The following is a 115,343-nucleotide window of genomic DNA, read 5'->3' as shown; positions in this document are numbered from 1 at the left end:
TATCTACGGCCAATAGTAAGAGGGAAAGAAAAAAAGCCTGTGGAGTTCGGCGCCAAAGCCCACATTCTTCAGGTTGATGGCCTTACTTTTATTGACAAACTGGATTTCAATGCCTTCAACGAGTGTACCAGACTTAAGCTGTCGGTAGCCAAACATAAAAGGTTTTTCGGCCCTGCAAAACAGCTTGGAGCTGACAGGATCTATGCTACCAACAAAAACCGTGTATTCTGCACTGGAAAAAAGATTTTTACCTGCTTCCCTAAAAAAGGTCCTAAAAAACTAAGCAAAGCTGAAAAAAACCTGAGCTCGGAAATATCCAAACAGAGGGCCACTGTTATGGAAGGTGTTTTTGGAACAAACAAAAACTTTTACGGTCTGGGTAAAATCAAGGTCAAAGGGGAAAAGAGGGAGAAGCTGATGATTTTTTTTGGTATTATGACGGCCAACGCTGTTCTGATCGCTAAAAGAAGGAAAGCCAAAGAAAGTCCAACTAAGCAAAAAGCAGCCTAGAAAAGCATCCAAAAAGCAACTTTATGGGATAGGTGTGCCCATACGGAAAATCCAGGTCATTTTCATACAATACCTGACCGTTAATTGTACTTTTTCAACCCTAAATTGACTCCTGGATCAAGGGTCTTATACATAAAAAAAGAAAGTAGGATTTAGTTTCAACCCTACTTTCTAATTCCGGAGGAATTTTCCAAGAAGCCCTACTTACTTCGTGATATTAGGTGGATATTAATTGGATATATGCTTCGCGAAATATACTTCGTGAAATAAGGTGGAAATATGCCTTCGGCGAAATATGGTTGAGATATTGGGTGACCTTTGGGGCTTTAAAATCCCCGAAGGTCTTAAATGTTAGCTGTTTTTTTCAGTTTGAAACACTGTTGAAACCGAAGCTTTAGCGGAGGTTCTGAGAGCTTTAGCGATTCGGGATATGCTTTCAACGGAATAATGGGGTGATATTAGGTGGATATTTATGGACATTTGAATTCAAAGTATGGTCAGAATAATTTTAATTGCGTTAACTGTGCTTTTCCTTGGTCTTAACATTGTGTATGGACAAAATACTGGATTGGAGGATCAGGGGCCCCAGGTAGGAGGAGAGTTTCCGGATTTTCTTTACGAGACTTTGGATGGTGTAGAATTTGATTTTTCCTCAATAAAAGGGGAAGTTGTGGTAATAAATATTTGGTTTGTAGGATGTACTGGTTGTAAGCAAGAAGAACCCTATCTAAAGGAAGTTGCGCAAAAGTACAAACACAGAGGAGATGTTATTTTTCTAGGGTTTGCTCTGAGTTCACAAAGTAAAATCCGAAAATATTTGGACAAAAATGGTGACTATGGTTTCCACCAAATCAGTCTCACAAGAAAAGAAGTAAAAGAAAAATTTAATGTTGTAATTTCTCCAAGTCATTTCATCGTCAAGGATGGTAAATTACTTTCCAAATTTATCGGAGCCCCATTGGTTCCGCACACGTCAGCTTTAGATCTTTTTCAGAAGGAGTTGGAGAAAGCAATCCTAGGTATCTTATAATTCATTCTCTTTGGACCTTGCCATGAAGTTTTCAAAACTTATTTTTACAGCGTAAAAAGATTTACTTTTTGAACGTAAGATATTTTACTTTGATAAAATAAACACCTTCTGCATATCTACTCAGTAATGATATCTGCACTGGAGTATATAAATGGAATCATTGTCTGTTCTGTAGACCAGTCTGTGTTCGAGGTTGATTCTCCTTGACCACCAACCGGAAAGTTCGTGTTTGAGTGGTTCGGGTTTGCCTATACCATCATAAGGGCTGCGCATTGACACTTTGATCAATTCATTGATTTTTTTGAGGGTCTTCTTGTCAGTCTGTTGCCAATAGAGGTAATCTTCCCATGCTGAGCTTAAAAAAATAATTTTCATAGGCATGAACCTTAATCTTCCAAAAGACTTTTCTCCTCGCCCAGACCTTTTTCATACTCTTCAATCCCTTTTAAAAGTCGTTCAGCATTTTTGGGGCTTTTCAGTAAGTGAAAAGTTTCCAGCATGCTATCATAATCTGATTTGGAGATGACCACAACATCCTCTCCATTAGACCTGGTGACAAATAGCGGTTCACGGTTGGTGAAAACTTTGTCCAGAAATGATTTCAAATGCTGCCTAAAATTAGAGTAAGTTGTAATTTCCATGGAATTAAGCTTTTAACAAATTTAGGGATTCTTTTATATTGTACAAAATCTTGTACTATAAGGAGGATGAAGGAAAGAGATAATTGCTTTGGCCATTTGAACTATCACTTCAATAAAAGCGGTTTCTTTTATATATTTATGAAAAAAAGGATATGATTACGAAAGAAAAACTACTTGAGACCTTAAAAAGTATGCCTGATAAGTTTTCAGTAGATGAATTGATGGAACGGGTACTCTTGCTTCAAAAAATTGAAATTGGATTAGAGCAATCCGAAAAAGGAGAGGGGTATTCTTCAGAGGAAGCAAAAAAAATGATTAAAGAGTGGCTAAAGTAATTTGGTCACCACAAGCTGTTGAGGATATCGCTCAAATTGCTGAATTCTATTTTAAGATTTCATCGAATTATGCTGAAAGTCTAATAGCTTCAATTTTATCAAAAGAAGATTTGATAAGCTCTTTCCCTGAAATTGGAAGGGTTGTACCAGAGTTGAATAATAGAGCGGTAAGAGAAATAATTTTTAAGAATTACAGAATAATTTATTGCATTTTTGACGAAGATAGAATTAGTGTTTTGACTGTTCATACTAGTTCGATCCCATTGACGGAAATCTCTTTATTTGATTAATTGTTTTTTGTTATTGCTAATTTTCCGAATATCCAATATCAAATTAATATCCACTAATATCCATCAATATCTTTCTAATTTTGTACTCTAGCAGAGTATCCATTTCAAGCCAATAAGCATCATCAATGAACAATACCCCACTAGCAGAAAGAATGCGTCCGACTAAATTGGAAGAACTGATAGGGCAGGAGCACCTTTCGGCACCTACTTCATTTTTGCACCGGGCCATCAAAAGCGGCAATGTGCCTTCTCTGATACTCTGGGGCCCTCCTGGGGTGGGAAAGACTACCATTGCCAATATCATCGCCAATGAAATCAAGGCGCCTTTTTATACCCTGAGTGCCATCAGTTCGGGGGTGAAAGATATCCGTGAAGTGATCGAAAAGGCAAAATTCCAGATGGGCGTGGTACTTTTTATTGATGAAATCCACCGCTTCAATAAGTCCCAACAGGATGCGCTTTTGGGCGCAGTAGAAAAGGGAGTTATCCGCCTGATCGGGGCTACTACGGAGAACCCATCTTTTGAAGTCAATGCAGCCTTACTTTCCCGCTGTCAGGTTTTCACCCTCAATCCGCTGGGACGGACTGAACTGGAAGCCATGCTGCATCAAGCCATGGAAAAGGATGTGTTGATTAAAAAGAAGGAGGTAGAGCTGAAGGAAACAGAGGCGCTATTGCGGCTATCAGGAGGGGATGGGCGGAAACTGTTGAACCTGTTTGAAATTGTGATTAATGGGCTGGAAGAAGATCCTTGCGTGATTACCAATGATAAAGTTACCAAGATCGCCCAGCAAAAGGTGGTCTTGTACGACAAGTCCGGTGAGCAGCATTATGATATTATTTCTGCCTTTATCAAATCCATCCGAGGCTCTGACCCCAATGCGGCGGTGTATTGGCTGGCCAGGATGATTGAAGGAGGGGAGGATGTAAAGTTTATTGCAAGGAGACTGGTGATTTTGGCTTCTGAAGATATCGGGAATGCCAATCCCAATGCCTTGCTTTTGGCGACCAATTGCTTTGAAGCGGTGAAAATCATCGGTTATCCTGAGGCCAGAATCATCCTCTCTCAATGTGTCACTTACCTAGCCAGCTGTCCAAAGAGCAATGCTTCCTACATGGCAATCAACAAGGCACAGGCATTGGTGAGGGAGAAAGGGGATCTTCCCGTTCCGCTTCACTTGCGCAACGCGCCCACCAAGCTGATGAAAGACCTGAATTATGGCAAGGATTATAAGTACTCGCATGATTATGAGGGGAATTTTGTCAATCAGGAATACCTGCCCGATGAACTCAAAAACCTTAAACTTTACGAGCCTGGCAGCAATGCCCGTGAAAATGAACTGAGAAAATACCTGAACTCCAGGTGGAAGGGGAAGTATGGGTATTAGGGTTTATCAAGATACTTTATGATATTCTAATTTTTAGATACTTATTGATATTTGATATTAAAAGATATTGGCTTAAAGCAATTCTTAACTCTAAAAAATTGCACAATCGGTTAAGATGCGAATGACAATATCTAATTTTAGGCGTCTTTAAAAAACTCGTCCAAATCCAGTTCAAAACCGGAAATCACGGAAGACTTGGCTAAGTCACCTTCGGTCATCCAGCGCGAGGCGGAATATTTCCCTTGTGTCAAGGTGTAGATCAAAACAGTTTTTCCTTCCGGATCCACCAGCCAATATTCTTTTACACCTGATTTAGACTCCTCTTTTTCCATAGTTGAATTTACGAAAAATTGTTTTTAATAGTCGAGCAGGATTCATTAAACCTGCCAGGTTTTTAAGCGTAATCAGCTTTAAATTAGATCATATCAGTAAGAAACCTGGCAGGTTTTCAGGTAGTGGCCTAATTCCTTTTACATAAACCTGAATTCATCCACCTTCTCAATCTTCTGCTTCAGATCTGCAATGTTGATACTGTCTTTGATTCCATTGTCCCTGACAACTTTCTTATCCCTCAAAGTTCTGGAAATCCGGTCATAAACCTGTTGAGGACTCTCCACAGTGCCGTTTGACTTTTTGCCCTGGATGATACCATTCTGATGTGCCAGATCCAAAGCTTCTGAAACTTTGATTTGGTAGTTGTCGGCCAGTTCGAAGAAGTTGTCGTAATAGAGGATAAATTTCTTGGCCAACTCCACGGTGCCATTGATCTGATTGCTGTAGTTTTTCAGGTCAGTTTCATTTTGGATCAAAGCAGCATAATTTACCTGACCTCTGGAGGACCTGTATTTTCTTTCCACCTGATTGAGGTGGCGCTCTACATTTTCTTTGGAAAACTCACCCAACACCCTGTTGAAATAGGCGTCCAAGGTTTCAGACCCGATCCTCTCTGGCATTTTCTGCCCCAATTTTGCCATATCCTTATTGAGCTTGGCAAGCAGTTCCAGCTGTAGGTTTTCCAATAATACCACCCGGTCATAATTTGAGGATTGGTTCAGGGTATTGGCTTTGTCCAAGGCAGAGAAATAGACCAGGTACTTATTGAGCTCATTTTCAAATTTCCCCAGTTTTTCAAAATCCGGTTTTTTCTCGGTCAGCATGGAGCTGTAGGCTATATTGACCAGAGAGTTGGAGGCGAAAAATGCCTGAGAGACAAAGGGAATGCCTGAGGTAAGCGGACTGGAAAGGATATTGTTGGTGACATCCAGGAAGCGATCCATTTTGGTTTTGCTCTCAAAGATGCCGATTTTCTTAGCAGACTCCATAATGACTTCTTCCAAAGAAAAACCCAAAGGACCACCTTCAATGCTTCCCAAGGATTTGATAAAACCCTGGTATTCCTGGTCAGTCATCCTTGACTTGAGATTGATGATGTCATCACTCAGTTTTTTGTGGATCTGTGTGGAATGGATGATACTGGACTTGATGGAAGTCCATCGTGTTTCGTCTGAAATATTCTTGTCAATGACAAGGTCAGTGATGGCTTTGTTGGTGATCTCCAGGTTTTGCTGAAGACTTTCGTTGTAATTTTTCAGGACTTCTATTTCCTGTTCCAAGCGGAAAATTTTGACAGAGTCAGGGTTATTCTGTGCAAAGGTCGACCAAGTGGTCAGCGCTATCATAAAAGACAGCAAGAAGATTTTCTTCATTCAGTGTGGAAAGGGGTGTAAAGTTTTAGCAATCAGCGCAAAAACCGAGCAAATTTAAATCGGAAGCCGGTAATTCAAATACTTTTTACATAAATCTTTTGAATTTTCTAATAACTTAGTTTATTTAATGGTCTGTAAAACTTATGCCTATGCGTTTCTATTTTTCAGCACTTAGTTGCTTTTTTATTTTGTTCATTTTCTCCTGCTCTGAAGAAAAGGCTGAATCAAATGAACAGTCTATGGACAGTTTTAGAAGCGAGGTGGAGGCCACGCCTGTGCGGGTGGCTCTATCCGAAAAAAAGACTTTTGATTACCTGATCAATGCCTCTGGGAAAATTGAAGCATTGGATCAGCTCAAAGTGATTTTTGAGAGGTCCGGCTACCTGACTGAGTTGAATGTCAAGGAAGGGGACTATGTGGAAAAAGGTAAAATCCTGGCCAAGCTCGATCAGACAGAAAGTCTTTTCAAACTGGAAAAGGCCAAGATCAACCTAAAAAATGCCAAAGCCACCTACCAATCAGAGATTCTCAGCTTTGACGGGATATTTACTTCCGGGGATTCTGCCAGAATTATACCAGTAAGGGATCAATTGATGGCCAAAAGCGGACTCTTTACAGCCCAGCTGGAATTGAAAGAAGCAGAACTGGATTTGGAAAAAAGCATCATCAAAGCACCTACTTCCGGCAGGGTGGCCGACCTTCAGGTCAAAACCGGAAGCTTGGTCAATGCAGGGGATGAACTGATGGAGATCATCAATCCCTCTCAATTGGAATTGAAGGTCAAGGTGCTGGAATCGGACATCCACATGGTATCGATCGGGCAGGGAGCCGAGATCATTCAGGTAGGCTCTGGAGGAACCCAGCTTTCCGGGAAAGTCAGAAGCATCAATCCCAAAGTGGATGAAAACGGACTGGTATTGGTTGGGATTCAAGTGACTGAAAGTAAAGGCCTCCTGCCCGGAATGAATGCCAGGGCCATCATCAAAGCACCTCAAAGTAACAGTATAGTGGTACCCAAGCAAGCAGTGGTGTCCAGGTCTGGCAGACCGGTAGTCTTCACCGTGGTCAATGGCAATGAATCCAAATGGAATTATGTTGAACCGGGAAAGGACAATGGCCGTGAGGTGGAGATTCTGGAAGGTTTGGAAGCGGGGGAAACCGTTATTGTTACAAATAACCTTCAGCTTGCCCATCAGGCACCTGTTCAGCCGGTAAAAGACTAAGATTATGGTTAGATTTTTATTGGCGAGGCCCATAGCGGTATTGATGACATTTTTGGCCTTAATGGTCTTTTCAGTCATTGTATTCAGGACTTTGCCTATTTCCCTTTTGCCTCCTATAGATGTCCCCCAGATTCTGGTCAAGGTCAATTACCCCAATGCATCACCCGAGGCCATTGAGCAGAATGTGCTTTCTCCCATCAGAGAAGGGCTGATGACCTTGGGTGGACTTGAAGATATGGACAGTAAGGCTGGTTCAGAAGTGGGGACAATTAGGCTGACGTTTGATTATGGTACCAGAATGGAACTGGCCTACATTGAGGTCAATGAGAAAATTGACCGCTTGACCAATTCCCTCCCTTCCGACCTCACCCGGCCTCAGGTGATTCGGATCAACACCAATGACATTCCAGTAGTGAGGGTACAGGTAGTGCCCAAGGATGGATTTGATTTTACAGAAGTCAGTCTGCTTACCGAAAATGTCCTCAAAAAGCGTTTGGAACAGCTTGAAGGGGTCTCTTTGGTAGATATCAATGGGAAAAAAGAACGGATGATCACTGTCAGCCCCAAAATTGCAATTCTAAGGGGGCTTGGCATGACTGAGGAGAATGTCATCAATGCCATCAAATACGGCAATGAAGAATTACCGGGCATTTCCGTCGAAGATGGACAGTTCAGGTATTATTTAAGATTGGCTACCCGGGTGGACAGTCCCGAGGACATTATGAAGCTTCCCGTGACTTCTTCAGAAGGTGTTACGGTAGATTTGAGTACTGTGGCGACGGTACAGTATGAGACGAGCGAACCCTTAGGTTACCACCTTTTCGGTGAGAATGAAGGGCTGGTTATTACCGTACACAAGCAGGCTGCTGCCAAAATGAATGAACTGTTGCCCAAGATCTATGAGGCAATTGAAATCTTCAGGACTGATTATCCGCAAGTGGCATTCGATGTGACCCAAGACCAGTCGGTATTGCTCAATGCAGGCATCAGCAACCTGCAGACCAGTTTGCTGTTCGGAGGTTTATTTGCTTTCGGGGTATTGTTTGTCTTTATGGGCAATTACAAAACACCCATCATCATTGGGCTCTCTTTGCCCTCTTCCCTGATTATCAGTTTTTTGGTTTTCTATTTTTTCGATATTTCCATCAATGTGATTTCACTTTCCGGCCTGGCTTTAGGTTTGGGGATGTTGATAGACAATTCCATCATTGTTTTGGATAACATTACCAGAAAAAGAAAAGAAGGGCTGCCCTTGTTTGAAGCCTGTGTGGAGGGCGTCAATGAGGTGATGTCGGCACTGATCAGTTCCGTATTGACTACTTTGGCGGTATTTGTGCCTTTGGTTTTTCTATCCGGAATTTCGGGAGCTTTGTTCTTTGACCAAGCGGTAGCCGTGGCTTCCATCTTGGGAGTTTCCCTTTTGGTGGCTTTTATTTTTCTGCCTATGCTGTACAGATTTTTCTTCCGAAAGCAGCCCGAAGGTCAGGAGATACAAGAGGATTCAAAATTGTTTGTCCGGATATTGGCAGGCTATAAGCGTCTTTATATTAAGATTTTTGCGAATAGGAAACTCAGCTTTGCCCTATTTGTGATATTGATCCCGGCAGGATTGGCTTTGTCCTTGTTTTTGGAAACCAGGGGTTTGCCTCCTATCGAAAAAACAGACGCAGTATTGACCGTCAATTGGAATGAGCCCATTGGGGTTGCCCAAAATAGGGACAGGGTACTTTCTTTATTGGAAGCCTTACGGGGTGATTTTGTAAAGGCTGAAAGTGATATTGGGGTCAGGCAGTTTCTGTTGTTTGATGGAGAAAGCTCCTTGCAGGAGGCTACGCTTTATTTTCTTTTTGAAAACCAAGATCAAAAAGAGCAGCAAATGCCCCGTTTGGACAATTTGATTCAGGAAAACTTCCCGAATGCTGTAGTGCAAATTGAAGATGCCCCGAATGCTTTTGACCAGCTTTTTGCATCTAACATGCCATACTATGAAGTCAGGTGGAAGGACCTTGGCAGCAAGAAACCAATTGATGAGTCGATCATGGATACCTGGTTGGGTGAATTTCCTGTCCGACAATTTGCCAGAGGGCCAGGTTTGCAGAAGGAAGCTTCTGTAGTTTTTAGACTCAATGCTACTGAAATGGCTACATATGGAGTGAATCCAAATGACCTTCAGGAAAAAGTAAAGCGGATTTTTGGAGTATATGGCATTACCGATATCAAGAGATTTGGTGAAATCACGCCCATCAAGCTCAAAGCGGAAAAAAGAGATTTTGAGGACTTGCTCCGCAACTCCTATATCAAAGGTACAGAGGGACAAGAATATGCTTTGAACAATTTTATCCGTTTTGAATACGAAAATCATTACAAATTTGTCACTGCGGACAAGGGAGGGGTTTTCCAATCTGTGTATTTGGAGGAAAATGAGCCTACTGCCCACAATCAGGAAATCCTGAATTGGGGAAATGAAAGAAATCTGGGGATATCGTTTGTCGGTCAGTACTTCAAGGACAGGGAGACCATCAGTGAACTGTTGGGGATCCTGTTGGTAGCGGTTTTGTTGCTGTACTTTATTCTGGCAGCCCAGTTTGAGAGTTTTGTACAGCCTTTGGTGGTAATCTTTACCTTGCCCCTAGGGATTGCAGGAGCATTTACGGTCTTGTTGCTGACAGGGACTTCTTTGAATGTGATGTCGGCCATAGGCTTGGTGGTGATGTTGGGGATTATGGTCAATGATGCTATTCTTAAAATTGACACGATCAACAGGCTTAGTGTAAAGTATGCAGCAAATAATTCTCCGGGAGAAGCCTTGGAAAAGGCCATGTACGAGGCAGGTGAGATCAGGTTGAAACCAATCCTGATGACATCGGTCACCACCATATTGGCTTTGTTGCCTGTGGTTTTCAGTTCCGGTTTGGGAGCAGATCTGCAGCGGCCTTTGGTGTTTTCCGTAATCGGAGGCCTGACCATAGGAACCTTTACAGCCATGTACTTTGTGCCATTGGCATATTGGGCTTTGGCGGCTAAAGGAAGGATGAGAAATGAAGGATGAAGGATGAGGGATGAAGGATGGGGGATGAAGGATGAGGGATGAAGCCTATCCGACTGGTCATCCAGGAGTGGATGAGGGAGGAAGGAGTAATGTATATCTTAGATCTTAGCAAACCGATAGTTGAGGTGTAAGGTAAATTTATGATTGAGGATATTAATTAAATGTCAATACAAAATGTAAAAGCCATGAGAGAGATACTCACGGCGGAGGTATAGAAAGTAAAAGTTAGAAACGAGAATTTAGAGATGAAATTAAAGAATTCGAGAGACGGTAGAAGATGTGTTTTCATACTTCATCCTTCTCTCTTCCTCCTTTTTCCATGACTCCATTTAGGGTAATCATAGCGTTTGTAGTGCTGAGTATCATTGGCTTTGCCCTGATACCCAGGCTATCTGTGGACCTGAACCCCAGAGAAAGGGAACCGGTTTTGACAGTCAGCTTCAACGTGCCCCAGTCTTCTCCTGAACTGGTTGAAAAGCTGGCTACCTCCCCATTGGAAGGAGCCTTATCCCAATTGGCAGAGTTGAAAAGGATCAATTCGGTATCCAATTACGACAGGGGAAACATCACGCTTAGATTTGATAAAAACACGGATATGGAATTCAAGAAATTTGAAGTTTCTTCCATTATCCGTCAGGTTTACCCTTCAATGGATTCCAAAGTCAGTTACCCTTTGGTAACCCAATCCGAAGAAAGAAGGTCGGAAATGAAAACCCCTATCCTCACTTATTCGGTCAATGGACCTTTTGCGACTTTTGAAATCAAAAAAATCACGGAAGATATCCTAAAGTCCTCCCTCAACCGATTTGAAGAGATCGAAGAAATAGCCGTTAGAGGAGCAAATAACCTCCAACTCTACATTACCTATGACATCCAAAGGCTACAAAGTCTCGGTCTGAACAAAGGTTCTGTGGAGTCTGTAATCCGAAGTGCATTTGGAAGGACTTATCCAGGTGCTGTGGTCAACAACAGGGAAGAGACGCTTTTTATACAAGTTGACCGTTCTTTACACAGCATTTCCCAGCTCGAAAACCTGATCATTACCACCCAGTCTGGCAAAGAGGTGATGCTAAGGGATCTTGCCCAGATTACCTTGGAAGAAGCAGAAGCCCAATCCTATTACCGGATCAATGGCAACAATTCCGTCACCCTGTCCATTATCAACAGGGATGGCGTAAATAAAATCCTTTTGGCCAAAAATATCAAAGCGGCAGTTGCGGTAGCTCAAAAATTACTGCCGGCAGGAGTGGAGGTCAGGTTGGAGAATGACGACACCGAGTTTTTGGAGAAGGAAATGAACAAGATATACAAGCGCTCAGGACTCTCTATCCTGATTCTTGTGGTTTTTATTTTTCTGATCAACCGTAACCTCCGTTACCTTTCTACGCTGTTTTTGGGTATCATAGTCAACCTCAGTATTACTGCCATTATCCTATACCTGCTGAAAGTTGACATCCATTTGTATTCACTGGCAGGTTTGACGATTTCCTTTGGTCTGATCGTGGACAATGCCATCATCATGATCGATCATTTGCACAAGCACCGCAACAGAAATGTTTTTGTGGCTTTGTTGGCAGCTTCCCTGACTACCATTGCGGCATTGATGATTGTGTTTTTCCTTCCGGAAGAGGATAGAAAAAATCTTTCTGAATTTTCCATAGTAGTCTCGGTCATGTTGGGGGTCTCGCTTTTGGTCGCCCTGTTTTTCACTCCGGCCATGTATGCTTTGCTTTTTGGAGAAAAGGCCAAAAAGGGCAGGCAGCTTACCTTCAGGCAATTAAGGAAAAGGGTTAAAGCTTTTAGATTTTATTCAGGAAGTATAGGCTTTGTAGCCAGGTACAGAAAAGCCTTTGTGACGGCTTTGATATTGCTTTTTGGCATTCCGATATTTTACCTACCGTCCAAGTGGGAGGGGCAGGAATGGTACAACAAGTCCATAGGTAGCACTTTTTATCAGGAAGAGATGCGGCCTTATGTAGACAAGGCCCTAGGAGGATCGCTGAGGATGTTTGTAAGGGGTGTTTTTGAGAAATCCAGCTACAGAGAAGCAGAAAAAACCAGGCTATTCGTCACCGCAAGACTTCCATTTGGGAATACCTTGGATCAGATGGATTTTATTATCAGGGAATTTGAAAAGTATTTGAAAGGAGTGGAGGGGATAGACCAGTTTGTCACCTACGTGACTTCCGGTCAGTATGCACAGATCGTGATCACCTTCCAAGAGGAATATGAGAAAAGTGCCTTACCATATCAGCTGAAAGGAAGGCTTTCAGTAAAGTCCACCGACTGGTCCGGAGCGAGGTGGACCATTTATGGAGTAGGGCAGGGCTTTTACACGGGTGCTGGTGGAGAGGGCATCCCGTCTTTTAGGGTGACGATGAAAGGCTACAATTTTGATGAACTGGAGAGACAGGCTGAAGCCCTTGCGGAAAAACTTCTTCAGCATAAGCGGATTCAGGAAGTCAATACCAACGAGCGCTTGGGCTGGAATGAGTTGAAGTCAGAGGAATTTGTGCTCCGCTTGGACCAGTCTGCCATGGCTCTTCAAAGGACCAATCAGTATGAATTGGTGTCTGCACTGGGAGATATTTCCAAGCCTCAAAATCCATCTGCCTACCTTACTCTGGATGATCAAAACTATGGTGTAGTTGTCAGGGAAAAGGCTTCAGCTGGATTTTCCCGCTATGACCTGGAGGAGCAGAGTATGATTGCCGGTGAAGACCGGGTATTTAAAGTCAGTAGTTTTGGCAGCCTCCAAAAGGAAACTACTACGACGGCCCTGCACAAAGAGGACAGGCAATACATCCGTTTGGTGGCTTTTGAATATATGGGCTCGGCCAAGTTTGGGAATGAATACCTGGATGAGGTATTGAAAGAAATGAAAACCCAGATGCCGATTGGATATACCGCAGAGAAGAATACTTGGGCCTATAATTTTGACAAAGCCAAAAGGCAGTACAGCCTGATTTTGGTATTGGTAGTAGGGATATTTTTTATTACTTCTATACTCTTCGAAAACCTTAAGCAGCCCTTTTATATCATTGTCATTATCCCTATTTCCTTTATAGGCCTGTTTTTGATCTTTTCCCTTTTTGATTTTTACTTTGATCAAGGGGGGTATGCCGCATTTGTGATGTTGGGAGGTCTGGCAGTCAATGCGGCCATCTTTATTGTCAATGACCTGAACAACAGGAAAATCGGGGTGTATAACCGCAGGGTGGTGAAAGCTGTAGGAGGTAAAGCAGTGCCTATTTTATTGACCATTTTGTCGACCTGCTTTGGTTTGATTCCTTTTATCATGGAAGGGCAAAACGAGATTTTCTGGTTTTCCCTGGCTATTGGAACCATTGGTGGGCTTGTTTTCAGTGTGGTGGGGGTGTTTTTGGCTTTGCCCGTGTTTTTGTGGAGGAAGGATGAAGTTAGGTGATTTTGGTGAAATCCGTATTTCCTGATAAGCCTTATGTTTTATTGGAAAATTCGGATATCAGAAAGCAGAAGCCATAAGGTCTGGAAAATTTTAAAGCAAAATAAATTTATCCAATCCAAAATTATACAATTAGAAAAAAAGTATATACTTTTAGTATCTACTGAAATAAATATGAAAAACTTATCACTTAAATTGGATGATGATATATTCCAAGAAACCGAGGAACTTTTATCCAAATTAGAAAAGTCCAGAAACCGTTATGTCAATGAGGCATTGGCTTATTATAATAAAATACAAAAGCGAAAATATTTAGAAAAGGCCCTTGCTGCTGAATCAAAGCTCGTAAGTATGGAATCAATGGATGTTTTGTCTGAATTTGAGCAGATTGAAGATGGGGAAGGCTAAAAGGTTCGAAGTTTGGCTGGCAAATCTTGATCCAAGATTCGGAACAGAAGCGGGTAAAACCAGGCCTGTTTTGGTGGTCCAAACAGACCTTCTCAATAAAGTACATCCTTCCACTTTGGTTTGCCCGATTACTTCTAATGTACAGTCGAACAGTAAAATACTGCGTGTTCATCTTCAGAAAGGTATGGCTAATCTCGATAAATCATGTGATATTATGATTGATCAATTGCGGGCAATTGACAATAAAAGATTAATTAAAAAAATAGGTATTATACCTGCTAGTGAAGCAAAAAAAGTAAATGAAAACCTGTTGATTGTCCTTGATCTTTAAAGCAAATGAAATTTTTTGAAGTCTGAACTCCTTTGCATTTTTTGGGTATTAGTCTTATTATTATTTATGGAAAAATATGGAATTAGATTCCATATTTTTCCATCCATTTTTTTGATGAGACCGATCATTTCAATTTTACTTTCCCGATTACCGGATTTTCCTCTTTCTTTGAAGTACTTTTGTGCTCCATTAAATACCTAAATCAGCTCATTGATTCGGATTTTTAAAATGTAAGGATTTTCATATTTATTAAAATCTTATTAGCTTCCATAAAGGTGTGGATTGGAATTTTTTCAGAAATCTCAAATCAGTTTGTTATATTTTAAAACCTAATTCATCCGATATGGAAATTAAGTTTTAAACCAAAAAAGAAAGTAAGCAGGTAAATTTTCATGGATATCAGCGCCATTCTGCCGACGTAGATTTTTGGATAGATACATCAGAAGAGAACTTTTCTAAGCTAATCCTAGTGTTTACACGAATGGGGTATGATTTACTACATATACCCCGCCTGCATCAGTGTCAGTAGTAAGGCTTGTTGAATGCCCAAATACCCATCTTTGTTCATCCACCATTCATCCAGGGAATGCACTCCGCCTCCTTCTCCTCCTCTACCTATAGTCACTGCGGGTATTCCTTTGGAAAAAGCGATATTGGAATTGGTAGAACTGGAACTCAATCTGGGTTCTTTTCCAGTCAGATAGTTGGCAATGGCCATGGTCTGCTGGATCAATGGGGATTCGGGGCTGGCCAATCCGCTCGGCCTATCACCGACTTTTTCTATGTCCACAGTAAGTGGTTTTCCTCTTCGGATGATTTGGTTTTCCTTTTCTAAGCCTTCTTCCATAGATGCTAAAAAGAGCGTATTGATGCCCTGTAACTTTTCCTGACTTTCGGATCGCATATCCACCAACATCCATGATTCATAGGGGATGGAATTTACAGAAGTACCTCCACCCAACACAGAAATGCTGTAGGTTGTTTTTGGGCCATCTTTGGTAAAGTTATCCGCCTTGGGTATAAATGCCACCACAGCCTGTGATAAGGCGTTGTGGGGATTGCCAATGCCAAAGGCTCCATAAGAATGACCGCCACTTCCTTTGAAAGTCACCTTGTAGCGCAAAGAGCCTATACCCCCATTGACAATATCTTCCAGTCCACCACCGTCTATGGCGATATGTGCTGCCAAAGGATGGGCTCCTTCTCTGAAAAGGTGTTTGACACCATAAAGGTCGCCCAGACCCTCTTCTCCGACAGTACCGGCAAACCAGATGTCCTGTTCTGTTTTCAGGTTATTGGCAGTCATGGTTTTCAGAAGGGCTACGACCATAGCCACCGACCTGCTGGCATCACCGATTCCCGGTGCAAAAAGGGTATCGCCTTTTTGCTTAACCGTTACGTCTGTTTCAAAAGGAAAAACTGTGTCCAGATGCCCTTCCACCAATATGGTTTTTTCTCTTTTTGTACCCTTTCTCAGGCCAATGACATTGCCGACCTCATCTGTCCATACCGAATCCGCACCAGCCTCTTTGAGCATTTCGGCAAAAGCCTTCCCCTTTTCCTCCTCATGGTAAGAGGGAGCCGGGATTTCGGTCAAAGTGATCATATCTTGTATGGTCTGCTCATCGATTTCCTGGATATAGTCAAATGCCTTTTTGATCTCAGGTTTTTCGGTCAATGTAGAAACTTGCTCTTGGTATTGCGGCTTTATGGTCTGGGCAAATACAAGTGGATGGCAAAGCGATAGGGCGAATAGGATAAATACGGTCTTGATGTTCATTGGTAAAGAATGCTGTATAAGACGAAATAGATAAAAATTAATTTGCCTGGCAATACCGCTGGTCAATATCAATATGATTTTTGAAGCAGAAATTGGTTGGGGCTTACAATTGAAATCTCTTTTTTCTTTATTGAACTAACCGAATCCCACTTTGCAGCGGTTAGCTGATCTACCTCAATGATAATTTTTTCCATGATTTTAGAATTTTCCATTAATATACATAAAACCAATCGGACTTTGAATAAGTTTAACCCCGCTCGTTCCCCTTTCCGCTCAAAGTCAAAGGGTCCTGTTTCAATAGGTAGACCAAGCTTTTATACAGTGTGGGATTGTAGGATGAAAACTCTCTGGGCTTTTCAAAAAACACTTCCAAGGCCACTGCAAAAAACTCATGCATATTCTTCGCTGCGGATGCTCTGAAAAAATCCGAATCCCCATTAAGGATTTTTTTCTGCTGAAGACTTGCTTCCTTGGCATAAGTCTCCCAGCGATGTGGATTAAAAAAGTTGCTTTCCCGATTGTAATGGATTTGGTTTTCCAGCTTCATAGCATGTGCCATTTCATGTATGCCCAAATTGACACCGCTTTGGGAATGCATAAATCCTTCCACAAACTTTTCCCATGACAGCACTATCATCCCAAGTTTGGGATTGACTTCGCCATAGTGGTATTGTTGGTTGATGGTCGAATAATAGGAATCAGGATAAATAAGAATTTTGCGGAAATGACGGAGAAAAACACCCTTGAAACCGAAGGTAACCATAATGGCAGTTGCGCCTATGAGTAGTTTCATTTCCGGAGTCACCTTTTGTAAAGCACCTCTCGCCACAAATTCTTTTTCGGCGATAAACCATTCCAATCTGGAAATGAAGTCTTTCTTATGTTCCGCTCTCAGGTTTTTGTAATAGGGGAAAAGATTTTCCAGAATATTGACATCCTGCTTGCTGAGTTTCTGGATTTTGGACCGGACTTTCAGGTTCAAAATTGAAGTATAAAAAAACTCTCCAATGGAAAAGGACAGATGGTGGAGGAAGTGCATTTCAGGGATTTATAATGTAGTCTTTTTGAATCTCAAGCTGTTTTGTTATTTGGAAACGTTTTACCATAACCAATAAAAACAAAGGTGTAAAGATTCCTCTACACCTTTGTTTTCTTCACAGATTCAACTATTGGTAGCTATACCCGCAGAACCTTTTATGATAATGGGTTCTTACTTATCAAATCAAACCGGATATGATATACTCGATCAGAATATCCATTAATATCCAATATCAATGAATATCGATTTACGTATTCTTTATTGTTTAATTGATATGAAATCCATTGCGAATATGCCAATCATTTAAAATTACTTCGCATAATTCACCGCTCTCATCTCTCTGATCACAGTGATTTTGATCTGACCAGGATATTGCATCTCTTTTTCAATTTTCTGGGAAATATCATAAGAGAGTTTGCTTGCCGTCTGATCATCTACATTTTCAGCATCTACCAAGACCCTCAACTCACGGCCCGCCTGCATGGCAAAGCATTTGTTCACTCCATCAAATGCAAGAGCCAATTCTTCAAGCTCTTTCAGACGCTTGATGTAGCTGTCCATGATTTCCCTCCTTGCTCCAGGTCTTGAGCCCGAAATGGCATCAGAAGCCTGCACGATAGGGGATATCATAGAAGTCATCTCAATCTCGTCGTGGTGGGCACCTATGGCATTGCAAACTTCAGGATGCTCTTTGTACTTTTTGGCAAGCTCCATTCCAAGTATGGCGTGGGGAAGTTCTGCTTCTTCAGGCCATACCTTACCGATATCGTGTAGCAATCCTGCCCTTTTGGCCAGCTTGGCGTTCAATCCCATTTCAGCAGCCATGGTAGCGCAGAGTTTGGCCACTTCTCTTGAATGTTGTAGGAGGTTTTGTCCATAAGATGACCTGAACCGCATTCTTCCGACCATTCTGATCAGCTCAGGATGCAGCCCGTGTATGCCAAGATCTATACAGGTTCTTTCCCCGATTTCAACGATTTCTTCTTCAATATTTTTCTCGGTTTTAGCCACCACCTCTTCAATTCTCGCAGGGTGAATCCTGCCATCCTGTACGAGTCGGTGAAGTGATAGCCTGGCTACTTCTCTTCTTACCGGGTCAAAACCAGAAATGATGATGGCTTCAGGAGTATCGTCTACTATGATTTCTACTCCGGTAGCAGATTCCAGCGCGCGAATGTTACGGCCTTCTCTACCAATGATTTTACCTTTGATATCATCTGATTCAATATTGAATACGGACACACAATTTTCGATTGCATGCTCCGTAGCAGTTCTTTGGATAGTATCCAAGACGATTTTTTTGGCCTGCTTGGTAGCGGTAAGTTTGGCCTGATCGAGTATATCCTTGATCTGTGAAGAGGCTTTGGTGGTAGCTTCGTCTTTGAGCATTTCGACCAATTGGTCTCTGGCTTCTTCCCTTGTAAGAGCGGCAATTTTTTCCAGATCCGAAATGCGCTGATTGGTCACTTTGTCCAGTTCGTCCTTTTTGATCTGTACGGCATGAAGCTGAGCGTTCAGGTTTTCCTTTTTGCTATCCAGTTCTGCTTCTTTTCGTTTGATCTGCTCCAGTTCTTTGGAAAGCGACTGTTCTCTTTGTTTGAGTTTGTTTTCATTGGTGATGATGATGTTTTTCTTTTTGTTCACTTCATCTTCAAACTCAGACTTAAGCCTTAGGTATTTTTCCTTAGCTTCAAGGATACGGTCTTTTTTGGTAGCTTCAGCAGTGATTTCTGCTTCTCTGATAATACTTTTTGCTTTTTCTCTGGCTTCTTCTTCTATTTTTTTACCGTTGTTTTTCAGAAAAAGGCCGGCAATGACTGCACCCAGTCCCAGGCCTATTACGCCTGCAATTATTATGTATAATGATTCTCCCATAGGTATATGATGTATATAGTTTACCTACCGGGAAAAGCCCAAAAATCCTGAAATGAGAGTTTGGTTATAAAAGAGCGTTCAGTTGATCGTTGATTTTTTTGACAGTGGATTGGATCTGTTCGCTGTCTTCGGCATTGATCATATTTTGCTCCATGGACTCTACCATAGAGTCAAAAGCCACCATTGCCAGAAGGTCCTGTCTGTCATCCAAACCAAATTCTTCCCTATATCTCTTTATTTTATCATTGATCAATTTTCCTGCATGTCTGATTTTAGCTTCATCTTCAGCTTTCACTTTCATGGGATATTCCCGATCTCCGATTTTCAACCTGATAGAAAGTGTTTCCATATTATTCAGACAAGTAGGCGATTATATTATCGATTTCCTTTATATAATTATTGATTTTTTCTCTCAATTCGGCAGATTCCAAGTCTTCCACCGGTATGCTGTTTACAAGTTTAGCTATTTTAATTTGATTTTTAAAATCCTCCAGCGTACGCTCCTTGTCATCAAGCTTTTGTCGGAGGGTCTGCAATTCCTTGGAGAGGTTCAGGTTTTCCTCTTCCAGGTTGCGGATTTTTTTGCTCACCTGGGAGGTGAGTCTTTCCATACGCTGAAGTTCTTCGTGAATCATAGTTATTTTCTGATAAAGGCACCAACCTCTTTTTCAAAGGATTGGATCAGCCTGTTCATGGTTTTGTCAATGATTTTGTCGGTGAGTGTTTGTTCTTTGTCCTGAAGATAAAAACTTAATGCATAAGCTTTCTTTCCCGGCTCAATTTTTTCTCCTTGATAGACATCAAAGACACCGATTCTCTGCAATAGTTTTCCTCCTGATTTGAGTGCTACCTTTCTGATTTGGTCAAAGCTCACCTCTTTGTCGATCACAAGGGACAAATCTCTCCTGACTTCAGGGAATTTGGAAATTTCGCTGAATTTATTCAGACCCTTAGCTTTTTTTCCCAGCAGGTCCCAGCTGAGCTCTGCAAAAAATACTTCTTGTTTTACTTCAGCCTGCTTGCAGATTTTGGAGTTGAGCAGACCTATTGTGCCCAATACTTTGCTTCCTAGGTGGATTTTCAAACCATAGTCAAAAGGTGCCTCATGTATGATTTCCACCTCGGTATTTTCTATGCCCAGTTTGTCCAACACCACTTCCACTGTCGCATAAATGTCCGGAAAGGAGACTCCCTTTGATGGCGCCAGCCAGCTTTCACCGGCTTTGTCTCCGGTCAAAAACAGGGCTAGTTTTTTTTCTTCCCTGTATCCTTCTGCAGTTTTGAAATAGGCTGTCCCAAATTCAAACAGCTTTAGGTCTTTTTGCCTCCTGTTGATATTGTGTGCCAATACTTCCAGCCCAGAGAATAGTAGTGTCTGCCTCATCACACCAAGGTCTTCACTCAGTTTGTTGAGGATTTCCACATTTTCATCGGTACTCAGGTATCCTGACTTTTCTGCGTATTGTGGCTTGGTGAGGGAGTTGGTTATGATCTCGTAATACCCTGTGCCTGATAAGATTTCACTGAGTTTGTATTGCAGTTTGTTGAGATCCTTGGCAGGATGCTCGGCCAAGTAGTCTGCATTGAGGTTTTCAGAAAGCGCTACCTTATCAAATCCATGTATCCTAAGTATCTCTTCTATGACATCGGCTTCCCTTGTGACATCCACGCGGTAAGGTTTTACGGAAACAGTGATATTCTTCTCCGTTTCTCCGATGTAGCGGATGTCCAGATTCTCTAATGTTTTTCTGATTTCTTCTTTAGATATCTCCTTGCCGATCAGGCGGTGAATATTCGCATAGCTTACCTCTATTTCAAAGTCCTCAATTGGGTTGGGGTAATTATCAGAAATGTCTGAGCTTATTTCTCCTCCTGCAATTTCTTTGATCAACAATGCGGCGCGCTTCAGGGCATATAATGGCATGTTGGGGTCAGTTCCCCTTTCAAACCTGAAGGAAGCGTCTGTTTTGAGTCCATGAAATTGAGAGCCCTTTCTGATTATATCGGGTGAAAAATAGGCCGATTCCAGGAAAACGCTAGTGGTACTCTCAGAAACTCCTGATCCTTTTCCTCCAAAAATACCAGCTATACACAGCCCACCTTTTTCATCACAGATCATCAATTCTTCCCCGGAAAGCTTTCTTTCTTTGTCATCCAGAGTGGTGAAAGGAGTATCTTTTGGGAGTTTTTGGACAATGATCTTTTCTCCGCTGATTTTGTCTACGTCAAAGGCATGCAGGGGTTGGCCTAAGTCATGGAGAATGAAATTGGTAATATCCACTACATTATTGATCGGTTCCAGATCGAGTGCTTTGAGATAATTTTGTAACCAATCGGGGGAAGGCCCAACTTTTATGTTCGATATGGTCAATCCAGCATATCTTGGACAATCTTGAGCACTTTCGATTTCTACTCGAACAGTTCTGGACGTATTATCTATCTTGAAATCTTCTACTGAACGCAGGCAAACTTCTCTATTGAGCAGTGCCTTGAGGTCACGTGCAACACCTAAGTGAGAAGCCGCATCAGCCCTGTTTGGGGTTAGCCCGATTTCCAGAACATGGTCCTTTATGACCTCAAAATATTCGGATGCAGGGGTGCCATTGGGCAGATCAGTATCCAAAACCATGATGCCGTCATGACCTTCACCCAGACCGATTTCGTCTTCTGCACAGATCATTCCCTGGGATACTTCACCTCGAATTTTGGCTTTTTTGATTTCAAATGGTTCCCCTGAGGAAGGGTAAAGCGTTGCGCCTTCTTTGGCCACTACGACTTTTTGGCCTTGGGCCACATTGGGCGCTCCACAGACAATTGGTACTACCTGATCTCCAATGTCCACAGTGGTGATGCTGAGTTTGTCAGCGTTGGGGTGTTTTTGGCAAGTGATAACTTCTCCTATAACGATGCCATCCATGCCCCCTTTGACGGACTCAAAAAGTTCGATCCCCTCAACTTCCAGGCCACTGCCGGTAAGCAGCTGGGCGATTTCTTCAGGGTTTTGTTCTAATTGTATAAAATCTTTTAATCTATTGATTGATATTTTCATGGAATTACCTCAGTTCAGAATAAGGCACAAATTTAAGAGAATTGCCTTAGGTACGAAGACCAAGCCTGAAAAATTGCGATTTACAATTTACGAGGCTCTAATGTATATCACAACTATCTTCTATTTTTCTCACTTCCCGTATCTCTATTCTAAAAATTACGATTTACGATAGACGAAATACGTGGCTCTTTTGAATATCATACCTATCTTCTATTTGTCTCGCATCTCGCGTCTTGTTTCTAACCTCTCACCCTTCCTCCTTCATCCCTCATCCTTCCTCCTTCATCCTTCATCCTTCCTCCCTTATCCTTCCTCCCTCATCCTTCTTATAATCTTTCTCCCCGGCAAAGATGGGTATTTCCAGAACGTTTTCTCTTGGTGGCAAGGGGCATGCATAATCTGGATTGTAGGCACAGTATGGGTTGTATGCGAGATTGAAATCTATGGTAATGCTGTTTTTCCCATCCTGTCTCAGGTTGATGTAGCGTCCTCCTCCGTAGGTTTCTTCTCCGCTTGTGGCGTCAGCAAATGCTAAGAAGAAATTTCTCCGGTCCGGATCTTTTTGGGACTGAAGTAGCAGTAGCTTGATGCTTTCCCCTTTCAGTTCAAATTCGGCATAGCTATGCTGTAGGTATTTTTCCATTGAACCATCGGTCATGGGGAGTTCCACCATTTTCTTGTTTTCAAGGGGTACCATCCTGGCCCTGACTTTATAATCAGGATCTATGGGGAAGTAGATCAGTTTACCGAAATTCCGTTTTTGTTCATCTGTCAGTGGAGACTCGATGTTGAAGCGAATGAATTTATACTGCCTTTCCCTTTCTTTTTCTACGGTTTCGAGATAGGTTTCCGGGCTTTCCGTGCCTACTAAAGTATAGCCGATTGCCAAAAGGATGACACTCAGCACTCCAATGATTAAAATGGTATTCGTTTTCATGTATAGTATTTTCAGAATATGCCTGAGTGTATTTATAAGGCAGGCACTCAGATCAGTCCTTCATCTGCGAAGCTAAAATAGGCAAGATCTGTGAATATCACATGGTCAATGACCGGGATGTCCAGGTTTTTACCAGCTTCTTTCAGCCGATTGGTCAGACGTCTATCTTGCTCTGAAGGTTTCAGGTTTCCTGAGGGATGGTTGTGTATCAGGACGATGGAGTTTGCAAGGTTGTCCAGGGCATATTTGAAAATGATCTTTGGGTCTGCTACGGTTCCTGTGGTCCCCCCGGAGCTGATGAGCTGTTTTTTGATGACCTGATTGTTGCGGTTGAGAAGCAATACATAGAAATGTTCTATGGTTTCGTCCAAGAGGTCAGGTTTCATGATGTTCCAGACATCTGCAGAGGAGTTGATTTTGGGTTTATGGGTTTTTTCAGTGATCAGTTTGCGCCTACGTCCCAGTTCCAGTGCGGCCACGATAGTAATAGCTTTTGCTTCGCCAATGCCTTTGAATTTAGTAAGATCAGAAATACTGAGCCTGGCCAGTTCTGATAAATTGTAATTGACCTTGCTGAGGATGTGGCGTGAAAGGTCTACAGCGCTGAGCTGTTTTGTTCCTGAGCCTATAAGGATGGCAATGAGTTCTGAATCTGAAAGTGCAGATTTGCCTTTCAACAAAAGTTTTTCTCTGGGTCTGTCTTCCTCAGAAAGCAAGGAAATCTTGATCGAGGTATAATCTTCCATAGTTTTGACTAAAAGTGAAAAATCCATCTCCAAACCTTTGGAATGAAGATGTTTAAAAATACTAAGGGAGATACAATAAAAAAAGCCCCGATATATCTACCGGGGCTATTTAAACGGATAATTTCTTCTTATGCCATTGCATTGACGAATTTCGTCAATTTTGATTTCTTGTTGGCAGCATTGTTTTTGTGAATGATATTCTTTTTGGCAAGCTTATCAATCATGGAAGTAACTGTCTTCAACAATTCCTGCGCTTCAGTTTTATCAGTTACAGACTTCAATCTTTTGATGAAAGTTCTGGTAGTTTTGTGCTGATACCTGTTTCTCAAACGCTTGGCTTCGTTTGCACGGATTCTTTTAAGTGCCGATTTGTGATTTGCCATATCCTTTATTTAACTTAATTTCTTTGATTACACCCTTTACCTAAACGGAGTGCAAAGTTAACTGATAATTTTAGAAACGCAAAAGAAATTCTAAACTTAGCTTAAAATCAAATGCTTTGTCGGTATTTCCTGCAGATTTCAATTTCCAAGTTGACAAAGGTAGTATATTTTGTTTTATTTGGGATTAATGATTGATTATTTTTAAGTATGAGAAAACTTTTCCTTTTGAGCTTAGCAATTTTTGTTTTTGGAGCAGACCTATATGGTTGGGGTTTTTTTGCACACAGAAAAATCAACCGACAAGCGGTCTATCTATTGCCTCCTGAGATGATGGTTTTTTACAAAAAAAACATTGATTTCATAACCGAAAATGCTGTCAATCCAGATAGAAGGAGGTATGCGGTAAAAGGGGAGGCAGAGAAGCACTTTATCGATATAGACAGCTATGGGGATAGTGCGTTATACACCCTTCCGAGGTATTGGAACCAGGCTTTGGAGATTTATACAGAAGCTGAATTGAGAGAAAAGGGCATAGGGCCATGGAATGTCTATCATGTCAAACTTCAGCTTACCCAGGCTTTTTTGAGGAAAGATGCAAAGGCCATCCTGAGGCTATCTGCCGATTTAGGACATTATATCGGTGATATGCATGTACCCTTACATACTACCAAAAATTACAATGGCCAACTAACAGGGCAATATGGAGTGCATCCTTTTTGGGAAAGTAGGATTCCCGAGCTTTTGGCAGATGAGTATGACTTTTTTGTAGGAAAAGCAGAATACCATGACAAGCCGCAGCTGTCGGTATGGGAAGCCGTGAAAGGCGCCCACCTGGCATTGGATTCGGTGCTGAGGTTTGAAAAAATTCTTACTGAACGGTTTCCTCAGGATAAGAAATATACTTTTGATGAACGAGGCGGGCTTAATACCCAAATGTATTCAAGGGATTTTACTTTGGCCTACCACTCCATGCTTTCGGGACAGGTAGAACGGCAAATGAGGCGCTCTGTCAAAATGGTGGCGGACTTTTGGTATACGGCATGGATTGATGCAGGACAGCCTGATCTGTCAGGTGTGCTCTTGCCGGAAGATGAAATGCCGAAAGAAGACCTTGTGCCTGATAAGGAAATCAAAGTACGGGAACATGAAGGTTTGGCTTTTAATGATTTTTCTCTCTCACCAACCTTGCTGTCAAGTCTTGTTGTACCTTATGCCAATTCTTTTGCAGTAGAATTAAGGTATTGTCGGATGGCATCTCCCAGACGTAAAAATGTCTGTCGGAAAACCTCTTCATTTTCTTCCAATAAGGTTACCCTAAAGCCCCTTAAGTCTGAACAAAAAGAACTGATGGGTACCACGCAAATCTGATGTGCAGCCAATAGGTGGTAGACAAATCGCTTGTCCAAAGGCATGTCCTTTTCTTCCAGCCATCTGTCTAGAAGTTGCTGGATTTTTGGATCTTTTATGGGGAGAAACTGGGCTTTGTTCAGGTATGATTCATCGAATACGATGGTATTGTAAAATGCTCCTTGAGTGGGGTTGAATTTGATTCCCGGTATGTCACCCAGGATCTCTTTCATAATTCTACTCCTTTTTCCAATTCGTTCATTTTGTTCCACTCTATAAGCTTTGTATTCAGGATGGCTCATGATTTTGGGGATTGAAAGCTGTGGAAGGATTGTCGAACAGACTTCAATCATTTTTGCGTTTTCCAGTGTCTGACAGAGCTTAGCAAATTCCTGTGAGGCATTTCTATTGTAAAACTCCATCCATCCGCACCTTGATCCTGGCCAAGGAAATTCTTTGGAGATTCCCTTCAGTGATATGGCGGGAAGGTCTCCGATGACTTCTGCCAAAGCAGTGGCTTCTATACCGTTGTAGGTGATGTTTTGATAGATTTCATCAGCTATCAATAAGAGGTTGAATTCTTTTGCTATCCGCACAAAACTTTCCAGGACCTCCTTTGGATAGACCATCCCGGTAGGGTTGTCCGGATTGATGATCAAAATCCCCACAATACTGGGATTGTATTTGACTTTGTTGTAAAGGTCTTCCATGTCGGGCAGCCATTGATTTTCCGGATCCAGCATGTATGTGATAGGAGCGGTATTGGCATGAGCTGCTTCGGCTGAGCTGTGTGTGCTGTAGGCAGGTGAAGGGCCTATAATTCTAGCGGTGGGGATCAAAAACTGATAGAGTTTGGCTATAGCATCTCCCAGGCCATTGAAAAACAGTATATCATCAGCACTGATTTGAGTGCCTTTTTTTTCATTATTGAGCTTGGCAAGGAACTGACGTGTTTCCAAAACTCCTTTGGAATCCGCATACCCGTAGGTTTTGTCATCCTGCACGAGGTCAGACACGATGGCTTTCATCCAGGAAGGGACGGTATTGTTTTTTTGAATGGGATCGCCTATGTTTTCCCAGGTGATGGAATATCCCAATGCTTCTATTTCCCGGGCTTTTTTGACAATACCACGGATCTCGTAGGAAAGCTCCTCTGCTCCTGGTCGTAAAAGTAGGTTTCTCATGCGTTTACCTGTATTTCTTTGGCAAAGAAACAAAAAACAAGAAGAATTATTGAAGAAAATTTAATAAGATCTCTGAATTTTTGAAGATTAGAGATCTTAAGGAAAAATGTTTGAATTAGCTTCAGATCAGTAATTAGAATTATAAGCATTACGGAATGATACCAGTAGCATAATTACCAGTAGCTCCTTCAGTTATTTCGATAATAATAAAATCCAAATGTTAAAATTGTAAATTGATGTTATAGGCAAACTAGCTTAAAATCATATTTCATTATTTATACTATTTAAAATCCAGTCTGTACCGGATGCCTAAACTGCCTCTAAAATTGACGCGGTAGTCATAAGTATTGGGCATAGCTTCAATTAAAAACGTAAAGTTTCTATCTGATGGAAAGGGTTTAAGGGTAAGTCCGACAGGAAGCCCAAAGTGGGCAACTGCACGATTGTCATGTTCTGATACCCCGACCATCGCTCCGAGATGAAAGTTTAAATTTTCTTTTTGGATCAAATTTCTATAGAATATGCCCTCAGCAGTGAGGTCGAAATTTGATCTGTTTCCGGAAGTTAACCTTAGTTCACCAAAATGTTTTTTTTCAAAATTACTTCCAATGGCAATAAAATTAACATCTCCACTATTGTATATACCAAAGTAGATTGGATACCATTTTTCCTGAGCAAAAGCTGAATTGCTCAGGGCTATGAAAGCAAGAAGCAGGAAGAAAATACGAATTTTCATAACTTAATTTTTCTTTAAAATTATAGAAATACCACCTAAATCTATAAAGGTAAAATGTTAAACTTCTTTAAGTGAGAGAGGATTAGCTGAAAATGTTTTGATCTTTCAAAAAAGAAATACCCCCGCTGATTCCGCAGGGGTGTTTGTACTTCATTTATAAAGAGGAACTTTAGTTACTTTTAAGGATAATTTCCGGTTTACTAGTCCCGAATATTTCGCCGAAGGCATATTTCTATTTATTTCACGCCAGTATATTTCACTGTTGATTTTCGCTCCTCGCCTCTTGCTTCTCATCTCTTTCTATTGCCCGAACCCCTACTTGGTACTTCGTGCTTAGTTCACTCAAATTACTTCAGCTTCTTATACTTAATCCTCCTAGGTGTCACATCACCCAGACGTTTTTTCTTGTTTTCCTCATAATCTGAAAAATTTCCTTCAAACCAGTATACCTGAGAATCCCCTTCGAAAGCTAGAATATGAGTACAGATCCTATCCAAGAACCATCTGTCGTGCGAAATGACTACTGCGCAGCCGCCGAAATTTTCCAATGCTTCCTCCAGCGCTCTGAGTGTGTTCACATCCAGGTCATTGGTAGGTTCATCCAACAGGAGAAGGTTGCCGCCTTCTTTTAAGGTCATGGCCAAATGTACCCTGTTGCGTTCTCCTCCGGAAAGTACACCGAGTTTTTTCTCCTGATCGGAACCCCCAAAGTTGAATTTACTCACATAAGCCCTGGCATTGATTTCTTTGTTGCCAAGCTTGATAAATTCGTTTCCTTCCGAAATGGCCTGATAGACCGATTTGTTGGGGTCAAGATTGTCGTGCTCTTGATCTACATAGGCAAGTTTTACAGTTTCTCCCACTTCGAAGTTTCCTGCATCTGCTTTTTCCTGACCAGTTATTAGTTTGAACAAAGTAGATTTTCCTGCACCATTTGGCCCAATGACTCCGACAATCCCGCCTTGTGGCAGGTTGAACGATAAGTCTTCAAACAATAATTTGTCTCCATAAGCTTTTGAGACACCGTTTACTTCAATGACTTTGGCTCCCAATCTTGGTCCAGGCGGGATATAAAGTTCCAGTTTGGCCTCTTTTTCTTTTCCTTCCTCACTGATAAGCTTATCATAAGCACTCAATCTGGCTTTTCCTTTTGCCTGACGGGCTTTTGGAGCCATACGTATCCATTCCAATTCTCTTTCGAGCGTTTTTTGTCTTTTCGACTCCGTTTTTTCTTCCTGTTTTAGTCTTTGCTGCTTTTGGTCCAGCCAGGAAGAGTAGTTCCCTTTCCAAGGAATGCCTTCACCTCTGTCCAGTTCAAGTATCCACCCGGCCACATTGTCGAGGAAATAACGGTCGTGTGTCACCGCAATGACTGTTCCTTTGTATTGTTGTAGATGTTGCTCCAGCCAGAGGACAGATTCTGCATCCAAGTGGTTGGTAGGCTCATCCAGCAGCAAAACATCAGGCTCCTGAAGAAGCAATCTACATAGGGCTACCCTTCTTTTTTCACCTCCTGAAAGATGTGCTACATTGGCTTCGGCAGGGGGGAGGCGTAGAGCATCCATGGCTTTTTCGAGCATGGTTTCCAGCTCCCAAGCATTGGCAGCGTCCAGCTTTTCCTGCACTTCTCCCTGCTTGGTAATCAGCTTATCCATGGCGTCCGGATCTTCCATGATGGCAGGATCCATGAATTTCTCATTGATTTCCTCAAATTCCTTCAATAATGCCACTGTCTCGGAAACCGCTTCTTCCACCACTTCTTTGACAGTTTTGGATGGGTCGAGCTGAGGCTCTTGTTCCAGCATGCCTACTGAGTACCCCGGAGACCACACCACTTCTCCAAGGAATTCCTTGTCAATGCCGGCAATGATTTTCAGGAGTGAAGATTTTCCGGATCCGTTCAGACCCAAAACACCTATTTTGGCTCCGTAAAAAAATGAGAGGTAAATGTCCTTAAGTACTTTTTTTTGAGGGGGATAAATCTTGGATACCCCGGCCATTGAAAAGATTATTTTTTCTGAACTCATTATGTGTAGGTTTTTATTGAATCTGCGCTAAGAGACAAATATGGCAAAAAAAGCCCTTTCTTAGGATAAATGCGTTTGAATTAATTAATTTGCAAAAATTAAGAAAGACTACCACGCAACCAACCTATTAGATCGAAATGGAGCATCCATACGGGTACATTAAAGATAACAAGGTTTATCTCAGAGGATTTTTGAATCAGCCGGACAGGGTGATTGGAGAAGTAAAAGAAGACGAAGCAAGCACTATCAAATATTTTGAAGATAGGTTTGTCACGCTCAAAGAAAAAATCGCAGCACTTAAAAAAGACATAGAGGAAAACCAAAATAAAGGTTCTTTTCTGATGAAACTCATCCATCTCAAAGACTCTTTGATGGAGTTTGATGCTTTGGGTGATTTTGTTCCTTTGATCGAAGAGCTGGATGAGCTTCAGGTTTATCTGGAAGATATCATCAAGAAAAACAGGGAAAGAAACCTTGAGATCAAGAGGGGGCTGATTCTGGAAGCGGAAGCGCTCAAAAACGATACAGATTGGAAAAATACCGCAGAGGAAATGAAAAACCTCAAAATGCGCTGGATAAAAACAGGACCTGTAGAGAAGGAGTTTGAAGATGAAGTAGAAGGTCAGTTCAATGCTGCTCTGGAGACTTTTTTTGAAAATCGAAAGCACTATTTCGAAGGCTTGGCGCTTCAGGCTGAAGAAAATATCAAAGTTTACGAAGATCTGGTAAGGCAGGCTAGGGAGGCATTTGATCATCCTGATGCCAAGCTGGCCTTTGAAATTTCCAAAAGAATCCAAAAGGAATGGAAGGCTTCAGGAAAAGTCCCAGCAGAGAAAAGGCAGCCGCTTTGGGATGAATTTTCTAAACTGAATAACAGGATTTTCAGCAGGTTTAGAAGAACCATGCAGACCGGCCCACAGCTGAAGCCATGGGAGCAGATCAAAAAAATGGAGGAAATGACAGAGGAAATGAAAAAGCTTGCCAAAGCTGAAACAAAACCCGATGTCATCTCGTCTGCAAAAAAACTGCAAGCTGAATGGAAGAGGATCACCCAGAGAAAGCCGAAAGACGCCGGACTGATTATGCGCTCTTTTACATTCTTCTCTGAAGTGGTTTTTGAAAAGTTGTTTCTCAATAAGCTTGTTAATTCCAAGTATGCTGATTTCTCCCAGAAGAGTGAAGATGAGCAGAAGAAGCTGAAAGCCGGAATTTTGAAGGACCTTATCTACAGAGATGAAAATGAACTGGCAACCATAAAGGAAAATGCTGAAAACTTCAGGACCAATGAGGGTGATTTTGAAATCATGTTGCGTAGAAAACTGAGTGCTTTTAAAAGGAAAGTAGATGTTAAAAATTACATCCTGAAGGAACTTTCAAATAAATAAGGAGTTAACAATTGAAAATTTAAAACAATTTCTATTTTTGCAAGCCGTTAGGGCGGTAAACACTTAAAAAATTAAGATATGTATTGGACATTAGAACTTGCATCTTATCTCGAAGATGCGCCATGGCCTGCAACCAAGGATGAGCTCATCGATTATGCTATACGTTCGGGTGCTCCTTTGGAAGTTGTTGAAAACCTCCAGGAACTGGAAGATGACGGCGAACCATACGAGAATATCGAAGAAATCTGGCCGGATTACCCTACCAAAGATGATTTCTTCTTCAACGAGGACGAATATTAAGCAAAAGCCCGGAAAATCGGGCTTTTTTTATATTCCCAGTGCTGATTTTAATCTGGGTAGTCCTGTTTTGCTTACAGGGACCTTATTGCCATTTCTCAATATAATCAGGTAGCTGTCTTTCTCATATGGCTCAATCTTGCTGATTTCATTGATTTTGACCAAATAGGATCGGTGCGTCCTTACAAACTGGGACGGATCAAGGTTCTTTTCGTAAAAGGTAAGTGTCTTGTTTTTTAAAAACTTGCCCTCCTTGGTGTAGATATTTACATAATCATCATTGGCCTCGAGATAAAGCACATCGGAGACAGGTATGATCTTTATTTCATTTTTCACTTTTAGTACAATCCGATTGTGCTGTTCTGCTGCCTGATCTTCAGGAAATTCCCTTTCAGTTTCTGAGGATCCTGAATGATTGATCTGAAGATACTTTTCAATAGCTTTTGCAAATCTTGATTTTGAAAAGGGTTTCAACAGGTAGTCAATGGCATGTGCGTCGAAGGCTTTCATAGCATACTGGTCAAATGCTGTCGTGAAGATTACAGCAGGAGGGTGTTCCACCAATTCCAAAAGTTCCAGGCCATTGAGTTTTGGCATTTCTATGTCCAAAAAAATCAGGTCGGGTTGATACGTTTGAATAGCTTTGACCCCTTCAAAGCCATCATGGCAGATGGCCATTATTTCAAACTGAGGGTAGCCTGCCAGGTATTCTTTGACGATTTCTGTGGCTAGTGGTTCGTCATCTATGACTACTGTCCGAATCATTTTTCTGCTATTTGTGGGATTTTGACTTGTACTGTAAATATATGCCCATCTTCTCTGGTATTGAGCAGGTCATTTCTTCCAAAAATAAGAAAAAGTCTTCTTGCGACCACTTCCAGACCAAATCCACTTCCTTTTGCTTTTCCTGAATCCGGATTGAATGGATTTTCAATCAAAATCTCAAGGTTGCCTGGCCTGTATTGTGCCCTTATTTTAATCAAAACATCGCCGGTCACACCATACAATCCATGTTTTATGGCATTTTCGACCAAGGGCTGTAGCAGTAGCTGGGGTATTGTGAGCTGATCGGTTTCGGAGTCAATCTCAAGAATTGTTTCTAACCTGTGGCCAAATCTGACTTTTTCAATGGAAAGAAATAGCTCCAGATGTTCCAGTTCGGATTTTAGTGTGAGCCATTTTTTATTGTTTTGTATGGTGCCACGTAAAAAGTCCGCCAATTGGAAAATCATTTCCCTGGCTCTTTCAGGATCGGATTTGATCAATGCACTGACAGAATTGAGGCTGTTGAATAGGAAGTGAGGCTGCAGCTGCTGTCTCAGTTGATGGAGTTCGGCCTCTCTTGACATTTCTTCTATTTTGGAAAGACGCTCTTTGATGTCTATCTGCTCTTCTATTCGGGAGTTGAGAACCAAAAGTATTGACCAGGCCAACAGTACCAGCACTGCGATGAAGCCTTTTACTGGAAGAAGGTTGTCTGTAAACAGCAAATATTCAGAAGCAGAAGGCAGCAGCAATGTGATCGTTTTTTGCGAAATGTAGGCCAAAGTCAGGCCTGTCACTAATGGGAAGCTTATCAAAAGCCACCATTGGGACTTTTTAGGAGAAAAGTACCTGAAAATATTGTCCAGTACTATAAATCCTAAAAGCAAGAATGCGGTAAATGTAGCTGCCTCGGTGACAGATGGTAGCCATTCCTGACCGTAGAATACAGGAAGCAAGGAAATGGCAGCAATCCACAAAGTGATTGCTGCTGAAAATATCATGTAGTTGGCTTTTAAGTACTTTAAAAAGCTCCTGCCCATGGTATCAGAAGGACTTGATCTCAATTCCGCCGAAAATCACAGAGCCATATAGTTTAAGTACTTTGGTTTCTGTATTGGGTACTGGCTGATACATTCTTTTGTCTTCCACTCCCGCAAAGATGTTGGTCACATTGATCTGTAGGTCCCAATGGGGCGGGACTATAAGTTTTACCCCACCGAAGGCGACCTCAATGTTGATCGCGGCACCTTCCACCAAGTCAGCCTGGGTAAGATCAATGTCTGTGCCTCCGAATATTGCAGAGATTTTTCCTCCTCTCAGGCTTTTGCTCATCACTCTCCTTTGAATCCCTGTAAACAGTGCTTGAGCATCAATGTAGTCTGAGAAGTCGGATGTCTTTGGTCCGTAGCCTGAATTAGTGCTGTCTCCTTCCGAGCCGCCGAGCCCCAGGTTTTCATCAAACTTTTTCATGGACTCTGAAAAGCTTTGTTCAAAGGACTTTTGGTCACTTTGTCTTTTAATGATCAGGTAAATGCCCAGCGTGATAAGCCCTACAGGAATGATGTAAGGGAAAAGGTTGAATGGAAGGTTAAAGTTTTTGACCACCAAAGCAACAGAACCGAAAATTATCAAAAACATTCCAAAGCCGCTTTTGAAGTTGCTTTTCATACTGATGACTACACCCACCGCGATGATGATCATGGGCCAGGTGGTCACCCAGCTTGGGAACCATATCCCCAATGTTCTCAAAAGGATTATACCTCCTATCAGTACAAGAATCACACCTACGGTGATGTCATTGTTTTTTGCCGGATAATTAGATTTTGCCATTGTTTTGATTTTTGTTATGTCAAAACTAGCAACTGACCCAAATATCCTGGATTGGAAAAAGGTGGCTAAAGTGAAAATCTCGGTAAACGGGGGAGTTTACCCGGTGAAAAAAATCAGGACGTTTTTTTACCGAGTATGAATTCTGCATACTCCATGTCTTCAGGGGTGGTAATTTTTATATTTTCTGTATTGCCCGCAATCAGACTTACCTGCCAGCCTTGGTGTTCGTATACCGTAGCATCATCTGTGAAATGATGTAGCTCAGTAGCCTCAAATGCTTTTTTGATTTTGCTTACTTGAAAAGTCTGTGGGGTCTGTACCAGTCTGAAATATTGTCTTTCCTGAAAAAATGATTTTCCGTCATCTGTGAGTTTGCGTATAGAGTCTTTTAACGCTACAACAGCTATGGCAGACCCTTGGTCTTGGGCAGTTTGGAAGCTGTTGAGGATCACTTCTGTATTCACAAAGGGCCTCACGCCATCATGAATGGCTACCAGGCCATCATGGTCCAGGATACGTGCGAGACCGTTTCTGACAGATTGAAATCTACTTTTTCCTCCTTTTGTAAGTAAGTGTGGTAAGTGGAAATCATGTTTTTGGCAGAGGGAATGCCAAAAGTCGAAGTCAGTTTCGGGGATTACGAGTATCAGATTGATTGAACTGTCTGTTAGGAAAAATTTTTCTAAAGTGTGCATCAAAACAGGTTTGCCACCTATCTCCAAGTATTGTTTTGGAATAGGACTTCCCATTCTCGTGCCACTTCCACCTGCTACTATAATAGCGTATTTTTTCATCTGTTTGTAAAAGAAACCCAAAAGTAATGATCCAATGCCCTCGTAAGATTAAGGGAAGATCAATAAAATGTCAAGAAAAAAAAGAGGCCTATATGAGGCCCTTTTTTCATTATAAAATCAACATGGCATCTCCATAGGAGAAAAACCTGTATTTCTCTTTTACCGCCTCTTGGTAGGCTTTCATAATCAGGTCGTATCCTCCAAAAGCTGATGCCGTCATCAAGAGGGTTGATTCCGGAAGATGGAAGTTGGTGATAAGGCTATTAGCGATTTTGAACTCGTATGGAGGGATGATAAACTTGTCTGTCCATCCACTGCTTGCCTTAAGTCTGTTATTTGCTGTTACGGAAGATTCAATGGTTTTTAGAGAGGTTGTGCCCACTGCGACAACCCTTCTTTTTTCTTCGAGTGCTTCATTGACTTTTTCTACGGTCTTTTCAGGGATGTCGTAGTTTTCGGAGTCCATTTTGTGCTTGGTAAGGTCTTCTACGTCTACCTGTCGGAATGTGCCCAATCCCACGTGAAGGGTAATAGGACATACCTCAACACCTTTAAGCTCTAGTCTTTTTAGAAGATGAGGAGTAAAGTGAAGTCCAGCGGTGGGAGCAGCGACTGCGCCTACATTTTTTGCAAAAATGGTCTGGTACCTTTCTCTGTCCTCGGCCTCGACTTTTCTATCGATGAACTCCTTTAATATAGGTGTTTCACCAAGGGTGTCGATGGTTTTGTAAAATTCTTCGTCAGTACCGTCAAACAAGAACCTAATGGTACGGCCTCTTGAGGTGGTATTGTCAATAACTTCAGCTACCAGGTCACTGTCGCCAAAATAAAGTTTGTTTCCTACCCTGATTTTCCTTGCGGGATCTACAAGCACATCCCACAGACGGAGATCTTTATTGAGCTCTCTGAGGAGGAACACTTCGATTTTGGCACCGGTTTTTTCTTTGTTGCCATATAGTCTGGCAGGAAATACTTTGGTGTCATTCATGACAAATACATCTCCGTCTCCAAAGTATTCTATAATGTCCTTGAATACTTTATGCTCAATCTCCCCCGTTTTACGGTTTACCACCATTAAACGTGACTCGTCACGGTTATCAGTTGGATAAAGAGAAATAAGCTTTTTGGGGACGTCAAATTTAAAGTCTGATAACTTCATATAGTAGGAATAGAATTAGCTACAATTTGTGAATTAAGAATAATCTTAAAAACTGCAAAGATAACAATAAAAATCCCTAAATCTACCTATCTTGGCAATTAGTTTTTAACAAGTTATAAATCCGTGGTACTACTAAAACTCATTTGGGAAAGCTTGGTGTTTGCCATGCAAGCACTTAAATCGAATCTGACCAGGACAATCTTGTCCCTTCTGGGAGTCACTGTGGGGATCTTTGCGATTATTGCAGTTTTTACCTTGGTGGATTCTTTGGAAAAAAACATAAAATCCAGTTTTAGTTTTCTGGGAAGTAATACTGTCACGGTCAATCGCTTCCAGTTTGTGGGCGGCCCTGATTATCCTTGGTGGAAATATTTTAGAAGGCCTTACAATACTTTTGATGAATATTTGTTTCTGAAAGATAAGATGAAAAGTGCCGAAGCCGTAGCCTTTTCTGCCTCAGCCAATACCACCATACAATCAGGAAGCAATTCATACAAAGGCACCAACCTTACTGGTATCACTTTTTCATACAAAGACGTTTACGATATTCCCTTGGAATCAGGAAGGTTTTTCACCGAACTGGAAATCAGCTCCTCCCGTAATGTAGCGATCATCGGGACCAAAATTGCCAATACGCTCTTTTTCAATCGTAATCCATTGGGAAAGGAAGTGAAGATCAAAGGATCTAAATTTGTGGTAATAGGTTTGTTTGAAGAAGAAGGGGAGGGGCTGTTTGAAATTGCTTCCAAAGATGAGGCAGTAATGATTCCCTACGGGAGTTTTACGAAGCTGTATTATGTAGGGCAAAATGGGATAGAGCCTAGTATAGCAGTCAAAGGTAAGGATGAAGATGTAGGTTTGATAGCCCTTGAAAATGAGCTGATAGGTCTACTTCGGGCTAAAAGAGGTCTGAAACCTACTCAGGAAGATAATTTTTCGCTCAATAAGTCGGAATTTATCATGAATACTATAGGGTCAATTTTCGATGTGATCAGTGCAGCAGGTTGGGTCATAGGCGGTTTTTCCATACTTGTAGGTGGATTTGGTATTGCCAATATCATGTTTGTGTCTGTGAAGGAAAGAACAAGTATCATTGGGATTCAAAAATCACTTGGGGCCAAAAACTACTTTATTCTCTTCCAGTTCCTTTTTGAAGCAGTTTTTCTTAGCTTGATAGGGGGGATTACAGGGATATTGATTGTTTTCGGGATTACTTTTATTCCGGTGGGTTCCTTGGAACTGGTATTGTCTTTCAAAAATATTCTTCTGGGTCTTGGTATATCTTCCGTGATCGGGATAGTTTCGGGGATAGTGCCGGCTACTCTGGCCGCCAGGCTGGATCCTGTGGAGGCCATTAGGGCCACGTAAAAAATAGGTCGTCAAAGTGCCCCGAAAAAATAATCCCGACTGAGTCAATCAGTCGGGATTTACGTTTTTAGTGAAAAATGAAGATCAGTCTTCTCCTTCCTCAATAGGAAGAGAGGCTGTTCCTATTCCTGCTTTTTCCTTGATTTTTTTCTCAATTTCCTCCATCAGTTCAGGATTGTCCAAAAGTAGATTTTTGACAGAATCACGGCCCTGTCCCAACTTGTTGCCTTCATAGCTGAACCAGGATCCTGCTTTCTTGACGATGTCAAACTCCACCCCAAGATCAATGATTTCACCGACTTTGGAGATGCCCTGTCCATACATGATGTCAAATTCAACGACTTTGAAAGGAGGTGCGACTTTGTTTTTTACCACTTTCACTTTGGTGCGGTTGCCCAATACATTATCAGCCCCTTCTTTGATCTGACCGATTCTTCTGATGTCCAATCTGACGGAAGCGTAGAATTTCAAGGCGTTACCTCCAGTGGTGGTTTCAGGGTTGCCGAACATCACCCCGATTTTTTCTCTCAGCTGGTTGATGAAAATACAGGCACAACCTGTCTTATTGATGGCACCTGTAAGCTTTCTTAGCGCCTGAGACATCAATCTGGCCTGAAGTCCCATTTTGCTGTCACCCATATCTCCTTCCAGTTCACCTTTAGGTACCAATGCAGCCACCGAATCTATGACGATGATGTCAATGGCTCCCGAGCGGATAAGGTGTTCTGCAATTTCCAAGGCCTGCTCACCATTGTCCGGCTGGGAAATCAAAAGGTTTTCAATGTCAATGCCCAGTTTTTCGGCATAGGTTTTATCAAAAGCGTGTTCTGCATCTATAAAAGCCGCAAGTCCCCCTGCTTTTTGTGCTTCTGCGATGCAGTGCATGGTAAGGGTGGTCTTACCAGAGGATTCAGGACCGTAGATTTCGATCACCCTACCTCTGGGGATTCCTCCTACACCCAATGCCATATCAAGTCCCAATGAACCGGTAGATATGGCCGGGACATCCTGTACCTTATTGTCACTTAGCTTCATGACAGTACCCTTGCCGTAGGTCTTTTCCAGTTTGTCAATTGTCAGCTGGAGAGCTTTGAGTTTTTCTGAATTTGCGCTCATATTTTTGTGTTAACAATTCGTTGATTTGAATATGTGAAATTAATAATTGATAATTGGAGGCCCAACACTTCCAAAATGGATACGTAAGTACTTTTTGGAACCAAAAATCAGGCTTCTTCAATCAGATGCTAATATTGGAATAAGATTTGAAAAGCTTTCAGTACAAATCCTAAATTAATGAAAAATACCCTCATAAAGTCACTAGTTGTCGCATTTTTTTCTTTACTAATAATTTTCCCTGTCTTGGGACAAAAGAATACTGCATTTGATTCGGGCGAAGAGTTGGTGTTTAAAGTAAGTTATATGTTTTTGGATGCGGCTGAAGCTAAAATGAAAGTCAGTCCGCAAGTCACCTCTGTGAACAATAAGCCTACGTATAAAATAGATGTATTTGGAGAGACACTTGGGGTGTTCAAGCTATTTAGGGTCAATAATAATTGGGGGACCTACCTTGATACAACCAAGATAATCCCCTATCAGTCGTACAGGCATATAGAAGAAGGGAAATACAGGAAACATGAGCAGGTGATCTTTGATCACGAAAAGAAAAATGCCCATGTAAAATTGTATGACAGGGAAAACAAAGAACTTGTGGATACGAAGGATTATAAAGTACCCGCCAATGTGCAGGATATTGTGAGTGGTTTTTACCAATTGCGTACCATGGATCTGAAAAGACTGAAAAAAGGGGATTCGGTGACTTTGACAGGTTTTTTTGACAAAGAGGTGTACAATCTCAAGCTGGAGTACAAAGGCAAGGAAACAGTATCTACGAAATTAGGTACATTTTCTTCATTTGTTTTTTCTCCAATAATCCCCAAAAACAAACTCTTCCGTGGAGAGCAACCTGTGACCATTTGGGTCACGGATGACAAAAATAAAATACCCGTAAAAATCAAAGCTAAACTTGCAGTAGGTGCGCTTGATATGGAAATCATGGAAGCTAGAGGTTTGCGTAATAATTAAATCATAATTAAGTAACTATTATTTAACATTGGCAGGGGTAAAGTGAAATTAATGTTGTTTTTCCTGTCCTTTCCGTGAATATGATCTTTTTATGTGAAGGCTTTTTTTAAATTAGCATCGCCTTAGCGCAAGATTTTAAAAACCCGCCAATCTCAAATGAGCGATAAACCAAAAGTAAAAGTACTGGTAGTCGATGACGAACCGGATATTGTTGACCTGCTTTCTTACAATCTCAAAAAAGAAGGCTATGACGTGGAATCTGCCGAAGATGGGGTCAAAGCCGTAAAAACGGCTATTAAATTTAATCCTGACGTTATTTTGTTGGATATCATGATGCCCAATCAGGATGGAGTAGAGACCTGTAGACAAATCAGGGATATACCCGAACTGAAAAATGCTTTCATTATCTTTTTGACTGCACGTTCGGAGGAATACTCTGAAGTAGCGGCTTTTGACGTTGGGGCGGATGATTATATCACCAAGCCTATCAAACCCAGAGCGCTGATGAGCAGGATCGGTGCTTTGTTCAGGAGGGAATCAAAAAAAGAACAGGAGTTTTCCCAGATCAAAATCAAAGATTTGATCATAGACAGGACAAGTTATACGATAGACAAAAGCGGAAAAATCATCACACTTCCCAAAAAAGAATTCGAACTTTTGTATTTCCTTGCCAAAAACCCTAATATGGTATTCAGTAGAGATGACCTTTTGCAGAATATCTGGGGAGCAGATGTGTTTGTTTTAGCTAGGACGGTAGACGTTCACATCAGAAAAGTCAGAGAAAAAATCGGCGATGATTACATCACTACTGTAAAAGGAGTAGGTTATAAGTTCGACTTGAATTGATTGTATGCTGACCACATCGAGGGGGATTTCTTTAGTATTGGCTATAGCTATATCCACCCTCACTGTAGCCTTTTTGTTTTTGCTGGATGACGCCACACCCACATTGCTCCTTGTTGCAGGCGCCATATCATTTTCTGTGGCATATATCCTGATGAATGTGACGTTGGAGTTTTTGATTTTCAAAGAAATCAGCAGTATATACAGTGTGCTGGAAAAAATACAAAAGAAAGATTATACCGTCGTCTCAGAAAGGGCCACCCGCCTGTCCATTTCCCCTCTCCGCAAAATCAATAAGACCATCAATACCTATGCACAATCCAAAAATAAGGAGATAGAGGCCCTACAGAAAAATGCAGCATTCAGAAGGGAGTTCATAGCGGATATTTCCCATGAACTGAAAACCCCGATTTTTGCAGCACAAGGTTATATCCATACGCTTTTGGATGGGGCAGTAGAGGATAAGTCGGTCAGGTTGAAGTTTTTGAAGAGGGCCGCAAAGAGCCTCAATGCCCTTGATAAACTGGTGCAGGATCTTCTGACCCTGAATCAGATGGAAAGCGGTGTGATCAAATTCCACTTTGAAACTTTTGACCTCAAAGAAGTGATTCATGAAGTTATAGAAGAACTGGAGCATAAAGCAGAAAGACGGGATATGTTGATCCGCTTTTATTATGACAAGGAAAAAACTTACAGGACTTTGGCGGATAAGGACAAGATTTTTAGGGTATGCCAAAACCTGATTTCCAATGCGATCAAATATAATAATGATGGGGGAGAAGTGGAGGTACATTTGAAATCCCACAAAAACCATATTACTGTAGAGGTCAAGGACAATGGTAAGGGAATTCCTCCCGAGGATTTGAAAAGAATTTTTGAGCGTTTTTATAGAGTAGAGAAAAGCCGCTCCAGAGAAAAAGGAGGCACCGGTTTGGGCCTTGCGATAGTCAAACACATTCTTGAGGGGCATAAGAGCAAGATTTCTGTGAGCAGCACTTTGGGCAAAGGGTCTATTTTCAGTTTTGAATTGCCGGTGGAAAAGGGAGGGACGAGGAAAGGGAGTTGAGGTGAAATGGGCGAAGCTCTTTCGAAATTCATTATTCGATGTTCGATATTTCATAATATCGAATAATGAATGATGAATAATGAATCAAGAAGTCAGAGAAATATGAGGCAGGCGTTGTTGACCTTTGGGGTTTCCTAAATTCCGAAGGTCTGCATGGGGAAAAGAGAGGAGGTGAGAGGTTAGAGACGAAGAATCAAGAAACAAGATACAAGAAACAAGATACAAGAAACAAGATACAAGATACAAGAAACAAGAGCCAAGAACCAAGAGCATAGTACAAGATGGATTGAGATTTGTGTAGAGGTAAGTATATAGAACAGCCTCGTAATTCGTCTATCGTAATTCGTAAATTGAGCAAATACAAGAAATAAGATACAAGACAAAAGAAACAGGGTAGAGGTATGATAATCCTAAGGCTTCATAACTCGTCCTTCATAAATCCCAATATATTGATAGTCAGTAGGGTACAGATAAATTTTAACTAAAATTTATTAAAAAAATCTTGTCTTTTGAATTTTTAGTTTTTACATTGACTAAGTAATTATTTTAACCTTTTCAAAAAACTTTTCAAAAAATGAAGAATTACTAACCCCCCCCCCACACACAGCTTCTTAAACAGATCACTTGTTTTAAGTAGGCAGTTTTGCCACCTGTTTCTCTTTTTATTGATTCTTGTCACTTTCAGTTGTCAGGAATTTGATACAAACCTCCCAGGGGTTGCCATTGAAGAGAATGATATCCACTATGTAGACATAGATCAGGCAAAAATGATAGCAGGAATTATCGAATTTCCTATGCCGCAGGATTTAGACCGAAGTCCCCAAAATACAAATCAACGTGATTTTGATAATGAATATCTTAGGGGTGTTTTCTGTTCGGGTCAATCCCTCCTTAAATTACATATGAATTGGGGCTGGGGTGGACTAGGAAATGGTCTTTTCAGCTATAATAATTGGACTGTGACGCTACCGACAGGGCAGACTTTCAATTTCAACAACAATAAAACAATGGTATTTAATATTATCCCTTAAAATTAACTTGTCATGAAAAATTTAATTTACCTTCTTCCCTTTCTCCTTTTGATGGTAAGTGCTTGTTCAAAAGAAGAAGAAGCTCTACCAAATCTAGGCGTTTTCATTGATACTAGTGTGGTTATCACTATCCTAGACGAACAAGGAAACAACCGATTGGATCCTAATCATGAGAGATATCTTGATCCTGAGGATATCAAAATCTTCTACGAAATAAATGGACGGCTAGAAGAGTTTTATGAAGATCATCTTGACATGCCCAGAAACTTCAGAATAAATCAGCCGGGATTCGGAAGGGATTATAATTTGGCTTTATTTTTAAGTGAAAAGACAGTTATTCAGTGGAATGAAAATGAGAGTGATTCTATAGAAGCTGAAATTTATAGATCTGATGACTTAAATCGTATTCAATTAATTAAAGTTTACTTTAATGGTGATTTGAAATGGGACAATGCCAGTTTGACAGCAAGTGAATTTACAATTATCAAGTAAGAATAGCACCTTTCGGAAATTTAGATAAAAATCCTTCCGCTGGGAAGGATTTTTTTTACCCCATCCTTTTTCTACCTTTGCAAACTCTTTGAAAAGAGACACGGGGAAATACATGAAAAAAATAGACTTTAAAGATCTTATTCTGTTTGAAAACGAGGATTACCTTGTTGTCAACAAGCCTCCCTATTTATCGACATTGGACGATAGGCATGAAGCCCAGAATATTCTGGACCTTGCCCGGCAATACACCCCTGATGCCCAGGTGTGTCATCGGCTGGATAAGGAGACTTCAGGCTGCTTAGTGATCGCCAAACACCCGGAAGCTTACCGACACATTGCGATCCAGTTTGAGGACAGAAAGGTCAATAAAATCTATCATGCGGTAGTAGAGGGGATCCGTGAGTTCAAAAATGAGCTTGTAGACCGGAATATCCATGCTACCAATAAAGGAATCGCCAAAATCACGAAGGATGGTAAGCCTTCCCAAACGGTATTCAATACGCTGAAGGCGTATTACAACCATACCTTGGTAGAATGCAGGCCGGTCACCGGCAGGTTGCATCAGATCAGGGTACACCTGGCTTACCTCAAGTCCCCGATATGTGGAGATGAGATGTACGGCGGCAAGCCACTGTATCTTTCATCTTTGAAAAGGCGGTTCAATCTCAAAAAGAACACAGATGAATTGCCTATTATGCAAAGGGTATCGCTTCATGCCCATGCGATAAGCTTTACGGGAGTAGATGACAGCCCTATTGAGGTGCATGCCCCTTACCCTAAAGACTTTGAGGTCTTGGTCAAACAGTTGGAAAAAAACAGCTAAGTCCTAGAAAATGTGGGTAATAAATTGGTTTCTTTTGCAATAAAAAGAAATTACTTCTATCTTTGTGTCCCTTTTTGAGGGTGAAGTATATTTAACAAGCTAATAATTAAACATTTACACAGTGGATACATTAAGCTACAAGACCAAATCGGCAAATGCTGCTACTGTAGACAAAAAATGGGTGGTAGTGGATGCCCAGTCTGCAGTATTGGGTAGGTTTGCCAGTGAGGTTGCAAGAATCCTAAGGGGTAAGCATAAGCCTTATTACACCCCTCACGTAGACTGCGGAGACAACGTGATTGTCATCAATGCAGACAAGGTTAGACTAACAGGTAGAAAGATGGACGAGAAAGTTTACGTCCGTCATACCGGATACCCAGGTGGTCAGAGAATTTCTACTCCAAGAATCCTGAAAGACAAATCAGCATCTATTCTTGTGGAGAAAGCTGTCAGAGGTATGTTGCCTAAAAACAGATTGGGCAGACAGTTGTACAGAAATCTTTTTGTTTACAACGGTCCTGAGCACCCGCATGCGGCTCAGCAACCAAAAGAAGTCAAACTTTAATCTCAGCAGTTTATGGAAATTATCAACACAATCGGTAGAAGAAAGACATCTGTTGCAAGAATCTACATGAAGCCTGGGAATGGAGAGATCGTGGTCAACAACAGGACCATCGAGCAGTACTTCCCATTTGATCTGCATCAGATTGTCGTGAAGCAGCCATTGGCACTCGTAGGAGTGGATGGTTCTTATGACATCAAAATCAACGTAGACGGTGGTGGTATCAAAGGTCAGGCAGAAGCGGCAAGAATGGCAATCGCCAGAGCCCTATGCGAATTTGACATTGAGCACAGACCTGCGTTGAAAAAAGAAGGTTTCCTTACCCGTGACCCTAGAATGGTAGAGCGTAAGAAGCCAGGACGTAGAAAAGCAAGAAGAAGATTCCAGTTCTCTAAACGTTAATCTGGATTTTCCCAAAATTTCATATCGAAACTATATTTATTAATGGCACAAATAGAATATAAAGACTTACTGGATGCTGGTGTTCACTTTGGACACTTGACGAGAAAGTGGGATCCAAGAATGGCGCCGTATATCTTCATGGAGAAGAACGGTATCCATATCATTGACCTAAACAAAACGCTTGTTTGCCTCGAAGAAGCATCCAATGCAATCAAGCAGATCGTTCGCTCAGGCAAAAAAGTAATGTTTGTCGCTACCAAAAAGCAGGCAAAAGACTTAGTAGCCGATGAAGCAAAAAGACTTAACATGCCTTACGTAACCGAAAGATGGTTGGGCGGTATGTTGACCAACTTTGCTACTATCAGGAAATCCTTGAAGAAGATGTCCACCATCGACAAAATGATGAAGGAAGATGCTTACAAGAACCTGGCGAAGAAAGAGCGATTGATGATCACAAGACAAAGAGAAAAACTTGAATCTGTATTGGGCGGTATCGCTGACCTTACCAGACTTCCTGCTGCTTTGTTTGTGGTTGATATTAAAAGAGAGCACATTGCTATTGCAGAAGCTCAAAAGCTTGGTATCCCTGTTTTCGCTTTGGTCGATACTAACTCCAATCCTGGAGAAGTGGATTTCCCAATCCCGGCAAATGACGATGCATTCAAATCTATCTCTTTATTGGTGAAGGCGTTTGGTGCAGCTATCGAAGAAGGTCTTTCCGAAAGAAAGAAAGACAAAGAAGAAGCTAAACTTTCTGAAGAGGAAGAAGCTAAGAAAGCTGTAGATGCTGGATCTGAAGAGTAATCCACATTGAAATAATATACATTACAAAAAAATTGAACATGTGGTCTTGGCCTGTGTTCAATTTTTTGTTTTTACCAAACCTTTGAGGTTTTTCAGATTCTTTTGGTCTAAACTTATGATAGTTTAAACCTCGAAGGTTTCATCTTGGGATACTGTCGAAATTCAAAAGTTGACAGGTCTCGCTCAAAAAATAGAAAAAAGTTTAATCTCATAAATTGACTAAAACAATGGCTATTACTGCACAAGAAGTAAACAAATTGAGACAAATGACCGGAGCCGGTATGATGGACTGTAAAAAAGCCCTTACTGAAGCGGAAGGTGACTTTGAAAAAGCTATCGATATCCTTAGAAAAAAAGGACAGAAGGTATCTGCTTCCAGAGCTGATAGAGAGACCAAAGAAGGTACAATCGTTACTCACGTGAGTGAAGACAGTACTACTGGTACGCTTTTGTCATTGACTTGCGAAACTGACTTTGTTGCCAAAAACGATGAGTTTGTCGCTTTTGCCAATACACTTTTGGATCTTGCAGTGTCTAACAATGCCAACACTGCTGCAGAAGTAAATGCACTTCCTTTCGAAAACATCACCGTTGCTGAGAAAATCGTAGAGATGACCGGTAAAATCGGCGAGAAAATCGAGGTTTCCCACTTTGAAAAAGTTACAGGTGAAGCAGTAGTGCCTTATATCCACTCCAATGGCAAATTAGGTGTATTGGTAGCTTTGACTAATACTAGCGGTGCGGACGTAGAAGAGGCTGGCAAAGATGTAGCGATGCAGATTGCTGCCATGAACCCTGTCGCTGTAGACAAAGACGGAGTAGACGCTTCTGTGATCGAGAGAGAAATCGAAGTAGGTAAAGACCAGGCACGACAAGAAGGCAAGCCGGAAGAGATGCTTGAGAAAATCGCTTTGGGTAAATTGAACAAGTTCTACAAAGAAAACACATTGCTTAGCCAGGCATTTGTAAAGGACAACAGCAAGTCTATTGCTCAGTACCTTGACAGTGTAAGCAAAGGCATGACCGTAGCTGCTTTCAAGAGAGTGTCTATTGGATAATTGTGATTTTAGATTTTAGATCTCAGATTTAAGATTAAAACATAGTATAAAAGCTGACTTCGAAAGGGGTCGGCTTTTTTTATAACCTTTGAGGTTTTAAAAAACCTCGAAGGTTTTACCCATAAAATCCAATTTAAACTCTCGAGGTCTGGAAGACATTAAGGATTTACAGGTCTCTTCGACTCTAGACTCCCAATACAATAGAAGCTTCAATATCTAGCTTTTTGCTGATTTCTCTTGCGATTTTTAGTGTCGGTTCACTTTTCCCATTCAGGTACTCGCTGATCCTGGAGGTACTTACACCAAGGTGTTCGGATAGTGACTTTTGTGTTAAACCTCTTTCTTGCATGCGGAGTCTTATTGCTTCTGCCAAAGTAGGAGCCATTATCGCGTGCTGCTTCTCTTCATAGTCTGCTACTAAGTCAGAAAGTAGGTTCAATTCTACAAATCCTTTTTCATCAGGATTTTCTATATTATCTGGATTGGAAAGTAGTTCTTCGATCCTTTCTATAATAGCATTATATTCTTTTTCAGACTTAATCATGATTCAAATGTTTTGAATGTCCTTTATTTTATCATACTCAGCATGTGTACCGATGAATCTGATATAAACCTTTTTTGCATTGAATGATATAATTGCAATCAACCGATATGTATTTCCTTTGATATTAAAAACAAATCGATGATTGTCCACATAGTCAACTGAATTGAAATCGTTTTTGATGTCATTTAATGAACTCCAGTCTTTCTTACTTGTAGTAGAATACCAGAAGCGCAGTGCCAATTCAGAATCAACATGTTTCTTTGCAAATTCTTGTATTCGTTTATAAGTAACGATCCTCATTAAATTTTTGAAAGAATAAATTATTCTATTTTACAAAATAAAATTACAAAATATGTAATTATTTTACAATGCTTTTCAACTTACAGACGAAGTTTCTTAAAGAGAAAGTTAGGCTGCGGGTAGATCACATGATTAAAAAAATATTTAACTCGGTCAATTCGACCCCCGCCGGGGTCGTACCCTTCATATGTTGATCGATGCTATAATCATATGATCCCTTTGGGATCCATGGAGGTTTTCTTGAAAAATTTGTCTCGAAGTTTTTTTAAAGCTGTATAAAAAGCTGATCCTGAGAAGAGTCAGCTTTTTTTAGACCTGTCGGGTTTCAAAAACCTGAGAGGTCTCTTCGACCCTAGACTCCCAATACAATAGAAGCTTCGATATCTAGCTTTTTGCTAATTTCTGATTCGATAATACATCGACAAACTTGTCAAGTGATTGTTCCAAATCCAATCATAGCCTAGGTAGAAGTGAATTTGGTCAGTGAACTTTTTATTTTGATAACCAATTCTGGCCCCAGGCTGGAAATAACTGAACACCGGCTCGTAAGATTTGTAGATCGATGTGCTTGATAAATTGTTGTTATGATCGGTACTTCTAACTGTTATGCGTGTTGACATTTGGCTGCCATAAAAGAAGTTTACACCTGCGCCAAAGGACAAGTTTTGGTTGAACAATATGAAATTTTTCTCCAAACCTGTATAAAACCTGGCACTGCGCTCGTACCACCAAGACCTACATCCTTCTGGTCTATTGCAGGGCAGAAGTGCATCAAAACCAAGTTCATTGTTCCAGATGAGTTGGTGTTTGCTCCATACAGGTCTTTTATTAGAAACAAACAAACCTGCGCCAAAGTCATTTCCTTCTTTGAAATGGCCATGGCTTACAGTAGAGAGCCTTCCTCCAAGGTACCATTGGCTTTTGCTTTGTGCCAAGCTTTCAAAAGAGAACAAGCAAACTAAGAAAATGGTAATCCATAAAGTTTTCATATTTAATTAAATCTCACTATTTGGGGGACGACAGTAAACCTAACATAATGCTCCTTTCCGCTTCTGGGAATAAGAAATTTATGAACCCCTAGAGGCCCAATGAACCCATTGTCGAAATCCGCCAAGTAGTTCCAATTTAATTCTTCACACCTATTCCAAGATTGTGTAAATATTAACCTATTTTTACTTTGCGAGAACTCCACACTAGTTGTATTGGTTATTTCACCTTCCTCATTCTCTTCTGATACATTTACAAATTTACTTACACTTGATGTATTTTTCTTATAGGACATTCCTATCTGGACATTAGCATTACTTTGGCTAAATGATGTAAGTAAAGTAGGAGCGAAATTCTTTTTTATTGAAAAATCGCCTCGCACAATTTTTTTATTAGTTACAATATGATTAGGGCTAGTAGTGATACTGGCAGACCAAATTGTTATTTTATTATGCCATGGCCAAGCTCTTGTGTTTCCAGTAAGTTGAAAGTCAGGCATTACAAATCTAACTATATCAGTAGGAAGTAAATTGCTGCAGTTTACACCAATTTCGTGCGGGTATCGAATTGATGGTTGAGGATCAGGATTTCCTATTTCACCTGAGTCCCAAGGGGGGAGTTCCGAATCATTCCCATTTAAATGCATCAATTCATTTTCTTCAAAAGATCCAATTACTATGGTTGGGTTTTCTTTGGCGTAATCATCATTAACAAAAATGATTTCATGACTTAATGAGTTCTTTTCGCTAGACTCCTGTTTTAAAAAAAAGAAATCTGAAGGGCTTATTGTTTTTAAAGGAATTCCTGGAGTTTCACCTTCCCACCCCGGATCGTATTCTAAACCTTGGGTTTCCATTTCTTGAGTCCACCAAGACACTGTCAACTCAGTTATGGACTCTGGGTCGAAATTATCATATAGATAAGGAGCTAAAATGCCAATATCATTTTCATTGATAAAATCTATAAGCTCTTGTTCATTGAAGTCTGTTTCTCCTGTTGTTCTTAGATTTTCTGCTTTAATAAAAAATGAACTTACGATAGCTGAATGTTTTCTGGTAAGTGGATTGATATTTTCAGTAAATAGCTTTTTCATACTATACTCAATATCGTTTTCATTACCCTCAATTTCAGCAAATTCAAACAACTCCCTCCTTGCCTCAGGATCCTTGAATACCTCTCCCATAAATAGGGTTAATTCTTTAAGTTTATTTTCATAAGCGACTGGATCTTGATCTTTTAGCATTGTTTCAAGCCCCTCTTTTAATTCATCCTGACCACTTTCTTGGCAGGAACTAAATCCCAATAAGGTTACTATTGAGATAGATAGATAGTGTTTCATTAAGTAAAATTTAAATTAAAATAAATATATAGTTTTCAATAATAATGAAATAAAAATTAGGTCACAAATAATTATGATAAAAAATAATATTTGAAAAGTGCAATAAAAATCATTAATGAAGAAAAAATATTATTTAATCATTCTTTTAAGGTTATTTTTATAGGATTTATTTTATATGGAGAATTTTAAAAAAAATCCTATAATCACGTAGGTGTTGGCATGTAGCATGTTGGACCTTGAAAAAAATCGCATGTTTAAAATAGAAGCTTAAGAGACGGATTCAATATCCAATTTCCTACTGAGTTTTTTTGCTTCGATCCTTTCCGTCCAATGCTTTCGCAATAATCTTCTCATGGTCAAATGCCAATTCCGGAAGTTCAGATGTTGGGAACCATTCAGTTTCAGCACTGTCAGATCCGGATTTTGCCATTGACATCAGCCCCTCAATACATTCGAAATAGTAGGCAACAGAAATTGTCCACCCTCTTGGATCTCGGCCTTTTTCTCCAAAAACCCCGATCATGCTTAATGGCTTTAGCTCAAGACTTGTTTCTTCATTCAGTTCCCTTTGAACAGCTTTTTCGGGAATTTCATCTTCATCCACAAAGCCACCGGGCAAAGCCCATTTGCCTTTAAATGGATCATTTTTCCTTTTTATCAGGAGAATGCTGTTTTTTTCGGTACAAACTACTACAGCATCTACAGTAACTGCCGGCCGGGGAAAATCATAAGAATAGGTCATAAAGAAAAGATTAATTTTTGTGGAACTGATGAATTGATTATATGTATATCCGCAATTATACCACTAGCCAATTTAAATAAGTGCCTAGATCAATCAGATACTAATAGATATTGGATATTCATTGATATTGGCTAGAAATCATAGGTTTGCTCCATTATTTAGGTCCTACTGGTAAGTAAGCGGATAATCAAGATTGATTAATTGGAGAACTGTTGAAATGATTAATTGATGAACTGTTGAATTGTTGGTAACCTTCTTGATTCATCATTCATCATTCGATATTTTTTACCCTTCCAGAATTCACCCTGCCTAGTACAATTGACATTCCTTGCCTCTGCCCCTCGTAAATCGTAACTCGTAATTCGTCAATCTTAACTCCCTTCTTTATTCATCATTCATCATTCGAAATTCGATATTCCTCACAATTCCTAAAAATCCCATTCCTAAATGAAACTACTCATCACTTACCTCTGCCCCTCGTAAATCGTACTTCGTAACTCGTAACTCCCTTCATCCCTTCCCTGTTTTTGGCGGACCCCAATTCTCACTCTTTGACATCCCTCGGCCAAAAACAATTTCAACGTTCTGGCTCAAACCCCAGGGTTGAAACCCTGGGCTATTACATTATTCGCCCTAACAGGGCTGAGTGTTCCTCCAACATACAGACCTTCTTGATTCATCATTCATCATTCGAAATTCGATATTCTTTACCCTTCCAGAATTCACCCTGCCTAGTACAATTGACATTCCTTGCCTCTGCCCCTCGTAAATCGTATTTCGTAATTCGTAACTCCCTTCTTCTTGATTCATCATTCATCATTCATCATTCGATATTCCTCACCATTCCAAAATTCCCAGTTTCCTATTACATTCAGGCATACCTTACCTCTGCCCCTCGTAAATCGTACTTCGTAACTCGTAACTCCCTTCATTATTCATCATTCGATATTCGATATTCCTCACAATTCCCAAAAATCCCATTCCTAAATGAAACTACTCATCACTTACCTCTGCCCCTCGTAAATCGTACTTCGTAATTCGTAAATTAAAATTATTTATTCATCAGCTCCTCAATCACCTCTGCCTCAATAGGGATATTGCGCATCAGATCCAGGTAGCCATTATCTTGGATCACAATGTTGTTTTCTAAGCGGATTCCAAGGTTTTCTTCAGGAATATAGATGCCAGGTTCTACCGTAAATACCATTCCGGAGCTGATCGGTTCATACATGGTCCCGACATCATGCACGTCCAAACCGAGATGGTGGGAAGTACCGTGCATAAAATACTTTTTGTAAGCAGGCCACTTGGGATCCTGATTTTGTATGTCGGTTTGGTCGATCAAGCCCAATCCCAGCAGCTCTGACTGCATCATCAGGCCGACTTCTTTATGATACTCCTGAATATTGATACCAGGTCTTAAAATGTCCATTGCTCCTTTTTGCACCCTCAGCACGGCCTCATAGACGGAGCGCTGACGTGGGGTAAATCTGCCGTTAACAGGTATGGTTCTGGACATGTCCGCATTGTAATTGCCGTATTCAGCACCTACGTCAAAAAGTATCAGATCCCCGTCTTTGCAGGTTTCCTTATTTTCCAAATAATGCAGCACACAGGCATTGGCTCCGGAGGCGATGATTGGTTCGTAGGCAAAACCTTTGCTCCTATTTTTGATGAATTCATGGATAAACTCCGCTTCAATTTCATATTCAGTCACCCCGGGCTTGACAAATGAGAGGATTCTTCTGAATCCTTTTTCGGTAATGTCGCAGGCGATCTGCATCTGATTGATTTCTTCCTGTTCTTTTACCGCCCTTAGCTGATGCATCAAGGGAGCCACTCTGTGATAGGTGTGGAGCGGGTAGCGCTCACGACAACTTTTGATAAACCTCGCATCCCTTGTTTCTACCACCACACCGGCCCTAAGATGCTCATTGGTATTGAGGAATACATGCTCGCTCAAGGAGATCAGAGTGTTGAATACATTTTCAAACTTGTCCAGCCATTGTATATTTTCTATTCCTGAGGCCTCCTGTGCTTCCTCTTTGGTGTATTTGTGTCCTTCCCAAATTGCGATATGCTCGTTGGTTTCCCTCAAAAAAAGAATTTCCCTCATGTCAGGGTCTGGGAAATCCGGGCAAATGACCAGAATACTTTCTTCCTGATCTATTCCCGAAAGGTATAAAAGGTCATTGTTCTGCCTGAATTTCATGGTGCCATCTGCATTGGTAGGCATGATGTCGTTGGAATGGAAAACTGCCAAGGATTTACTTGGTAGCTTTTCAGCCAGCTTTTTTCTGTTTTTGATATATAGTGTATTTGGGAGAGGGGTGTATTTCATGATGATTTGGATGTTTTTGAAAACTGCTTGATGTTAGATATTTACGTTGTACAAAGTACTAAGTACCATGTACCAAGAAAGTAGGATTGAAGATTCTTCAGAATTTAGAGTTCAGATTTGCAAGGAGCTTAACTAATACTACTTTGTCAAATTAGCTGTTTAGGCCAAACATGGCAGGTTGATAAGCCAAAACAGATTTAAAATTTATCATTTCAAGAAGAAACCTGGCAGATTTTTTCTTGTCATTTTCTAACCAGACAAAGTAGGACTAATCAATCACTCGATTAACTACCCTCCGCTTTCATCCTTGCCTGGATGACCAGTCGGACAGGCTTCATCCTTCATCCCTCATCCCTCATCCCTCCTCCTTTCCACAAAGATAATTTATTCTAGGAAAATGGGAGGGTTATATCCTGCGTATATGGAGATTTGTTGTAATCCCGAAAACACTTTTATTTTTGTAATTGAATCAGTTGAGGCTGCTGGGTGTTAGGTACAGAATTGGTTATTGGTTCCGTTTTATCGAAAAAAAGTTTGCATGCAGTATAATCTCAGAGAATTGCCCAATGGCATCAGAATAGTACATCAGGAGATTAAATATACCAGAATGGTTCATTGTGGTTTTGTACTCAATATAGGCAGTAGGGATGAGACCAAAGAGCAGGAGGGACTTGCACATTTTTGGGAGCACATGGCTTTCAAAGGTACAAAAAAGAGGAAGGCTTACCATATCATCAACCGTCTGGAATCAGTTGGTGGGGAGCTCAATGCTTACACCACTAAGGAGAAGATCTGTTTTTATTCCAGCACCTTAAAAGAGCACTTTTCCAAAGCATCAGAATTGCTTTGTGACATCACTTTCAACAGCATTTTTCCCAAAAAGCAAATTGAAAAGGAGAGGCAGGTGATCTTGGAGGAAATGGCAATGTACAGGGATTCCCCGGATGATTCGATTCAGGATGATTTTGATGAGCTGGTTTATGAGGGGCACGCTCTGGGGAGGAATATTCTGGGAAGAGAAGAGACTGTAAGCAGCTTTAAACAGGAGGATTTTTTTGAATTTATTTCCAGCCGCATGGATACGACCCAAGTGGTTTTTTCTGTAGTGGGCAACATCTCCTTCAAAAAAGTACTTCAGCAGGTGGAAGGTTTTCTGACATCCATTCCCCAGAAAAGGAGCCTGTACGTCAGGAGTGGGTTTTCCAATTATACACCTAAAATTAAGGTGATAGAAAAGGAAATTTCCCAATCCCATTGTGCCATAGGGAAGCCGGCCTTGTCAATGCATGATCCCCGAAGGTTCAAATTGTATCTGCTCAACAATATTCTTGGTGGTCCAAGTATGAATTCACGTCTCAATTTGGCGCTAAGGGAAAAACACGGGTATGTTTACAGTGTAGAGTCCCATTATCAGACCTATTCAGATACGGGATTTTTCGGTGTGTTTTTTGGCACAGAACCCAATACGCTCAATAGGGCCAGAAAGGCTGTTTTGCGGGAACTTGAAAAACTCAGAAACCGTAAGCTTGGCGTCATGCAACTTCACATGGCCAAAGAACAGGCAATAGGCCAAATGGCCATGGCCGAGGAAAATTATGCAGCATTGATGCTGGTTTTTGGCAAAAATCTGCTGGATAAAGGGAAAATTGATTCCTTGGATACTATCTTTGAAACCATTAGGAGTACCAGTGCAGAAGAATTGCAGGATATAGCCAATGAAGTTTACGCATTGGATGAACTGAGTTTTCTTACCTATTTACCAGTTTGATTATGGAGTTTATTTCGGAGGAATTGCTTAAGTATTGTGAAGATCACAGCAGTGAAGAGGATGAGCTGCTTTTGCATATTTCCAGAGAGACCCACGCCAAAGTGATGATGCCAAGAATGCTGTCAGGGCATTTGCAGGGAAAAACTTTGGAGCTTTTGGTGAAAATGGCAAATCCAAAAACCATTCTTGAGATCGGGACCTATACAGGATATTCAGGTATCTGTATGGCAAGGGGGCTTTCGGATGGCGGAAAGCTGATCACTTTGGATATCAATGATGAACTTGAAGGAATGGTGAGAGGTTTTTTTAAAAAATCCGGGCTTGAGGACAAAATCGATTACCGCCTGGGAAATGCGCTGGATATCATTCCGACCTTGGAGGGCAATTTTGATTTTGTCTTTATTGATGCCGATAAGGCCAATTATATCAACTACTATAATCTGGTCGTTGATAGGATAAATCCGGGTGGCATCATTTTAGCGGACAACGTACTTTGGTCCGGTAAGGTCCTTGTCAATGAAGGACAGAAAATAGATAAAGACACAAAAGTAATCCTGGAATACAACCAAATGGTGCAGGATGATCCAAGAGTAGAAAATGTATTGCTTCCTATCAGGGATGGATTAATGTTGGCAAGAAGACTATGAAAAATAATATTAAGTGTAAGTTTTCCGGACTTTTTACAATCCTGATTGTTTTTTTTGTTTCGATTTCGGCTTTGGCCCAGATTCCGCAGGTGCCCCGTGAGATACAGTTTGCAGACCTTTTGATCAAAATCAATGAGCAGGCGCGCCGGGAAATACAATTGGATGTGGATGCCCTTTACAGAAATCCTACCTATTTTAGGATGAAAGCCGACCGGGCCAGCTTGTTTATGCCTTATGTAGAAAGAGAATTGAGAAATGCAGGAGTGCCGGAAGACTTGAAGTACCTGGTGATCCAGGAATCCGGATTGATCTCAGATGCGGTTTCAACTTCCAATGCAGTGGGTTTTTGGCAGTTTAAGCAAGGTACTGCAGAAGAGGTTTTTTTGAGGGTGGACAATCAGGTAGACGAGAGAAAAAACATAGTGTCTTCCTCGAGGGGAGCTGCGCTTTACCTTAAAAAACACAATCAGGCTTTTGACAATTGGATGTGCGCCTTGGTGTCTTATCAAATGGGCCTAGGCGGTGCCAAATCCTATTTTGGTAACCAATATAACGGTAAAAAAGTAGTGGAATTGGACAGGAATTCGCATTGGTATTTCAAGAAGTTTCTGGCACACAAAGTCGCATTCGAAAATCAATTGGGCATTTTAGTCAGCCATTCAGGCCACTTAGAAGAAGCGAGAATCCAGGGGCCTACCACACTAAAAGCAATTGCTCCAAGACTGGGAGTCACTGAAGCCCATCTAAAGGAATACAATACCTGGGCTGTAAGGGGACATGTGCCCGGTGATAGGCCGTATTCGGTGATGTATGTAAGAGAAGGGATTCCACAGGCTAACCCTGCTGTAATCCAGAGAGAAGTGAGTAATCAGAATGCTGCACAGTCAAAAGTGGTGACCTCAGCTTCGTCTTACCCGAGGGTTACGGGGAATACGAATAGGGCAAGTCAGCCCAATCAGATTCAGGTCAATAACATTGATGGAGTTTTGGCAGACCAAAAAACCAGTCAGGAGAATTTTACAGATCAAATAGGTATACGGGAAAAGAGATTCAGAAGAATAAATGACCTTGACAAAGACCAACCTGTAGAAGCTGGTCAGTATTACTATACCAGGCCTAAGAAAGGGAAGGCCGAAGTGGAGCAGCATGTGGTTCAGCCTGGAGAAACCTTGTGGTCGATATCACAAATGTACGGAATCAAGCTGTCAGCTCTTAAATCCAAAAACCGTATCCGAGAGGATAGGGACCTAAGAGCAGGAATGATTTTGAATCTTCAACAGCCCAGAAAGAGGGGAGAAGACATACCTTTCGTTCCGGCTTCGGAGTATAGAAAAATCATGGCAGAGTCCAGTACTGTGCAGGAAACTCCAAGCTCATCAGCACCGGCCATAAGTGGACCTGCAGCTTCTGAGCCTGTAAGATCTCAGCCTTCAGAAAATACCTACACCTCCAATAATACAAGACAGGTAGTGCATACCGTTGCTCCGGGAGAGACATTGTTCAGACTTAGTCAGACTTATGGAGTCTCCGTGGATGACATCAAAAGATGGAACCGGCTTCCTGATAATACCATTAAAGTAGGTCAAAAAATCACTATCCAAAAACCCTAATTCCCAGCCTAGGTAAATCATGAACATCAGGGTCATTTTACTCTTTATGTTAGTTGCGCTAGCGCAATCCAAAGTGGCTTTTGCCCAGGACGAACTTATCTTGGCCGATACCCTGCTTATTAGTGGGGACACGATTATCATGTTAGGGGACTCTATTATCATCAAAGAAAAAATCAAACCTATCTACTGGGAAAGGGGAGGGAATTTCAATCTGAGTATTCAGCAAGTAAGTCTTTCCAACTGGAATGCCGGGGGGGTGAGCAATATGGCACTCAATACAGGCTTGGTCATGTTTGCCAACTACAAAAAGGACAAGATCATTTGGGACTCCAAACTGACAGCTAACTTTGGATTTAACAATCAATCGGATAGGCGCTTCCAGACCCGGAAAACCAATGATAACTTTATTTTTATCAGCAAATACGGTAGGGAACTGACAGAATCCTGGTATCTCTCTACCCAAATAGACGCCAGGACCCAGTTGCTGGCAGGGTACCGTTATTTTAGGCCTGCCGGGGCTGAAGAAGACGCAAGGAGTAAAATCTCGGACCTTCTGGCACCAGCATACATACAGTCATCCACCGGTCTCAACTACAGGAAGGAATATGACAACAAAGACAGGATATCTCTGATTGCTTCTCCTTTTACAGGGAGGTTTACGGTGGTCTTAGATGATTCCTTGAGTAATGCAGGTGCATTTGGTGTCATTCCCGGAGAGATGGTCAGGGCAGAAGCGGGTATTTCTTTCAGCTCGACCAGTGATTTTCAGATTTTGGAAAATATCCGGTGGAGAGCAGATCTTAACCTCTTCTCCAATTTCGAAAAGCTTGGGAATTTTGTAGTCAATTTCAACTCTATTGTATCCATGAAAGTCAACAGGTATATCACTACCCGTATAGAGACGATCTTGATTTATGATGAGAGTGTCTTTATTCAGCAAGATGAAGGGCCTCCCAGGCAGGCCATACAGTTACAGAACATGATCAATTTTGGGATAGGGATAGATTTCTAAAAATCAGTCTCTAGCCCAAATCTTTTCTGCAGTTCTTTGAGCGCAGGAGATTTTTCCAACAGATAAGCAAATTTGTCGGAATTCGTATAGAGTTTTCTTAAAGAAGGATCTTCGGATTCTTCAGTGATTTCGGCAGCCAGTGTAAGACTTGCATTGTTCAGTTTTTGCCTAAAAGTTTTGAGTAATTCCGGTTTTATTTTTTGAAAAGCATCTTCCTGGATTTCACCTATCAGCTTGAATGTAATGCTGTTTTCGGTGAGTTCAAATGGCTGTTTTAGTGCAGTGAGTTCAATGCTCTTTCCTCTGGATTTTAGATTTTCAATAATTTCAGAAAGTGCATTGTCTACATCCCCTTTGTCAAACTCATCATTTCCCAATTTTTCTACAACAGTGACTGCTTCTTTTTTGACTTCCTCTGAAGTAGTAGGGGCTTTCTGTTTTTCTTCGAGATTTTTTTTGGCAGCGGAGATGCTGGTGGGTATCGTAACTGTTTTTTGTACAGGAGTTTTTTTGGCAGCAAATGGGTTGGCTTCCTTAAACAAAGAAGGAGTAATGGAATCAGAGTTAGTTGGCGCCTGACTTTCAGTTAAGCTTTTTTTTTTGTCTCTTCCTGAGCTACGGCAGCCAAGGAAATGGCATGTGGCAATTTCGCCAGCTTCATCAAGGTAAGTTCTACATGAAGCCTTTGGTTTTTACTGGACTTGTACTGTATGTCACATTGGTTGCACAGAGAAAGAGCAGAAAGCAAAAAGGACATATTGGCTTGCTGGGATTGCTGGAGATATCTTTCCTTGGCACTATCCGAAACCTGTATCAGCTCTACAGTTGCCGGGTCTTTGCAGACCATCAGATCCCTAAAATGCTCCGATAGCCCTATGATAAAATTGTGTCCATCAAAGCCTTTTTTGAGAATTTCATCAAAAAGAAGAAGGACATTGCTGATGCTACCTGCAAGAAGTGATTCTACGACCTTAAAATAATAGTCATAATCGAGAATGTGCAGGTTGCTGATCGTTTCCTGATAGGTAAGTTTATTGCCAGCAGAAAAAGTAACAATCAAATCAAAGATGGATAAGGCATCCCTTAGTGCGCCATCTGCTTTAGTAGCGATCAGCCTTAGTGCTTCTTCCTCAGCCTCGATCTTTTCTTCTCCAGCGATATATTTCAGGTGCTCACAAATGTCATTGACTTGAATCCTATTGAAATCAAAAATCTGACACCTGGATAAAATCGTAGGTATGATCTTGTGTTTTTCAGTAGTGGCAAGGATAAAGATGGCATATTTCGGAGGCTCTTCCAGTGTTTTCAGGAATGCATTGAAGGCCGCAGTGGAAAGCATGTGCACCTCATCAATGATGTACACTTTGTATTGTCCTTGCTGTGGAGCGTATCTTACCTGCTCTACGAGGTTTCTGATGTCGTCCACGGAATTGTTGGAAGCGGCATCGAGTTCGTGTACATTGAATGAAGCGTTGTTGTTGAAAGCTTGACAAGAGTCACATTGGTTACAAGCTTCGAAATCGGCTGTACGGTGCTCACAATTGATGGTTTTAGCCAAAATTCTGGCACAGGTGGTTTTACCCACACCCCTTGGTCCGCAAAAAAGAAAAGCTTGGGCCAGGTGATTATTTTTGATGGCATTTTTCAAAGTGGTAGTGATATGGCCTTGGCCTACTACACTTTTGAAATTGGAAGGTCTATACTTTCTGGCTGAAACAACAAAATTTTCCATCACCGCAAGATATAAAATAATTGGAATTCTGAAGGGGGTATGGTGGCCAATCTGTTTTTATTTTTCGATAACCTATTCATTATTAAGGAAATTAAAAATCATAAGATATGCCGGTGTTGAAAGCGAAGATAAAAGGAGTGATAGGAACTATTGGCCGATCCTCATAGCTGAAATTAAAACTGTTGTTGAATGAAAACCGGTCGGAGATTTTTGTGTTGAGGTTAAAATTGCCGTTTACCCGGTTTCTGAAAGCCTGAATAGACCGGTCATAGCCCACTTGATAATAGGTGACGGTGTTGAAATCCACGTATTCATTGATGGTCCACCTTATCGAAAAGTAGTTGGAGTTTTTGATAAACTGTACATTGACAAAGTTTTCTTCAAAGGGATGAAACCAAGTCTCATTTTCATAAAGAGCGCCCAGTCCAAGGACAAAAGTCAACTTTTTGCTGTCTACAATTTTCTTCCTCAAGGTACCACCTGCAATCCACCTTGGGGCCAATCCCCTGAAGTTGTCAAATGAGTATTGTATATAAGTTTCTATGTTGTTTTTCTCCTCATAATTGAAAACGGTCCTACCGTGAATCAAGCCGAAGTTGAGGAAGTCATTATCATTGATTCTCAGGTAGTCAAAATTCGAGACGAAAATATAGGAATGTTTGCCGGGGTGGTACATGGAATTGATGTCCCATTTGTACCCAAAAAGGTTTACCGGTGCATCAGCGGCGGCACTTCGGTTGAATACATTCAGACCTGCGGTAGCTTTGATGGCCAGCGCTTTTGCAGTATCGCTCTGGATTCTGTAGCGTTCTATGTTCAGGATTTGGGAGAAAGTACTCGTAGATAGAAAAAACAGGAATAGAAATGATATCAGTCTCAAAACAGGTTCAATTTTATTTTTTGCAAAGGTTTTGAATTTTGTCTTGGTATCCAAATGCCTAAGCCAGAGCACTCAGTTAATCAATTAAACAATTACACACTTAAACAATATACTTCCCTTTTACTGAACTTTATTTCCCTTATATTTGTCGTCTTATTTGAAAACAAAGGGGCTGACCGGTTTTGACAGTAGGTGTAAGGATCGGGCTCGCATGTCAGGTGGAGTATGTACGCCTGTGAATCATTCATACGAACTATAATTGGCGAATCTAACTACGCCATGGCTGCCTAATCTATCCCTTAGGGGAAATAGATAATGCTTAAAGGGTTGAGCTTCGATAGATGCTCCCCGGCCACATCCCACTGACCGTTGCGCTGTCCGGTCAGATCCGGGGTGTCGACTCGACAGGGCTGCTCCCTGTGAGACTACTAAGCAGGGCTAAGATCAGTAGATAAGCTGTTGTCCGGTGTGTCACCCAGCAAACAGCAGTCGAAAACCCAACAGGTGACTAAACATGTAGACGGTACGGTGTTTCCCTATCTGGACGCGAGTTCGAATCTCGCCAGCTCCACTTAAAACTCCACCTCCCCCGAAACTCGCAGAGTTTCGGGGGAGGTGGAGTTTTTTAATTCAATTTTTGTCAACATGATTATCCGCTTTCTTACCAGTGGAACTTTAAAAGTGGTATAAACCTATGATTTCAAGCCAATCCCGATAAACCAGTACAAGTTATCAATGAATTTCCAATCCCAAGCCTCGGGATCGGGTTAATCTAGGCTCTTATTTAATTTGGTTAGTGGTATAATTATGGATATGCATATTTGTCAATTTCTTTCTGGTCAATTCAAAACCCAAAAGCTGACCATTTTTTAAACCTGATCAAACATCCCTAAACCTACTAGGTACACAAGTCTCGTGGCATTTGGTGATTTGGTAAAATGCACCCCGTGCTTCTTCTTCCCGCCTGGTGAGGGTGTTGGCCTCGCTAAACCAAAAACATTTTTGAATATAGCAGGACTTGGCTTCAAATTCCTCCGATAATTTTTTGATTATTTTTTCCTCAGAAAAATGCTCCCAAACCAGCTCGGTGATGCGCTGATCGATTTCTACAGGTGGCCTAAAGCTATTCCACTCAGCTGCCATGATTTTTCTGGCTTCCAATTTATCATTTTCATCAAACTCGAGATCCATGGATTTACCTGTTGTTTTGAAGGTTTAACTTAATCAAAATTTCCCTAAAACTGAAAGCATACCCGATAAGTCAAAATTGTACCTGGTCAAAGAATTATTTCCCATTCCGGGATGCCTTTTTCAATACATTTTAAATTTGGATTTTTCCGGGATGCCTGTTATATTAGCAAGCGTAAGGTTTAATATCAAAAAAGATTTTTCAGCTTATGGCTGAATCATCTTTCCATGGGGCTTCTTAGAAGCCTTTTTTAATTTATGCTCTTCCTGTTTAAAATTCTCTTTAATTTAGCGCTTCAATTCCCACTACATGTCTTTGGAGGTAAGTCAGCTTACGAAAATTTACGGCACACAAAAAGCACTCGACAATGTTTCCTTTACAGCGGAGAAAGGTCAGGTACTTGGTTTTCTCGGTCCTAATGGTGCCGGAAAGTCTACCACGATGAAGATTGCGACCGGATTTTTGGTTCCGGATTTTGGAGATGTCAAAGTAAACGGCATTTCTGTAGTTCAGCATCCCAAGAAAGTCAGCAGACTTGTAGGTTACCTTCCTGAGCATAATCCTCTTTATCTGGATATGTATGTGAAAGAATTTCTCCACTTTATTGGCGGACTTTACGGAATGAAGGGCAGATTCCTGAAAGATAGAACTGAGGAGCTGGTGGATATGTGCGGACTTCAACTTGAATCCCACAAACAGATAGGGCAACTTTCTAAAGGTTACAGGCAGCGGGTAGGCTTAGCTAAAGCGCTGATCCATGACCCGGAAGTGATCATTTTGGATGAGCCTACGACAGGTTTGGATCCCAATCAGCTGGTGGACATACGAAAGCTGATCAGGGACATCAGCCGTGACAAAACCATGATTCTGAGTACGCATGTCATGCAAGAAGTGGAAGCCATCTGCGAAAAGGTGGTCATCATTAATAAAGGCAAAATTGTAGCTGCTGACCTCTTGAAAAATCTCAAGTCTGATGGCGACAAGGTTGACCTGATCATAGAGACCGAGCAGCCCATCAAGAAGGAGTGGATGGAACACTTGGGTGAGATCAAACTTTTGGATGAAACAGGTCTATGTATTTCTCTTACCGTCACCGAACCCGTTAATGCCCGAAAGCAGGCCATTGCCCTGATCCAGGATAAAGATCTTGGCCTAGTCAGCATGCAGCAGAAGTCCCGAACGCTAGAATCAATTTTCCACCAGATTACCCAGTCCTGATTTATGAGAGCGCTTTACTGGAAAGAGATCAATGCCTTCTTCAGTAACCTCACCGGTTATTTGATTTTATCTGTTTTTTTGGTTTCCATAGGGTTGATAGTATGGGTTTTTCCTGATACTTCAGTTCTGGATTATGGTTTTGCTGATCTGGAGCCATTGTTTACCTATACACCATACGTGTTCACATTCTTGATCCCGGCCATCACTATGAAAATGATAGCCGAGGAGAGAAAAACAGGTACTTGGGAGCTTTTGATGACATCTCCTGTCAGCGGTGCCAAAATTGTGCTTTCCAAATATTTGGCATCCCTTACTTTGATTATTTTGGCCTTGGTTCCGACCTTGGTTTATTACTATAGCATTGTGCAGTTAGGTGATCCGGTAGGCAACATTGACCATGCAGGTTTTTTTGGATCATGGATTGGATTGCTCTTGATAGGTGCAGTATTTGCCTCGATAGGAATTTTGGCTTCGGCACTTACCACTCAGCAGATAGTTGCGTTTGTATTGGGAGTGTTTTTGTCATTTTTGATGTACTATGGACTTACAGCACTTGTTCAGCTCAATGCGATGAGTCCATTTGCTTTATTATTGGAGGAATTGAGTCTTAGCTTCCACTATCAAAGTATGAGCAGAGGAGTAATAGATGCCCGGAACCTAATCTATTTTCTTGGGGCGATTATTGTCAATTTGGCCATCACAGGATTGTTGATCAGAAGAAAATGAAAAACAGGAGCGATATAAATCTTTTGAAACAGATAGGCCTGCCGATGGCTGCCATATTGATTCTATGGGTTATAGGGTATTTTTTTTCATTTAGGATAGACCTGACGGAGGAAAAGAGGTTTAGCCTGCATCCCGCTTCTGAGGAAATACTGAAAGGGCTGGAAGAACCTATTGAAGTTGAGATATTATTGACCGGGAACTTGCCTGGAGGCATGCGCAGACTTCAGAGATCTATAGAGGAAACCGTCAGGACTTTCAATGCATACAGTCCATACAAGATCAGCTATTATTATCAGGACCCACTTGTCTTGCCTGCAGATATCAGAGAAGATTATATTGTAGGGCTTTCTGAATATGGTATTAATCCCACCAACCTCTTCTTGAGCGAAGATGGGGGGCAAAGGAGTAAGTTGATTTTCCCGGGAATTGTGGTGAGAAATGAGGAATATGAGACAGGTGCCTTGGTGCTTAGAGGTGAAAAGGGTATGGGGCCCGACCAAGTATTGAACCAGTCTATAGAAAACCTGGAGTTTGAACTGATTAATGCCATCAAAAAGCTCATCAGAAAACAAGAGTTTGCTGTAGGCATGCTTATGGGCAACGGAGAAATGGAGGAAGATGATGGTTTTGGGATCATAGAGGCTTTGGTGGAGGATTTTGAAGTGTATAAGATTCCTATGGAGCAGGCCCAAAAAGTAGAGGATTTGGACCCTTTCGCAGCCATATTGATTCCGGGACCAAAAGAACCCTACACAGAAAGGGAAGTATTCCTATTGGATCAGTACCTGATGAATGGAGGAAATCTGATATTTCTTATTGATGCTTTGGCTTTTGATCTGGAGCAGGCAGGAGGGGATGGGACGGTTGCCATGCCTTTTGATACTGGGCTTGATCAGATGCTTTTTCGCTATGGAATCCGTGTCAATAAGGACCTTATTCAGGACATGAATTTTGGATACCACCCTGTAATGGCAGGTAACTTTGGAGACCAGGAACAACTGGTTCCTTTGCCATGGCCCTTTTATGTCTCGGCAGGGAGAATGGCAAATCATCCGGTCACCAAAGGGCTGGATCAGGTCATGTTTCGCTTTGTGAGTACCATGGATACCGTGAAAGCTGATGGTGTCCGAAAGACACCACTTATTTTCTCTTCGGACTTTAGCCGCAAAATGGCCGCTCCGGTTAGATTGGCTTTTGAAGAAATGGCTGATGGGCCTGACCTAAATGAATTTACCTCCCAAAACCTGCCATTGCTATATTTACTGGAAGGGAATTTCACTTCTTTGTTCAAAAACAGGTTTCTTCCTGATGGAATGGATCAGGCAGGTTTTTTGGAATCGGGCTCTGAGGGAATGGTGATGGTAGCAGCCACCGGTAATCTTTTCAAAAGTCAGCTGAATTTTATGGATGGAAGTCCGCTGCCTTTGGGTGAAGATCCCTTCAGTAATGTAGAATATGCCAACAGGCAGCTCCTGATCAATAGCATCAACTACCTGTTGGAGCCCGAGGGTATCATGAGTACCAGAACGAAGCAGTTTCAGATCCGGCCTTTGAACAAAGTAAAAGTCAGAGACGAAAGGAGTAAGTGGCAATTGATCAACATAGCCGTTCCAGTTTTCATCATTGGTGTTTTGGGATTTGTCTGGACTTTCATGAGAAAAAGGCGATTTTCCCATTGATAAAAGTCAAAGGTCAGGTCCTCAGACAGAAAAGTGTGAGAAAGTAGAAATTCCCATATAAAAGAATGAAATTCAATTTGAGGTTTTTTTACTGCTAAAAGCTGCTTTTATAATTTTATTTATAAATTTACCCTGTTCAATATTTAGACAAAAACATAAGCCCTGACGATATGAAATTTATTGTTTCTTCTTCTGCACTTTTAAAGCAGCTATCTGCCATCAACGGCGTGGTTACTACCAATCCTGTTGTGCCTATTTTGGAAAACTTCCTTTTTGAAATAAAAGAAGGAGTGTTGACCATTACTGCTTCCGACCTGCAGACTTCCATGATGACTGAAATCGAGGTGGAAGCCAAGGAAGATGGAAACATTGCTGTTCCTGCAAAGATTCTGATAGAGACACTTAAAAACCTTCCAGAGCAACCTGTCAATTTCAGCATTGACCATGACACTTACAGCATTGAGATCAGTTCTGACAATGGCCGATACAAGCTTGCGGGCGAAAATGCCACTGATTTTCCTAAAATACCTACAGTAAGCAATGCTACTGCTGTGGATATGTCCACTGAAGTGTTAAGCTCAGCGATCAGCAATACCATCTTTGCAACCAGCAATGACGAACTAAGACCGGCTATGACTGGTGTTTACATCAATATGAGCAGTACCAACGCGACGTTTGTGGCTACAGATGGACACAGGTTGGTAAGATATAGAAGAGTGGACGTGGCCGCCGCCGATGAGGCTAGCCTGATCATTCCCCGCAAAGCACTTAATTTATTGAAGTCCACCCTTCCTTCTGATAATGTACCTGTTGCTGTTGAGTTCAACAGTTCCAACGCTTACTTCAAGTTCAACAGCATCAAAATGATCTGTAGGCTGATTGACGAGCGTTTCCCAGATTATGAGAATGTGATTCCGGTGGACAATCCAAATCACATGACCATTGACAGATTAGAGTTTTTGGGTTCCTTAAGGAGGATTGCCATCTATGCCAACAAAACTACCCATCAGGTAAGGTTGAAGTTGACTGGGTCAGAATTGCAGATCTCTGCTGAAGACCTTGACTTCTCCAATGAGGCCAATGAAAGACTTTCCTGTGAGCATGATGGAGAGGATATAGAAATCGGGTTCAATGCCAAGTTCTTGGTAGAAATGCTGAATAACATATCTTCAAAAGAGGTTACCCTTCAATTCTCAGCTCCAAACAGGGCCGGGCTGATCGTGCCTTCAGATACTTCAGAAAATGAAGACATCCTGATGCTTGTGATGCCGGTGATGTTGAATAATTATGTATAAAAAATGATATTGGTGGATAGTTTTTGACATCCATTGATATTATAAAAACGACTAAGTTTAAGCTTAGCTGATAAAACTTAAAGCCCCGATGAAAATTGGGGCTTTTTATCTTTAATATAGAATTAAGAAGTTTCTGCAAAGCAAGGGTTTCCGAAATAGATTTATTGGATCATATTTACCGTACGGGCAAGGTGCTTTATGATAAAAAAAACACCAATTTTCTTTGAAGATATTTCAATAAAGAAAACCAAAAAGATAAAGCGGGATTTTGTTTCCTGTTCCGTATACCATTTCATCTGCAGCAATATAGGAATCCGGAATATTGGCGATCTGATTGAAGGTTTTATTTTTTCCTCCAACCTCAAATTCAAATTGGCCATCGACCAAAAAATCTCCATTTTTGGCTGTTGTGAGGATTGACCCACTGTTTTCCAATTGATTATAAAAAAAGGTTTCTCTGACATTGCCCTGGTTTTGATTTTCTAAAGCAAGTGCATAAATAAGATTGGTATTGGCCAGGTAGATTTTATCAGGCTTATTCATCATGCTGAAGCCCTTTGAGGAGCTTCTTAAACTTTTGATCAACTTAGAAACTTCCAACATATGCAGCATCTCCAATAATCTTGGTCTTGTTGTTTCTGTTTTTTCAGCAAGCTTAGTAATATTTGGGCTGAAAGGAACGGAAGTAGAAAGCAGATAGAGAAGTCTTTTTAATTTGGTTTGTGTGCTCGTCGAAACGTCTTTTCCTTCTGGTAGATCATAATCAATGATGACATTGATCAATTGGTTGATTTTGGAGACATAATCTATTTCATCTTCCAAAAAGAAAGGGTAAGCACCCCTTTTTTTATAATGTTCAAAATGCAACATTGGATCTGGAACGGAGGAAAGAATTTGATCTGTAATCTTTGAATGGTTTTTCAAGACCTGTGTAAGTGTGAATTGTTTTAATTCGATTTTCAACTTTAGGCTCAAGTATTCTCTAAAAGATAGTTCAGGCAATTCATAATAGACCAACCTTCTGCTCAGGTCTGCCTGTGATTTTTGTAAATCCAAAATCGAAGAGCCTGATATAATCAGTTTAAGGTCAGGATAAAAGTCATAGATGTTTTTGACAGCTCTTTGCCAATTTTCATATTTATGTACTTCATCCAAAAGAAGGTTTCTGCCCCCTAACTGATAGAACCTTTCCGCTACATTTATCAAGTTTTCATGTTTGAAATACAAGTCATCTAAGCTTAGGTAAAGGGATTTTTCAAGAGGTAAATTTTCTTTTAGGTATTGAAGCATCAAAGTTGATTTGCCGGTCCCCCTAGCTCCCAAAATACAGATTGCCCTACCCTTCCAGTTGATTTTATAGTAATGGCTTCTTTTAAAATCCGTCTTTAAGGACAGTAATAAGTTCCTATACCGATTGATTAATGCTTCCATTGTATTTTCAAAGATACATAAAAATAATATTAATGTATTTTTTAAGGTGCGTATTAGTGATAAAATTGTTTTTTTGATAATACAAAAAACCTCACAGAATTGAAGAAGAATTTCTATAATAAAATGATTACAGCTCTTCCAATTTTACCCTTACAAACTTTATTTTTTGCCTGTTCCAAGTGTAGCAAAATACCAATTCTCCATCATGATAGATCATAGATGGATAGGAAAATTCATTGTCACCACTTCCGTCCTCGATCGTTTGCTGGATTGGCCAGGTTTGGCCATTGTCAAAAGAGACCGAAAGCTGCATAGGGTATCTTTTTCCCCAATTTTCCCCAACAGGGTTACTGATTAGGGCAAGCGTGTCTCCTCCGATATGGGCGACATCAATCCCGGAATTGTTATTGGGCAATTCGGTAAGCTCCACTGGAGACCAAGTAAGTCCGCCGTCATGGGAGTCACTTCTTCCGATTTTCCCTGCGGAAGTTCTCAGAAGCATGTGAACATGAAGTGCCGCTGACTCCCAAAGTGCCGGCTGTATAACTCCTTCCCCTTTGATTTTGTCTCTGTCCAGAATGAGGGTCTCTGATCGCATCCATGTCTTTCCTTTGTCTTCGGACCTGTCTACAAAAGCATTCCAGACACCACTTTTTTCGATCGAAGCAGGAGCAAGCCAAGTTCCGTCAAAAAGCACAAGCATGTGGTTTCGCACAGGTCCTCTTCCTCCCGTATCATCGCTGACCAGTTCTTTGGGTTCAGTCCATGTTTGTCCCTGATCATCAGAGCTGATCAGCCAGGTTTCCCAGTCGTCAATTTCTTTTCCTACTTTGAAAAACAAGTGAAGCTTTCCGTCAGGGTCATTGAAAAGAACAGGGTTCCAGTGCGCATCTTCACGTATTTTTGCAATCATTTTTGGCTCTTCCCAGTTCTTATCACTGCCTTGGGTAATCCATATTCCCACATCATCGGCTTTCTCTTGGGTACCTGCAAACCAGGCTATCATGTACTTGCCATTGTCTAAGCGCTCAATGCTGCTTGCATGGCATTGCGCAAAAGGTCTCTCATCACCAAAGATGAATTCTTCTGATAATACAGAAAGCTGAACTGACTGGGCCAGGACCCATTGGCTGATGATCAACAAAAACAAAGTTGGAATGAGATTTTTCATATCGGGGTAATATTTAAGTCTGTTGGAAAACAAATACTGGGCTATTTTTTTAGAGAATGGATTTTTCAAAATAGATAATTTTTTCAAGGGTATTGTATCCACAGAAATATTTCCCGACAATTTGCGCGCATCGGTAGTTCCTGCCAAGTATAAATCTTATTTTAGGATCCCAAAATTTGCTGAGACAAGATGTACTTAATTTTTGATACCGAAACAACCGGCTTACCAAGAGATTATAATGCCCCAATGTCAGATGTGGACAATTGGCCACGTCTGGTGCAGATCGCTTGGCAACTTCATGATGCAAAAGGTAAACTTATTTCCAATAATAACTTTATCGTAAAACCGGAAGGCTTTACCATTCCATATAATGCCGAAAAGGTCCATGGTATATCTACGGAAAGGGCATTGAAGGAAGGGCATGATCTGAGTGAAGTCTTGGGTATTTTCCATGAGGACGTAGAGCGGGCTGATTTTCTTGTTGGTCACAATATTGGTTTTGACATCAATGTGATGGGGGCTGAGTTTATCAGGAAACAAGTCCCAATGAAGCTAGACCGGATGGATGAGCTGGACACCAAAGATCTGTCCACGGACTTCTGTGCCATTCCGGGAGGGAAAGGCGGGAAGTTTAAGTGGCCAACTTTGACAGAGTTGCACAAAAAGCTCTTTGGGGTAGGGTTCGATGATGCTCACGATGCAGCTTATGACGTGGATGCGACAGCCAAATGTTTTTTTGGATTGTTGACCCAGAAGGTGGTACCTACTGCCAAGGGGATCACAGCAAGTGAGGTGGTTTATGAGCCACCCAAGCTTGATGCTGCTAATTTTGCAGCTGCGAAAGATGATCAAAAGCAGGCAGCCAAAGATGTGCTCAAAGCTGCTGGTAAAGCAGATATCTCCGAGCTTGAAGATGTGCCTTTTTCCCACCTTCATGTGCATACTCAGTATTCTGTATTGCAGGCCACATCCGAAATCCCGGCACTCATTGCACAGGCTAAAAGTATGAACATGCCGGCCATCGCAATGACCGATCATGGGAATATGATGGGTGCTTTTCATTTTGTAAGGGCAGCTTTGGCCAGTGATATAAAACCTGTCTTGGGCTGTGAATTTTACCTGTGCAGGGACCGGAAAAATAAAAGTGTCAAAGATGATGGCTATCAGACCGTTCTTTTGGCCAAAAATAAAAGTGGCTATCACAACTTGGCCAAGTTGGCTTCCATTGCAAATATTGAAGGCTTTTATTATGTGCCCAGGATAGACAAAGAGGTATTGGCAACTTATAAGGCTGACCTAATTGCCACCACTGGGGGGCTATGGGGTGAGATTCCTTTTTTGATTCTGAATGTGGGAGAAACCCAAGCTGAGGAAGCATTTGTGTGGTGGAAAGAGCTGTTTGGAGATGATTTTTATGTGGAATTGAACAGGCATGGGATTCCTGAAGAGGAAAAGGTGAATGAAGTCCTTTTAAGATTTGCTGAAAAATACGGGGTAAAATATTTCGCAGCCAACAATACCTACTACAATCAGAAATTGGATGCCAAAGCTCATGATATTCTTTTGTGCGTCAAGGACGGTGAGCTTGTCGAGAAACCAAAAAAATACATAGGGAAAAGAGGTAGGGAATTCAGATATGGATTCCCCAATGATGAGTTTTATCTAAAAAGCCAGGAAGAGATGAAAAAGCTCTTTGCGGACTTGCCTGAAGCCATAGCCTGCACCAATGAGATTGTAGATAAAATTGAGACTTTTAAGCTTCAGAGAGATGTGCTTTTGCCAAAGTTTGATATTCCGGATGAATTCAAAGATCCCCAAGATGAAATTGACGGCAAAAAAAGAGGGGAAAATGCCTATCTAAGGCACCTTACCTATGAAGGAGCCAAAAAGCGATATGGAGAAATCACGGATGAAATAAAGGAAAGGCTGGATTTCGAATTGGCGACCATCGAAAACACGGGTTATCCAGGATACTTTCTGATTGTGCAGGATTTTACTGCCGCGGCAAGGAAAATGGGGGTTTCGGTTGGCCCGGGCAGGGGTTCTGCGGCAGGTTCTGCAGTAGCCTATTGTACGTGGATTACCAATGTAGATCCGATTGCTTATGACCTGCTATTTGAGAGGTTTCTTAATCCTGAAAGGGTATCACTTCCTGATATTGATATTGATTTTGATGATGAGGGCAGGCAGAAAGTAATCGACTATGTGATCAAAAAATATGGTTCCAATCAGGTCGCCCAAATCATCACTTATGGCACCATGGCTGCCAAATCGGCCATTAGAGATACGGCCCGTGTACTTAACCTTCCACTTTCAGAGGCAGATAAGTTGGCCAAGCTAGTGCCTGATATCAAGTTAAAGGCATTATTTGACCTTTCGAAGGACAGAGCCAAACTCGCAGATAAGTTGAAAGGTAATGGGGAGGATATAGCCAAGGCGGATGAGTTGATACGCATTTCAAAAGGGCAGGACGAATTGTCCAAGACCATCAATCAGGCCAAAGTACTGGAAGGTTCGGTAAGAAATACGGGAATACATGCCTGCGGAGTGATCATCACACCTGATGACATTACCAACTTTGTTCCGGTGGCTCTGGCCAAAGACTCTGAAATGGTTTGTACTCAGTTTGATAACTCAGTAGTGGAGAGTGCCGGTCTTCTTAAAATGGATTTCTTGGGTCTTAAAACCCTTACTTTGATAAAGGATGCCTGTAAAATCGTCAAGGAGAGGCACGGCGTAGATCTCGATCCAGATACTTTTCCCATAGATGATGAGAAGACCTATGAACTATTCCAGAGAGGTGAAACGGTAGGTATATTCCAGTACGAATCTCCGGGTATGCAAAAGTACATGAGGGAGTTGAAGCCTACTGTTTTTGCTGACCTTATAGCCATGAATGCGCTTTATAGACCAGGACCTCTTGCCTACATCCCGTCCTTTATCCGTAGAAAGCATGGGACAGAGGAGATCATCTATGATTTGGATGACATGCAGGAATATCTGGAGGAAACTTATGGCATTACGGTCTATCAGGAGCAGGTAATGCTTCTTTCCCAAAAGCTGGCCGGTTTTTCCAAAGGGGAGGCAGATGTGTTGCGTAAGGCAATGGGTAAGAAGCAAAAAGACGTCTTGGATAAGATGAAACCGAAATTCGTGGAGCAGGCTTCAGCAAAAGGATATGATGCCAAAAAACTGGAGAAAATCTGGACAGACTGGGAAGCTTTTGCTTCCTATGCTTTCAACAAATCCCACTCTACCTGCTATGCCTGGATAGCTTATCAGACAGCATATCTGAAAGCTCATTACCCGGCTGAGTACATGGCTTCTGTTCTGAGCAACAACATGAATGACATCACTCAGGTGACATTTTTTATGGAAGAGTGTAAAAGGGCCGGTATTGCTGTGCTGGGGCCGGATGTAAATGAATCCAGAAGGGACTTTGCAGTGAACAAGGAAGGTCAAATCAGGTTCGGACTAGGGGCTATCAAGGGTGCCGGAGGTGCAGCGGTGGACCTGGTGATTGAAGAAAGGGATAAAAACGGAGCCTATAAGAATATCTTTGACTTTTGTAAAAGAGTCAATTCCAGAGCTGTCAACAAGAAAACTTTGGAAGCCTTGGCTATGGCTGGAGGTTTTGATTGTTTCAAAGATCACCATAGGAGGCAATACCTCGAAGCTCCGGAAGGTGATGCAACTTTGCTGGAAAAAGCTACCAAATATGCCCAGAAGGTCCAGCAGGAGGCAGATAGCTCCCAAGTGAGTTTGTTCGGGGGAAGTGGAGGTATGGAAGTTCCTTTGCCTAGTATTGCTCCAATGGAGCCCTTTAGTCAGCTACAGCAATTGAACATTGAAAAAGAGGTAGTCGGGCTTTATATATCCGGTCACCCTTTAGATCAGTTTAAGGTAGAAATTGAGGCTTTCACCAATACCCCTTTACCGGAGATCAATGATGTGGAGACGCTAAGGAAAAAGGGCGAAGTGAAAGCGGCTGGGATGGTGACCTCATTTGCACACAGAACCACCAAAACCGGAAAACCTTTTGGTACACTGACCATGGAGGACTATCATGGAGGTCATACCTTTTTTATTTTCGGGGAAGATTATATCAAGTTTAAGGAATACTTTATGACTGGGTGGTTTCTGTACCTCACAGGATCAGTCCACCCCAACAAATGGAAGCCTGACGAATTTGAATTCAAAATCAATTCCATGATGCTTTTGAGTGAAATAAGGGGCAAAATGGTAAAAGGCCTTAGGGTCAATATTGACCTGGATGACCTTACTTATGACCTGATGGAGAAGTTGGAAGAAATCTCCAGAAAGTATAAAGGAGAAGCCAAGCTTTATATCAACGTGATAGATAGAAAGGAAAATATCACCTTGGACCTGATGTCAAAGAAATATCAGGTAGATCCCACAAATGAACTGATAGAAGAATTAGGGCACATGCCTGAGGTAGTTTATCAGATCATCAATTGATGTGTACCTGTAGGTTCCGCGTTATGCTGAACGGAGCTTGCGTAGTTGAAAGCCTGCCCGGGTACCTCCCAATTGACATGAGACTCTTCATTACGTTACCATTGACATAAATCGGGGCGACACGTCACTCTGACGAAGGAAGAGTCTCCCAAAATAGAGGAGATCTCCCGCAATGCTGCGGGACAGGCTTTCATCTCCGCAAGCTCCGATTACCAATGACAGATATGGAGGGATCGTCATTCTGAACGCAGTGAAGAATCTCCTACCATGTGGGAGATGCTTCGACTCCGCAAGCTCCGCTCAGCATGACGCGTAATTTTGTCATTACCCTTTCTGAACATTCCCTAAATGTTAAAATCTCAGGATGACGTACACCAACTGTGATTCCCTTTCTGTAAATGCCAATTTTAATAACTCAGAGTGACGCCGACACCGATTAGGTCAATAATAATACAAAAGCCCTTACAGCATTTTACTGTAAGGGCTTTTTTCTGACAAAATCTATCAATCAATTAAATCGAAAAAGGCAATTTATAATGCCGTTTTCCGGTCAATTTGTACACGGCATTGGCCGAAGCAGGTGCGTAAGGTGGAACAGGGGGTTCTCCTACACCTGTGGGTTTTTCCATACTCTCTACAATATGTACATGGATTCTTTTGGGGGCTTCTGGCATTCTTGCGATTAGATAGCTATCGAAATTGTGTTGCTCTACCACGCCATTTTTAAATGTAATGGCAGAACTGGTAGCCAAACCATGTGCAAATTGTGCCCCGCCTTCAAACTGCGATCTGATACGATCTGTATTTACTGCAATACCACAATCTACCGAATAGTGGACATCAGAAACCTTGATTTTACCATCCCCTCCTTTTTCTACTACAACAATGCAGGCTACATAAGTCAGAAAGCTTTTTTGACAGGCAAAACCCATAGCTTTGTTTCCTCCTAAGTTTTGACCCCATCCAGCTTCTTGTGCCACCCTTTGAATCACTGCTTTCATTCGGCCTGTTTCCCAAGGGTACTCTTCTATGCTTTCTCCGTAGTTGGAAAAATCACCGTCGAGTTCTTCTTTAAAACTTAGGTTCCTGTCCTCTCCCAACATTTCCAGGGCATGGTTGACGGGGTCAATTCCTCTTGCTTCAGCTATTTCATCCATCATACAATTGATGGCATAAGAATGGTGAATATTACTGACCGAGCGCAACCAGCCTATTCTTGTATGAGCTTTAGATTCATGGGTTTCAATTCTGATATTTGGAACATCATAAGGGAAGTCTACACAGCCTAAGCCTAGTTCTCCATCTGAAGGATGAACCTCTGCGGGATTTGAGGTAGCTCCAATTGCTGGAAAAACGGTATGGTGATTCCATGCAATAAGCTTTTTTGAACTATCCAGGGATGCCTTGATTCTCTGGGCGCTGTGTGCATGGTAAAAATCATGGTGAAGGTCATCTTCTCTGGTCCATTGGACCCTGACAGGAGAGCCCGTCTCTTTGGACAATATAGCCGCTTCCACCACAAAGTCAGGTTTTGACTTTCTTCCAAAGCCTCCACCCAAAAGCGTGACATGCATGGTGACATCTGCTACTTCAATTCCCAATGCAGATGCAACTGCTCCTCTAGCCCACTGAGGATGCTGAGTAGGTGCCCAAACTTCACATTTACCATTTGTAAAATGAGCAACAGCAGCTGGTGGTTCTATGGTTGCATGAGCATAATAAGGCAGCTCATAAGTTCTTTCAATGTTTGTAGTTGTGGATTTAGTTGCCTCCTCTATTTGGCCTCTTTCCCTTCTTACTTTACCGGAGTTTTTGGTGCTTTCAAGCATTTCTTTCAACTGGTCAGCTGAATCATAGCCTTGGTTTTCCCCTAAGTCCCATTCAATTTCCAAAGCCTTTCTTCCTTTAATGGCAGCCCAAGTATTGGTTGCAATGACAGCAATTCCCTCTAAGGGTTGATCCAAACCAGCTGGTAGTCCAGCTCCTTCTATTTTTACGATTTTTTCTACTCCATTTACGGCCAATGCTGCTGAGTCATTTACAGAAACGACCTTTCCGCCAACCACTGGGCTTCTGCTAACCACTGCAATTTTAATGTTGTCCAGATCTACATCAGCACCAAAAACAGCTTTTCCTGTGGCTATATCTTTGACGTCATAAATGGGGATGTCTTTACCTATCAGCTTATAATCTCCAAATGGCTTTAGAATAACATCCTCAGATCTGGGGATCTCCATTTTTTGAACATCAGAGATCAGATCACCAAAATTGATGGATTTCCCTGAGTCCGGATGATGAACCTTGCCATTTTCAGTATGGCATTCATCCATAGCTACTTTCCATTTTTGAGAGGCTGCCATCAGCAACATATGTCTGGCTGTTGCACCAGCTCTGCGCATAGGTTCATAAAACATCCTTACAGAGTATGAACCATCTGTGTTCTGATCTCCATATTTATCTTCGTCACCATCGGCTTGGACAATTTTCACTTTAGACCAGTCCGCACCTAGTTCATCAGCAATGATCATAGGCAGTGAAGTTCTGATTCCGGTACCCATTTCTGAACGGTGGGCAATGAGGGTGATCAAGTTGTTTTTATCGATACTCAGGTAGGCATTTGGAGCAAATATCCTATCCTCGCCTTTTGGTCCGCTGCATTGAAAACTAATCCCGAGAAAAACCCCACCCGAAGCCAGGGCGCTCAATTTCAAAAAATCTCTTCTGGATGGTTTAAATATTTTACTGGAGTCGGTTTCTTCTTTGGGCTTGAAGAATGGAAATGTAGGTCTCATATTTCAATATTTAGAGATTAAAGTTTTGAAGAAGCGGTTTTGATGGCTTCTTTGATTCTGTTGTAAGTGCCACATCTACAAAGATTTCCTGCCATCGCTGTCTCAATTTCTTGGTCAGAAGGATTTGCATTTCTTTGGAGCAAGGCAACGGCATTCATGATCTGCCCAGACTGGCAGTAGCCACACTGTGGCACCACATGCTCGATCCAAGCGGACTGAAGTGGATGATCTCCATTTTCGGAAAGGCCTTCTATAGTCACAACTTCTTGGTCACCCACCGCTGAAACAGGTAAGCTACAAGAGCGAATGGCTTCACCTCCAACCAATACAGTACAAGCTCCACAAAGTGCTTGCCCACAGCCGAATTTAGTACCTTTCATTCCCAGAAGGTCGCGTAACGCCCATAACAAGGGCATGTCCTCTTCGGCTGTCACTTGATGTGATTCACCATTAATTTTCAAAGTATAGTTTTCCATAATTATTCGGGTGGTTAGCGGATGAATAAGTTAAATAATTCACATGGTTAAATTCCTATTAAGTTCCATTCTTTTCGGTAGGGCCTGAACAGCAAATCGTTTGCATCTGTATCCCCCCTGAAAATCTCTTTATTTGAATTCCATTTCAATGGCCTTTTCAATCTGTAAGAAACCATGGCCAAATACATGGGTAAGGTCATTTCCTTAGCGTAGGCAAGATGGGATTGAGGTTGTTGCCTGGACTTGACCGCATCTATAAAATTCTGTTGATGTCCCGGAGATCGTGGAATGGTTAGTGGTATATCGCTGACATCTGACAGAACTTCTCCATCGATTCTTATTTCTCTACTGGAATAATCACAAATCAATGTCCCTTTGCTTCCTTCGAAATATGCCCCAATATGTCTCTCAGATGCGCCTGGTACGTCAGGTGGTGTGCTTGTCCAATATAAATCAAGGTTCTTAAACTTGAAGTCTACATCAATCCATTTTGGTGTATCCCCAACCCCTTCTGATTTTTCTCCCTTAGCTGATACTTTTTTTAATTTCTGAGGTTGTATACCCCACCACACCACATCAGCAATATGACACCAAAAATCCTGAAAAACCCCACCAGAATATTCCAGAAAGTAACGGTATGTAAAATGACATTTTTCAGGAGCATATTCCGAATATGGAGCAGGTCCCAGCCACATATCCCAATTCAGATGTTTTGGAGGTGTCTGGAAATTTAATTTTTCGATATAGGTCGGCTCACCTGTTTTCCAAAGCCTTACTGTTTTGATTTTACCTAATACACCTGATTGCAGTATTTCAGCCACACGGTGATAATTATCTCCTGAATGGATTTGTGTACCTAATTGAAAAACCCTTTTATTATCAGCAAGTGATTTTAACATCAGGTCTCCTTCTTTAAAACTATAAGAAAGAGGTTTCTCTCCATATACATCTTTTCCTGATTGAAAAGCCAAAACAGCAATCTGTGCATGCCAATGGTCTGGAGTTGCTATAGTTACAGCATCTACATCAGCTCGATCCAAAACAAACCTGAAATCCTGATATATTTGGGCTTTAGAATCAGGATGAATTTCTTTTAGTTTTTGAAGCGCCTCTTCCGCTCTGTTCATATCCACATCACATAAGGCTACGATTTCAACATCAGGCAAATTGGCAAACCAATTCATATGGGACAAGCCCATACCTCCCAAGCCAATATGGGCAATCCTTACCCTGTCTGAAGGAGCTCCCCTAAGACCAGTAAAGGGAATAAACTGTAGTCCAAGTACGGCGAATGCAGATGTTTTGACAAACTCTCTTCGGTTAAATTTGGGGTTCATAGCATAGGAGTATAAAGTGATTCGGTAATAAAAGCAGAATAATTTAAGCAGTAAAAAAGATTAAAAAAATAACTATCTGATTTACTGAAAGAAAAAAAGAGAATTTTTAAAAAATGATTTTTTTTAGGTTGGAGGTTTGGAAAAAATGGATCATCCTACTATGTTTGCACCACGTTAAACGAAAGCGTTTAAGCAGAGAGAAAAATTCCTCCTTAGCTCAGCTGGTTAGAGCACCTGACTGTTAATCAGGGGGTCCTTGGTTCGAGCCCAAGAGGGGGAGCAGAAAGCGGTCAATTGACCGCTTTTTTTGTTTTGATATGAATTCCTCCTTAGCTCAGTTGGTTAGAGTCCCGCACCTGCGGGATTAATCAGTCCCGTAGGTACGGGATGGTTCGAGCCCAAGAGGAGGAGCGAAATCAAAAATGAGGTCAAAAACGACCTCTTTTTTTGTTTTATGTCCCTTTATATTAATTTGAGGAAGTTTTTTATGGTTGCAAGTTTTTAAAAACGTAAAACTTAAGCTAATGAATCAACCTTGACTACGCTTGTATGAAATGGTTGGTTGCACATCATTTGGGTCAATCTCCACGATTTCACCATTTCTCACAACAACTAATGGACTATTCTTCGCTTTTTTGAATTCCACTAGCTTGCGATAAGCTTCTTCAAGCCCTTTAACTATTTTGTCTCTTTCCTCTTTTAGTTGCTCTTTAGTCTCCATAATATTTTTGTTTTAAACCTTCCCACAATTCTTTGTTATTAATTGTGACGTCATTAACCCCTCCCTCTGCCACTATTTCATAAGTGTCTCCAGAATTATTTACAAATAACCAGTTATCCACTTTGGGCAGAAATAATCTGAAAAAATTCTCAAGACCGCTTTTATATCTTCTCCTGACAAAATCTTCAGATATATGATGTTCGCCCTCTTTTACTCGCCTTGCTACTCTTAAAATAGCCAAGTCATAGGAATCTAACCAAAAAAAACAAACAGGTTACCTGATAATTTAATTCCTTTGCTCTTTCAACATATTGCACATAACTCCTTGTAGAAAGCGTCATTTCAAAAGCAAAATTTTCCCTTGACTCTAATAACTTTTTGATTCTTTTCAGCATATATCTTCCCGCTTCAATACCAGCTTTCTCTGGTTGGAAAGGAGAGATTCCTTTTGCAATTTCATCTGCATCCACAAACTCTTTACAGTCCAGGATTTCAGGCAAAATGGTGTTGGAAGCAGTAGTTTTACCTGCTCCATTACAACCTGCTATGATGTAAAGTTTCTTCATTGAATACAAATATACACTTTACTATCTAATCATCATTTTAACCAATCCATGAAGACAATATTTGGTGCGATAACTTCTAATAATCTTGCTGAGAGAAAATTTTACTTAGTTAACTCCTCCATTACCTCTTTTAAAACCAAAAACACCCTACTCCGGTTGCAACCATCGTTGATAGGGGGAGCACAAGCCTTGCAGCAATGCAAGGCTTTTTGTTTTAGACAACTCTAGAAACCATTTATTTTTTTCAACACAATAGTTGACTAACTTAGTTTTTTATTGAGCTGTAATATAGATGAACAAACAACTACTAATTCTAAGCAATTATTTACTTTCAGAGTACTTGGAAAAAGCTCCGAAAGGTTTAAATCATGCTTTTGAAGCATTGAAAGACGCCGAAATCTCAACAGATAGCTTTAGTTTTTACACCTCTGTATCCTCAGTATATAGCAGCAAAATAGAGGGCGAAGCCATCGAATTGGACAGCTACATCAAGCACAAAAAATTCGGGATAGAATTTTCACCAGATTACACCAGAAAAATAGATGACCTTTACTATGCCTACAGCTTTGCAAAGGTCAATGAGCTCAATAAGGAAACCATTGCCCAAGCCCATTCATTGCTCAGCAAAAATATCCTTACAAAAAGCCACTGAAATTACTTCCAGTGGCCCTATGTCATAAGAAAATATTAAACCCTATAAAACTCTTCCCAGCCTTTCCTCGGTGGCATACCTGCCAATACCTGATTGGCAAGTGGATTGTTGACGATCTGTCTCTTTTCGCGGTCAAATTCCAGTTTTACGCCCATTTGCTGAGCCATTACTCCCAGACAAAACACCTGACTGAGTGGGCCTGCAATTTCAAATGGAGACCTCGTCTTTTCCTCCCCTTTACAGGCTTTTAGAAAATTAGCGAAGTGGTTGGATGGGCTTTCAGGTACCTCGGGAAGCTTTGACTCCATTTCCTTGGCTTTTTCTTCTGGGATGATTGACAATGTGCTGCCATGCGAGCCTCCTTTGAATGTAAGGTCTTTGCTGTAAATGATTTTACCCGGATTGAGTTTGGCAGGTTGAATCTGACCTGTACTTGGTGGCGGGATGTTGGGGTCCAGTTCGGATACGCCATAGCCATCCGGTACAGGAGGGATATTGTCCAGTCCGTCATACCAGGTAATGGTCAAGGGTGGCATGTCCCCACGCGAAGGAAATTTAAACTCCAGAGTAGTGGACATCGGGAAAAAGAAAGGATTGTGTCCACTCAGTTTGACTGGATTGATTTCATGCGGCAGGCCTAAGTCCAGAAATTCATGGGCACTATCGATAATATGCGCACCCCAGTCGCCTAAGGCTCCCATTCCATAGTCGTACCAGCAGCGCCACTGTCCATTGTGAAAATCTTTATGAAACCCTCTAGGCTGCGCCTGACTCAGCCAAGTGTCCCAGTCCAACGTTGATGGGACTGGTTCTGGACCTGGAAATCTTGTCATCTCAGTATCCCATCCATGCCAGCGACGCCTTGCATTCATATGTGCAGTGATGGCTGTCACATCTTTGATAATGCCTGCCTCTTTCCAGCTCTTGAATTGAAAATAATTGGCCTCGGAATGTCCTTGGTTGCCCATTTGGGTGACTACTTTTGGATTTTTCTTTGCAGCAGCCATCATCAGGTCTACTTCCTGGAATGTTCTTGCCATTGGCTTCTCTACATAGACATGTTTTCCTTCAGCAATGGCCAGCATGGTAACCGGGAAATGTGAAAAATCCGGAGTGCCAATGCTGATAGCCTCAAACTCGTTGCCGATTTGGTCAAACATTTTTCGGAAGTCTTGAAATTGTTTTGCTTTTGGAAACATATTCATGATTTCCAAAGTCTGCTGAGCTCCCATATCCACATCGCATAAGGCCACTATGTTGCAAAGACCGGTTTCATAAAGGGCTTTGATGATTTCATTCCCTCTGTTTCCTATACCTACACAGGCAAGGTTGACTTTGTCCGAAGGGGCTATGTGTCCCATCGATTTGCCTAGTACCTTAGGAGTTATGATACTAAAACCTGTTAAGCCTAAAGCAGCCGTAGCCCCTGTTTTTAGAAAATCTCGTCGGTTAGTGGACATGTTTTTGGTTGTTTTGGTTATTGCGTTTCTTATTTTTAATTCGGTCAATTTTAATCTGTCGCCAAAAGTTGTTTCTCTGCAAATCATGCTATTACAGGATCAAATTAATTGGAGTATTTCAATTTTCAGAATGATTCATTGAAAATCAACGGAAAGGATTGCGGAAAATGATCGGAATAGTAAAGACCTAGGTCTGAATTTAATGATTGGGTAGATTTATTGAAAAATTTGACGTCCCTCTTGTGACCATGAGGGTTTTGAGTTTGAAATTCCTTTAATTTGAAAAGAAGTAATCTGACCAGCAAATGGATAAAGACATAGTACAGACCAAACCGGATTTTAATAGAAGAAAGCTGCTGAAGGTCGCTGGCCTAGGTGCATTGGCCAGTGCATGGACTTTGACGGAGTCTCATTCAAAAGCCCTTCCAGAATCTTCGCTGGAACCTGTACTTAGGTTTGCCCATTTGACGGATATGCATATTAAGCCAGGCCCGGAAGCTGAAAGCGGTGTCAGGAAATGTCTTGATCATATTCTTAAAAATGAAAAGCAGGTTGATTTTTGCGTCAATGGAGGAGATATCATCATGGATGCCTTGGGTGAAGATTTTGAGGCGGTTGAAGCACAATGGGCTGTTTGGAGGAGAATTAGAGCTCACTATCCCAGCCTGAAGTTCCATCATTGTATCGGTAACCATGATGTTTGGGGTAAAACTCCTCATGAGGAAGAATATCCAGGAAAGGCTTGGGTCATGCAGGAGCATGAAATGGAAAGGCCTTTTTACACTTTTGAGGCCAAAGGCTGGCATTTTATAGTCCTGGATAGTACGATCAAAAAGCCGGATGGAAATTGGTATACTGCCCGGCTGGACACAGATCAAATGCAATGGTTAGAAAAAACGCTGGAAGAAATCCCTTCCTCAAAGCCTGTTTTGGTGGTTTCCCATATCCCAATTCTTGGGGCAACCCCGTTTTTGGATGGGGATAATGCCAAATCTGGGGACTGGATTGTGCCCGGTGCTTGGATGCATACAGATTCGAAGGATCTGATCAGGCTTTTTGACAGGTATAAGAATGTCAAAGTATGCATAAGTGGTCATATACATATATTGGAATCACTGTTGTACAATGACATACATTACCATTGTAGTGGTGCTGTAGCAGGCAATTGGTGGAGTGATGAGCCGTATGAGTTTACCCCAAGAGGCTATGCGCTTTTTGAATTGTTTGCTGATGGCTCCCATAACTTTGAATACATACGTTTCGAATAATCGGTTTGCTCCCTGAAAAACCTAACCTTCACTGACTTTTTTAATGGCTGATGAAATAGGCAGGCAGTTAAATAACTATGCCCTGATTATTTCCCAATCCAGTTTTTGGCATTAGCCTTGAACCATTATGTTCCTATATTGAAACCTGTTTTTCTTCAAATAATTTGAAAAAAGCATTTAAGAAGCAAAATCCTTTAAATACCGAGCCATGGCCAAGAACAAGCGACCAAGCATCAAAAATGAAGCTCAATATGAGGCTTTGAGAGATCAGGGAATGAGCAAAGAAAAAGCTGCCAGAATCGCCAATGACCCCAATTCGGGGAAAAAAGGAGGTAAGGCAAGCGATTATGAAGAGCGAACCAAATCCGAACTTTATGAGCAAGCAAAAAAAGTCGGTATAAAAGGCCGGAGTAAAATGAATAAAAAACAGCTCATTGAGGCAATGAGAAACAACTAAAATTAGAAACCATGACAAGTAATCCCCGAAACAGGCTATTATTGGGACAACAAATACGGAAATACCATTGCCGGAATTAAGATGTTGCTCAGTGCTGGTTCCGGTGAGCAACCAGATGATCAAAGGGAAGGAAAACTTAACCTTTGATTTTTTAAGCCTGAATTTTCAGGCTTTTTTGTTCTCCCGATTTTTTTCACTATCCAGCTAAGTTTTTCAGCAATAACCTGTTGGAATAATAATTAGGTTCAAAGATCATTTTTTTCAATTCGCTATAGATTTTTTCAATTTCTTTCAAAAAACAATAGAGGCTAATTTTGGCTTTCAATTTTTAATCACCTACTCAAAAAATAATTTACTTATGAGAATAACATTGTTAAGTGCTATGCTTCTTTTTGCTGTGATATCCACTGGATGGACTCAGGAAAACGGAGCAAAACCAGCTCAAGTGGACGGTTGGTCTGGAGCTACAAAGAAAAGCCCAAGTACAGCTAGGGCAGTGGGAAATGCAGAATGGTGGCCTAACCAGCTTAACCTGAGCATTCTAAGGCAGAATTCATCCAAATCCAATCCTTTGGGAGAGGACTTTGATTATCAGGAAGCTTTCAAAAGCCTGGATTATGAAGCATTGAAAGCCGATATCAAAGCTGTGATGACGGATTCACAAGATTGGTGGCCGGCTGATTATGGTCATTATGGAGGATTGTTCATAAGAATGGCCTGGCATAGTGCAGGTACATACAGAACAGGTGACGGTAGGGGTGGTTCCAGATCAGGTCAACAACGATTTGCTCCTTTGAACAGCTGGCCTGATAATGCCAATCTGGACAAAGCCAGAAGGCTTCTTTGGCCGATCAAACAAAAATATGGAAACAAAATTTCCTGGGCTGACCTGATGGTATTGACAGGGAATGTGGCCTTGGAATCTATGGGATTTGAAACCTATGGATTTGCTGGAGGAAGAGAAGATACCTGGGAGCCTGAATTGGATGTGTACTGGGGAAAAGAGACCGAGTGGCTGGCTGATGAGAGGTATTCCGGTGACAGAGAGTTGGAAAATCCACTTGCCGCTGTGCAAATGGGCTTGATCTACGTCAACCCGGAAGGGCCAAACGGAAATCCTGATCCGGTTTTGGCTGCTCATGATATCCGTGAAACTTTCGGTCGAATGGGTATGAACGATGAGGAGACTGTTGCTTTGATTGCCGGTGGACATACCTTGGGTAAAACCCACGGTGCAGGTCCCGCAGATCATGTGGGTCCCGAGCCGGAAGCTGCATCCATAGAGGAGCAGGGGTTTGGTTGGAAAAGTTCCTATGGTTCGGGTAGCGGTCCGGATGCCATTGCCTCAGGTTTGGAAGTAATTTGGACTGCTACTCCGGTAGAATGGAGCCAAGGGTATTTCAAAAGCCTTTTTGAGCACGAATGGGAATTGACCAAGAGTCCTGCAGGTGCCCATCAATGGGTTGCTACAAACCCGGAAGTTTTATATCCGGATGCTTTTGATGCTGACAAAAAGCACAAGCCGACCATGTTGACGACTGATTTGTCTTTACGATATGATCCTGTATATGAAGAGATCTCCAGAAGGTTTTATGAAAATCCTGAAGAATTCAACAAGGCATTTGCAAAGGCATGGTTTAAGCTGACTCACAGAGATATGGGGCCGAGAACCACCTATTTGGGTCCGGAAGCACCAAAAGAAGATTTGATCTGGCAGGATCCAATACCTGCAGCTGATTACGCAATTATCGGGGAACAGGATGTTGAAAGTCTGAAAGCAGCAATTTCAAATTCCGGCCTGAGTATTTCAGAAATGGTTGGTACTGCATGGGCTTCAGCTTCTACTTACAGGGAATCTGATAGAAGAGGTGGTGCCAATGGTGCAAGAATCCGTCTGGAACCTATGAGAAACTGGGAAGTAAACAATCCTTCTCAATTGGAGAAAGTATTAGGTACTTTGGAGAAAATTCAAGCGGATTTCAATGCGCAATCCGGAAATAAAAAAGTTTCACTGGCAGACCTTATAGTATTGGCCGGAAATGTAGGTGTGGAAAAAGCCGCGGCAAATGCAGGTCATGCAGTTAAGGTACCCTTCAACCCTGGCAGAACAGATGCTTCAGCCGAACATACAGATATAGAATCTTTTAAGTTGTTGGAGCCAATGGCTGATGGATTCAGGAATTACCTGAAAACCAAATATACCATTTCAACTGAAGAATTATTGGTGGACAAAGCGCAGCTTTTGAGTTTGACTGCTCCGGAAATGACCGTTTTGGTAGGTGGTATGCGTGCACTTCATACCAATTATGATGGTTCAAATCACGGGATTTTCACAGATAAAAAAGAAATGTTGAACAATGACTTTTTTGTGAACTTGCTTGATATGAGTACAGAATGGAAGGCTACAGACGATTCCAAGGAATATTTTGAAGGGAAAGACAGAAAAACTGGGGAAGTGAAATACACTGCAACCAGGGTTGACTTGATCTTTGGTTCCCACTCTGAATTGAGGGCCTTGGCAGAAGTATATGCTCAGGAAGATAATAAGGAGAAGTTTGTCAAAGACTTCGTAGCCGCTTGGAATAAGGTGATGAATCTGGATAGGTTTGACTTGGTGTATAAGAATTGAGTTAATCCTACAAATCTTAAAAAGCCAGCTCCGGAAATGGAGCTGGTTTTTTAGTTTTTAAAAAATAAAGTAAAAGGTCATTTTTTCACTTTTTTCAATTTCGTTTTATACAAAACCTCATAATCCAACTCTTCTTCCCGGTTATATCCAACCCATAAATTTCCCTCCATATCCCAAAACTCAACCGCCCCGGCCTTATCCGGCATAATAATAGGATATACTTTTCCTGTAGTACTAAGAATACAATAGTGATTTTTATTCTTTTCAAATATTTTCGAAAAGATCTCCATTTGATCTTTTGTACTTTCGGTGATTTCTTCAAATTCAGCATCTGTTAGGCCTTTGGTAAACTGCAGAAGCACCTGATCATCACGTACCAAAATTTTATTGATGGCCGCATAAGTATAATCTTTTGCGCTGTACTTCACTCTGTTTTTTTCTACCTCTTTGGGATTAACCCCCTCTTTTTCTATGAACTGATCAAAATTGATATCAATCTGTTCTAGTGGTTCATCTAGATTATTGAGGTCATAAATCCAGAGTTTTGGCTCATTTTTGAATGCCAAATATAGCTTGCCATCACTAATCTCCATTACAGGAGTGGCAGTGATCACACTGTGAATCTTATCGGGATTTTTAAATTTCGAATCCTTGGGAATAGGCAGTGCCGCTGTAAAATCCCCAGTATTTAAATCGATGATTTCTAGTTGGCTGGATTCAGGATTCACATAAAATGTATTTTTGCCATCTCTTCCAAGGTAGTAAACCAAAGCTTTTTCCTCATCCATAAAATGAAGAATATTGGCATTTGATATCGTCATGGATAATGTCACAGGGAAATCCGGTTTTGCAGCTTTAGTAAACTGACCCTCAAAATCGAAGGCCGATACCCCTTTTTTTCCCAGAATTGCCCATTCATTCTCTTTGACAAATTGTGGTCTGGAAAGCGGTGAGCCACCAATTGCATCAGGCTGATCTCCTGACTTGTTAAAGTTGCCGATTATTTCGCCATCTATAGATATAAGGAATATATCTGAATTCTGTGGGTTAGTAGCCAGAATGTGCTTTCCATCACTGCTGATATCTGACCAAGCTATTTGTCCAATGTAGTCAATCATGACTGAGTCTGTAATGTCCAAAGTATACATCACATTCTCCGAAGTGGAATCAATTGTCTTTTCCTTTTCTTGACAGGAAAACCCAGCCCCAACCAAAGTGAAAATGATGAAATAAGGCAAGTGGTTGAAATGTTTTAAAAATCCCATTTTCATTTGCTCTTTTGATTTAGTTATAAGATTTACGAATTTAGTTAAAAGTTTTTTATATACTACACCTCTTTCTACAGTCCGCGTAAGATTTGAAAAATGGATTCTTTTGGCCTATCTTTTTACATCTTTTAGAACTAAAAAACTCATGCAAGAAAATACCCACCTCTCAGACAGAGGTCAGATGGCTGCTGCTAAGCCCCTACGAATGGATATGGACATTTACATGGAAGCCATGTCCAACAGGTACCACGTAAGCTCCAAGCCTGATGGCACCTTCCCGATGACTGTTGCCGAAAACCACCTGTGTTGGGAGATGTTGCGAAATAAAATGCAGGAGATCTCCCGGAATCAGGAAATACCGGAATGGGTGGCCAGCTATGGCGATCCCGCAGGGGTGCTAAGTTTTCGCGAGGCAGCAGCAGATTTTCTATCGGGATTTTTGGTCAAAAAAACAGTAGACCCCAATACCATTGCCTGTTCTGTAGGCGCTACTTCGGTAATAGAAATGACCACCTTTTTATTGGCAGAGTCCGGTGATACGGCTGTTATTCCGGCTCCGAGCTATCCAGTTTATTCGGCAGATATCGGAGTGATGGCCGGACTGAAGCGATATGACTTGCAGACACACCATGAAGTTGCCGACTTGGCAGATGGAATTCCCATCCAATTGTCCCATTTGGAAGAAGCCAAAAAGGAAATTGAAGAAAACGGTAGTAGGTTTCGCATTTTGATCCTGACCAGTCCGGATAACCCCACAGGTGGAATTTATAGTGAAAATCAATTGCAGGAGATCGCTGATTGGTGTGAAAAGGAGAAAATTCACCTGATAGTAAATGAAATTTACGGGATAGCTAGGGTAAATGTGCAACACCCGGAAATCAAAAAGGACTACAAAAACCCCATTGAATTCAAGTCATTTGGTCAAATCATGAATGAAAGGAAAAGTCCCTTTCTACATTTATGGTATTCCTTTTCCAAAGATTTTGGGATTTCAGGATTCAGGGTTGGGCTCTTGCATACTTTTAATGAGGCACTGATCACAGGTTACCGCAATATCGGCCTGACCCATGCTATTTCTAACCATACCCAGTGGTTGATGCAGGAGGTTCTGAAGGATAAGGATTTTGTGAAAGAATACTTCGAAAAATTCCAGGAAGCTTTGACGCTTTCATACATTAAAGTAAACCAAACCCTTAAAAAACTGCATATTCCTTTCAATCCTTCTTATGGGAGTCTGTTCGTCTGGATGGACCTCTCGGGATTGCTCGAAAACCAAACAGATGAGGATCAGCACCAACTTTGGCTGGAGATATTCAGGCAAACAGGCATATTACTTACTCCAGGAAATGGTTTTGGTCACAGTAAAAAAGGCATGTTCAGAATAGTGATCACGTCAGTAACTCATGAAGAACTTGAAGTTGCCATGGAAAGATTTGAGAAATTTTACATTGAAAAAAATAACGAAACCAATTAACCCAAACCTATGAAAAATGCCTTAGTCTTTTTTTTATTGATGTTATGTGGCTTTTACTTTCCTGTAAATGCCCAAGAAAAACCATTAAAAATCTTGATGATAGGTGCCCATCCGGATGATTGCGATATCAAGGGAGGAGGTACAGCAGCGCTTTTCACAGAAATGGGGCATCAGGTTAAGTTTATTTCAGTCACCAATGGAGATGCCGGACATATGGAAATGGGAGGAGGAGTCCTGGCCAAAAGGAGAGTTGCTGAAAGTCAGGAGGCCGGAAGACGACTGGGTATCACATACGAGGTTTTGGATCATCATGACGGGGAGTTATTGGCAACTTTGCCCATTCGGTTGGAAATCATCCGAAAGATCCGTGAATGGGATGCTGATGTGGTCATTTCGCATAGGGCCAACGATTACCATCCTGACCATAGGTACACGGCTATCTTGGTACAGGATGCCGCATTTATGGTAGGAGTTCCCAACATTGCAGCAGATACTCCTCCGCTAAAAAAGAACCCTGTGTTCCTTTATTTTCAGGATAATTTCCAAAAACCTAATCCTTTCAAAGCAGATATTGCCATAGATATCTCTTCAGTGATTGATCGGAAAATCCATGCCATGGATGCCCATGAATCCCAGTTTTACGAGTGGCTTCCCTGGATTGCCAATGACCCAGATCCGGTCCCTGAAACCAAGGAGGATAGATTGGCATGGCTGAAGAAGAAGCGGACTGCCCCTCCACAGCCACAAGTGAGAGAGGCATTGGAAAATTGGTATGGAAAAGAAAAAGCTTCAGGGGTGCAGTTTGTTGAGGCATTCGAAATCTGCGAATACGGCACCCAACCTGGAGAAGAAGAGATCAAGAGGTTGTTTCCGATGCTGCCAAGGTAATCGTGATTTTTGAAATTAATAAAGGAGATGGTCAATGTTAATTATAATAGCTTCACTTTGTCATTTCGAAGGAGGAACGACTGAGAAATCTAATGTCAACTCTATTAAATAGATTTCTCTCTACGTTCGAAATGACAAGGTTAAGCTGAATAAGTTCAAGCCTGAAACTGAAACCCGAGGGACTTTTCTCTTAATGGGAGTCTCATAGCTGCTCAAAAATCCAGTTAAACATAAAGAGTAGCGTTGTCACATGGTTGTACCGCGGGACCTTTGAGTCCTGAGTTTTCAACTCTTTTTGAGCTAAAAGCTCAATACTCAGGAATCCAAAGGTGCAACCTTCGGATAACGCATCAGCTTCACCATCAAAAAAGACCTTCGGGTTTTCGAAAACCCCAAAGGCCATCATCAACCCATCTTGCTTTCCCGATACTCAGGATAGGCCTTGCGTCTTGTATCTTGGCTCTTGATTCTTGACTCTTGATTCTTGACTCTAATCTCGTCTCTCTCCTCTAATCTCTCATTTCTCTCCTCAATCCTCCTGATAAACAATCCTTCCTCCTACTATAGTCATTTTTACCTTGGTATCCAGTAGTTGATTATCAGGAACAGTCATGATGTCCTGGTTGAATACGGTAAAATCCGCTGCTTTTCCAACTTCTATAGAACCTTTGAAGTCTTCTTCAAACTCTGCGTATGCCCCATCCAAAGTATAGGATTTGAGTGCCTGCTCCCGGGTCATTTTCTGATCAGGTTCGTAGCCACCCTCTGGGGTCATCTTCAAGGTTTTTCTGGTCACAGAAGCAAAGAATGAAGGTACAGGATTGAGCGGTTCTACAGGTGCATCCGTACCATTGGAAATCACAGCACCGGACTGAAGCAACTTTTGCCAAACATAGGCTCCGTCTTTGATTCTTTTGGCCCCTAATCTTCCAATGGCCCAAGGTCTGTCCGAACTCAGGTGTATGGCCTGAATGGCTGCAATGACGCCCATTTCCCCAAATCTACTGATGTCATCAGGATGAAGGTGCTGGGCATGTTCTACACGGAATCTATGGTCTTTCACTTCTGGAAATTTGGCGAATGCAGCTTCATATCTGTCCAAAACTTCTCTGTTTGTCCTGTCACCGATGGCATGGGAACAAACCTGAAAACCAAGTTCCAAGCCTTTTTCTGAAACCCTTGAAACCAAATCTATCGGCATGGTTTCATGTCCCCGATGTCCGGGTTTGTCTTCATAATCTTCCAGTAGCCATGCACCCCAAGGGCCAAGAGCGCCATCCATGTTCAGTTTGATAGAGCGAACAGTGACCATATGATCAGGGTCGATTTTCGGTCCTTTTTCATACCAGGCTTCAATCAACTCAGGGATACGACTGGAAAGCATCACATACATACGGGAAGTGAGTTTTCCTTCTTCTTGAAACTTTTCCAGTAAGTCGATCAGACCTTGATCCCCTCCGGCATCATGAAAAGAAGTGATTCCTTTTTCGGCCAATTCCTGAAGAGCCAGTTCAAGTGCTTTTTCCTGCCTTTCAGGTGTGTCCTCTGGAATCAATTTAGAAACTAAAGTTGAAGCTCTTTCCACCAATACACCAGTAGGATTGCCTAAATCATCCCGCAGTACTTCTCCACCTTCTACCTCTTGTCTGGGATTCTCACTTCCCAAGGGAGTAATCCCCGCCAGTTCCATGGCTTTTTGGTTGACAAATGAGGCATGTCCTGAAGCATGTGCCAAATAAACAGGATTATCAGGAGTAACATCACTGAGTTCTTTGTGGGTTTGGAATCCCTTGACCGCATTGTCAGGAAGCTTGAGCCATTTGTCCTGATGCCAACCCCTTCCTGTGATCCATTCGCCGGGCTCTGCATTTCCGGCCGCTTCAGCGACTTTTTCGATCAGCTCCTCATAGGTTTGTACATGCATAAGATCAATGTCCAGCTTATTGTAACCAATCCCCATCAGGTGTGCATGGGACTCTATAAATCCAGGTGTCATGGTCTTGCCTTGCAGGTCAATGACCTCTGTTTCATTACCTACATACGAGTTGATTTCTTCAGAACTGCCAATGGCCATGATCATTCCGTCTTTGATTGCTACAGCCTGTACTTTGGGCATTGCCTCATTTACGGTGTAGATGGTTCCGTTGATAAAAACTTTATCAGCAACTTTCGATTGATCTCCTCCACAGGAATATAAAAGGATCGTGAAAAAGAGTAAGATGTAGATATTTTTCATGGGTTTGATATTCTTTTTTCAAATTTATCAGTTTAGGACATTACCTAAAAACCATTCCTGTAATGAAAGAAACATGGACAATCCATTTTCCGGTATTGCCGAGTCCATAGGGTATTTTAGAGGGGTGATGGTGGCTACCAAACCTTGATATTAAGAGATACTAGATTGGAAACTGATAGATATTGAATGATACTTATGGATATTTTAGATATTCATAGATCCTTGAATATGGTATGGTGGTGGTGCAATATCGACCAATATCCAATATCAACTAATATCTATTTCAATACATCCCTGATTTCTTTATTTTTATCAAAGACTGATTTGGCAAAAGGGCAAAGTGGCATAATTTTCTTACCTGATTTTCTGGCCAACTCGACTGCCTTCATTACCATTTTTTTGCCGGCACCTTCACCTCTTAGACTGTCATCCACTTCGGTATGTTCTATGATGAATAGTTGATCTTCTGCTTTGGAATAGACCATTTCAGCCTTTTTCTCACCTTCTTTTTCTATGAAAAAGTATCCTTTTTTTCCGTCTTCCTGATGTTTTATTTCCATACTTGTCTGATTACTTTAAACTATAATTTAGACAAATATTTTTTAAAAGAAAAAGAGTCCATTTCCATGTCCCGGAATATGAAAGGCTTATAAAATTTTATTTTTTCAATCACATTCATTATGTTATTTGTACACATAAACATAAATTGTTAGCCAATACCTTTAAACCTGGAATAATATGAATAACAGAAGAGAATTTTTGATAAAATCGGCACTAGGTGTAGGTGGACTGATCACAGTCCCATCTTGGCTACAAGGTCCTCCAGCCATCATCAAAACCTACAACAAACCAAATTCAAATATAAACGGTGTGAAGATCGGCTGCATCACCTATTCATTTCGCTCCATGCCAGACCAAAGTCTGGAAGCGAATATCCAGTACATCAAAGATGCCGGAATAAGTGCAGTGGAAATGATGGGAGAGCCTGTGGAATATTTTGCGGGAATGCCCGCTCCCACTTTTGATAGGAGAAGAGGGTTTCAACTTGGCTGGAAACAAAGAAGTGGAGAAAGCCTTACTGCCGATGAACAGGCCGAGTGGAAGGAATTGAGGGAGCAAATGGATGCTTATGGGCAAGTGGTGGCCAACTGGAGGGCCAATGTAGACCTCAAAAAATTTGAACAGGCAAAAAGGATGTTCAAAGATGCAGGGATAGAAATTTATGCCTTTAAACCCAATGCTTTTGGAGCCAATAATTCAGATGCAGAAGTTACCTACGGGATGAAAGCCGCCAAAATTCTAGGTGCTAGCCACGTCACATTAGAGCATCCTTCCGATGATGCTCAGACTTTAAGACTGGGGAAGCTGGCTGATGCCAATAAAATGAAAGTGGGCTATCATGGGCATGAGCAACAGACTTTTACTTTTTGGGATAAAGCTATTGAGCAGAGCAAAGGTAATGGGCTTAATTTTGATATTGGCCATTATATAGCTGCAGGGCATACCGATGCAATGGATTTGATTGCAAAGCAAAATAACAGGATATGGAGTACGCACATCAAAGACCGACAAAAACCTGAAAACGGCAAAGGCAATCTTCCTTGGGGTCAGGGGGATACTCCGCTAAAGGAGGCCTTGACTACCATTAGAGACAATAAATACAAGTTTCCTGCTACGATTGAATTGGAATATGATGTGCCGCAAGGTTCTGACGCGGTCAAAGAAGTGCAGAAATGTCTGGAGTATTGTAGAATGGCCTTAAGTAAATAACCGAAGGCTTTGTCTTCGGATTCCTGATAAAAGAGTCTGGGACTTGATATTTTAATTCCACCGCAATATGCGGTTTTACCAGGAGTCCGACGGCGCAACCGTCGGACAGCCCCGTTATCCGGAGGATGTGCCTTCGGATTCTTGGTAATTAATGTGGCTTAAGTATATATTTCCGCCACAAAATTCGCCTTTATCAGAAGTCCGACGGCGCAACCGTCGGACAGTTTAATAACCAATCTTTCTTAAATCAATGAAACAAAAAATAAAATCATCAGCATTACTTATTTTTTTATTTACAATTCAAGTAACAGGATTTGGCCAGGATATTATAAAGCTTTACCCAGGCCCAGCTCCTGGGTCAGAAGATTGGACCTGGTCTGAACAAAAATTCGAAAATGCCCCTGACCATGGGATTCTTTATAATATTTCGGAACCAGAGTTGATCCATTATCCGGCACCCAAGGATAAGGCAAATGGGACAGCGGTGATTGTAGCTCCCGGCGGAGCTTTTCATATTCTTGCGATCGATAATGAAGGAGTAAAAATTGCTGAATGGCTGAACGGGTTAGGGATTTCTGCCTTTGTTCTGAAATACCGGCTTGTCAGGTCTAAAACTGATAACCCTTTGCAGGAGCTTGGCCCTTTGATGCAGGACAAAGAAAAACTGGATTCCATCAATGCCCCAGTAGTTGAAATGGCCAAAAATGATGGAATCGAGGCAATGAAGCATGTAAGAGAAAATGCTGAAAATTATGGAATCAAGTCAAACCGCATTGGATTTATGGGATTCTCGGCCGGTGGTACAGTGACCATGTCTGTTGCCCTTAGTGCACCGGAGGAACTGAAACCTGACTTTCTTGTACCGGTTTATCTTTACCGAAATGCAGTTTTGGGTGACCAAATGCCTGAAAAGAAAACCCCCATATTTATTGCAGTGGCATCAGATGATGAGTTGGATTTTATGCCTCATAGCCTAAGCCTATACCAAGATTGGTATGAAGCTGGTCATCCTTCAGAATTGCATGTGTATGAAAACGGAGGACATGGTTTTGGTTTTGCAAAAAAGGGCACAAGTTCTGATCAATGGACTGCTGACTTTGAAAATTGGCTTAGGGTGAGGAAACTTATACCTTAAGTTTATACAAGTTATCCGGAGGCTGTGCCTTCGGATTCTTGGCAATTAAGCCTGTGGCTTAAGGATGTAATTCCGCCGCATAAAGCGGCTGTACCAATAGTCCGACGGTTACGCCGTCGGACAACTTGACAAAGATTACCTACAATTATATCTATCTGGAAAACCTTTCTATTTCCAACCTACGGTTTTTAATTTCCTGGGCCTTTTCCTTACTTACACCAAAAACTTTACCCTCAGCTGCATCTTTCATAAGCATGTCAATATACTTTTGTGAAATCTCATTGCTGTCTTTGTATTTTTTCCTCAGTTCCTCCAATCTAGCATGTAAGTCAAGCTTTATATCTGCATACTTTGGGTCATCATAAAAATTGGTGAGTTCGTAAGGATCATTTTTGCTGTCCAGCAATTCCCATTGGTCTTCCACATAGTAATAATGCACCAGCTTGTAATCTTTGGTCACAATGGCATAATGCCTGTTGACCATGTGCTCTGCGGGATACTCATAGTAGTGATAGTAGACCGCATCCCGGTCCCATTTCTCATCATTTCCGGTCAGTAAGGGAATCAGGCTTTCACCCTGCATGTCCTCAGGGGCATTGACTCCTGCAGCTTCCAAAAATGTCTGTGCAAAATCCAGGTTTTGTACCAGCTCATCTGAGCGTGAACCTGCTTTGATCCTATCCGGCCAAGAAACCAAAAGAGGTGTTTTGAAAGACTCGTTGTAGATAAATCTTTTGTCGTACCAGCCATGTTCACCCAAGTAAAAACCCTGGTCTGAGGTGTAAACAATGATGGTATTTTCCATCATATCATTGGCTTCCAGGTAATCCAGCAATCTGCCTACATTTTCGTCCACAGCCTGAATGGTTCCCAGATAATCCTGCATATACCTTTGGTATTTCCACTTCATTTTATCTTCATCGGTCATGTTGGGGTATTTTTTGGCAAAATCCTCGTTCACCTTGCCATAAGCCTTTAAAAAATTATCCATCTGAGACTCGTTCAACCTGCTGTATTCATAAGCATACCGGGCTTTGTCATAGCCAATTTCTGGAATGCCCAATTCATCCATCATTTCCGGAAACACCTTATGGTCTCCCGCCCAGCTCATGTGGTGTAAAATATTCATTTCTGCTTCAGCTGCCGGAGTAGTACGTCCTGAGTAGTCATCAAAGAGCGTTTTCGGTTCAGGGAAAGTCCTGTTGGTGAAATCATCCAGATGTCTTTCTGCCATCAGCCATGAGCGGTGTGGTGCCTTGTGGAGGTACATCAGCATAAAAGGTTGTTCCTCTTCACGCTCATTCTCCAGCCAATCCAAAGTCATGTCTGTTACGATATCAGTAACATAGCCTTCTACTTCGATATTGCCATCGTATTTGGTGATAAATTCAGGGTTATAGTAAGCACCTTGACCCGGGAGGATTTTGAACTGGTCAAAGCCTTTTGGATTGTTGCCAAAATGCAGCTTGCCAAACATAGCCGTCTGATAGCCTGCATCCTGCAAAAGCTGAGGAAAGGTAATGTTGGTAGTATCGAAATGGAAATGGTTATCCACTTTTCCGTTGAGGTGGGAATGCTTTCCGGTCAGAATGGTTGCCCGACTTGGAGCACAGATGGAGTTGGTTACCGAGGCATTGGTAAAAAGCATGCCCATTTTGGCGATCCGGTCTATGTTTGGGGTTTCGATCAAGGTATTTTCATAAGCTGAAATCGCCTGATAAGCATGGTCATCAGACATGATAAAAATGATGTTGGGTCTTTCCTTTTTATGCGTTTCAGGTTTTTCACTGCTGCAAGAAATAAGTGCTGTAAGCAAAAAGGCAAATAGAAGAATTCGGGAATTTTTCATAGTGCTTGGTTATAGAGGGAGTTTAAAAGTAACAAATAAATTTCCTTCCTGTAAACTTTACATGATGAATTTCCCTTTGAATCAATAGGTGGGTGAAAAAAAGTATGGTGAAAGGCATTACTTTCGAAAGAAATTTACTGTCGTTGAGGGTATCAGGAGTTTTTAAAAGCCTTGGCTATGCGGAGGCTGTGCCTTCAGATTTTTGGTATTTGAGCCTTAGGCTTGACATATAATTTCGTCGCAAAATGCGACTATACCAGAGGTCCGACGGTGCAACCGTCGGACAATGTGAAGGCAAGATGAAATTAGAATTGGATAGAAATTCAGTAATTTAAAGAATCAAAATAAATATATTCAATACTTCCAATTTGTTGGAAGCCAAAATTAGGATCAAATTTTTCTTCCAAAATCAACCTTTCGTTTGGATCGTAAAAATAACGCAAAGCGTCTTTTCTTTCCTCACTGAAAACTCCACCGCGACCTGTCTCCTTTGCCTCAAGAAGGCCGTTGTTGTATCTGTACATAAAATGGTCCACCTTATGTTCTTCCTGTCCTCTTGCAGTTTTCCATTCACTGATTACTTTACCCTCCTCATCGTAAGCATAAATAAGCAACTCTGCGCCTTGTTCATATGGATATTCAATCTCCAAAAGCCTGTTTTGTGAATCATAATGGTAGATCGAAATCAATTCCCTACTCTTTGAATAGTTTGAAGTATACATTCTTTCAATCAATCCGTCACTACTATATTCCATTTCCCGGGTAAATTCCCAATCCACATTTCCGCCTTGAAAAGCAAAATGGGAAGAGGAGATAATTTTATCATTTTCTAAAAAATTAAGGGAAAAGCCAGTGGTATCATCAGTATCATTTCTAAAAATTTGATAGGTAGAAAGGCCATTGATTGGATAAAAAATTTCTCGGGAAGAAAGCCTTTTACCCGAATTACCACCATAAGTTATTGCCATACGAAGCTCACCATTTGGCGAATGTGTAGGCAGAGTCAGCACTTCTCTTAATTTTTCCACTTTCAAAACACCAAGTTGATTCGAGTCAATATTGTGATCCGATTCATTGTCAAATGAACAAGCCGGTATAAAAATAACCAGTGTGAAAATCATTCTTTTTAAAAATAATTTCATCTTCTTAAGTTTTTACCTAAATTATTGAATTTATGTTCAACTTACAAGCAAGGAGGTCCTATCTAAAGATCCCGGATACTAACTGCCTCTGTAAACCAATGACTTTAAGACAAGTCAGAAATCATAGTTTTCCCCATATTTACCATTCGGGGAAAGGAGAAACCCGAGATTTCAATTCCCAAATTAGTTAGGTTGAATTCATTTGCTTTACCCCGCTATCCGGAGGCTGTGCCTTCGGATTCCTGATAAAAGAGCCTTTGGCTTAAGTATATATTTCCGCCGCAAAATGCGGCTTCACTAAGAGTCCGACGTCGCAACCGTCGGACAACGTGAAGTTTAATTGGATAAAATGCTCATCTATAGGCTATTTCACTATCATTCTCAAAAGCCAATCTTCTACTCTTACTTTCTTAGAAATTTTAAAACTAATAATTGCTTTTTCAAATGATTGGTTTTAAATTGTAGCAGGTTGGTTTTTGGATGCGTCATGGATTTGAAGGGAGAATAAATAATTAGTTTGGGATTAAAAAGAAGGCAATATGGAAACTCAATTTGGATTCATTAGAAAAGGAATTTTTGCACTGATGTTTTTAAGTATGATTTTGTTTGGGGCCTGTCAGGAAGATGCATTGCCCCAAGGTGAACTTAATTGTTCTGTGGAGGCTGTGGACGGGCCGGAAGATGATGTGGTGGGGAAATGGAAAATGATATGGGAAAGGCCAGGATTTAGTCTTGACACCATCGACTATTCCTGCAATAGTATCATATACCATTTCAAACCAGATGGCATTCTGGAAGTATTTAGCGATGTTGAGGAAGCAGGACATTCTGAAGGAGAATATAATTACAAACTTATTTGGGATCCCTATAACTCAGGTGCAAACACAATGAGAGGGATAAAAATAGGTGAATATAGTAGATGGGCAATTCTTATAGGGACCACAAAAATGACAATGGATATAACGCCCCTTGACGGCCCAATGAGGCAATTTATCAGGATTGAAAAATCATTAACCCAAAATTAAACCACTATGAGAAAAATGTTTTACTGTTTTCCCTTTGCTGTTTTTATTTTGTTCTCTTTTGAAGTTTTTTGCCAGGAAAACCTGTTGTATGAAAGGATACAAGAAGCAAAGGCAGACAAGGTGTACTTCACGGTGATACCAGAGGCCTTTCGACAAGCCCCAAATGATAGGGAGATTCTTGACCACTTTGAAAAGCCTGAGAGAATCGAATCTTTCCTATTTGATAAAACCGTATATGACGATTTAAGTACGGGCATTACTATGTTGATTCCCCTTAAAGATGGTCAAATCCAATTGGACCTGTTGGAAGTTCCAGACTCCTTTTATCATTATGAAGTGGTGACCAGTGATGGAGAACGTCGACCTTCTAGCCAGGAAATCCGTCATTACCGAGGAATAGTAAAGAATGACTCAGCCAGTATCGTGGCCATCAGCTTCCTGAAGGATGAGGTGATGGGGATCGTAGCTACTGACAAAGGCAATTTCAACCTTTCCTTGGACAAGAAAAGCGGTAAATATGTTTTTTTCAACGAAAATAATTTAAAAGACAAATCAGGATTTGATTGCGGTGTGGATCATGCCCATGATTTTGCTGGTTTTAAACCAGAGGTGTTATCGCAGCCATCCAAACATTCAGTAAACTCTGAGGATGTCTGTACCTTAATTTATATCGAAACAGAACATGATATTTTCCTGAACAGAGGCAGTACAAACGCAGTCGAAACTTACGTAGCAGGGCTTTTCAATCAAGTAGCAGCTCTTTATCAAAATGAAAATGTAGAAATTAGACTTTCGGAGATTTTTATATGGACCAATACGGATCCATATACAGCAGTAGATGCAAATACTCTATTAAATCAATTTCAGGCAAATAGAACTTCTTTCAATGGAGATTTGGGTCAGTTGCTGACTTTCAGAGGATCTGGAAATACACCTTCGGGTTTTGCAGCTGGGTTTGATGGCCTTTGTAATTCCAATGTTTCCGAGAGACTTTCGGTATCAATGTTTAATGACCATATCAATTACTCAGTTATTCCTGTTTTTTAGTTATCCAGTCTTCATTGTTGCCCATGAACTTGGTCATCTGTTTGGTTCAAGACATACTCAGGCTTGTGTTTGGAATGGCAATTGTACCGCAATTGACGGATGCGGTGGAACGGAAAATCATGGTTGTGGCACCTGCCCAAATCCTGGTATTCCCCCGGGAGGTGGAACCATAATGAGTTATTGTGCACTACAAAACGTAGGAGTTAACTTTAACTTAGGCTTTGGTCTTCAACCTGGAAATGTGATCAGGAATAGCGTTGCTAATGCGAATTGTCTTTGCGAATGTGTCAGCGCCACCATTTCTGGCCCCGACTTCCTCTGCTCCACCAATACTTTCACCCTTCAGAATTCCCCTGTGGGAAGCACGGTCAGTTGGTCGGCAAGTCCGGCAGGAATGGTGGGTATTTCAGGAAGCGGCAACAGCGTAAACCTTACACCACAGGGAAATGGACAGGTTACGCTTACAGCCACCATCACTACCGATTGCGGAGATGTGGAGGTGCATAAGACTTTCGTTACAGCCACGGGTCCCATCCCTACCTCAGCCATCAGTCTGGAACCTTTTGAATCCTCCCCTTATGTATGTCCGGATCAGACTTTTGGTTTCCACCCAGGCCCCAATGAACCATGGTACCAATATGAAGTACAGGTAGTCAACGGCCACTATACAGAAGTGAGCCACGGGTATTTCTGGATACATTTTAATAATTACATCCCATCCCCGCCCTATCCTCCGGTGTACGATGCCGGGGTGTCTGTCAGGATACACAATGGCTGTTCATGGAGTGATTGGAAGCCTGTCAGTATGTATACAGAACCCTCATGCCCTGGGGGTGGGGGGTGTGAACTTTGCTTTTTGACTTTCCCCAATCCGGCGGATGAGGAGCTGCAGATACAATGGAACCCACAGGTAAAACGCACAGCAGGAGACGACCCTGGTTTTGATGTCCAGTTCTATGACCAACGAGGTAAAATATTGTTCAGTCAATCCGGTATCAGTGAAAAGATAAGTCTGGATACCCGGAAGTTCAAAAACGGTTTCTATTACCTCCATATTCGGTACAAAGATGCTTTGATCAGAAGACAGATAAGGGTGGAAAGGTAAAAGAGGCATGGTGGTGCATGGTGGAGGCTAGTCAGAAGATTTACCCCGCTATCCGGAGGCATTGTCTTCGGATTCCTGATATGTAAGCCTGTGGCTTAATCTTTATACTTATATACTCGCCGCAAAATGCGGCTGTACCAGTAGTCCGAAGTCGCAACCGTCGGACAAGGTGAAGTTCAATTGGATAAAATGCTCATCTACAGACTATTTCACTAACATTCTCAAAAGTCAATTTTCTACTCTTACTTTCTCAGAAATTTTAAAACTAATAATCACTTTTTCAAATGACTGGTTTTAATTTGTAGCAGGTTGGTTTTTTCTTTCGTCTTTACCTTGATGGTATTAGTAAAGTTAAAATAGAACTGGATTAAATTTAAGTTAAATGGAATTTGTAGAAAAAAGAGAATTTGGAAGAGTCCTTCTTTTATTGGTTTCATTTTTTTTTAATAGCCTTCAGTGCAGGCTGTCAGGAAGTGGATGAGACGGGTGAAAATTATTTATCCTTATCTGATATAGGGGAACTTACTGAACAAGACTCCAATTCACTAATGGATCTACTTTAGATTTAAGAGATTATGGGGTGGTTATAGTTTTACACAATATAATACAGGTAAAAAGATGGAAAAAATTAAAAACAGGGCCATGATGATTTCGCTGATTATTGGATTGGTGGTGTTGGGATTTGGCTGCGTGGAGGATGATGATCTTAGGGTTTTTGAGACTACTGGATATATTTTTGGCTTTGACCCTTGCTTGACAAGAGAACCATATGAAAATGGTGAAGGTCTTTTGATTGCTACTCCAACCGATACCTTGCTTACCTACAATTTTCCTGAAAATATTGTAGAATTTCCTTCAGGCATATTTGATAATTGGCAGTGGCAATACGTCTTTGATCTGCAGGCTACTGAAGGTAATCCTGATTTTAAAATCAGATTTAGTTATCGCATAGCAAGGGATGAAGAGATGGTTTTTCCACTTTGTCATGGTTCAATTTTCGCTCCAGGGTTTAAATACAAATACCAAATAATTATACTATCTACTGAAAAAATTGATTTATAGCAATATAAATTTAGAGTCATGAAAAAACTGTTCATCATACTTTTGATATTTACTTTACCCACCGTCATCATCCTAATGGGGTTTATCCAGAGTGAAGACGATTTTTACTATGCTTTCGATGAAAGGATTAGGTTGGAAAAATCTGAAAGTAAATTTCTGGTAAGTTTTGATACTACAATTGAAAGCTCAAACATTATGGATGTTTTAGATGTCAATAAAAATCAGGTAATTATTGACCGGTTTGATGAGAGAAATTTTTTCATCACGCTTCCCAACGCCCAAGGCAGACAGCAACTTCTTAACCAACTAAATGCCGATCCGGGAGTTTATGTATTACAACCTGTTTACCGGGAACCTTCCGGTCTCGAAATGGGTATAGGTGAAGAAATTGTCATCAATAAAAAGAAGGAGGCTAGTGCAGTTGAACTTGACTCCCTGATTAATGAACTGAGCTTGATATTTGTCAAATCAACACGGATTTATGATCTGTATAGGGTGCCGAGAGGAGGTGATGCTTTGCTAATGGCCAATAAGATACAGGAGAGTGGGTTGACTACATTTTCCCACCCGAATTTTGTAGTAAGTGCAAAAAGATTTCAGGCGCTCCCAAATGATTCCTATTTCCAAAACCAATTTTATTTACACAATACCGGCCAGGTGTTTAATCCGGCTCAGGGCAGTGCAGGAACGCCTGATGCAGATATCGATGCTCCGGAAGCCTGGGGTGTTACGCAGGGTAGTGCCGATTTAATAATAGCTGTTTTAGATGATGGGCTTACACCTAATCATCCGGATTTGCCTAATGCGAGACAATTACGATTACCGGGCAGTAATTTTGCAGATGGTAATGCCAATGATCCTTCTCCGGCAAATAACCTAAATCATGGGAATAGTTGTGCAGGCATAATTGGTGCAACAAGGGATAATAATGAAGGGATAGCGGGCATCGCTCCGGAGTCAATAATTATGCCTGTTAGGATTTTTAATAATAATGGAGGGGGTATTATGCCTAATTTGGTGGCCGATGCCATACAATTCGCTGCAGATAATGGGGCCGATATTATTTCCAACAGTTGGGGATATTTGCCTCAAAATCCAAATGAAGCCCCAAGCCCAAATCTTCATCCAGTAATTGTTACTGCTATTCAACATGCCGTAGTAACAGGAAGAAATAATCGTGGCTGTATAGTAATATTTGCGGCAGGAAATACTGCCCGGCATACAGAGAATGCTAATGGAGTAATTGCATTTCCTGCAAATGTCAATATACCCGGGGTTTTTACGGTTGGGGCATCAGACAGAGATGATTTTCAGGCAGATTACAGCCCTACCAGCAATCCTCAAAGCCCCAATAATCAAATGATCGATATAGTTGCCCCTTCTCATAGGGCTTATCCTCCAGCCGCATACCCACCAGGTACACCTGGTGGTATAGCAGGTGAGACACTGGAAATGTGGACCATCGATATTCCGGGCAATGCTGGTTACAACCCCTATCCACAGTTTCTTGTGCCTGGAGTACCACAAACTCAAACTTTCAATCCTCCACCTTGGGGAGAGCAAATGCCGGATGCAGGACCAAATTTTCTGGCTTATACCGGCAGATTTGGTGGAACTTCCGCTGCTGCTCCGCAAATTGCCGGGATTGCAGCGCTGGTTCTCTCAATAAATCCTGATTTAACCTACCTTCAGGTCTTTGATTTGATAACAAATGCAGCAGATCAGGCAGGTGGTTATAATTATGTTAATGGTCGAAGTAATGAATTCGGTTTTGGACGGGCTAATGCTTTTTCTGCAGTATGCGCTGCCATTGGAACCTTACCGATCTCAGGCCCCGACTTCCTCTGCTCCACCAATACCTTCACCCTTCAGAATTCCCCTGTGGGAAGCACGGTCAGTTGGTCGGCCAGTCCGGCAGGAATGGTGGGTATTTCAGGAAGCGGCAACAGCGTAAACCTTACCCCTCAGGGAAATGGACAGGTTACGCTTACAGCCACCATCACTACCGATTGCGGAGATGTGGAGGTGCATAAGACTTTCGTTACAGCCACGGGTCCCATCCCTACCTCAGCTATCAGTCTGGAACCTTTTGAATCCTCCCCTTATGTCTGTCCGGATCAGACCTTTGGTTTCCACCCAGGCCCCAATGAACCATGGTACCAATATGAAGTACAGGTAGTCAACGGCCACTATACAGAAGTGAGCCACGGGTATTTCTGGATACATTTTAATAATTACATTCCATCCCCGCCCTATCCTCCGGTGTACGATGCCGGGGTGTCTGTAAGGATACACAATGGCTGTTCATGGAGTGATTGGAAACCTGTCAGTATGTATACAGAACCCTCATGTCCTGGGGGTGGGGGGTGTGAACTTTGCTTTTTGACTTTCCCCAATCCGGCGGATGAGGAGCTGCAGGTACAATGGAACCCACAGGTAAAACGCACAGAAGGAGACGACCCTGGATTTGATGTCCAGTTTTATGATCAGCGTGGTAAAATATTATTCAGTCAATCCGGTATCAGTGAAAAGATAAGTCTGGATACCCGGAAGTTCAAAAACGGTTTCTACTACCTTCATATTCGCTACAAAGAAGGTTTGATCAGAAGACAGATAAGGGTGGAAAGGTAAAAGAGGCATGGTATGCATTGTGGAAGCTAGGCAGAAGATTTACTCAGTTATCCAGAGGCATTGTCTTCTGATTCCTGATATGTAAGCCTGTGGCTTAATCTTATATACTCGCCGCAAAATGCGGCTGTACCAGTAGTCCGACGGCGCAGCTGGCAACTGGCACATTCCTCTATTTGCCGATACTAGGCCTTTAGCGGGTTTATGATCAATCGTAAAAGATAAGCTTGTTGAAAGCCCAAAAATAACTTTGCGTCATTGCGAGAAATAATGAAAGGTTTCACGCAAGGGCGCCAAGGCGCCAAGGGAATTTGGCCCGCAGATAACGCTGATTCCGCAGATGATATATTTTTCACCGTGCTTTAGTCCGTGGTCATATCCTAAGATGCTCTCACGCCGACTTCAGTCGAAAGAATAATTAAGACAACAAGGGAAAAGGGAAGCACTGGCGTATTCCTATAAATGCTGATATCAGTCCTTTAAAGGTAGTATGATCAATCGAATTGAATAAGGTTTTTGATGACCTAAAAGTAACTTTGCGTCATTGCGAGAAATAATGAAAGGTTTCACGCAAAAGTGCAAGGGAGCAAAGAAAAAATTAAACCCCGCATGTAGCGAAAATAATGTAGAAGAGATTATCTAAACTTTACTTTGTTTTTACTAATCAAAATTGAAATTAGTAAAGTTTAATTATTCAAAGTTTATTTCAGAGAAATCAGAGAAAAATTTTAATAATTATATTATTATAAACAATAATTATTTGGAATATTTAAAAACTATTTTTTATATTTAATTACCTTAAAAATATTTTTAAAATGGAATCAATCAATCAATCAATCTTCTTTTTCTTAAATAGGATTTTGTTAGTGATTTTGTTAGCCGGGTGTAATACCGGCATGGAGATAAGTGAGATCATACAAGAACACATTGAAGAAGACCTAAAAGATTTTTCAATTTCAGAAGATCTGGCAATGAAGACTGCAGTAAGTTTTTTTTCGACGGATTCCAGTGTACTATCTGCCAGAATCGCTCCGAGTTCTGTGAAAATTAAAGAATTAGAAAAAGTCAAGTTGGATGATTCCAAATCTTACGAAGTGTATTTGGTCAATGACCAAGACGGTTTTATGATTCTATCAGGGGATTCGAGGGTTATGCCTGTATTGGCTTTTTCACCCACAGGGAGCATCAGCAAGGAAGACTTAAATGAAGTGAATGGTTTAAAGGTCTGGTTTGCCAATACCATGGAGCAAATAGAAGAGGAATTAAAGGGAGTTGAAAGTGTGCATCCAATCGTTTATGGTGAGTGGAAAAAATACACACAGGATTTTGATCCAATGGGAAGAATTTGGGAAGATGCTGGCAATATTGCATCCAATACCAATTGCTATGAGTGGTATGAATATGGTCAGTTTATGTGCAGTCCTTATTTTACTTTAAATCAAAATGGGCCACTTTACAGCAATCAGATTTCCTGGGGACAATCAGGAATATCCAATTACTTTGCTCCGGGTCTTTGGAACTGTGAATGTGGTAGAAGTCCAATTGGTTGTGGTGGGGTTGCCATAGCCCAGACGGTTTGGCACTATAGAAGAAGCCAGACTTTTTATTCAACAATGCCGCAATTCTCTTGGAACAAATGTGCTCCAATAACTCAAGGGGAGACAAATTTAGCTCAATTCATGTTGCAGGCAGCAACAATGGCTGGGACAACTTTTAATTGGTTTGGATGTAATGGCATGACCTATCCATGGGATATTAGAACTGCACTTAATGTCATTGGCATGCAGTCAAATGGAAGTATATCTACATTTAATCCCGTACTTCTTAGGAATGAGATTTCCCAAGGATATCCTGCCATTTTTTATGGCCGGGACAATTTGTTACAATGGCATATTTGGACTTCAGATGGTTACAGAACGCATAATTATAAGTCATATAACTGTGATACTGATAGCTGTGTGGAATGGCACTTTTCATACTTCTTTATGAACTGGGGATGGGATGGTGGTGCAAACGCTTTTTATGCCTCAGGTGTTTTTCAACCAAATGGCTCTAGTAGGAACTTCAACAATGATTTAAGGATGATAACAGGAATCAGATGAAAAATAAAATACTCTTCATATTAATTATAATTCTATTTTCCAATTGTGATAGAGTAAAATATCCCAACGGTACCTTCCCAGAGATACCTGTTAACCTTGAGTTTGTAAATTCTTCCTCAGATGATATCAATTCAAATGCCCATTTTTTTGAGCATGGAATTGAATTTGTTTTTTCTACCAATAGACCTGGTCCATTTTCCAACAATTTTAGTTTATTGACTTATAATATCAATGTTTTTTGGGATCAAAAAGAAGGATTTCTTTCCATACATGAAAGAACTCCAAATTTTCAAGGGCCTGACTATAATTCTATTAAAAAATTGGCTGAAAGTACTGTGACTTCTGCTGATGAAAAGGGTCCCTACAGTTATAAAGAAGCAAATGATAATATCGCTTTATTGTTTTCACGAAAGCATGAAGGAGTTTATTCAATAATAGCAGTTTCAGAAAAGCCTATCACATCTTTAAATAATAAAACCATTCCTTACTTCCGGATATTGGATCATTCAGCCAACGAATTGTATCCCTGCTTTTTCGGAAGAGAATTTAAAAAGGGAGATGTGAACGGAGATGGAATACCGGAAAAAATGCTTTTCAGCTCAGATAAAGACGGGCAGTTTGATATTTATGAAGTGGATATACCTTCTGGGATGACTCCTCTGGAATTTCTGGCAGATACCTCGCCCAAAGAAGTCAGGAAGTTGTCCATCAATAGTAATTCCAATGACCATATGCCCTTTGTATTGGGTGAAAAACTGGTTTTTGCCTCAGACAGACCGGGAGGATTGGGAGGTTATGACCTCTATTTTGCCAAGAAAACAGCAGATGGCTGGTCCAATCCCATCAACTTTGGACATCCCATCAATTCAGAGTTTGACGAATACAGGCCCATAGTTTCAGGTTCTAGGCGTTATACAAACAACCTGATGATATTCTCATCCAACAGACCGGGAGGTAAGGGCGGCTTTGATTTGTATTATGTTGGTGTCCCGAAATAATTGAGCTGTGGGTTTCTCGCCTACACACTTTTCAAATTTCCATCCTCAGCTAAACTCAGAAAAGCCTATCATAAAAAAAACAAGCCGCTTTGATGCTTGATGACAAATCATCTACACCTTCTTGCCAGAGCGATTGAGCCATTTCGGTTGAGCGATATTTTGAGAGATTTTAAAAGTCATGTTGCACGTAAAGTTTTGGAAAGCCTGGAAAAGGAATCCATAGAATCAAGGGCTGAATGGATTCTTAACCACCTTAAGTATAAAGAGAATATTTCTCCCAAAGTAAAAGATTACAGATTTTGGAAAAATGGATTTCACCCAGTTGAGATATCTTCTGCCAGTTTTTTTGAACAAAAAATTATTTACATCCACCAAAATCCAGTTAGGGCGATGATTGTAGAAGAAGATCATCATTACCTTTTCAGTTCGGCAAGGGATTACACGGGGATCAAGGGTTTGGTCAATATTTCCTTGTATTGATAATCGCCGCAAAATGCGGCTTCACTAAGAGTCCGACGTCGCAACCGTCGGACAACGTGAGCATGGTAGAGGCTAGGCAGGTAAATTGAAATTTACCTTTTTAATATTTTTGCTTTCTTTGCTGAATGTATGATGCAAAATCAAAATAATCCCCTTGCACTGGGGTATATAATGGCCCTATCGGCAGCTGTTATGTGGGGGGTATCAGGTACCTGTGCACAATATTTGTTTGAAGAAAAGGGGGTTTCTCCTTCCTGGTTGGTGTGCTGGAGGATGGTAATTGCCGGCTCCCTTTTACTATCATTTGCCATTTTCAGAAAAAATTCCGATGCCAGGCTGATATGGCGCAAAAAAAGAGATATATGGGAAATTTTGATTTTCAGCACACTTGGAATGGTCGCTGTACAGTTTACCTATTTCTACAGTATCAGTCTTTCCAATGCCGCGACGGCAACAGTTTTACAGTATGTAGGGCCGGTTTTCGTAGTCGGGTTTTATGCGGTCAAATTAAGACGGCTTCCCAAACCGAATGAATATATCGCTTTGGCTCTGGCCCTGACCGGTACTTTTCTTCTGGTAACTCATGGAAGCTTTGAAGCTTTGGTGATTTCGGAAGAGGCCCTGCTGTGGGGATTGCTTTCGGCCATATCTTTGGCTGTTTACACCATACAACCTGTACAATTGCTCAGGAGGTTTTCTGCACCCACGGTAACAGGGTGGGGGATGTTTATCGGAGGATTAATCTATTTACTGGCCAGCAATCCATGGTACCTATCCGGGACATGGGATGTGGGTACTTTTTTGGCATTTGCCTATATCATTCTTTTGGGTACGGTCATTCCTTTTTCCATCTTCCTGGCTTCTTTGAATAGTATTGGGGCACAGACAGCCAGTCTGCTTTGTTCTGTTGAACCGCTGTCCGCAGCCTTAGTGGCGGTTGCATGGCTGGGGGTGACATTTACCGGAATGGATTGGCTGGGGACATTTTTTGTGGTGATCACGGTGACATTGCTTACCTTGTCCAAACGACCAGTCAAATTACCAGCTCTGCGGGCTTATTGGAAAGGGAAGGTGGGGTAAGAGGCCTAAATGGCGTGCAGAGATCAGGACTAATCTAATCGCTTGCTGGCTTTCACCTCTGGGATTATGAATACTCCGTCAAAGTTTTTACCCCAATTGGCCTGAATATACTCAAAACCCAATATTCCACTGAAAAAGACTGAATCTATCTTTCTCAAGTCCACCAGTGTTATGGATTTGTTTTTTTCTATTACATACTTTTCAAGATTAGGAACAGAGTCCAAGCGGAATTCAATCTCTTTCTTATCTATAAAATCATAAAAACTACCGCTATATGCTGAAAATACAAGGTTCAACATCTTGTCACCAAAATGGGATTTCGCCAGTTTTCCTAAAGTGACCATATCAGAATAAGTTTGACCGATTTCTCTCAGATCGTCAGGATCAATGATCGAAGATGGGTTTTCAAGCCCATGCGCACTTGCCAGCCATACGATTACTTTTTTATGTATTTTGGTATGCCGTTTCAATGATTCAAACATCAGACTGTCACGATAATTGAATTTAGGCCAAAATTGTCCTTGGAGGTGGTCTTGACTTTCAAAAGCTGAAAAATGAATCAAATTGTCTACCCCTTCTTGCAAACGGAGGGATGGAGTTGAATTTTTCAATCTGGATTTTAGATTACCTAACATGGCAAGTTCAAGGGAGTCCAAATAATACCTTCTTGGCAAGAGTTCGGTTGTAGCAATTGAATCCACCATTGGTTGAATAAGCTGGATTTCTTCTTTGGAAAGCTTAATTTCCTGTTTCATATCAGCTAAAAATTGAATTTTCATCAAATTATGAGGATAATGGTCCATTCCAAGAAATTCAACATGTTCATTTTCCAATAAAAACTCCCATAATTCCTGAAGCTCTTCAGTATTTCCCCAGATGGAAAAAGTGCTTTGTCTAAAATCGTCTAGACTTATTTGACCAGTTTTCCTTAGTTCATTGATGAAGAATGCATCGTAACCATTACTCTCAAAAATGACCGCATCAAAACCATGTTTTTCAACCAGATGCTTGATTATTTTTATTCTAGCACTAAAAATGCTCCCATCCCCGTGGGTAGGTTCTCCAAGAAAAACAATCTCTTTATCTTTTACCCATTTGTCAATGATCGATAATTCTTCAAAATCATCTACAATTGTCATTTGATGATCATTGTCAGTGTTGCAACTGAAAATTGTCAGAAGAAAGAGAAAGAGTGGTGTAATTTTCATTATATGAATTGACTCTAGGTTTAAAGCTTTATTTTAATGCTTTTTTAAGTAATGATAAACTAATATAAATGATTTTACGGTCTGCCTTGTTATGGTGATCTAAAAGATAAACGTACCCTATTATGTGAGATTCAAATCAATTTGGAGTAACTCTTTCAAATAACAATCTTAAGACTGCGAGAACTTAGATAAAACAATTTGTCTCGAGTTACTTGCCCAAAAAACTCCTCAGGTCCACCTGTCGAATCCCTTCAAATGTGTTGCCCTCAAACCTTTCCATCGTAATGACGGTTTTCGGGTAGTTGTTTTTGATTTTTTGAAGATTACCAAATTCTCTTTTCCTTTTCGACCTAAAATATTTCACTAGATTTCTCTCCCTCGTCGTCAAAGATCAAAATACCTTGCAGGCATCCAGGCTAATCTAATCTCTCAGCATGAATCACAAATACAGCTGGGTGTCTTATGCCTAGGGTAGAACATGCGATGGCTTCGGAATCTAGTTTTTTTCTTATCCTGACACGTAATTTTATGTTTGCTTCACCAAATCTATTTCTATCTAAATTAAATCCCTCCCTTAAACTTCGGTCCATGACAAATTGGTCGCCTACCAAAGCTTCAAGCCTTTCAATATCACTTTCTTCAAATCTTAAGACATTTAACTTGCAATCAATGCTAAAGCCTAAAGTATTCACTTCAAAGACTTCCGAAGGAAGGAAATACTGCTCATCAGCCATATCGGAACAAGCAAAGGTTAGAACCAATAAAATAAGAATATATTTTTTCATGGATAATTAAATTGCCTAAGCAAGACGTGGTAAATTATTCCTGCGTTTCAATCAGATTTAATTTAGTTACATACCATGTTAAGAATTTAATACTTTTGCCGTGAAAAAATGGCTCTGCTATTCTCTGTGCCAACAGCTTCCTCCCGGTTCTCCGAGTGAAGTTGTGCATGAACCCACTTTTACTTTATCTTTTTATATATTATTCCGACTAAAGTCGGTTGAGCCTGATTTCAAGCTCTCACCACCGGCTAAAACGCGGTGGAAATTGTATTTCATCTGCGGGAATCACCGAGATCTGCGGGCGATTTTTCTTTGCTCCTTTGCGTCTCTGCGTGAAAAAATTATCCTCTTGATTTGAGACAAGTTCTTTGTGAATTCCCTTTCCTTCTCTGCCTAAAGCCTTCCTTTAGATTTCTCCTTCGTCCCCGCCTGCGGCAGGCAGGGAAATGACAAGGTGAGGTTTTTCCCTCTTATGATGAAAATTCCATCTCTACCGTTTTTCAGCAATAATCATTCTATTTCTTTGCTCCTTTGCGTCTTGGCGTGAAACAATTATCCTCTTGATTTGAGACAAGTTCTTTGTGAATTCCCTTTCCTTCTCTGCCTAAAGCCTTCCTTTAGATTTCTCCTTCGTCCCCGCCTGCGGCAGGCAGGGAAATGACAAGGTGAGGTTTTTCCCTCTTATGATGAAAATTCCATCTCTACCGTTTTTCAGCAATAATCATTCTATTTCTTTGCTCCTTTGCGTCTTGGCGTGAAACAATTATCCTCCCGACCCGGGAAACCCTAGTCATCGTGACCCTTTCTTCCCCCTTTTATATTCTATTGATTTTTAATATCTTAATTTCCAGAAACCCAAGACAGCCATGAACAAAAACCCTAACCCTTACCATGTTGACAAGCCCGGCAATCCCTCCACGGCTGCAAGCAGTAAAGTCAAACTTAATGACCGTTCCAACGGGAAACCCTTGAAGGTGCTTAGTGAGAAAGACTGGGATTTTTGGATACACAATGGCTTTGTGGTGGTAAAAAATGCCGTTTCCAAAGAGCAGGCTGCACAGACCGCGTCATTTTTATGGGAATTTGAGGATAAGGATCCTACTGACCCTGATACCTGGTACAAAAACCCCTACAATGAAATGGAAATGAAAGAGCTGGTGGGTACAGGAATGGTAGAAGTGTACAATCACCAGCAACTGTGGAACAACAGACAGGCGCCCAAAGTCTACGAGGCCTTTACGGATATTTGGGGGACAGAGAAGCTTTGGGTGACCATTGACAGGGCTAACCTGAATTTTCCCATTCGCCCCGGACATGAATACAAGGCCTTTATTCATTGGGACTACGATCCGGAAACCAAGCCTCAAAATGTGCAGGGCGTGCTTGCCCTCGCTGATCAGACGGATGAAAATATGGGTGGTTTTCAGTGTATACCAGAATTGTACAGGACTTATGATACTTGGAAATTGACACAGCCGCAGGACCGAAACATATTTATGCCGGATATCAGCCAATTTGAAAATGCCATAGTCAAAGTCAAATTGGAAGCGGGAGACCTGTTGATCTTCAACAGCCTGCTGCCCCATGGCATCCGCGCCAACAGGTCTGATCAGGTAAGGATTGCGCAGTATATATCTATGATGCCTGCCGAGGAGGAAAATGAGGAGCTACGGGAATGGCGGATCAACTCCTGGAAAAACCGGGTAGCTCCCACAGGTTATGCCTTTCCCGGAGATCCCCGCAATTGGGAGCAGACCAAGTATGAGAGAGCGGAATTGTCAGCATTAGGGAAAAAGTTGTTGGGGTTGGAAAGGTGGTAGCAGTAATCTTTTTTAATTTCTCTAAAAATGACCTTTTTCTCATTATTTTTTGCCATAAAGGCTAAAAGGCACTTAAGTTCAAGAAAGAATTTCTATCCATTCGTACATTGAGTTTAAAAGATATTTAGAATAATTTATTCATTGATTTACAGATTATTAAATTAATTAACTTAATTTTTTTATGTTTTATGTTTTATGTTTTATGTTTAAGAATGATAAAATAACTGCGCAGGGAAAATAAAATTTATCTATGGCATGTAGCCAATCATCTAAAAATTTAAAAATCCTAATTTATGAAAAAGCTATTATTTCTATTTTCTGTGTTAATGATGACAATTTGTATAACCAGTTTATTAGCGAATGACGAATCTCTTCCCGGAGATAATCCTGATTTGATGACTGCGGCGGCTGTACAAATAAAAAATGGTAATGGCGATGTAATTGGTACATCGTGTGTCCATTGTGATGCAGGGGGCTCCTGTCTTGTGGTAACCTGTTTGTGAAATTTATTTCAATAACCTTTATTATTATTGAATTATCGCAAAGGGCTTTCTTGTATATTGGTCAAGCCCTTTGCATTTTTTCTAGGTGATATTTCCCTATTGAAAAACTAAGTATCCTCAAAGAATTTAACCGAACTAAAATGAAAATATCACTTTTAAGATACCTGATAATTTCAGTGTGTATTCAAAGTTGTTTAAGTAAAAGTGAGGAATTTAAGGATTTTGATTTTTTTATTGAAAAAACTATTTCCTTTGAAAATGAAGCGTATTCTATTGACAATGTTGAATTTAGGGCTTTGGAGAATTCCTTGATTTTCGGATATGATATGACTAGGGCTGTTGTTTTTAAATTTGATGAAAACGGAAAACTTCTTAAATCCAATCGGTTTCAAAATGGTGAAAACGAAATTGATTTTTTAAATTTAGGAGATGTTTACCCAATAAATGAAGATTCAGTATTTGTTTTGGAATCAGGATATGATCAGCTTTTGCTTCTGGATAGTGACCTGAAGATTAAAGACTCTTGGAATATCAGAAAAATAACAGATTCAAAAGTAGCTGTTGGTCGCTCAAATCCACAAATAGTGAATTTCGAATATATTGAATACGATCCCTATATCACATTGGTTGCTTTGGATCCGAATTATAGTCTTAGACAGAAGGAGTTTTTTGAACAGTCTTTTTTAGCAGTAAAATTAAACTTAACTACAGGCGAATATAAAACACTTTTCAAGTACCCTAAAGAAACCCCATATAGAGAATATCTGTTTTGGGGTGATGAATCTCCGTATATCCTACTTCATGAAAGTGAATATTATCTTACATTTCCTCTTGATCCAAATCTTTACATTTTCAAGGAAGATTCAGATGATTATCAAGTCATCCGATATAGGGGATCATTGAATAAAAATGCTGTGGGAGTAAATTTTGGAATGAGCCAAAGCGAATTTTTATCAGACCATTACCTAGAGGTTTTTCATAACAATAATGACTTCCATTTGATATCAAGAAACATATTTTCGAAGGAAGGCAAAAATTATTTCGTTAGGGTTTCAAGAAGGGCGATAAACCAAAATAATTTTAAATTTCGGGATTTAAATTCTTTCAGAATTCAATATCCTGGACAAGATTACATTATTCAATTTATTGACTTAAGCAACCTTGAAAAAGATGTATTTTTTGAATTTAAACTACCAAAAGAATATAAAAATTGTCATTATATCGATGACAAGGCTAAACTTTATTTCAACAAAACTAATGAAGAAAGTGAAAAATATTCAATTGATGTGGTTGATTGGATTTTTGATAATTTTAATTAGCGGCTGTGGAAAGCCTGATTTCCAATCTCTTTCAGATCATTTTGAGATAAAAGATGCAACTTACAACTTAATTGTTACTTCAAACTTTGACTGTAGTACATGCATAGATCAAATAATTTTTGGAAAAAAAAGCTCAGTGAAATATTATGGAGTAATTTTTTCCCATTCAAAATTATCATCTCTTTCTGATTTCGAATATGCAGAAGAAACAGAAGATTGGATTTCTTGGACAGTTTTTCAAGACAGTGATTTATTCCTTGAAATAATTAGGGCTTCTTGCTCAATTCTTAACTGACTGATATTCAATTAAATAATTAACAAAAACATAACACAAAAACCCCGAAATCGGCTGTTTTAAGCTTTTTTCGGGGTTTTCTTTTTTGTATTTTAAGGTTGCAGAATAAAATACATCTGAAGATATGGCACAACTTTCTCTTTTCAAAAATTTCGAAGGATATTCTCCAAAATATAACTTTTTCAAGAATTCATTGTTGGGCAGAATCCACGACAGCATTCCCTGGGACGAACTTATCGACTGTCTTCCGGACGAACGGGTGGGCAGGGGTGCACCAAGCTGGTTTGGTGCAAAGGGTATGTTTGCACTCATGTTTTTGAAGGCCTACTTTAATATCAGTGACAGGCAATTGCTGGAGCGTTTCAATACGGATTGGTCACTTCAGTATTTCTGCGGCAAAGTACTTGCCGAAGACCAGCAGATAAAAGACATGACGATCATGACCCGTATAAGGGCATATATAGAAAGCCACTGTGA

General features: G+C 41.1%; 103 protein-coding genes, 1 tRNA gene and 1 other RNA gene (1 of these 105 running past the window's edge). 57 read left to right on the top strand and 48 right to left on the bottom strand.

Annotation, left to right across the window (positions count from 1 at the left end):
- Positions 1-510 carry part of the coding region annotated (locus EGN73_RS20895) for a transposase family protein (protein WP_484793081.1) on the top strand (this coding region is incomplete at its 5' end). The annotated region extends 143 nt beyond the left edge of the window, so 510 of the 653 annotated nt are shown.
- A 493-nt stretch (positions 511-1,003) separates the two neighbouring features.
- On the top strand, positions 1,004-1,540 hold the full coding sequence (locus EGN73_RS20890) for a TlpA family protein disulfide reductase (RefSeq protein WP_219293946.1): 537 nt from the start codon (positions 1,004-1,006) through the stop codon (positions 1,538-1,540).
- Positions 1,541-1,660: 120 nt separating this feature from the next.
- Here the strand turns inward: EGN73_RS20890 and EGN73_RS20885 are convergent, their stop codons facing one another.
- On the bottom strand, positions 1,661-1,915 hold the full coding sequence (locus tag EGN73_RS20885) for a Txe/YoeB family addiction module toxin (RefSeq protein WP_219293943.1): 255 nt from the start codon (positions 1,913-1,915) through the stop codon (positions 1,661-1,663).
- An 11-nt stretch (positions 1,916-1,926) separates the two neighbouring features.
- Positions 1,927-2,181: a type II toxin-antitoxin system Phd/YefM family antitoxin gene (locus EGN73_RS20880; RefSeq protein WP_219293941.1), complete on the bottom strand. Its 255-nt coding sequence runs from the start codon at positions 2,179-2,181 to the stop codon at positions 1,927-1,929.
- 152 nt (positions 2,182-2,333) lie between these two features.
- Here EGN73_RS20880 and EGN73_RS20875 point away from each other — a divergent pair, with 152 nt between their 5' ends.
- The 3 genes from EGN73_RS20875 (at position 2,334) to EGN73_RS20865 (ending at position 4,194) form a co-directional block, all read left to right on the top strand.
- Positions 2,334-2,516: a hypothetical protein gene (locus tag EGN73_RS20875; protein WP_219293939.1), complete on the top strand. Its 183-nt coding sequence runs from the start codon at positions 2,334-2,336 to the stop codon at positions 2,514-2,516.
- Positions 2,504-2,806, top strand: a complete 303-nt coding sequence (locus tag EGN73_RS20870) for a type II toxin-antitoxin system RelE/ParE family toxin (protein WP_219293937.1) — start codon at positions 2,504-2,506, stop codon at positions 2,804-2,806. The genes EGN73_RS20875 and EGN73_RS20870 overlap by 13 nt, the downstream gene beginning before the upstream one ends.
- Before the next feature lie 125 nt (positions 2,807-2,931).
- Complete coding sequence (locus EGN73_RS20865; protein ID WP_219293935.1) at positions 2,932-4,194, top strand: replication-associated recombination protein A; 1,263 nt, start codon at positions 2,932-2,934, stop codon at positions 4,192-4,194.
- A 137-nt stretch (positions 4,195-4,331) separates the two neighbouring features.
- On the opposite strand, the gene EGN73_RS20860 is transcribed toward EGN73_RS20865, so the two are convergent.
- Both EGN73_RS20860 and EGN73_RS20855 read right to left on the bottom strand, forming a co-directional pair.
- A complete protein-coding gene (locus tag EGN73_RS20860) occupies positions 4,332-4,526 on the bottom strand; it encodes a Uma2 family endonuclease (RefSeq protein WP_219293933.1) in 195 nt (64 codons plus the stop codon).
- Between the two features lie 138 nt (positions 4,527-4,664).
- On the bottom strand, positions 4,665-5,900 hold the full coding sequence (locus EGN73_RS20855) for a hypothetical protein (protein WP_219293931.1): 1,236 nt from the start codon (positions 5,898-5,900) through the stop codon (positions 4,665-4,667).
- 143 nt (positions 5,901-6,043) lie between these two features.
- On the opposite strand from EGN73_RS20855, the gene EGN73_RS20850 reads away from it, so the two are divergent.
- The 5 genes from EGN73_RS20850 to EGN73_RS20830 all read left to right on the top strand — a co-directional run bounded on the left by EGN73_RS20850 (position 6,044) and on the right by EGN73_RS20830 (position 14,335).
- Positions 6,044-7,123, top strand: a complete 1,080-nt coding sequence (locus EGN73_RS20850; RefSeq protein WP_425515048.1) for an efflux RND transporter periplasmic adaptor subunit — start codon at positions 6,044-6,046, stop codon at positions 7,121-7,123.
- Positions 7,124-7,127: 4 nt separating this feature from the next.
- A complete protein-coding gene (locus EGN73_RS20845) occupies positions 7,128-10,172 on the top strand; it encodes an efflux RND transporter permease subunit (RefSeq protein WP_219293927.1) in 3,045 nt (1,014 codons plus the stop codon).
- A 319-nt stretch (positions 10,173-10,491) separates the two neighbouring features.
- Complete coding sequence (locus tag EGN73_RS20840; protein WP_219293951.1) at positions 10,492-13,599, top strand: efflux RND transporter permease subunit; 3,108 nt, start codon at positions 10,492-10,494, stop codon at positions 13,597-13,599.
- Positions 13,600-13,632: 33 nt separating this feature from the next.
- On the top strand, positions 13,633-14,004 hold the full coding sequence (locus tag EGN73_RS22625) for a hypothetical protein (protein ID WP_246611689.1): 372 nt from the start codon (positions 13,633-13,635) through the stop codon (positions 14,002-14,004).
- A complete protein-coding gene (locus EGN73_RS20830; RefSeq protein ID WP_219293925.1) occupies positions 13,991-14,335 on the top strand; it encodes a type II toxin-antitoxin system PemK/MazF family toxin in 345 nt (114 codons plus the stop codon). Before EGN73_RS22625 ends, EGN73_RS20830 begins: the two co-directional genes overlap by 14 nt.
- A 496-nt stretch (positions 14,336-14,831) precedes the next feature.
- Here EGN73_RS20830 and EGN73_RS20825 read toward each other — a convergent pair whose 3' ends face one another.
- The 12 genes from EGN73_RS20825 to ettA form a co-directional block, all read right to left on the bottom strand.
- On the bottom strand, positions 14,832-16,115 hold the full coding sequence (locus EGN73_RS20825) for a M20/M25/M40 family metallo-hydrolase (protein ID WP_219293923.1): 1,284 nt from the start codon (positions 16,113-16,115) through the stop codon (positions 14,832-14,834).
- Positions 16,116-16,362: 247 nt separating this feature from the next.
- On the bottom strand, positions 16,363-17,154 hold the full coding sequence (locus EGN73_RS20820) for a zinc-dependent peptidase (RefSeq protein WP_219293921.1): 792 nt from the start codon (positions 17,152-17,154) through the stop codon (positions 16,363-16,365).
- Positions 17,155-17,463: 309 nt separating this feature from the next.
- Positions 17,464-19,029 (bottom strand): ribonuclease Y, encoded by a 1,566-nt coding sequence (rny, locus tag EGN73_RS20815; protein ID WP_219293919.1) that lies wholly within the window; start codon positions 19,027-19,029, stop codon positions 17,464-17,466.
- 64 nt (positions 19,030-19,093) lie between these two features.
- Positions 19,094-19,378 (bottom strand): cell division protein ZapA, encoded by a 285-nt coding sequence (locus EGN73_RS20810; protein ID WP_219293917.1) that lies wholly within the window; start codon positions 19,376-19,378, stop codon positions 19,094-19,096.
- Position 19,379: 1 nt separating this feature from the next.
- Entirely contained in the window at positions 19,380-19,664 is a 285-nt protein-coding gene (locus tag EGN73_RS20805) for a hypothetical protein (RefSeq protein ID WP_219293915.1), read from the bottom strand.
- 2 nt (positions 19,665-19,666) lie between these two features.
- Positions 19,667-22,078 (bottom strand): phenylalanine--tRNA ligase subunit beta, encoded by a 2,412-nt coding sequence (gene pheT / locus EGN73_RS20800; RefSeq protein ID WP_219293913.1) that lies wholly within the window; start codon positions 22,076-22,078, stop codon positions 19,667-19,669.
- A gap of 289 nt (positions 22,079-22,367) precedes the next feature.
- On the bottom strand, positions 22,368-23,015 hold the full coding sequence (locus EGN73_RS20795; RefSeq protein ID WP_219293911.1) for a DUF1684 domain-containing protein: 648 nt from the start codon (positions 23,013-23,015) through the stop codon (positions 22,368-22,370).
- Positions 23,016-23,062: 47 nt separating this feature from the next.
- On the bottom strand, positions 23,063-23,761 hold the full coding sequence (gene radC / locus EGN73_RS20790) for a RadC family protein (protein ID WP_219293909.1): 699 nt from the start codon (positions 23,759-23,761) through the stop codon (positions 23,063-23,065).
- A gap of 128 nt (positions 23,762-23,889) precedes the next feature.
- Complete coding sequence (rpsT, locus tag EGN73_RS20785; protein ID WP_219293907.1) at positions 23,890-24,144, bottom strand: 30S ribosomal protein S20; 255 nt, start codon at positions 24,142-24,144, stop codon at positions 23,890-23,892.
- A gap of 1,208 nt (positions 24,145-25,352) precedes the next feature.
- Positions 25,353-26,675 carry a pyridoxal phosphate-dependent aminotransferase gene (locus EGN73_RS20775; protein ID WP_219293905.1) on the bottom strand — a complete coding sequence of 441 codons (1,323 nt, stop codon included), beginning with the start codon at positions 26,673-26,675 and terminating at the stop codon, positions 25,353-25,355.
- 280 nt (positions 26,676-26,955) lie between these two features.
- A complete protein-coding gene (locus EGN73_RS20770; RefSeq protein ID WP_219293903.1) occupies positions 26,956-27,411 on the bottom strand; it encodes a hypothetical protein in 456 nt (151 codons plus the stop codon).
- Between the two features lie 347 nt (positions 27,412-27,758).
- Positions 27,759-29,438: an energy-dependent translational throttle protein EttA gene (gene ettA, locus EGN73_RS20765; RefSeq protein ID WP_219293901.1), complete on the bottom strand. Its 1,680-nt coding sequence runs from the start codon at positions 29,436-29,438 to the stop codon at positions 27,759-27,761.
- Between the two features lie 137 nt (positions 29,439-29,575).
- On the opposite strand from ettA, the gene EGN73_RS20760 reads away from it, so the two are divergent.
- Positions 29,576-30,823, top strand: a complete 1,248-nt coding sequence (locus EGN73_RS20760; RefSeq protein ID WP_219293899.1) for a DUF349 domain-containing protein — start codon at positions 29,576-29,578, stop codon at positions 30,821-30,823.
- A gap of 78 nt (positions 30,824-30,901) precedes the next feature.
- A complete protein-coding gene (locus EGN73_RS20755) occupies positions 30,902-31,123 on the top strand; it encodes a DUF2795 domain-containing protein (protein ID WP_008625540.1) in 222 nt (73 codons plus the stop codon).
- A gap of 27 nt (positions 31,124-31,150) precedes the next feature.
- Here EGN73_RS20755 and EGN73_RS20750 read toward each other — a convergent pair whose 3' ends face one another.
- From EGN73_RS20750 to queA, 5 genes are all read right to left on the bottom strand, one after another.
- Positions 31,151-31,885, bottom strand: a complete 735-nt coding sequence (locus EGN73_RS20750; protein WP_219293897.1) for a LytR/AlgR family response regulator transcription factor — start codon at positions 31,883-31,885, stop codon at positions 31,151-31,153.
- Positions 31,882-32,886: a sensor histidine kinase gene (locus EGN73_RS20745; RefSeq protein ID WP_219293896.1), complete on the bottom strand. Its 1,005-nt coding sequence runs from the start codon at positions 32,884-32,886 to the stop codon at positions 31,882-31,884. The genes EGN73_RS20750 and EGN73_RS20745 overlap by 4 nt, the downstream gene beginning before the upstream one ends.
- A 43-nt stretch (positions 32,887-32,929) precedes the next feature.
- A complete protein-coding gene (locus tag EGN73_RS20740; RefSeq protein WP_219293895.1) occupies positions 32,930-33,715 on the bottom strand; it encodes a LiaF transmembrane domain-containing protein in 786 nt (261 codons plus the stop codon).
- Positions 33,716-33,828: 113 nt separating this feature from the next.
- Complete coding sequence (locus EGN73_RS20735; protein WP_219293894.1) at positions 33,829-34,509, bottom strand: 2-C-methyl-D-erythritol 4-phosphate cytidylyltransferase; 681 nt, start codon at positions 34,507-34,509, stop codon at positions 33,829-33,831.
- 109 nt (positions 34,510-34,618) lie between these two features.
- Positions 34,619-35,668 carry a tRNA preQ1(34) S-adenosylmethionine ribosyltransferase-isomerase QueA gene (gene queA, locus EGN73_RS20730; RefSeq protein WP_219293893.1) on the bottom strand — a complete coding sequence of 350 codons (1,050 nt, stop codon included), beginning with the start codon at positions 35,666-35,668 and terminating at the stop codon, positions 34,619-34,621.
- A 123-nt stretch (positions 35,669-35,791) separates the two neighbouring features.
- On the opposite strand from queA, the gene EGN73_RS20725 reads away from it, so the two are divergent.
- Positions 35,792-37,036, top strand: coding sequence for an ABC transporter permease (locus EGN73_RS20725; RefSeq protein WP_219293892.1), 1,245 nt, complete (start codon positions 35,792-35,794; stop codon positions 37,034-37,036).
- Positions 37,037-37,120: 84 nt separating this feature from the next.
- Here EGN73_RS20725 and recA read toward each other — a convergent pair whose 3' ends face one another.
- Positions 37,121-38,152 (bottom strand): recombinase RecA, encoded by a 1,032-nt coding sequence (gene recA / locus EGN73_RS20720; RefSeq protein WP_219293891.1) that lies wholly within the window; start codon positions 38,150-38,152, stop codon positions 37,121-37,123.
- A gap of 177 nt (positions 38,153-38,329) precedes the next feature.
- Here recA and EGN73_RS20715 point away from each other — a divergent pair, with 177 nt between their 5' ends.
- The 10 genes from EGN73_RS20715 (at position 38,330) to tsf (ending at position 46,199) form a co-directional block, all read left to right on the top strand.
- Complete coding sequence (locus tag EGN73_RS20715; RefSeq protein WP_219293890.1) at positions 38,330-39,118, top strand: DUF3108 domain-containing protein; 789 nt, start codon at positions 38,330-38,332, stop codon at positions 39,116-39,118.
- A 156-nt stretch (positions 39,119-39,274) separates the two neighbouring features.
- Complete coding sequence (locus EGN73_RS20710) at positions 39,275-39,964, top strand: response regulator (protein WP_219293889.1); 690 nt, start codon at positions 39,275-39,277, stop codon at positions 39,962-39,964.
- Positions 39,965-39,968: 4 nt separating this feature from the next.
- On the top strand, positions 39,969-41,027 hold the full coding sequence (locus tag EGN73_RS20705; RefSeq protein WP_219293887.1) for a sensor histidine kinase: 1,059 nt from the start codon (positions 39,969-39,971) through the stop codon (positions 41,025-41,027).
- 767 nt (positions 41,028-41,794) lie between these two features.
- Complete coding sequence (locus tag EGN73_RS20700) at positions 41,795-42,058, top strand: hypothetical protein (RefSeq protein ID WP_219293886.1); 264 nt, start codon at positions 41,795-41,797, stop codon at positions 42,056-42,058.
- Between the two features lie 12 nt (positions 42,059-42,070).
- Positions 42,071-42,550: a hypothetical protein gene (locus tag EGN73_RS20695; protein ID WP_219293885.1), complete on the top strand. Its 480-nt coding sequence runs from the start codon at positions 42,071-42,073 to the stop codon at positions 42,548-42,550.
- Between the two features lie 112 nt (positions 42,551-42,662).
- Positions 42,663-43,373 (top strand): RluA family pseudouridine synthase, encoded by a 711-nt coding sequence (locus tag EGN73_RS20690; protein WP_219293884.1) that lies wholly within the window; start codon positions 42,663-42,665, stop codon positions 43,371-43,373.
- A gap of 121 nt (positions 43,374-43,494) precedes the next feature.
- Entirely contained in the window at positions 43,495-43,938 is a 444-nt protein-coding gene (gene rplM / locus EGN73_RS20685) for a 50S ribosomal protein L13 (protein WP_219293883.1), read from the top strand.
- 12 nt (positions 43,939-43,950) lie between these two features.
- Positions 43,951-44,337, top strand: coding sequence for a 30S ribosomal protein S9 (gene rpsI / locus EGN73_RS20680; protein WP_219293882.1), 387 nt, complete (start codon positions 43,951-43,953; stop codon positions 44,335-44,337).
- A 42-nt stretch (positions 44,338-44,379) separates the two neighbouring features.
- The gene (gene rpsB, locus EGN73_RS20675) at positions 44,380-45,141 is read left to right on the top strand and encodes a 30S ribosomal protein S2 (RefSeq protein WP_219293881.1); all 762 of its coding nucleotides are present in this window, start codon (positions 44,380-44,382) and stop codon (positions 45,139-45,141) included.
- A 227-nt stretch (positions 45,142-45,368) separates the two neighbouring features.
- On the top strand, positions 45,369-46,199 hold the full coding sequence (gene tsf / locus EGN73_RS20670) for a translation elongation factor Ts (protein WP_219293880.1): 831 nt from the start codon (positions 45,369-45,371) through the stop codon (positions 46,197-46,199).
- A gap of 184 nt (positions 46,200-46,383) precedes the next feature.
- Here the strand turns inward: tsf and EGN73_RS20665 are convergent, their stop codons facing one another.
- The 6 genes from EGN73_RS20665 to EGN73_RS20640 all read right to left on the bottom strand — a co-directional run bounded on the left by EGN73_RS20665 (position 46,384) and on the right by EGN73_RS20640 (position 52,452).
- Entirely contained in the window at positions 46,384-46,743 is a 360-nt protein-coding gene (locus EGN73_RS20665; protein WP_219293879.1) for a helix-turn-helix domain-containing protein, read from the bottom strand.
- A 3-nt stretch (positions 46,744-46,746) separates the two neighbouring features.
- The gene (locus EGN73_RS20660; RefSeq protein WP_219293877.1) at positions 46,747-47,043 is read right to left on the bottom strand and encodes a type II toxin-antitoxin system HigB family toxin; all 297 of its coding nucleotides are present in this window, start codon (positions 47,041-47,043) and stop codon (positions 46,747-46,749) included.
- Between the two features lie 395 nt (positions 47,044-47,438).
- Positions 47,439-48,032, bottom strand: a complete 594-nt coding sequence (locus EGN73_RS20655; RefSeq protein WP_219293875.1) for a hypothetical protein — start codon at positions 48,030-48,032, stop codon at positions 47,439-47,441.
- Positions 48,033-48,034: 2 nt separating this feature from the next.
- Positions 48,035-49,369: a hypothetical protein gene (locus EGN73_RS20650; RefSeq protein WP_219293873.1), complete on the bottom strand. Its 1,335-nt coding sequence runs from the start codon at positions 49,367-49,369 to the stop codon at positions 48,035-48,037.
- A 295-nt stretch (positions 49,370-49,664) separates the two neighbouring features.
- A complete protein-coding gene (locus EGN73_RS20645) occupies positions 49,665-50,111 on the bottom strand; it encodes an NUDIX domain-containing protein (RefSeq protein ID WP_219293871.1) in 447 nt (148 codons plus the stop codon).
- Positions 50,112-51,162: 1,051 nt separating this feature from the next.
- Positions 51,163-52,452, bottom strand: a complete 1,290-nt coding sequence (locus EGN73_RS20640) for an aminopeptidase P family protein (protein ID WP_219293869.1) — start codon at positions 52,450-52,452, stop codon at positions 51,163-51,165.
- Between the two features lie 538 nt (positions 52,453-52,990).
- Here EGN73_RS20640 and EGN73_RS20635 point away from each other — a divergent pair.
- From EGN73_RS20635 to EGN73_RS20620, 4 genes are read left to right on the top strand one after another with little or no spacing between them, the layout of a single operon-like run.
- Complete coding sequence (locus tag EGN73_RS20635; protein WP_219293867.1) at positions 52,991-54,220, top strand: M16 family metallopeptidase; 1,230 nt, start codon at positions 52,991-52,993, stop codon at positions 54,218-54,220.
- A gap of 2 nt (positions 54,221-54,222) precedes the next feature.
- The gene (locus tag EGN73_RS20630; protein WP_219293865.1) at positions 54,223-54,867 is read left to right on the top strand and encodes an O-methyltransferase; all 645 of its coding nucleotides are present in this window, start codon (positions 54,223-54,225) and stop codon (positions 54,865-54,867) included.
- Entirely contained in the window at positions 54,864-56,477 is a 1,614-nt protein-coding gene (locus EGN73_RS20625; RefSeq protein ID WP_219293863.1) for a lytic transglycosylase domain-containing protein, read from the top strand. The genes EGN73_RS20630 and EGN73_RS20625 overlap by 4 nt, the downstream gene beginning before the upstream one ends.
- Before the next feature lie 19 nt (positions 56,478-56,496).
- Positions 56,497-57,489, top strand: coding sequence for a DUF3078 domain-containing protein (locus EGN73_RS20620; RefSeq protein ID WP_219293861.1), 993 nt, complete (start codon positions 56,497-56,499; stop codon positions 57,487-57,489).
- Here the strand turns inward: EGN73_RS20620 and EGN73_RS20615 are convergent.
- The 3 genes from EGN73_RS20615 to EGN73_RS20605 all read right to left on the bottom strand — a co-directional run bounded on the left by EGN73_RS20615 (position 57,486) and on the right by EGN73_RS20605 (position 60,101).
- Complete coding sequence (locus tag EGN73_RS20615; protein WP_219293859.1) at positions 57,486-58,031, bottom strand: DNA polymerase III subunit gamma/tau; 546 nt, start codon at positions 58,029-58,031, stop codon at positions 57,486-57,488. The genes EGN73_RS20620 and EGN73_RS20615 overlap by 4 nt on opposite strands.
- A gap of 44 nt (positions 58,032-58,075) precedes the next feature.
- Positions 58,076-59,221 carry a DNA polymerase III subunit gamma/tau gene (locus tag EGN73_RS20610; protein ID WP_219293857.1) on the bottom strand — a complete coding sequence of 382 codons (1,146 nt, stop codon included), beginning with the start codon at positions 59,219-59,221 and terminating at the stop codon, positions 58,076-58,078.
- Between the two features lie 91 nt (positions 59,222-59,312).
- Positions 59,313-60,101: a DUF481 domain-containing protein gene (locus EGN73_RS20605; RefSeq protein WP_246611688.1), complete on the bottom strand. Its 789-nt coding sequence runs from the start codon at positions 60,099-60,101 to the stop codon at positions 59,313-59,315.
- A gap of 168 nt (positions 60,102-60,269) precedes the next feature.
- Here EGN73_RS20605 and ssrA point away from each other — a divergent pair.
- Positions 60,270-60,675, top strand: a transfer-messenger RNA (tmRNA) gene (gene ssrA, locus EGN73_RS20600).
- Between the two features lie 305 nt (positions 60,676-60,980).
- Here the strand turns inward: ssrA and EGN73_RS20595 are convergent.
- Complete coding sequence (locus EGN73_RS20595) at positions 60,981-61,292, bottom strand: hypothetical protein (protein ID WP_219293855.1); 312 nt, start codon at positions 61,290-61,292, stop codon at positions 60,981-60,983.
- Between the two features lie 307 nt (positions 61,293-61,599).
- Between EGN73_RS20595 and gldA the strand changes: the two genes are divergently transcribed.
- The 4 genes from gldA to dnaN all read left to right on the top strand — a co-directional run bounded on the left by gldA (position 61,600) and on the right by dnaN (position 66,208).
- Positions 61,600-62,508: a gliding motility-associated ABC transporter ATP-binding subunit GldA gene (gene gldA, locus EGN73_RS20590; RefSeq protein ID WP_219293853.1), complete on the top strand. Its 909-nt coding sequence runs from the start codon at positions 61,600-61,602 to the stop codon at positions 62,506-62,508.
- A 3-nt stretch (positions 62,509-62,511) separates the two neighbouring features.
- Entirely contained in the window at positions 62,512-63,234 is a 723-nt protein-coding gene (gldF, locus tag EGN73_RS20585) for a gliding motility-associated ABC transporter permease subunit GldF (protein ID WP_219293851.1), read from the top strand.
- Positions 63,231-64,913: a gliding motility-associated ABC transporter substrate-binding protein GldG gene (gene gldG, locus EGN73_RS20580; protein ID WP_219293849.1), complete on the top strand. Its 1,683-nt coding sequence runs from the start codon at positions 63,231-63,233 to the stop codon at positions 64,911-64,913. Before gldF ends, gldG begins: the two co-directional genes overlap by 4 nt.
- 170 nt (positions 64,914-65,083) lie before the next feature.
- The gene (gene dnaN, locus EGN73_RS20575; protein WP_219293847.1) at positions 65,084-66,208 is read left to right on the top strand and encodes a DNA polymerase III subunit beta; all 1,125 of its coding nucleotides are present in this window, start codon (positions 65,084-65,086) and stop codon (positions 66,206-66,208) included.
- A gap of 234 nt (positions 66,209-66,442) precedes the next feature.
- Here dnaN and EGN73_RS20570 read toward each other — a convergent pair whose 3' ends face one another.
- Together EGN73_RS20570 and EGN73_RS20565 are read right to left on the bottom strand one after the other, a co-directional pair.
- A complete protein-coding gene (locus EGN73_RS20570; protein ID WP_219293845.1) occupies positions 66,443-67,639 on the bottom strand; it encodes an ATP-binding protein in 1,197 nt (398 codons plus the stop codon).
- 127 nt (positions 67,640-67,766) lie between these two features.
- Positions 67,767-68,810, bottom strand: a complete 1,044-nt coding sequence (locus EGN73_RS20565; RefSeq protein ID WP_219293843.1) for a sialidase family protein — start codon at positions 68,808-68,810, stop codon at positions 67,767-67,769.
- Positions 68,811-68,999: 189 nt separating this feature from the next.
- Here EGN73_RS20565 and dnaE point away from each other — a divergent pair, with 189 nt between their 5' ends.
- Positions 69,000-73,289 carry a DNA polymerase III subunit alpha gene (dnaE, locus tag EGN73_RS20560; RefSeq protein WP_219293841.1) on the top strand — a complete coding sequence of 1,430 codons (4,290 nt, stop codon included), beginning with the start codon at positions 69,000-69,002 and terminating at the stop codon, positions 73,287-73,289.
- A 512-nt stretch (positions 73,290-73,801) separates the two neighbouring features.
- On the opposite strand, the gene EGN73_RS20555 is transcribed toward dnaE, so the two are convergent.
- From EGN73_RS20555 to EGN73_RS20545, 3 genes are read right to left on the bottom strand one after another with little or no spacing between them, the layout of a single operon-like run.
- The gene (locus tag EGN73_RS20555; protein ID WP_219293839.1) at positions 73,802-76,081 is read right to left on the bottom strand and encodes a xanthine dehydrogenase family protein molybdopterin-binding subunit; all 2,280 of its coding nucleotides are present in this window, start codon (positions 76,079-76,081) and stop codon (positions 73,802-73,804) included.
- A 17-nt stretch (positions 76,082-76,098) separates the two neighbouring features.
- On the bottom strand, positions 76,099-76,557 hold the full coding sequence (locus EGN73_RS20550; protein ID WP_219293838.1) for a (2Fe-2S)-binding protein: 459 nt from the start codon (positions 76,555-76,557) through the stop codon (positions 76,099-76,101).
- Between the two features lie 47 nt (positions 76,558-76,604).
- Positions 76,605-77,894, bottom strand: a complete 1,290-nt coding sequence (locus EGN73_RS20545; protein WP_219293837.1) for a Gfo/Idh/MocA family protein — start codon at positions 77,892-77,894, stop codon at positions 76,605-76,607.
- A 206-nt stretch (positions 77,895-78,100) separates the two neighbouring features.
- Here EGN73_RS20545 and EGN73_RS20540 point away from each other — a divergent pair.
- Positions 78,101-78,174 (top strand) — tRNA-Asn (locus EGN73_RS20540).
- A gap of 249 nt (positions 78,175-78,423) precedes the next feature.
- Here EGN73_RS20540 and EGN73_RS20535 read toward each other — a convergent pair.
- Genes EGN73_RS20535 through EGN73_RS20525 form a run of 3 tightly spaced genes read right to left on the bottom strand, consistent with a single transcriptional unit; the run spans position 78,424 to position 79,181 of the window.
- Positions 78,424-78,615 carry a hypothetical protein gene (locus EGN73_RS20535; protein WP_219293836.1) on the bottom strand — a complete coding sequence of 64 codons (192 nt, stop codon included), beginning with the start codon at positions 78,613-78,615 and terminating at the stop codon, positions 78,424-78,426.
- Complete coding sequence (locus tag EGN73_RS20530; protein WP_219293835.1) at positions 78,605-78,856, bottom strand: hypothetical protein; 252 nt, start codon at positions 78,854-78,856, stop codon at positions 78,605-78,607. Before EGN73_RS20530 ends, EGN73_RS20535 begins: the two co-directional genes overlap by 11 nt.
- Position 78,857: 1 nt before the next feature.
- Positions 78,858-79,181, bottom strand: coding sequence for an ATPase (locus EGN73_RS20525; RefSeq protein ID WP_219293834.1), 324 nt, complete (start codon positions 79,179-79,181; stop codon positions 78,858-78,860).
- A gap of 292 nt (positions 79,182-79,473) precedes the next feature.
- Between EGN73_RS20525 and EGN73_RS20520 the strand changes: the two genes are divergently transcribed.
- Positions 79,474-79,833: a hypothetical protein gene (locus EGN73_RS20520; RefSeq protein ID WP_219293833.1), complete on the top strand. Its 360-nt coding sequence runs from the start codon at positions 79,474-79,476 to the stop codon at positions 79,831-79,833.
- Positions 79,834-79,868: 35 nt separating this feature from the next.
- Here EGN73_RS20520 and EGN73_RS20515 read toward each other — a convergent pair whose 3' ends face one another.
- On the bottom strand, positions 79,869-81,293 hold the full coding sequence (locus EGN73_RS20515) for a Gfo/Idh/MocA family oxidoreductase (protein WP_219293832.1): 1,425 nt from the start codon (positions 81,291-81,293) through the stop codon (positions 79,869-79,871).
- Between the two features lie 305 nt (positions 81,294-81,598).
- Here EGN73_RS20515 and EGN73_RS20510 point away from each other — a divergent pair, with 305 nt between their 5' ends.
- The 3 genes from EGN73_RS20510 to katG all read left to right on the top strand — a co-directional run bounded on the left by EGN73_RS20510 (position 81,599) and on the right by katG (position 85,647).
- Positions 81,599-82,561: a metallophosphoesterase family protein gene (locus tag EGN73_RS20510; RefSeq protein ID WP_219293831.1), complete on the top strand. Its 963-nt coding sequence runs from the start codon at positions 81,599-81,601 to the stop codon at positions 82,559-82,561.
- Positions 82,562-82,769: 208 nt separating this feature from the next.
- Positions 82,770-83,018, top strand: coding sequence for a DUF7218 family protein (locus EGN73_RS20505; RefSeq protein WP_219293829.1), 249 nt, complete (start codon positions 82,770-82,772; stop codon positions 83,016-83,018).
- A 382-nt stretch (positions 83,019-83,400) separates the two neighbouring features.
- Complete coding sequence (katG, locus tag EGN73_RS20500) at positions 83,401-85,647, top strand: catalase/peroxidase HPI (protein ID WP_219293948.1); 2,247 nt, start codon at positions 83,401-83,403, stop codon at positions 85,645-85,647.
- A 77-nt stretch (positions 85,648-85,724) separates the two neighbouring features.
- On the opposite strand, the gene EGN73_RS20495 is transcribed toward katG, so the two are convergent.
- Positions 85,725-86,918 (bottom strand): hypothetical protein, encoded by a 1,194-nt coding sequence (locus EGN73_RS20495; RefSeq protein WP_219293827.1) that lies wholly within the window; start codon positions 86,916-86,918, stop codon positions 85,725-85,727.
- Between the two features lie 142 nt (positions 86,919-87,060).
- Between EGN73_RS20495 and EGN73_RS20490 the strand changes: the two genes are divergently transcribed.
- Positions 87,061-88,389: an aminotransferase class I/II-fold pyridoxal phosphate-dependent enzyme gene (locus EGN73_RS20490; protein WP_219293825.1), complete on the top strand. Its 1,329-nt coding sequence runs from the start codon at positions 87,061-87,063 to the stop codon at positions 88,387-88,389.
- A 9-nt stretch (positions 88,390-88,398) separates the two neighbouring features.
- The gene (locus EGN73_RS20485) at positions 88,399-89,277 is read left to right on the top strand and encodes a PIG-L deacetylase family protein (protein ID WP_219293823.1); all 879 of its coding nucleotides are present in this window, start codon (positions 88,399-88,401) and stop codon (positions 89,275-89,277) included.
- A 529-nt stretch (positions 89,278-89,806) separates the two neighbouring features.
- Here EGN73_RS20485 and EGN73_RS20480 read toward each other — a convergent pair.
- A complete protein-coding gene (locus EGN73_RS20480) occupies positions 89,807-91,513 on the bottom strand; it encodes an amidohydrolase (RefSeq protein ID WP_219293821.1) in 1,707 nt (568 codons plus the stop codon).
- Between EGN73_RS20480 and EGN73_RS20475 the strand changes: the two genes are divergently transcribed.
- Positions 91,512-91,661, top strand: a complete 150-nt coding sequence (locus tag EGN73_RS20475; protein WP_219293952.1) for a hypothetical protein — start codon at positions 91,512-91,514, stop codon at positions 91,659-91,661. The two genes, EGN73_RS20480 and EGN73_RS20475, sit on opposite strands and share 2 nt — an antisense overlap.
- A gap of 130 nt (positions 91,662-91,791) precedes the next feature.
- On the opposite strand, the gene EGN73_RS20470 is transcribed toward EGN73_RS20475, so the two are convergent.
- Entirely contained in the window at positions 91,792-92,073 is a 282-nt protein-coding gene (locus EGN73_RS20470) for a GNAT family N-acetyltransferase (protein WP_219293819.1), read from the bottom strand.
- A gap of 178 nt (positions 92,074-92,251) precedes the next feature.
- Here EGN73_RS20470 and EGN73_RS20465 point away from each other — a divergent pair, with 178 nt between their 5' ends.
- The gene (locus tag EGN73_RS20465) at positions 92,252-93,283 is read left to right on the top strand and encodes a sugar phosphate isomerase/epimerase family protein (RefSeq protein ID WP_219293817.1); all 1,032 of its coding nucleotides are present in this window, start codon (positions 92,252-92,254) and stop codon (positions 93,281-93,283) included.
- Positions 93,284-93,533: 250 nt separating this feature from the next.
- Positions 93,534-94,418, top strand: coding sequence for an alpha/beta hydrolase (locus EGN73_RS20460; protein ID WP_219293815.1), 885 nt, complete (start codon positions 93,534-93,536; stop codon positions 94,416-94,418).
- A 151-nt stretch (positions 94,419-94,569) separates the two neighbouring features.
- On the opposite strand, the gene EGN73_RS20455 is transcribed toward EGN73_RS20460, so the two are convergent.
- Positions 94,570-96,267, bottom strand: a complete 1,698-nt coding sequence (locus EGN73_RS20455; RefSeq protein ID WP_219293813.1) for a sulfatase family protein — start codon at positions 96,265-96,267, stop codon at positions 94,570-94,572.
- A 323-nt stretch (positions 96,268-96,590) separates the two neighbouring features.
- On the bottom strand, positions 96,591-97,409 hold the full coding sequence (locus EGN73_RS20450) for a hypothetical protein (protein ID WP_219293811.1): 819 nt from the start codon (positions 97,407-97,409) through the stop codon (positions 96,591-96,593).
- A 539-nt stretch (positions 97,410-97,948) separates the two neighbouring features.
- On the opposite strand from EGN73_RS20450, the gene EGN73_RS20445 reads away from it, so the two are divergent.
- The 9 genes from EGN73_RS20445 (at position 97,949) to EGN73_RS20405 (ending at position 108,936) form a co-directional block, all read left to right on the top strand.
- The gene (locus EGN73_RS20445) at positions 97,949-98,434 is read left to right on the top strand and encodes a hypothetical protein (RefSeq protein WP_219293810.1); all 486 of its coding nucleotides are present in this window, start codon (positions 97,949-97,951) and stop codon (positions 98,432-98,434) included.
- 6 nt (positions 98,435-98,440) lie between these two features.
- Entirely contained in the window at positions 98,441-99,481 is a 1,041-nt protein-coding gene (locus EGN73_RS20440; protein ID WP_219293809.1) for a M12 family metallo-peptidase, read from the top strand.
- Entirely contained in the window at positions 99,393-100,586 is a 1,194-nt protein-coding gene (locus tag EGN73_RS20435; protein ID WP_343207149.1) for a T9SS type A sorting domain-containing protein, read from the top strand. The genes EGN73_RS20440 and EGN73_RS20435 overlap by 89 nt, the downstream gene beginning before the upstream one ends.
- A 618-nt stretch (positions 100,587-101,204) precedes the next feature.
- Entirely contained in the window at positions 101,205-101,648 is a 444-nt protein-coding gene (locus EGN73_RS20430; RefSeq protein WP_219293807.1) for a hypothetical protein, read from the top strand.
- Positions 101,649-101,666: 18 nt separating this feature from the next.
- Positions 101,667-104,279: a S8 family serine peptidase gene (locus EGN73_RS20425; RefSeq protein WP_219293806.1), complete on the top strand. Its 2,613-nt coding sequence runs from the start codon at positions 101,667-101,669 to the stop codon at positions 104,277-104,279.
- Positions 104,280-105,091: 812 nt separating this feature from the next.
- Complete coding sequence (locus tag EGN73_RS20420) at positions 105,092-106,378, top strand: Spi family protease inhibitor (RefSeq protein WP_219293805.1); 1,287 nt, start codon at positions 105,092-105,094, stop codon at positions 106,376-106,378.
- A complete protein-coding gene (locus tag EGN73_RS20415) occupies positions 106,375-107,376 on the top strand; it encodes a TolB family protein (protein ID WP_219293804.1) in 1,002 nt (333 codons plus the stop codon). Before EGN73_RS20420 ends, EGN73_RS20415 begins: the two co-directional genes overlap by 4 nt.
- 99 nt (positions 107,377-107,475) lie before the next feature.
- Positions 107,476-107,856 carry a hypothetical protein gene (locus EGN73_RS20410; RefSeq protein WP_219293803.1) on the top strand — a complete coding sequence of 127 codons (381 nt, stop codon included), beginning with the start codon at positions 107,476-107,478 and terminating at the stop codon, positions 107,854-107,856.
- A 129-nt stretch (positions 107,857-107,985) separates the two neighbouring features.
- Positions 107,986-108,936: an EamA family transporter gene (locus EGN73_RS20405; protein ID WP_246611687.1), complete on the top strand. Its 951-nt coding sequence runs from the start codon at positions 107,986-107,988 to the stop codon at positions 108,934-108,936.
- Positions 108,937-108,965: 29 nt separating this feature from the next.
- Here EGN73_RS20405 and EGN73_RS20400 read toward each other — a convergent pair whose 3' ends face one another.
- Positions 108,966-110,075, bottom strand: coding sequence for an erythromycin esterase family protein (locus tag EGN73_RS20400; RefSeq protein ID WP_219293801.1), 1,110 nt, complete (start codon positions 110,073-110,075; stop codon positions 108,966-108,968).
- Between the two features lie 485 nt (positions 110,076-110,560).
- A complete protein-coding gene (locus EGN73_RS20395; RefSeq protein ID WP_219293799.1) occupies positions 110,561-110,929 on the bottom strand; it encodes a hypothetical protein in 369 nt (122 codons plus the stop codon).
- 866 nt (positions 110,930-111,795) lie between these two features.
- On the opposite strand from EGN73_RS20395, the gene EGN73_RS20390 reads away from it, so the two are divergent.
- From EGN73_RS20390 to EGN73_RS20370, 5 genes are all read left to right on the top strand, one after another.
- The gene (locus tag EGN73_RS20390) at positions 111,796-112,749 is read left to right on the top strand and encodes a phytanoyl-CoA dioxygenase family protein (protein ID WP_219293797.1); all 954 of its coding nucleotides are present in this window, start codon (positions 111,796-111,798) and stop codon (positions 112,747-112,749) included.
- 293 nt (positions 112,750-113,042) lie between these two features.
- Complete coding sequence (locus EGN73_RS20385; protein WP_219293795.1) at positions 113,043-113,252, top strand: hypothetical protein; 210 nt, start codon at positions 113,043-113,045, stop codon at positions 113,250-113,252.
- Positions 113,253-113,392: 140 nt separating this feature from the next.
- Positions 113,393-114,571 (top strand): hypothetical protein, encoded by a 1,179-nt coding sequence (locus EGN73_RS20380; RefSeq protein ID WP_219293793.1) that lies wholly within the window; start codon positions 113,393-113,395, stop codon positions 114,569-114,571.
- Positions 114,510-114,866: a hypothetical protein gene (locus EGN73_RS20375; protein ID WP_219293791.1), complete on the top strand. Its 357-nt coding sequence runs from the start codon at positions 114,510-114,512 to the stop codon at positions 114,864-114,866. The genes EGN73_RS20380 and EGN73_RS20375 overlap by 62 nt, the downstream gene beginning before the upstream one ends.
- Before the next feature lie 124 nt (positions 114,867-114,990).
- Positions 114,991-115,343 (top strand): transposase (locus EGN73_RS20370; protein ID WP_219293789.1); only part of this gene is annotated, 353 nt, incomplete at its 3' end.

Origin of the sequence: Arthrospiribacter ruber, from assembly GCF_019343195.1 — a bacterium.
Lineage (GTDB): Bacteria > Bacteroidota > Bacteroidia > Cytophagales > Cyclobacteriaceae > Arthrospiribacter > Arthrospiribacter ruber.
Note: the sequence above shows the minus strand (reverse complement) of the source record. Positions and strands in the feature narration are given on the sequence as shown.

Coding starts and splice junctions, on each gene's coding strand:
- EGN73_RS20890 (WP_219293946.1), top strand. CDS start 1,004: ATGGTCAGAATAATTTTAATTGCGTTAACTGTGCTTTTCCTTGGTCTT.
- EGN73_RS20885 (WP_219293943.1), bottom strand. CDS start 1,915: ATGAAAATTATTTTTTTAAGCTCAGCATGGGAAGATTACCTCTATTGG.
- EGN73_RS20880 (WP_219293941.1), bottom strand. CDS start 2,181: ATGGAAATTACAACTTACTCTAATTTTAGGCAGCATTTGAAATCATTT.
- EGN73_RS20875 (WP_219293939.1), top strand. CDS start 2,334: ATGATTACGAAAGAAAAACTACTTGAGACCTTAAAAAGTATGCCTGAT.
- EGN73_RS20865 (WP_219293935.1), top strand. CDS start 2,932: ATGAACAATACCCCACTAGCAGAAAGAATGCGTCCGACTAAATTGGAA.
- EGN73_RS20860 (WP_219293933.1), bottom strand. CDS start 4,526: ATGGAAAAAGAGGAGTCTAAATCAGGTGTAAAAGAATATTGGCTGGTG.
- EGN73_RS20855 (WP_219293931.1), bottom strand. CDS start 5,900: ATGAAGAAAATCTTCTTGCTGTCTTTTATGATAGCGCTGACCACTTGG.
- EGN73_RS20850 (WP_425515048.1), top strand. CDS start 6,044: ATGCCTATGCGTTTCTATTTTTCAGCACTTAGTTGCTTTTTTATTTTG.
- EGN73_RS20845 (WP_219293927.1), top strand. CDS start 7,128: ATGGTTAGATTTTTATTGGCGAGGCCCATAGCGGTATTGATGACATTT.
- EGN73_RS20840 (WP_219293951.1), top strand. CDS start 10,492: ATGACTCCATTTAGGGTAATCATAGCGTTTGTAGTGCTGAGTATCATT.
- EGN73_RS22625 (WP_246611689.1), top strand. CDS start 13,633: ATGTTTTATTGGAAAATTCGGATATCAGAAAGCAGAAGCCATAAGGTC.
- EGN73_RS20830 (WP_219293925.1), top strand. CDS start 13,991: ATGGGGAAGGCTAAAAGGTTCGAAGTTTGGCTGGCAAATCTTGATCCA.
- EGN73_RS20825 (WP_219293923.1), bottom strand. CDS start 16,115: ATGAACATCAAGACCGTATTTATCCTATTCGCCCTATCGCTTTGCCAT.
- EGN73_RS20820 (WP_219293921.1), bottom strand. CDS start 17,154: ATGCACTTCCTCCACCATCTGTCCTTTTCCATTGGAGAGTTTTTTTAT.
- rny (WP_219293919.1), bottom strand. CDS start 19,029: ATGGGAGAATCATTATACATAATAATTGCAGGCGTAATAGGCCTGGGA.
- EGN73_RS20810 (WP_219293917.1), bottom strand. CDS start 19,378: ATGGAAACACTTTCTATCAGGTTGAAAATCGGAGATCGGGAATATCCC.
- EGN73_RS20805 (WP_219293915.1), bottom strand. CDS start 19,664: ATGATTCACGAAGAACTTCAGCGTATGGAAAGACTCACCTCCCAGGTG.
- pheT (WP_219293913.1), bottom strand. CDS start 22,078: ATGAAAATATCAATCAATAGATTAAAAGATTTTATACAATTAGAACAA.
- EGN73_RS20795 (WP_219293911.1), bottom strand. CDS start 23,015: ATGAAAACGAATACCATTTTAATCATTGGAGTGCTGAGTGTCATCCTT.
- radC (WP_219293909.1), bottom strand. CDS start 23,761: ATGGAAGATTATACCTCGATCAAGATTTCCTTGCTTTCTGAGGAAGAC.
- rpsT (WP_219293907.1), bottom strand. CDS start 24,144: ATGGCAAATCACAAATCGGCACTTAAAAGAATCCGTGCAAACGAAGCC.
- EGN73_RS20775 (WP_219293905.1), bottom strand. CDS start 26,675: ATGAGAAACCTACTTTTACGACCAGGAGCAGAGGAGCTTTCCTACGAG.
- EGN73_RS20770 (WP_219293903.1), bottom strand. CDS start 27,411: ATGAAAATTCGTATTTTCTTCCTGCTTCTTGCTTTCATAGCCCTGAGC.
- ettA (WP_219293901.1), bottom strand. CDS start 29,438: ATGAGTTCAGAAAAAATAATCTTTTCAATGGCCGGGGTATCCAAGATT.
- EGN73_RS20760 (WP_219293899.1), top strand. CDS start 29,576: ATGGAGCATCCATACGGGTACATTAAAGATAACAAGGTTTATCTCAGA.
- EGN73_RS20755 (WP_008625540.1), top strand. CDS start 30,902: ATGTATTGGACATTAGAACTTGCATCTTATCTCGAAGATGCGCCATGG.
- EGN73_RS20750 (WP_219293897.1), bottom strand. CDS start 31,885: ATGATTCGGACAGTAGTCATAGATGACGAACCACTAGCCACAGAAATC.
- EGN73_RS20745 (WP_219293896.1), bottom strand. CDS start 32,886: ATGATATTTTCAGCAGCAATCACTTTGTGGATTGCTGCCATTTCCTTG.
- EGN73_RS20740 (WP_219293895.1), bottom strand. CDS start 33,715: ATGGCAAAATCTAATTATCCGGCAAAAAACAATGACATCACCGTAGGT.
- EGN73_RS20735 (WP_219293894.1), bottom strand. CDS start 34,509: ATGAAAAAATACGCTATTATAGTAGCAGGTGGAAGTGGCACGAGAATG.
- queA (WP_219293893.1), bottom strand. CDS start 35,668: ATGAAGTTATCAGACTTTAAATTTGACGTCCCCAAAAAGCTTATTTCT.
- recA (WP_219293891.1), bottom strand. CDS start 38,152: ATGAGCGCAAATTCAGAAAAACTCAAAGCTCTCCAGCTGACAATTGAC.
- EGN73_RS20715 (WP_219293890.1), top strand. CDS start 38,330: ATGAAAAATACCCTCATAAAGTCACTAGTTGTCGCATTTTTTTCTTTA.
- EGN73_RS20710 (WP_219293889.1), top strand. CDS start 39,275: ATGAGCGATAAACCAAAAGTAAAAGTACTGGTAGTCGATGACGAACCG.
- EGN73_RS20705 (WP_219293887.1), top strand. CDS start 39,969: ATGCTGACCACATCGAGGGGGATTTCTTTAGTATTGGCTATAGCTATA.
- EGN73_RS20700 (WP_219293886.1), top strand. CDS start 41,795: ATGATAGCAGGAATTATCGAATTTCCTATGCCGCAGGATTTAGACCGA.
- EGN73_RS20695 (WP_219293885.1), top strand. CDS start 42,071: ATGAAAAATTTAATTTACCTTCTTCCCTTTCTCCTTTTGATGGTAAGT.
- EGN73_RS20690 (WP_219293884.1), top strand. CDS start 42,663: ATGAAAAAAATAGACTTTAAAGATCTTATTCTGTTTGAAAACGAGGAT.
- rpsI (WP_219293882.1), top strand. CDS start 43,951: ATGGAAATTATCAACACAATCGGTAGAAGAAAGACATCTGTTGCAAGA.
- rpsB (WP_219293881.1), top strand. CDS start 44,380: ATGGCACAAATAGAATATAAAGACTTACTGGATGCTGGTGTTCACTTT.
- tsf (WP_219293880.1), top strand. CDS start 45,369: ATGGCTATTACTGCACAAGAAGTAAACAAATTGAGACAAATGACCGGA.
- EGN73_RS20665 (WP_219293879.1), bottom strand. CDS start 46,743: ATGATTAAGTCTGAAAAAGAATATAATGCTATTATAGAAAGGATCGAA.
- EGN73_RS20660 (WP_219293877.1), bottom strand. CDS start 47,043: ATGAGGATCGTTACTTATAAACGAATACAAGAATTTGCAAAGAAACAT.
- EGN73_RS20655 (WP_219293875.1), bottom strand. CDS start 48,032: ATGAAAACTTTATGGATTACCATTTTCTTAGTTTGCTTGTTCTCTTTT.
- EGN73_RS20650 (WP_219293873.1), bottom strand. CDS start 49,369: ATGAAACACTATCTATCTATCTCAATAGTAACCTTATTGGGATTTAGT.
- EGN73_RS20645 (WP_219293871.1), bottom strand. CDS start 50,111: ATGACCTATTCTTATGATTTTCCCCGGCCGGCAGTTACTGTAGATGCT.
- EGN73_RS20640 (WP_219293869.1), bottom strand. CDS start 52,452: ATGAAATACACCCCTCTCCCAAATACACTATATATCAAAAACAGAAAA.
- EGN73_RS20635 (WP_219293867.1), top strand. CDS start 52,991: ATGCAGTATAATCTCAGAGAATTGCCCAATGGCATCAGAATAGTACAT.
- EGN73_RS20630 (WP_219293865.1), top strand. CDS start 54,223: ATGGAGTTTATTTCGGAGGAATTGCTTAAGTATTGTGAAGATCACAGC.
- EGN73_RS20625 (WP_219293863.1), top strand. CDS start 54,864: ATGAAAAATAATATTAAGTGTAAGTTTTCCGGACTTTTTACAATCCTG.
- EGN73_RS20620 (WP_219293861.1), top strand. CDS start 56,497: ATGAACATCAGGGTCATTTTACTCTTTATGTTAGTTGCGCTAGCGCAA.
- EGN73_RS20610 (WP_219293857.1), bottom strand. CDS start 59,221: ATGGAAAATTTTGTTGTTTCAGCCAGAAAGTATAGACCTTCCAATTTC.
- EGN73_RS20595 (WP_219293855.1), bottom strand. CDS start 61,292: ATGGATCTCGAGTTTGATGAAAATGATAAATTGGAAGCCAGAAAAATC.
- gldA (WP_219293853.1), top strand. CDS start 61,600: ATGTCTTTGGAGGTAAGTCAGCTTACGAAAATTTACGGCACACAAAAA.
- gldF (WP_219293851.1), top strand. CDS start 62,512: ATGAGAGCGCTTTACTGGAAAGAGATCAATGCCTTCTTCAGTAACCTC.
- gldG (WP_219293849.1), top strand. CDS start 63,231: ATGAAAAACAGGAGCGATATAAATCTTTTGAAACAGATAGGCCTGCCG.
- dnaN (WP_219293847.1), top strand. CDS start 65,084: ATGAAATTTATTGTTTCTTCTTCTGCACTTTTAAAGCAGCTATCTGCC.
- EGN73_RS20570 (WP_219293845.1), bottom strand. CDS start 67,639: ATGGAAGCATTAATCAATCGGTATAGGAACTTATTACTGTCCTTAAAG.
- EGN73_RS20565 (WP_219293843.1), bottom strand. CDS start 68,810: ATGAAAAATCTCATTCCAACTTTGTTTTTGTTGATCATCAGCCAATGG.
- dnaE (WP_219293841.1), top strand. CDS start 69,000: ATGTACTTAATTTTTGATACCGAAACAACCGGCTTACCAAGAGATTAT.
- EGN73_RS20555 (WP_219293839.1), bottom strand. CDS start 76,081: ATGAGACCTACATTTCCATTCTTCAAGCCCAAAGAAGAAACCGACTCC.
- EGN73_RS20550 (WP_219293838.1), bottom strand. CDS start 76,557: ATGGAAAACTATACTTTGAAAATTAATGGTGAATCACATCAAGTGACA.
- EGN73_RS20545 (WP_219293837.1), bottom strand. CDS start 77,894: ATGAACCCCAAATTTAACCGAAGAGAGTTTGTCAAAACATCTGCATTC.
- EGN73_RS20535 (WP_219293836.1), bottom strand. CDS start 78,615: ATGGAGACTAAAGAGCAACTAAAAGAGGAAAGAGACAAAATAGTTAAA.
- EGN73_RS20525 (WP_219293834.1), bottom strand. CDS start 79,181: ATGAAGAAACTTTACATCATAGCAGGTTGTAATGGAGCAGGTAAAACT.
- EGN73_RS20520 (WP_219293833.1), top strand. CDS start 79,474: ATGAACAAACAACTACTAATTCTAAGCAATTATTTACTTTCAGAGTAC.
- EGN73_RS20515 (WP_219293832.1), bottom strand. CDS start 81,293: ATGTCCACTAACCGACGAGATTTTCTAAAAACAGGGGCTACGGCTGCT.
- EGN73_RS20510 (WP_219293831.1), top strand. CDS start 81,599: ATGGATAAAGACATAGTACAGACCAAACCGGATTTTAATAGAAGAAAG.
- EGN73_RS20505 (WP_219293829.1), top strand. CDS start 82,770: ATGGCCAAGAACAAGCGACCAAGCATCAAAAATGAAGCTCAATATGAG.
- katG (WP_219293948.1), top strand. CDS start 83,401: ATGCTTCTTTTTGCTGTGATATCCACTGGATGGACTCAGGAAAACGGA.
- EGN73_RS20495 (WP_219293827.1), bottom strand. CDS start 86,918: ATGAAAATGGGATTTTTAAAACATTTCAACCACTTGCCTTATTTCATC.
- EGN73_RS20490 (WP_219293825.1), top strand. CDS start 87,061: ATGCAAGAAAATACCCACCTCTCAGACAGAGGTCAGATGGCTGCTGCT.
- EGN73_RS20485 (WP_219293823.1), top strand. CDS start 88,399: ATGAAAAATGCCTTAGTCTTTTTTTTATTGATGTTATGTGGCTTTTAC.
- EGN73_RS20475 (WP_219293952.1), top strand. CDS start 91,512: ATGGGTTTGATATTCTTTTTTCAAATTTATCAGTTTAGGACATTACCT.
- EGN73_RS20480 (WP_219293821.1), bottom strand. CDS start 91,513: ATGAAAAATATCTACATCTTACTCTTTTTCACGATCCTTTTATATTCC.
- EGN73_RS20470 (WP_219293819.1), bottom strand. CDS start 92,073: ATGGAAATAAAACATCAGGAAGACGGAAAAAAAGGATACTTTTTCATA.
- EGN73_RS20465 (WP_219293817.1), top strand. CDS start 92,252: ATGAATAACAGAAGAGAATTTTTGATAAAATCGGCACTAGGTGTAGGT.
- EGN73_RS20460 (WP_219293815.1), top strand. CDS start 93,534: ATGAAACAAAAAATAAAATCATCAGCATTACTTATTTTTTTATTTACA.
- EGN73_RS20455 (WP_219293813.1), bottom strand. CDS start 96,267: ATGAAAAATTCCCGAATTCTTCTATTTGCCTTTTTGCTTACAGCACTT.
- EGN73_RS20450 (WP_219293811.1), bottom strand. CDS start 97,409: ATGAAATTATTTTTAAAAAGAATGATTTTCACACTGGTTATTTTTATA.
- EGN73_RS20445 (WP_219293810.1), top strand. CDS start 97,949: ATGGAAACTCAATTTGGATTCATTAGAAAAGGAATTTTTGCACTGATG.
- EGN73_RS20440 (WP_219293809.1), top strand. CDS start 98,441: ATGAGAAAAATGTTTTACTGTTTTCCCTTTGCTGTTTTTATTTTGTTC.
- EGN73_RS20435 (WP_343207149.1), top strand. CDS start 99,393: ATGGCCTTTGTAATTCCAATGTTTCCGAGAGACTTTCGGTATCAATGT.
- EGN73_RS20430 (WP_219293807.1), top strand. CDS start 101,205: ATGGAAAAAATTAAAAACAGGGCCATGATGATTTCGCTGATTATTGGA.
- EGN73_RS20425 (WP_219293806.1), top strand. CDS start 101,667: ATGAAAAAACTGTTCATCATACTTTTGATATTTACTTTACCCACCGTC.
- EGN73_RS20420 (WP_219293805.1), top strand. CDS start 105,092: ATGGAATCAATCAATCAATCAATCTTCTTTTTCTTAAATAGGATTTTG.
- EGN73_RS20415 (WP_219293804.1), top strand. CDS start 106,375: ATGAAAAATAAAATACTCTTCATATTAATTATAATTCTATTTTCCAAT.
- EGN73_RS20410 (WP_219293803.1), top strand. CDS start 107,476: ATGACAAATCATCTACACCTTCTTGCCAGAGCGATTGAGCCATTTCGG.
- EGN73_RS20405 (WP_246611687.1), top strand. CDS start 107,986: ATGATGCAAAATCAAAATAATCCCCTTGCACTGGGGTATATAATGGCC.
- EGN73_RS20400 (WP_219293801.1), bottom strand. CDS start 110,075: ATGACAATTGTAGATGATTTTGAAGAATTATCGATCATTGACAAATGG.
- EGN73_RS20395 (WP_219293799.1), bottom strand. CDS start 110,929: ATGAAAAAATATATTCTTATTTTATTGGTTCTAACCTTTGCTTGTTCC.
- EGN73_RS20390 (WP_219293797.1), top strand. CDS start 111,796: ATGAACAAAAACCCTAACCCTTACCATGTTGACAAGCCCGGCAATCCC.
- EGN73_RS20385 (WP_219293795.1), top strand. CDS start 113,043: ATGAAAAAGCTATTATTTCTATTTTCTGTGTTAATGATGACAATTTGT.
- EGN73_RS20380 (WP_219293793.1), top strand. CDS start 113,393: ATGAAAATATCACTTTTAAGATACCTGATAATTTCAGTGTGTATTCAA.
- EGN73_RS20375 (WP_219293791.1), top strand. CDS start 114,510: ATGAAGAAAGTGAAAAATATTCAATTGATGTGGTTGATTGGATTTTTG.